Source organism: Pseudomonas sp. Ag1 (genome assembly GCF_000278565.1).
GTDB lineage: Bacteria > Pseudomonadota > Gammaproteobacteria > Pseudomonadales > Pseudomonadaceae > Aquipseudomonas.
In genome coordinates this window covers 1-111,851 of record NZ_AKVH01000097.1, presented here as the reverse complement: position 1 = coordinate 111,851, position 111,851 = coordinate 1, and the positions used below count along the sequence as shown (strand labels likewise).

General features: G+C 61.1%; 112 protein-coding genes and 1 tRNA gene (1 of these 113 running past the window's edge). 85 read left to right on the top strand and 28 right to left on the bottom strand.

Features of this window, described 5'->3' with window-relative positions:
- From murB to A462_RS17105, 3 genes are all read left to right on the top strand, one after another.
- Window positions 1-874, top strand: the 3' portion of a protein-coding gene (gene murB / locus A462_RS17095; protein WP_004371335.1) for a UDP-N-acetylmuramate dehydrogenase. Its footprint begins 146 nt before the window's first position; only the last 874 of its 1,020 coding nucleotides appear in the window; the start codon falls outside the window, past its left edge; its stop codon occupies window positions 872-874.
- Between the two features lie 150 nt (window positions 875-1,024).
- A complete protein-coding gene (locus tag A462_RS17100; RefSeq protein ID WP_008434978.1) occupies window positions 1,025-2,011 on the top strand; it encodes an XdhC family protein in 987 nt (328 codons plus the stop codon).
- Window positions 2,008-2,595, top strand: coding sequence for a nucleotidyltransferase family protein (locus A462_RS17105; protein ID WP_008434976.1), 588 nt, complete (start codon window positions 2,008-2,010; stop codon window positions 2,593-2,595). The genes A462_RS17100 and A462_RS17105 overlap by 4 nt, the downstream gene beginning before the upstream one ends.
- A gap of 67 nt (window positions 2,596-2,662) precedes the next feature.
- Here A462_RS17105 and rne read toward each other — a convergent pair whose 3' ends face one another.
- On the bottom strand, window positions 2,663-5,908 hold the full coding sequence (gene rne / locus A462_RS17110) for a ribonuclease E (protein ID WP_008434975.1): 3,246 nt from the start codon (window positions 5,906-5,908) through the stop codon (window positions 2,663-2,665).
- A 747-nt stretch (window positions 5,909-6,655) separates the two neighbouring features.
- On the opposite strand from rne, the gene rluC reads away from it, so the two are divergent.
- Genes rluC through A462_RS17125 form a run of 3 tightly spaced genes read left to right on the top strand, consistent with a single transcriptional unit; the run spans window position 6,656 to window position 9,278 of the window.
- Window positions 6,656-7,615: a 23S rRNA pseudouridine(955/2504/2580) synthase RluC gene (gene rluC / locus A462_RS17115; RefSeq protein WP_004371325.1), complete on the top strand. Its 960-nt coding sequence runs from the start codon at window positions 6,656-6,658 to the stop codon at window positions 7,613-7,615.
- Window positions 7,602-8,264: an HAD-IA family hydrolase gene (locus tag A462_RS17120; protein WP_004371323.1), complete on the top strand. Its 663-nt coding sequence runs from the start codon at window positions 7,602-7,604 to the stop codon at window positions 8,262-8,264. Before rluC ends, A462_RS17120 begins: the two co-directional genes overlap by 14 nt.
- A gap of 21 nt (window positions 8,265-8,285) precedes the next feature.
- On the top strand, window positions 8,286-9,278 hold the full coding sequence (locus A462_RS17125) for a S49 family peptidase (RefSeq protein ID WP_008434971.1): 993 nt from the start codon (window positions 8,286-8,288) through the stop codon (window positions 9,276-9,278).
- 129 nt (window positions 9,279-9,407) lie between these two features.
- Here the strand turns inward: A462_RS17125 and A462_RS17130 are convergent, their stop codons facing one another.
- Window positions 9,408-9,986 carry a Maf family protein gene (locus A462_RS17130; RefSeq protein WP_008434969.1) on the bottom strand — a complete coding sequence of 193 codons (579 nt, stop codon included), beginning with the start codon at window positions 9,984-9,986 and terminating at the stop codon, window positions 9,408-9,410.
- A gap of 105 nt (window positions 9,987-10,091) precedes the next feature.
- Between A462_RS17130 and A462_RS17135 the strand changes: the two genes are divergently transcribed.
- The 21 genes from A462_RS17135 (at window position 10,092) to A462_RS17235 (ending at window position 28,457) form a co-directional block, all read left to right on the top strand.
- Window positions 10,092-10,619 (top strand): YceD family protein, encoded by a 528-nt coding sequence (locus A462_RS17135; protein WP_004371317.1) that lies wholly within the window; start codon window positions 10,092-10,094, stop codon window positions 10,617-10,619.
- A 13-nt stretch (window positions 10,620-10,632) separates the two neighbouring features.
- Complete coding sequence (rpmF, locus tag A462_RS17140) at window positions 10,633-10,815, top strand: 50S ribosomal protein L32 (protein ID WP_004371305.1); 183 nt, start codon at window positions 10,633-10,635, stop codon at window positions 10,813-10,815.
- 4 nt (window positions 10,816-10,819) lie between these two features.
- Entirely contained in the window at window positions 10,820-11,830 is a 1,011-nt protein-coding gene (plsX, locus tag A462_RS17145; RefSeq protein ID WP_083853208.1) for a phosphate acyltransferase PlsX, read from the top strand.
- A 126-nt stretch (window positions 11,831-11,956) separates the two neighbouring features.
- Window positions 11,957-12,895 (top strand): ACP S-malonyltransferase, encoded by a 939-nt coding sequence (gene fabD / locus A462_RS17150; RefSeq protein ID WP_023659248.1) that lies wholly within the window; start codon window positions 11,957-11,959, stop codon window positions 12,893-12,895.
- A gap of 30 nt (window positions 12,896-12,925) precedes the next feature.
- A complete protein-coding gene (fabG, locus tag A462_RS17155) occupies window positions 12,926-13,669 on the top strand; it encodes a 3-oxoacyl-ACP reductase FabG (protein ID WP_004371297.1) in 744 nt (247 codons plus the stop codon).
- Between the two features lie 192 nt (window positions 13,670-13,861).
- Window positions 13,862-14,098, top strand: coding sequence for an acyl carrier protein (gene acpP, locus A462_RS17160; RefSeq protein ID WP_004371293.1), 237 nt, complete (start codon window positions 13,862-13,864; stop codon window positions 14,096-14,098).
- Between the two features lie 110 nt (window positions 14,099-14,208).
- Window positions 14,209-15,453: a beta-ketoacyl-ACP synthase II gene (gene fabF, locus A462_RS17165; RefSeq protein ID WP_004371291.1), complete on the top strand. Its 1,245-nt coding sequence runs from the start codon at window positions 14,209-14,211 to the stop codon at window positions 15,451-15,453.
- Window positions 15,453-16,268 carry an aminodeoxychorismate lyase gene (pabC, locus tag A462_RS17170; RefSeq protein ID WP_008434963.1) on the top strand — a complete coding sequence of 272 codons (816 nt, stop codon included), beginning with the start codon at window positions 15,453-15,455 and terminating at the stop codon, window positions 16,266-16,268. The genes fabF and pabC overlap by 1 nt, the downstream gene beginning before the upstream one ends.
- Window position 16,269: 1 nt before the next feature.
- Window positions 16,270-17,388 carry an endolytic transglycosylase MltG gene (gene mltG / locus A462_RS17175; protein ID WP_032899341.1) on the top strand — a complete coding sequence of 373 codons (1,119 nt, stop codon included), beginning with the start codon at window positions 16,270-16,272 and terminating at the stop codon, window positions 17,386-17,388.
- A 19-nt stretch (window positions 17,389-17,407) separates the two neighbouring features.
- The gene (gene tmk / locus A462_RS17180) at window positions 17,408-18,040 is read left to right on the top strand and encodes a dTMP kinase (protein ID WP_008434959.1); all 633 of its coding nucleotides are present in this window, start codon (window positions 17,408-17,410) and stop codon (window positions 18,038-18,040) included.
- Entirely contained in the window at window positions 18,033-19,022 is a 990-nt protein-coding gene (locus A462_RS17185; protein WP_008434957.1) for a DNA polymerase III subunit delta', read from the top strand. The genes tmk and A462_RS17185 overlap by 8 nt, the downstream gene beginning before the upstream one ends.
- A 63-nt stretch (window positions 19,023-19,085) precedes the next feature.
- A complete protein-coding gene (locus A462_RS17190) occupies window positions 19,086-19,871 on the top strand; it encodes a TatD family hydrolase (RefSeq protein ID WP_008434955.1) in 786 nt (261 codons plus the stop codon).
- Window positions 19,872-20,309: 438 nt separating this feature from the next.
- Window positions 20,310-20,963 carry a TetR/AcrR family transcriptional regulator gene (locus A462_RS17195; protein WP_004371278.1) on the top strand — a complete coding sequence of 218 codons (654 nt, stop codon included), beginning with the start codon at window positions 20,310-20,312 and terminating at the stop codon, window positions 20,961-20,963.
- 139 nt (window positions 20,964-21,102) lie between these two features.
- Window positions 21,103-22,071 (top strand): GTP 3',8-cyclase MoaA, encoded by a 969-nt coding sequence (locus tag A462_RS17200; protein WP_004371275.1) that lies wholly within the window; start codon window positions 21,103-21,105, stop codon window positions 22,069-22,071.
- A 75-nt stretch (window positions 22,072-22,146) separates the two neighbouring features.
- Window positions 22,147-22,752 (top strand): DUF4823 domain-containing protein, encoded by a 606-nt coding sequence (locus A462_RS17205; RefSeq protein ID WP_008434951.1) that lies wholly within the window; start codon window positions 22,147-22,149, stop codon window positions 22,750-22,752.
- Window positions 22,753-22,769: 17 nt separating this feature from the next.
- On the top strand, window positions 22,770-23,330 hold the full coding sequence (locus tag A462_RS17210; protein ID WP_008434949.1) for a DUF1285 domain-containing protein: 561 nt from the start codon (window positions 22,770-22,772) through the stop codon (window positions 23,328-23,330).
- Window positions 23,331-23,400: 70 nt separating this feature from the next.
- Window positions 23,401-24,114, top strand: a complete 714-nt coding sequence (locus tag A462_RS17215; RefSeq protein WP_083853207.1) for a GntR family transcriptional regulator — start codon at window positions 23,401-23,403, stop codon at window positions 24,112-24,114.
- Window positions 24,111-25,112, top strand: a complete 1,002-nt coding sequence (locus A462_RS17220) for an ADP-ribosylglycohydrolase family protein (RefSeq protein WP_008434945.1) — start codon at window positions 24,111-24,113, stop codon at window positions 25,110-25,112. Before A462_RS17215 ends, A462_RS17220 begins: the two co-directional genes overlap by 4 nt.
- A gap of 198 nt (window positions 25,113-25,310) precedes the next feature.
- Window positions 25,311-26,777, top strand: coding sequence for a purine-cytosine permease family protein (locus tag A462_RS17225; protein WP_008434943.1), 1,467 nt, complete (start codon window positions 25,311-25,313; stop codon window positions 26,775-26,777).
- Complete coding sequence (locus tag A462_RS17230) at window positions 26,770-27,690, top strand: PfkB family carbohydrate kinase (protein ID WP_023659250.1); 921 nt, start codon at window positions 26,770-26,772, stop codon at window positions 27,688-27,690. Before A462_RS17225 ends, A462_RS17230 begins: the two co-directional genes overlap by 8 nt.
- A gap of 38 nt (window positions 27,691-27,728) precedes the next feature.
- Window positions 27,729-28,457 carry a class I SAM-dependent methyltransferase gene (locus A462_RS17235; protein ID WP_008434940.1) on the top strand — a complete coding sequence of 243 codons (729 nt, stop codon included), beginning with the start codon at window positions 27,729-27,731 and terminating at the stop codon, window positions 28,455-28,457.
- A 129-nt stretch (window positions 28,458-28,586) separates the two neighbouring features.
- Here A462_RS17235 and A462_RS17240 read toward each other — a convergent pair whose 3' ends face one another.
- From A462_RS17240 to A462_RS17260, 5 genes are all read right to left on the bottom strand, one after another.
- Window positions 28,587-28,967 carry a Rho termination factor N-terminal domain-containing protein gene (locus A462_RS17240; RefSeq protein ID WP_008434938.1) on the bottom strand — a complete coding sequence of 127 codons (381 nt, stop codon included), beginning with the start codon at window positions 28,965-28,967 and terminating at the stop codon, window positions 28,587-28,589.
- Between the two features lie 55 nt (window positions 28,968-29,022).
- Window positions 29,023-29,289 (bottom strand): hypothetical protein, encoded by a 267-nt coding sequence (locus A462_RS17245; RefSeq protein WP_004371249.1) that lies wholly within the window; start codon window positions 29,287-29,289, stop codon window positions 29,023-29,025.
- Window positions 29,290-29,337: 48 nt separating this feature from the next.
- Entirely contained in the window at window positions 29,338-29,685 is a 348-nt protein-coding gene (locus tag A462_RS17250) for a hypothetical protein (RefSeq protein WP_008434934.1), read from the bottom strand.
- A gap of 85 nt (window positions 29,686-29,770) precedes the next feature.
- Window positions 29,771-30,964 carry an MFS transporter gene (locus A462_RS17255; RefSeq protein WP_008434932.1) on the bottom strand — a complete coding sequence of 398 codons (1,194 nt, stop codon included), beginning with the start codon at window positions 30,962-30,964 and terminating at the stop codon, window positions 29,771-29,773.
- Window positions 30,965-31,050: 86 nt separating this feature from the next.
- Window positions 31,051-31,710: an HD domain-containing protein gene (locus A462_RS17260; protein ID WP_008434930.1), complete on the bottom strand. Its 660-nt coding sequence runs from the start codon at window positions 31,708-31,710 to the stop codon at window positions 31,051-31,053.
- Between the two features lie 112 nt (window positions 31,711-31,822).
- Between A462_RS17260 and A462_RS17265 the strand changes: the two genes are divergently transcribed.
- The 6 genes from A462_RS17265 to A462_RS17290 all read left to right on the top strand — a co-directional run bounded on the left by A462_RS17265 (window position 31,823) and on the right by A462_RS17290 (window position 37,761).
- Complete coding sequence (locus tag A462_RS17265; RefSeq protein ID WP_004371239.1) at window positions 31,823-32,302, top strand: GNAT family N-acetyltransferase; 480 nt, start codon at window positions 31,823-31,825, stop codon at window positions 32,300-32,302.
- 149 nt (window positions 32,303-32,451) lie between these two features.
- Entirely contained in the window at window positions 32,452-33,273 is an 822-nt protein-coding gene (locus A462_RS17270; RefSeq protein WP_004371237.1) for an SDR family oxidoreductase, read from the top strand.
- A 31-nt stretch (window positions 33,274-33,304) separates the two neighbouring features.
- Window positions 33,305-34,285: a substrate-binding domain-containing protein gene (locus A462_RS17275; RefSeq protein WP_008434927.1), complete on the top strand. Its 981-nt coding sequence runs from the start codon at window positions 33,305-33,307 to the stop codon at window positions 34,283-34,285.
- Window positions 34,282-35,790, top strand: coding sequence for an L-arabinose ABC transporter ATP-binding protein AraG (gene araG, locus A462_RS17280; RefSeq protein ID WP_008434925.1), 1,509 nt, complete (start codon window positions 34,282-34,284; stop codon window positions 35,788-35,790). Before A462_RS17275 ends, araG begins: the two co-directional genes overlap by 4 nt.
- A 16-nt stretch (window positions 35,791-35,806) precedes the next feature.
- Entirely contained in the window at window positions 35,807-36,772 is a 966-nt protein-coding gene (gene araH / locus A462_RS17285; protein ID WP_004371231.1) for an L-arabinose ABC transporter permease AraH, read from the top strand.
- Window positions 36,773-36,957: 185 nt separating this feature from the next.
- Entirely contained in the window at window positions 36,958-37,761 is an 804-nt protein-coding gene (locus tag A462_RS17290; RefSeq protein ID WP_004371229.1) for an IclR family transcriptional regulator, read from the top strand.
- Window positions 37,762-37,900: 139 nt separating this feature from the next.
- On the opposite strand, the gene A462_RS17295 is transcribed toward A462_RS17290, so the two are convergent.
- Window positions 37,901-38,953, bottom strand: a complete 1,053-nt coding sequence (locus A462_RS17295; RefSeq protein WP_008434920.1) for an NAD(P)-dependent alcohol dehydrogenase — start codon at window positions 38,951-38,953, stop codon at window positions 37,901-37,903.
- 181 nt (window positions 38,954-39,134) lie between these two features.
- On the opposite strand from A462_RS17295, the gene A462_RS17300 reads away from it, so the two are divergent.
- On the top strand, window positions 39,135-40,025 hold the full coding sequence (locus A462_RS17300; RefSeq protein WP_004371227.1) for an AraC family transcriptional regulator: 891 nt from the start codon (window positions 39,135-39,137) through the stop codon (window positions 40,023-40,025).
- A gap of 193 nt (window positions 40,026-40,218) precedes the next feature.
- On the opposite strand, the gene A462_RS17305 is transcribed toward A462_RS17300, so the two are convergent.
- Entirely contained in the window at window positions 40,219-41,883 is a 1,665-nt protein-coding gene (locus A462_RS17305; RefSeq protein ID WP_008434918.1) for an electron transfer flavoprotein-ubiquinone oxidoreductase, read from the bottom strand.
- 553 nt (window positions 41,884-42,436) lie between these two features.
- Between A462_RS17305 and A462_RS17310 the strand changes: the two genes are divergently transcribed.
- From A462_RS17310 to A462_RS17375, 14 genes are all read left to right on the top strand, one after another.
- Window positions 42,437-43,186: an electron transfer flavoprotein subunit beta/FixA family protein gene (locus A462_RS17310; protein WP_004371224.1), complete on the top strand. Its 750-nt coding sequence runs from the start codon at window positions 42,437-42,439 to the stop codon at window positions 43,184-43,186.
- A gap of 2 nt (window positions 43,187-43,188) precedes the next feature.
- Entirely contained in the window at window positions 43,189-44,118 is a 930-nt protein-coding gene (locus A462_RS17315; RefSeq protein ID WP_004371223.1) for an electron transfer flavoprotein subunit alpha/FixB family protein, read from the top strand.
- Between the two features lie 83 nt (window positions 44,119-44,201).
- Window positions 44,202-45,017: a substrate-binding periplasmic protein gene (locus A462_RS17320; protein ID WP_008434914.1), complete on the top strand. Its 816-nt coding sequence runs from the start codon at window positions 44,202-44,204 to the stop codon at window positions 45,015-45,017.
- Window positions 45,018-45,026: 9 nt separating this feature from the next.
- Window positions 45,027-45,389 carry a DUF4398 domain-containing protein gene (locus A462_RS17325; RefSeq protein WP_008434912.1) on the top strand — a complete coding sequence of 121 codons (363 nt, stop codon included), beginning with the start codon at window positions 45,027-45,029 and terminating at the stop codon, window positions 45,387-45,389.
- The gene (locus tag A462_RS17330) at window positions 45,386-46,198 is read left to right on the top strand and encodes an OmpA family protein (protein ID WP_004371220.1); all 813 of its coding nucleotides are present in this window, start codon (window positions 45,386-45,388) and stop codon (window positions 46,196-46,198) included. The genes A462_RS17325 and A462_RS17330 overlap by 4 nt, the downstream gene beginning before the upstream one ends.
- 312 nt (window positions 46,199-46,510) lie before the next feature.
- Window positions 46,511-47,950, top strand: a complete 1,440-nt coding sequence (locus tag A462_RS17335; RefSeq protein WP_008434911.1) for an aminotransferase-like domain-containing protein — start codon at window positions 46,511-46,513, stop codon at window positions 47,948-47,950.
- 104 nt (window positions 47,951-48,054) lie between these two features.
- Window positions 48,055-48,555, top strand: a complete 501-nt coding sequence (locus tag A462_RS17340; RefSeq protein WP_004371218.1) for a hypothetical protein — start codon at window positions 48,055-48,057, stop codon at window positions 48,553-48,555.
- A gap of 163 nt (window positions 48,556-48,718) precedes the next feature.
- Window positions 48,719-48,973 (top strand): YkgJ family cysteine cluster protein, encoded by a 255-nt coding sequence (locus tag A462_RS17345; protein WP_008434909.1) that lies wholly within the window; start codon window positions 48,719-48,721, stop codon window positions 48,971-48,973.
- A gap of 44 nt (window positions 48,974-49,017) precedes the next feature.
- Window positions 49,018-49,623, top strand: a complete 606-nt coding sequence (locus tag A462_RS17350) for an START domain-containing protein (protein ID WP_004371215.1) — start codon at window positions 49,018-49,020, stop codon at window positions 49,621-49,623.
- Between the two features lie 79 nt (window positions 49,624-49,702).
- The gene (locus A462_RS17355) at window positions 49,703-49,963 is read left to right on the top strand and encodes a hypothetical protein (protein WP_008434908.1); all 261 of its coding nucleotides are present in this window, start codon (window positions 49,703-49,705) and stop codon (window positions 49,961-49,963) included.
- A 213-nt stretch (window positions 49,964-50,176) separates the two neighbouring features.
- On the top strand, window positions 50,177-50,518 hold the full coding sequence (locus A462_RS17360; RefSeq protein ID WP_003193463.1) for a ribonuclease E inhibitor RraB: 342 nt from the start codon (window positions 50,177-50,179) through the stop codon (window positions 50,516-50,518).
- Window positions 50,519-50,943: 425 nt separating this feature from the next.
- Window positions 50,944-52,353, top strand: a complete 1,410-nt coding sequence (locus tag A462_RS17365; protein WP_004371206.1) for a circularly permuted type 2 ATP-grasp protein — start codon at window positions 50,944-50,946, stop codon at window positions 52,351-52,353.
- A gap of 3 nt (window positions 52,354-52,356) precedes the next feature.
- Window positions 52,357-53,307, top strand: a complete 951-nt coding sequence (locus A462_RS17370) for an alpha-E domain-containing protein (RefSeq protein WP_004371204.1) — start codon at window positions 52,357-52,359, stop codon at window positions 53,305-53,307.
- On the top strand, window positions 53,304-54,107 hold the full coding sequence (locus tag A462_RS17375; protein WP_004371203.1) for a transglutaminase family protein: 804 nt from the start codon (window positions 53,304-53,306) through the stop codon (window positions 54,105-54,107). Before A462_RS17370 ends, A462_RS17375 begins: the two co-directional genes overlap by 4 nt.
- Before the next feature lie 206 nt (window positions 54,108-54,313).
- On the opposite strand, the gene A462_RS17380 is transcribed toward A462_RS17375, so the two are convergent.
- On the bottom strand, window positions 54,314-55,117 hold the full coding sequence (locus A462_RS17380) for a c-type cytochrome (protein WP_008434903.1): 804 nt from the start codon (window positions 55,115-55,117) through the stop codon (window positions 54,314-54,316).
- 681 nt (window positions 55,118-55,798) lie between these two features.
- On the opposite strand from A462_RS17380, the gene A462_RS17385 reads away from it, so the two are divergent.
- The 3 genes from A462_RS17385 (at window position 55,799) to A462_RS17395 (ending at window position 59,996) form a co-directional block, all read left to right on the top strand.
- Window positions 55,799-57,004 carry an acetyl-CoA C-acetyltransferase gene (locus A462_RS17385; protein ID WP_008434901.1) on the top strand — a complete coding sequence of 402 codons (1,206 nt, stop codon included), beginning with the start codon at window positions 55,799-55,801 and terminating at the stop codon, window positions 57,002-57,004.
- 16 nt (window positions 57,005-57,020) lie between these two features.
- Window positions 57,021-59,168 carry a 3-hydroxyacyl-CoA dehydrogenase NAD-binding domain-containing protein gene (locus A462_RS17390; protein ID WP_008434899.1) on the top strand — a complete coding sequence of 716 codons (2,148 nt, stop codon included), beginning with the start codon at window positions 57,021-57,023 and terminating at the stop codon, window positions 59,166-59,168.
- A 99-nt stretch (window positions 59,169-59,267) separates the two neighbouring features.
- On the top strand, window positions 59,268-59,996 hold the full coding sequence (locus tag A462_RS17395; protein ID WP_008434897.1) for an amidotransferase: 729 nt from the start codon (window positions 59,268-59,270) through the stop codon (window positions 59,994-59,996).
- 114 nt (window positions 59,997-60,110) lie between these two features.
- Here A462_RS17395 and A462_RS17400 read toward each other — a convergent pair whose 3' ends face one another.
- From A462_RS17400 to A462_RS17410, 3 genes are all read right to left on the bottom strand, one after another.
- Entirely contained in the window at window positions 60,111-61,082 is a 972-nt protein-coding gene (locus A462_RS17400; RefSeq protein ID WP_004371189.1) for a magnesium and cobalt transport protein CorA, read from the bottom strand.
- 71 nt (window positions 61,083-61,153) lie between these two features.
- A complete protein-coding gene (locus tag A462_RS17405; RefSeq protein ID WP_008434894.1) occupies window positions 61,154-61,909 on the bottom strand; it encodes a lysophospholipid acyltransferase family protein in 756 nt (251 codons plus the stop codon).
- 215 nt (window positions 61,910-62,124) lie between these two features.
- Window positions 62,125-62,814, bottom strand: coding sequence for a crotonase/enoyl-CoA hydratase family protein (locus tag A462_RS17410; RefSeq protein ID WP_004371187.1), 690 nt, complete (start codon window positions 62,812-62,814; stop codon window positions 62,125-62,127).
- Window positions 62,815-63,147: 333 nt separating this feature from the next.
- Between A462_RS17410 and A462_RS17415 the strand changes: the two genes are divergently transcribed.
- Window positions 63,148-63,237: transfer RNA gene (locus A462_RS17415), tRNA-Ser, on the top strand.
- A 103-nt stretch (window positions 63,238-63,340) separates the two neighbouring features.
- Here A462_RS17415 and A462_RS33375 read toward each other — a convergent pair.
- The 5 genes from A462_RS33375 to A462_RS17435 all read right to left on the bottom strand — a co-directional run bounded on the left by A462_RS33375 (window position 63,341) and on the right by A462_RS17435 (window position 66,560).
- Window positions 63,341-63,610, bottom strand: a complete 270-nt coding sequence (locus A462_RS33375; RefSeq protein ID WP_083853206.1) for a short-chain dehydrogenase — start codon at window positions 63,608-63,610, stop codon at window positions 63,341-63,343.
- A 329-nt stretch (window positions 63,611-63,939) separates the two neighbouring features.
- Entirely contained in the window at window positions 63,940-64,293 is a 354-nt protein-coding gene (locus A462_RS17420; RefSeq protein ID WP_008434891.1) for a gamma-glutamylcyclotransferase family protein, read from the bottom strand.
- Between the two features lie 18 nt (window positions 64,294-64,311).
- Entirely contained in the window at window positions 64,312-64,974 is a 663-nt protein-coding gene (locus A462_RS17425; protein WP_008434889.1) for a M24 family metallopeptidase, read from the bottom strand.
- Between the two features lie 68 nt (window positions 64,975-65,042).
- A complete protein-coding gene (locus A462_RS17430; protein ID WP_008434886.1) occupies window positions 65,043-65,621 on the bottom strand; it encodes a DUF4337 domain-containing protein in 579 nt (192 codons plus the stop codon).
- 54 nt (window positions 65,622-65,675) lie between these two features.
- Entirely contained in the window at window positions 65,676-66,560 is an 885-nt protein-coding gene (locus A462_RS17435) for a LysR family transcriptional regulator (protein WP_032899338.1), read from the bottom strand.
- Between the two features lie 96 nt (window positions 66,561-66,656).
- Between A462_RS17435 and A462_RS17440 the strand changes: the two genes are divergently transcribed.
- Window positions 66,657-67,625 (top strand): SDR family oxidoreductase, encoded by a 969-nt coding sequence (locus tag A462_RS17440; RefSeq protein ID WP_008434883.1) that lies wholly within the window; start codon window positions 66,657-66,659, stop codon window positions 67,623-67,625.
- Here A462_RS17440 and A462_RS17445 read toward each other — a convergent pair.
- Window positions 67,612-67,968 (bottom strand): DUF2784 domain-containing protein, encoded by a 357-nt coding sequence (locus A462_RS17445; RefSeq protein ID WP_008434882.1) that lies wholly within the window; start codon window positions 67,966-67,968, stop codon window positions 67,612-67,614. The two genes, A462_RS17440 and A462_RS17445, sit on opposite strands and share 14 nt — an antisense overlap.
- 24 nt (window positions 67,969-67,992) lie before the next feature.
- Window positions 67,993-68,889: a LysR family transcriptional regulator gene (locus tag A462_RS17450; protein ID WP_008434880.1), complete on the bottom strand. Its 897-nt coding sequence runs from the start codon at window positions 68,887-68,889 to the stop codon at window positions 67,993-67,995.
- Window positions 68,890-68,986: 97 nt separating this feature from the next.
- Between A462_RS17450 and A462_RS17455 the strand changes: the two genes are divergently transcribed.
- On the top strand, window positions 68,987-69,835 hold the full coding sequence (locus A462_RS17455; RefSeq protein WP_008434877.1) for an oxidoreductase: 849 nt from the start codon (window positions 68,987-68,989) through the stop codon (window positions 69,833-69,835).
- Window positions 69,836-69,939: 104 nt separating this feature from the next.
- Entirely contained in the window at window positions 69,940-70,626 is a 687-nt protein-coding gene (locus A462_RS17460; RefSeq protein WP_004371166.1) for an HAD-IA family hydrolase, read from the top strand.
- A 117-nt stretch (window positions 70,627-70,743) separates the two neighbouring features.
- Here the strand turns inward: A462_RS17460 and A462_RS17465 are convergent, their stop codons facing one another.
- Window positions 70,744-71,136, bottom strand: coding sequence for a YbaN family protein (locus tag A462_RS17465; RefSeq protein ID WP_004371165.1), 393 nt, complete (start codon window positions 71,134-71,136; stop codon window positions 70,744-70,746).
- 20 nt (window positions 71,137-71,156) lie between these two features.
- On the bottom strand, window positions 71,157-71,744 hold the full coding sequence (locus tag A462_RS17470) for a UPF0149 family protein (protein WP_004371163.1): 588 nt from the start codon (window positions 71,742-71,744) through the stop codon (window positions 71,157-71,159).
- A 276-nt stretch (window positions 71,745-72,020) separates the two neighbouring features.
- Here A462_RS17470 and recQ point away from each other — a divergent pair, with 276 nt between their 5' ends.
- Window positions 72,021-74,147 carry a DNA helicase RecQ gene (gene recQ / locus A462_RS17475; protein ID WP_004371161.1) on the top strand — a complete coding sequence of 709 codons (2,127 nt, stop codon included), beginning with the start codon at window positions 72,021-72,023 and terminating at the stop codon, window positions 74,145-74,147.
- 121 nt (window positions 74,148-74,268) lie between these two features.
- Window positions 74,269-74,703 (top strand): MarR family transcriptional regulator, encoded by a 435-nt coding sequence (locus A462_RS17480; protein WP_004371158.1) that lies wholly within the window; start codon window positions 74,269-74,271, stop codon window positions 74,701-74,703.
- A 132-nt stretch (window positions 74,704-74,835) separates the two neighbouring features.
- On the opposite strand, the gene A462_RS17485 is transcribed toward A462_RS17480, so the two are convergent.
- On the bottom strand, window positions 74,836-77,025 hold the full coding sequence (locus tag A462_RS17485) for a patatin-like phospholipase family protein (RefSeq protein ID WP_008434868.1): 2,190 nt from the start codon (window positions 77,023-77,025) through the stop codon (window positions 74,836-74,838).
- 83 nt (window positions 77,026-77,108) lie between these two features.
- On the opposite strand from A462_RS17485, the gene A462_RS17490 reads away from it, so the two are divergent.
- A complete protein-coding gene (locus A462_RS17490; protein ID WP_003214624.1) occupies window positions 77,109-77,396 on the top strand; it encodes a SelT/SelW/SelH family protein in 288 nt (95 codons plus the stop codon).
- On the opposite strand, the gene A462_RS17495 is transcribed toward A462_RS17490, so the two are convergent.
- Complete coding sequence (locus A462_RS17495) at window positions 77,390-78,280, bottom strand: DMT family transporter (RefSeq protein WP_003214622.1); 891 nt, start codon at window positions 78,278-78,280, stop codon at window positions 77,390-77,392. The genes A462_RS17490 and A462_RS17495 overlap by 7 nt on opposite strands.
- A 154-nt stretch (window positions 78,281-78,434) precedes the next feature.
- Entirely contained in the window at window positions 78,435-79,226 is a 792-nt protein-coding gene (locus A462_RS17500; protein ID WP_008434864.1) for an AraC family transcriptional regulator, read from the bottom strand.
- Window positions 79,227-79,359: 133 nt separating this feature from the next.
- Here A462_RS17500 and A462_RS17505 point away from each other — a divergent pair, with 133 nt between their 5' ends.
- Complete coding sequence (locus A462_RS17505; protein WP_003214618.1) at window positions 79,360-80,169, top strand: UDP-2,3-diacylglucosamine diphosphatase; 810 nt, start codon at window positions 79,360-79,362, stop codon at window positions 80,167-80,169.
- A gap of 141 nt (window positions 80,170-80,310) precedes the next feature.
- Here A462_RS17505 and A462_RS17510 read toward each other — a convergent pair whose 3' ends face one another.
- The 3 genes from A462_RS17510 to phhA form a co-directional block, all read right to left on the bottom strand.
- Entirely contained in the window at window positions 80,311-81,507 is a 1,197-nt protein-coding gene (locus A462_RS17510; RefSeq protein WP_008434861.1) for an amino acid aminotransferase, read from the bottom strand.
- Complete coding sequence (locus A462_RS17515) at window positions 81,507-81,863, bottom strand: 4a-hydroxytetrahydrobiopterin dehydratase (protein ID WP_003214616.1); 357 nt, start codon at window positions 81,861-81,863, stop codon at window positions 81,507-81,509. Before A462_RS17515 ends, A462_RS17510 begins: the two co-directional genes overlap by 1 nt.
- A 104-nt stretch (window positions 81,864-81,967) precedes the next feature.
- Window positions 81,968-82,759 (bottom strand): phenylalanine 4-monooxygenase, encoded by a 792-nt coding sequence (phhA, locus tag A462_RS17520; RefSeq protein WP_003214615.1) that lies wholly within the window; start codon window positions 82,757-82,759, stop codon window positions 81,968-81,970.
- A 266-nt stretch (window positions 82,760-83,025) separates the two neighbouring features.
- Between phhA and A462_RS17525 the strand changes: the two genes are divergently transcribed.
- The 26 genes from A462_RS17525 to A462_RS17650 all read left to right on the top strand — a co-directional run bounded on the left by A462_RS17525 (window position 83,026) and on the right by A462_RS17650 (window position 111,658).
- Window positions 83,026-84,591, top strand: coding sequence for a sigma-54-dependent phenylalanine hydroxylase transcriptional regulator PhhR (locus A462_RS17525; protein WP_003214613.1), 1,566 nt, complete (start codon window positions 83,026-83,028; stop codon window positions 84,589-84,591).
- A gap of 307 nt (window positions 84,592-84,898) precedes the next feature.
- Window positions 84,899-85,639, top strand: coding sequence for a flagellar basal body rod protein FlgF (locus A462_RS17530; protein WP_003214611.1), 741 nt, complete (start codon window positions 84,899-84,901; stop codon window positions 85,637-85,639).
- A 63-nt stretch (window positions 85,640-85,702) separates the two neighbouring features.
- Window positions 85,703-86,488, top strand: a complete 786-nt coding sequence (flgG, locus tag A462_RS17535; protein ID WP_003214609.1) for a flagellar basal-body rod protein FlgG — start codon at window positions 85,703-85,705, stop codon at window positions 86,486-86,488.
- A 53-nt stretch (window positions 86,489-86,541) separates the two neighbouring features.
- Complete coding sequence (gene flgH / locus A462_RS17540; protein WP_003214607.1) at window positions 86,542-87,237, top strand: flagellar basal body L-ring protein FlgH; 696 nt, start codon at window positions 86,542-86,544, stop codon at window positions 87,235-87,237.
- A gap of 27 nt (window positions 87,238-87,264) precedes the next feature.
- Window positions 87,265-88,353 (top strand): flagellar basal body P-ring protein FlgI, encoded by a 1,089-nt coding sequence (locus tag A462_RS17545; RefSeq protein ID WP_032899355.1) that lies wholly within the window; start codon window positions 87,265-87,267, stop codon window positions 88,351-88,353.
- 4 nt (window positions 88,354-88,357) lie between these two features.
- Window positions 88,358-89,620, top strand: a complete 1,263-nt coding sequence (gene flgJ / locus A462_RS17550; RefSeq protein WP_003214604.1) for a flagellar assembly peptidoglycan hydrolase FlgJ — start codon at window positions 88,358-88,360, stop codon at window positions 89,618-89,620.
- 10 nt (window positions 89,621-89,630) lie between these two features.
- Window positions 89,631-91,667 carry a flagellar hook-associated protein FlgK gene (gene flgK / locus A462_RS17555; protein ID WP_008434859.1) on the top strand — a complete coding sequence of 679 codons (2,037 nt, stop codon included), beginning with the start codon at window positions 89,631-89,633 and terminating at the stop codon, window positions 91,665-91,667.
- A 14-nt stretch (window positions 91,668-91,681) separates the two neighbouring features.
- Window positions 91,682-93,265 carry a flagellar hook-associated protein 3 gene (locus A462_RS17560; protein WP_008434857.1) on the top strand — a complete coding sequence of 528 codons (1,584 nt, stop codon included), beginning with the start codon at window positions 91,682-91,684 and terminating at the stop codon, window positions 93,263-93,265.
- Between the two features lie 303 nt (window positions 93,266-93,568).
- Window positions 93,569-94,498: a ketoacyl-ACP synthase III gene (locus tag A462_RS17565; protein WP_008434856.1), complete on the top strand. Its 930-nt coding sequence runs from the start codon at window positions 93,569-93,571 to the stop codon at window positions 94,496-94,498.
- Window positions 94,499-94,764: 266 nt separating this feature from the next.
- The gene (locus A462_RS17570) at window positions 94,765-96,222 is read left to right on the top strand and encodes a flagellin N-terminal helical domain-containing protein (RefSeq protein WP_008434854.1); all 1,458 of its coding nucleotides are present in this window, start codon (window positions 94,765-94,767) and stop codon (window positions 96,220-96,222) included.
- Between the two features lie 74 nt (window positions 96,223-96,296).
- Entirely contained in the window at window positions 96,297-96,656 is a 360-nt protein-coding gene (locus tag A462_RS17575; protein WP_008434852.1) for a flagellar protein FlaG, read from the top strand.
- 80 nt (window positions 96,657-96,736) lie between these two features.
- On the top strand, window positions 96,737-98,128 hold the full coding sequence (fliD, locus tag A462_RS17580) for a flagellar filament capping protein FliD (protein WP_032899335.1): 1,392 nt from the start codon (window positions 96,737-96,739) through the stop codon (window positions 98,126-98,128).
- A gap of 129 nt (window positions 98,129-98,257) precedes the next feature.
- Window positions 98,258-98,653, top strand: a complete 396-nt coding sequence (gene fliS / locus A462_RS17585) for a flagellar export chaperone FliS (protein ID WP_003214591.1) — start codon at window positions 98,258-98,260, stop codon at window positions 98,651-98,653.
- Between the two features lie 23 nt (window positions 98,654-98,676).
- Window positions 98,677-98,973 carry a hypothetical protein gene (locus A462_RS17590; protein ID WP_008434847.1) on the top strand — a complete coding sequence of 99 codons (297 nt, stop codon included), beginning with the start codon at window positions 98,677-98,679 and terminating at the stop codon, window positions 98,971-98,973.
- A gap of 171 nt (window positions 98,974-99,144) precedes the next feature.
- Window positions 99,145-100,620 carry a sigma-54 dependent transcriptional regulator gene (locus tag A462_RS17595; protein ID WP_003214588.1) on the top strand — a complete coding sequence of 492 codons (1,476 nt, stop codon included), beginning with the start codon at window positions 99,145-99,147 and terminating at the stop codon, window positions 100,618-100,620.
- 110 nt (window positions 100,621-100,730) lie between these two features.
- Window positions 100,731-101,942 (top strand): sensor histidine kinase, encoded by a 1,212-nt coding sequence (locus A462_RS17600; protein WP_032899354.1) that lies wholly within the window; start codon window positions 100,731-100,733, stop codon window positions 101,940-101,942.
- A 6-nt stretch (window positions 101,943-101,948) separates the two neighbouring features.
- Window positions 101,949-103,331 carry a sigma-54-dependent transcriptional regulator gene (locus A462_RS17605; protein ID WP_008434842.1) on the top strand — a complete coding sequence of 461 codons (1,383 nt, stop codon included), beginning with the start codon at window positions 101,949-101,951 and terminating at the stop codon, window positions 103,329-103,331.
- Between the two features lie 129 nt (window positions 103,332-103,460).
- On the top strand, window positions 103,461-103,793 hold the full coding sequence (gene fliE / locus A462_RS17610) for a flagellar hook-basal body complex protein FliE (protein WP_003214581.1): 333 nt from the start codon (window positions 103,461-103,463) through the stop codon (window positions 103,791-103,793).
- A 14-nt stretch (window positions 103,794-103,807) separates the two neighbouring features.
- On the top strand, window positions 103,808-105,583 hold the full coding sequence (fliF, locus tag A462_RS17615; RefSeq protein WP_008434839.1) for a flagellar basal-body MS-ring/collar protein FliF: 1,776 nt from the start codon (window positions 103,808-103,810) through the stop codon (window positions 105,581-105,583).
- Window positions 105,576-106,595 carry a flagellar motor switch protein FliG gene (fliG, locus tag A462_RS17620; RefSeq protein ID WP_003214577.1) on the top strand — a complete coding sequence of 340 codons (1,020 nt, stop codon included), beginning with the start codon at window positions 105,576-105,578 and terminating at the stop codon, window positions 106,593-106,595. Before fliF ends, fliG begins: the two co-directional genes overlap by 8 nt.
- A 10-nt stretch (window positions 106,596-106,605) precedes the next feature.
- A complete protein-coding gene (fliH, locus tag A462_RS17625) occupies window positions 106,606-107,370 on the top strand; it encodes a flagellar assembly protein FliH (protein ID WP_008434837.1) in 765 nt (254 codons plus the stop codon).
- Entirely contained in the window at window positions 107,360-108,718 is a 1,359-nt protein-coding gene (gene fliI, locus A462_RS17630) for a flagellar protein export ATPase FliI (RefSeq protein ID WP_008434835.1), read from the top strand. The genes fliH and fliI overlap by 11 nt, the downstream gene beginning before the upstream one ends.
- Before the next feature lie 3 nt (window positions 108,719-108,721).
- Entirely contained in the window at window positions 108,722-109,171 is a 450-nt protein-coding gene (fliJ, locus tag A462_RS17635; protein ID WP_008434833.1) for a flagellar export protein FliJ, read from the top strand.
- Window positions 109,172-109,259: 88 nt separating this feature from the next.
- Window positions 109,260-109,565 carry an STAS domain-containing protein gene (locus A462_RS17640; RefSeq protein ID WP_003214569.1) on the top strand — a complete coding sequence of 102 codons (306 nt, stop codon included), beginning with the start codon at window positions 109,260-109,262 and terminating at the stop codon, window positions 109,563-109,565.
- Window positions 109,562-111,280: a fused response regulator/phosphatase gene (locus tag A462_RS17645; protein ID WP_008434832.1), complete on the top strand. Its 1,719-nt coding sequence runs from the start codon at window positions 109,562-109,564 to the stop codon at window positions 111,278-111,280. The genes A462_RS17640 and A462_RS17645 overlap by 4 nt, the downstream gene beginning before the upstream one ends.
- A gap of 30 nt (window positions 111,281-111,310) precedes the next feature.
- The gene (locus A462_RS17650) at window positions 111,311-111,658 is read left to right on the top strand and encodes an Hpt domain-containing protein (protein WP_003214564.1); all 348 of its coding nucleotides are present in this window, start codon (window positions 111,311-111,313) and stop codon (window positions 111,656-111,658) included.
- Window positions 111,659-111,851 lie beyond the last annotated feature (193 nt).

The following is a 111,851-nucleotide window of genomic DNA, read 5'->3' as shown; positions in this document are numbered from 1 at the left end:
GCTGGTGATTGGCGGTGGCAGCAACTTGCTGTTGACCCAGGATATTGACGCACTGGTGCTGCGCATGGCCAGCCAGGGCATCCGGGTGTTGCACGACGATGGCGTGCAGGTCGTGGTTGAGGCCGAAGCGGGCGAAGCCTGGCATCCGTTTGTGCTGTGGACCCTGGCCCAGGGCTTCTCCGGCCTGGAAAACCTCAGCCTGATTCCCGGAACGGTCGGCGCCGCACCGATGCAGAACATCGGCGCCTACGGTGTAGAGATCAAGGATGTATTCAGCGGCCTGACCGCCCTTGATCGCCAGACCGGCGAACTGCGGGATTTCAGCCTGGCCGAGTGCAACTTTGCCTACCGCGACAGCCTGTTCAAGCACGAAGTGGGGCGCTGGCTGATCCTGCGGGTGCGTTTTGCCCTGAGCCGCGCCGTGCATCTGAAACTTGAATACGGGCCGGTGCGACAGCGCCTGACCGAGCAAGGCATCGCGCAGGCCACGCCCAGCGATGTCAGCCGCGCGATTTGCAGCATTCGTAGCGAGAAACTGCCCGACCCGGCGGTGCTCGGCAATGCGGGGAGTTTCTTCAAGAACCCGCTGGTGTCCCAGGCACTGGCTGCCGAGTTGCAGCGTCAATACCCGGACCTGGTGGCTTACCCCCAGGCCGACGGGCAGATGAAACTGGCCGCCGGCTGGCTGATCGACAAGGCCGGCTGGAAAGGCTTTCGCGATGGCGATGCCGGCGTGCATCGCTTGCAGGCACTGGTATTGGTGAACTACGGCGCGGCCAGCGGCCAGGACATTGCCGGGCTCGCGCTGCGTATCCAGCAGGACATCGAAAAGCGCTTCAAGGTGGTGCTGGAAATGGAGCCGAATCGCTATTGAACTAAGCTTGTTTTTTGACGCACCAAGCCCTGCATTGCAGGGCTTTTTTATTGCCGGTGAGTTAACTTAGCTGACTACCGATATTTTTGATCAACCCATAGATGCTGTTTATCAAAATCAGTTGCAAGGTTGGCGGGAGGCGAAAGCCTGATGGACAGTGTTGATCTGAATGTATTACGCAGCGTGCTGGAATGGCGCCTCGCCGGGCAGCGAGTGGTGCTGTACAGCGTGGTCCAGACCTGGGGCAGCGCCCCGCGTCCGCCGGGGGCGATGCTGGCCTTGCGCGGCGACGGGGTGGTGATTGGCTCGGTGTCCGGCGGCTGCATCGAGGACGACTTGATCGCCCGGTTGCAGGACGGTCGGCTGCCTGACGACGGGCCGCCGGTGCAGCTTGTCACCTACGGTGTCACCCGGGACGAAGCGGCGCGTTTTGGCCTGCCGTGTGGCGGCACCCTGCGTCTCACCGAAGAGCGGGTGAGTGATCCGGGTTGGGTAGCTGAACTGCTGGCGCGCTGTGAGGCCCACGAGATTGTCGCCCGTGAGTTGGACCTGGCCACCGGCGAGGTGGTGTTGAGCGGTGCGAGCAAGACCGATGTGGTCAGCTTCAACGGCGAGCGTTTGCGCGCGATCTACGGTCCGCGCTGGCGCCTGCTGCTGATCGGCGCGGGCCAGCTGTCACGTTATGTGGCGGAAATGGCTCGGTTGCTGGATTTCGAAGTGCTGATCTGCGACCCGCGCCAGGAGTTTGTTTATGGCTGGGAGGAGCAGCACGGGCGCTTTGTGCCGGGTATGCCGGATGAAGCGGTGTTGAATATCCAGACCGATGAACGCACCGCCATTGTCGCGCTCACCCATGACCCGCGCCTGGATGACATGGCGTTGCTGACGGCCCTCAATTCCCGGGCGTTCTACATAGGCGCGCTGGGTTCGCGGGTCAACAGCCAGAAGCGCCGGGAAAACCTCGCGGCACTGGGGCTCAGTGCGGACGCCATTGCGCGGCTGCATGGGCCGATTGGCCTGCATATCGGCAGCCATACGCCGGCGGAAATCGCCCTGTCGTTGATGGCGGAAATCGTCGCCATCAAGAACGGGATCGATCTGCTGCAGAAAAAGCCGTTGCAGGCAGCGGTCAGTTGACGGGCATCGCCGTAATCATCCTGGCGGCGGGGCAGGGCAGTCGTTTTCGGGCCGTGGCGGGGGCCGATCAGGACAAGTTGCTGGCGCCCTGCGTGGGCCGGGATGGCATCACGCGGCCGGTGATCGAGCAGGTATTGGTGAATTTGCCGCCTGTGGCTACGAGACGTTGGCTGGTGACGTCACCGGATCGCACCGAAGTGATTCGGTTGGCTAAGGTGCACGGTTGCGAAGTATTGCTTTTGCGCTCGCCGGGCATGGGTGACAGCATCGGCGCAGCGGTGGCGGCCAGTGGGCCGTCGGCTGGTTGGCTGGTGGTGTTGGGGGATATGCCGTTTATCCTGCCGGCAAGTATCGAGCAAGTGATGGCAGGCCTGGAGGAAGACGGTATCAGCGTCCCGGTGCATGCGGGTCAGTACGGGCACCCCGTGGGGTTTGGCCGTTCATTCGGCCCGGCCTTGATCGCGCTGATCGGAGACCGTGGGGCAAAACCGTTATTTGCCAAGGCTTCGGTGCAGGAAGTCGTAGTCGATGATCCCGGTGTGTTGTGGGACGTCGATGTGCCAGGGTTGTTGGACTACTGCTAGCGGATAGCGCAGGCATAAAAAAGCCCCGTCTGATCACTCAGGCGGGGCTTTTTAGTGGCCGATGGAATCAGACGAGGGGTTTAGGCTCGTGCTCTTCTTCCTGGGCCTTAGGGTGGTGCTCTACCACTTCTTCAACGGAACGTACGTTCTCGTCGATGGCAGGGGCAGTGTGCTCAACCACGGCTTCGGTGACCGGAGCAGGGGCTGCCTCGGCAACTTCAGCGACGGCTGGAGCGGCTTCGGCAGCGGCCTTGGCAGCAGCGGCAGCCGCTTCAGCTTCCTTGCGACGACGACGCACTTCGCGTGGGTCGTTCGGCGCACGGCCATTTTCGGTCAGGGCGCTGGCCGGAGCGGCTTCAACCACCGGGGCTGCCACTTCGGCAACCACTGGTGCTTCAACCACTGGAGCACGCTCGGCAACCACGGCCACAGGTTCAGGGGCGACGACCACTTCAGCGACTGGCGCTGGAGCTTCTTCGACCACTGGAGCAGGCGCTGGTGCTTCAACCGCTTCGACCACTGGGGCAGGTTCGGCAGTCCACTGGAAGGCGGTCTGTTCTTCGCGAACTTCACGCACTTCAGGGGTTGGCTCGGCAACCGGTGCTTCAACGGCGGCTTCAACCACGGGCTGTTGTTCAACAACAGCGGCAGGCTCGGCAACCACTTCAGCTTCAGGCTTAGGTTCGCGAACTTCACGAACTTGACGAGCTGGCGCTACTTCCACTTCCGGAACAACCGGGGCTTCGACTGGCGTCGTCGCTTCAACCACAGGTGCTTCGACGGCTGGCGTCTCTACAGCAGGGGTTTCCTGGATGGCAGCGGTGGCTGCTTCAGCTTGCTCGTTGGCCTGGGCTTCAGCAGGTGCGCTGATGACCGAGCTGGCGACAGCCGCGGTAACGGCCAGGCCGGCAGCCAGTTCGGCGCCAGTCGGTTCGCCGGTAGCGGCTGCGTTGGCTTCGCCGGTCTCTTCCGAACCTTCGATTTCGTTGCCGTTGGCATCACGTTGACGCTCACGACGGTTGCTGCGACGACGCTGGCCACGGGAGCGGCGGCGTGGACGATCGCCTTCGGCGTTGTCCTGGCCGTCTTCCTGTTGCTGGTCTTCGTTGGACAGCAGCTCTTCTTCTTCACCGGCGGGAGCCGCTTGCTCGGCACGTGGTTGACGCTCTTCACGAGGAGGGCGTGGCGCACGTTCTTCACGCGGCTGACGAGCTGGACGCTCTTCAGCAGTGGCAGCGGTGGCAGCAGCAGCGGCTACGGCTGGAGCGGCATCCAACGGCTCGCGCAATTCACGCACGCGTTCTTCACGCTCGCCACGTGGCTTGCGGTCTTCACGTGGAGCGCGTGGAGCACGCGGTGCACGTTCTTCGCGTGGTGCACGCTCTTCACGGGCTACGGTTGGTGTTTCTTCACGGGCTTCGCGCGGTTGGCGTTCTTCACGTGGAGCGCGTTCTTCGCGGGGTGCACGTTCTTCACGAGGCTTGCGCTCTTCGTCACGGCGACCGTTGCGATTGCGGCTCTGCTGGCGACCGTTGCGACGCTCTTCATTGCGTGCAGGGCGTTCAGTCACAGGCTTCTCGACCACAACTGGAGCCACTGGCTCTTCCTTGGTGGCGAACAGGCTGACCAGCGACTTCACCAGGCCTTTGAACAGGCTTGGCTCAGGCAGGGCAGCTGGTGCGGCAACCGGCGCGGCAGCCTCGACCGGAACCGGTGCGTTGGCACGGGCTGGCGCGGTCTTCACGGCGGCTTCCTGGCGAACCAGGGTGCGGGTCGCAGCGGCTGGCTGGACTTCTTCCACTTCGGCAGCGGCAGCAGCGATTTCGTAGCTGGACTGGTTGACGTGGGCTTCCGGGCTGTCATCACGCAGGCGCTGCACTTCGAAGTGCGGCGTCTCGAGGTGATCGTTCGGCAGGATGACGATACGGGCACGGGTGCGCAGTTCGATCTTGGTGATCGAGTTGCGTTTTTCGTTGAGCAGGAACGCAGCGACCGGGATCGGCACCTGGGCGCGCACTTCGGCAGTGCGGTCTTTCAGGGCTTCTTCTTCGATCAGGCGCAGGATCGCCAGCGACAGCGATTCAACGTCACGGATGATGCCGGTGCCGTTGCAACGCGGGCAGACGATGCCGCTGCTTTCACCCAAGGATGGACGCAGGCGCTGACGGGACATTTCCAGCAGGCCGAAGCGCGAGATGCGGCCGACCTGTACGCGGGCACGGTCAGCTTCCAGGCATTCGCGGACTTTCTCTTCCACGGCGCGCTGGTTCTTGGCCGGGGTCATGTCGATGAAGTCGATCACGATCAGGCCGCCGATGTCACGCAGGCGCAGCTGGCGGGCGATTTCTTCAGCCGCTTCCAGGTTGGTCTGCAGGGCGGTTTCTTCGATGTCGCTACCCTTGGTGGCACGCGCCGAGTTGATGTCGATGGACACCAGGGCTTCGGTCGGGTCGATCACGATGGAGCCGCCGGAAGGCAGTTCGACGACGCGCTGGAAAGCGGTTTCGATCTGGCTTTCGATCTGGAAACGGTTGAACAGCGGAACGCTGTCTTCGTACAGCTTGATCTTGCTGGCGTACTGCGGCATCACCTGGCGGATGAAGGTCAGGGCTTCGTCCTGGGCTTCGACGCTGTCGATCAGCACTTCGCCGATGTCCTGGCGCAGGTAATCGCGGATGGCGCGGATGATCACGTTGCTTTCCTGGTAGATCAGGAACGGCGCGGAACGATCCAGGGACGCTTCCTTGATAGCGGTCCACAGCTGCAGCAGGTAGTCGAGGTCCCACTGCATTTCTTCGCTGCTGCGGCCCAGGCCGGCAGTGCGCACGATCAGGCCCATGTCTGCTGGAGCGATCAAGCCGTTCAGCGCTTCACGCAGTTCGTTGCGCTCTTCGCCTTCGATGCGACGGGAGATACCGCCGGCACGCGGGTTGTTCGGCATCAGGACCAGATAGCGGCCAGCCAGGCTGATGAAGGTGGTCAGGGCGGCGCCCTTGTTGCCACGTTCTTCTTTTTCTACCTGAACGATGACTTCCTGGCCTTCGCTCAGGACGTCCTTGATGTTCACGCGGCCTTCAGGGGATTTCTTGAAGTATTCGCGGGAGATTTCTTTGAGGGGCAGGAAGCCATGGCGCTCGGAGCCGAAATCGACAAAGGCAGCCTCAAGGCTTGGTTCGATGCGAGTAATCCGGCCTTTATAGATGTTGGCCTTCTTTTGCTCGCGTGCACCGGACTCGATGTCCAGGTCGTAGAGGCGTTGGCCGTCTACCAGTGCAACACGCAACTCTTCGGGTTGAGTTGCGTTAATCAGCATTCTTTTCATGTTGTACCGTCGGTTTCCGGGCTGCCGGAAACGGCGTTCGGCACACACGACTTCTCACGGTCGGTGTCAGGTGCGTCAAGAGTGGTTGGCCACTCCAGTGTCCAGCAATACCCGCCAAAATGGGCGGTATCGCGACGTACGCTTCCTGCTTGCTGTGGTGACTTAAGCACTCAGTCAGGAGGAGGAATCAACCGGCGACTGTGGACGAGATGAAGCGTCTAAATATAAGCCTAGTGCTACACAGTCCGACGGTTGTGCATCTCCACCCTACACGTATCCCTGATAATTCGGGTGCTGCCGCGCGCAGAATCCGCAGCGGGTTGGCATTTACCGTGTTCTCCAATGGGGAGTCCACGCTCATGGCTAAACAAGACCGGGTGTGGGCGATTGTGCTCTCACTCAGCTCGTAACAGGCGTTGTTTCCGAAGCATTCGCCGTGGTCTGGCTCCAGACTGACTGCACTTTGTGAACTGGCCGTAAATATCGGCGCAAAAGGCGAGTAATCACTCTGCTTTTTGCACTCGCTTCAGGCCTCATGTCACCTGCGCTTGTTACAATCTCGAGCCTTCCAGGGTGGCGAAAGCCCCGTAGGACGGCCTCGCGTCCTGATGAATTGCGATGGTCAGGGCCGGCAGTTTGCCGCTAGTCCTCTGTCCAGGCCGCTTTTGGCGGCGTTCGCGACTATAGCAGCAATGATTAAGTGCTTCAATTCCATAAAAAATTGTTATCATCGCCGCCATGACGACTACCGCCCCCCAGACCCCCAGCGTCCAGCTGCTCGAGGTCTCGCCGGAATATGCCGGCCAACGCATCGACAACTTTCTTCTTGCCAGGCTCAAAGGCGTGCCCAAGACCTTGATTTACCGCATTTTGCGTAAAGGCGAAGTGCGCGTGAACAAGGGCCGGATCAAGCCCGAGTACAAGCTGCAGGCGGGCGACATCGTCCGCGTGCCGCCGGTGCGGGTGCCTGAGCGTGACGAACCGGTCCCACTGGCCCAGGGCCTGTTGCAGCGCCTTGAAGCGTCGATTGTCTTCGAAGACAAGGCACTGATCGTGATCAACAAACCGTGTGGCATCGCGGTTCACGGTGGCAGCGGCCTCAACTACGGGGTGATCGAAGCCTTTCGTCAGTTGCGCCCGGATGCCAAGGAGCTGGAGCTGGTCCACCGTCTGGACCGTGACACCTCCGGCCTGTTGATGATCGCCAAGAAACGCAGCATGTTGCGCCACCTGCATGCCGCCCTGCGCGGTGATGGCGTGGACAAGCGCTACATGGCGCTGGTGCGTGGCAACTGGGCCACCTCGATCAAGAGCGTGCGCGCGCCGTTGCAGAAGAGCAACCTGCGTTCCGGCGAGCGCATGGTCGAGGTGGACGAGGAGGGCAAGGAGGCGCTGACCCTGTTCAAGGTGCTGCGCCGCTTTGGTGACTTTGCCACCATGGTCGAGGCCAAGCCGGTCACTGGCCGTACCCACCAGATTCGTGTGCACACCCTGCATGCGGGGCACTGCATTGCCGGCGATACCAAATACGGCGATGAAGATTTCTCCAAGGAAATCCGCGACCTGGGTGGCAAACGCCTGTTCCTGCACGCCTACATGCTGACCGTGCCGCTGCCCGATGGTGGCGAATTGAAGCTGCAAGCGCCTGTCGATGAAATGTGGGCCAAGACCGTGGAGCGCCTGAGTGTCGCACCCTGACTACAAGCTGTTGATCTTTGACTGGGATGGCACGCTGTGTAATTCCATTGGTCGGATTGTCGAGTCGATGCACGCTGCGTCGACCCGTTCCGGTTATGCATTGTGCGACGACCTGGCGGTCAAGGGCATTATTGGCCTGGGCCTGCCGGAAGCGATCCGCACCCTGTACCCGGAGATTGGTGATGACGAGCTGATAGCGTTTCGTCAGCACTACGCCGATCACTACATGGCGCTCGACGCCCAGCCTTCGCCGCTGTTTGAAGGCGTGGCGCAGGCCATGGAAGCATTTCGCGCCGACGGTTATCACCTTGCGGTCGCGACCGGCAAGGCCCGTCGCGGCCTGGACCGGGTGCTCAAGGCCCATGGCTGGGAAGATTATTTCGACGCCACCCGTGCGGCGGATGAAACCGCCAGCAAGCCCCACCCTCTGATGCTCGAGCAGATCCTCGCTCAATGTGGCGTGTCGCCTCGGCAGGCGTTGATGGTGGGTGATGCGTCGTTCGACCTGATGATGGCGCGTAATGCTGGCATGGACTCCGTGGCGGTCAGCTACGGCGCCCAATCTGCCCAGGCGTTGCAGGCCTACGAGCCGCGCCTGACAATTGACCGTTTTTCTGAATTGCAGGCCTGGCTCAGCCGGGCCCATTAAGTCTTTGCTGGGGTAGATGGCATGACCGATGAGTGGAAAGCGCCTGAGAAGGCCAATGCCGATAACAATGGCGATGACAGAAGCTGGAAGTTGCTGGAGAAGACGCTGCTGGCCAGTGTCCAGGAGCAGCGTCGCTCCCGGCGTTGGGGGATCTTTTTCAAGCTTCTGACCTTTATTTATCTGTTGGGCATGCTGGTGCTGTTCAGTCCGCTGATGGACATGGAGAAGAGCGCCACCCGAAGCGGTAATTACACGGCGTTGATCGAAGTGCGCGGAGTGATTGCCGACAAGGAGTCTGCCAGTGCAGACAACATCGTCAGCAGCCTGCGGGCGGCCTTCGAGGACTCCAAGGTCAAGGCTGTGATCCTGCGCATCAACAGCCCGGGCGGCAGTCCGGTGCAGTCGGGTTATGTGTATGACGAGATTCGTCGCCTGCGCGCCTTGCACCCGGACATCAAGCTGTATGCAGTGATTTCCGACCTGGGTGCCTCGGGTGCCTACTACATCGCCAGTGCTGCCGACCAGATCTATGCCGACAAGGCCAGTCTGGTGGGTTCGATTGGTGTGACGGCGGCCGGTTATGGCTTTGTCGGCACCATGGAGAAGCTCGGGGTTGAGCGTCGTACCTACACGTCGGGTGAGCACAAGTCGTTCCTGGACCCGTTCCAGCCGCAAAAGGCGGATGAAACCCAGTTCTGGCAGGGTGTGCTGGATACCACTCATCGGCAGTTCATTGCCAGTGTGAAGCAGGGGCGCGGTGACCGGCTCAAGGATAAGGAGCATCCGGAGCTGTTCTCCGGTCTGGTCTGGTCTGGCGAGCAAGCGCTGCCATTGGGCTTGATCGATGGCCTGGGCAGTGCCAGTTCGGTGGCGCGGGACGTGATTGGCGAGAAAGAACTGGTGGACTTCACTGTTCAGGAATCGCCGTTTGACCGGTTCTCCAAGAAGCTGGGTGCCAGCGTGGCTGAGAAGCTGGCGCTATACATGGGCTTCCAGGGTCCGACCCTGCGCTGAGAGCTTGAGCGCGACATGGCTCAAAATGTGGGAGCTGGCTTGCCTGCGATAGCATCACCTCGGTGCAGCTGATGTACCGAGGTGTCTGCATCGCAGGCAAGCCAGCTCCCACATTTGTTTGTGATGTTCTCAGGGAATCTGTACGCCTTCGGCCAGTAGCATGTCCACCAGTCGGATCAGCGGCAGTCCGACCAGGCTGGTGGCGTCTGGCCCTTCGGTGCTTTGAAACAGGCTCACCCCCAGGCCTTCGGCCTTGAAGCTGCCAGCGCAGTCGTAGGGCTGCTCGATGCGCAGGTAGCGTTCGATGCGTGCGGCGTCCAGCGTGCGCATGTGTACGGTGAAGGGGATGCAGTCGACCTGGCAATGGCCGGTGGCGCTGTTCAGTACAGCCAGGCCGGTCAGGAAGCTGACGCGCTTGCCACTGGCTGCCAACAGTTGCTCACGGGCCTTCTCGAAAGTGTGGGGCTTGCCGATGATCTGGCCGTCGAGCGCGGCGACCTGGTCCGAGCCGATGATCAGGTGGCCCGGATGGCTGTCAGCCAGGGCGCGGGCCTTTTCCTCGGCCAGGCGCTTGACCAGCTCCACAGCGGACTCGTCCCGGCGGTGGCTTTCGTCGATATCCGGCGAGCTGCAGATGAACGGCAGGTGCAGGCGGTTCAACAATTCCCGGCGATAAACCGAGCTGGAAGCGAGTAATAAAGGCAGCATGGGCGTCTCCTCAAGGCAGTCGCGGATTCTAGCGGGGAGGCCCGGTGACGGACAGGGCTGAATTTCCTTTGACATGGCCGGGTGCATCCCTATAATGCTGCGCCTATGTTGAATGACCCGATTCCACCTCACGTTGACCCGCGCAAATTGGCTGATCGTGGCACCACCCTTCAAGGTGAGCTGCTCCTGGCCGATTTGGAGAGACTCTGCGACCCGCTTTCCGACACTGTCGGTACGGTGCAGGCTAAATTCGTTTTTGAACGAGATGAACGTAAGTCTGTGGTAATCCACAGCTTTATCGACACCGAAGTCAAAATGGTTTGCCAGCGTTGTCTTGAGCTGGTCACCCTGCCGATCCACAGCGAATGCAGTTATGCTGTGGTGAAAGAGGGTGCGAATACCCAGTCGTTGCCGAAAGGTTATGACGTGCTGGAACTGGGCGAAGATCCTTTGGATCTGCAGTCACTGATCGAGGAGGAGCTTTTGCTCGCCTTGCCCATTGTGCCTGCTCATCATCCGGAAGAATGCCAGCAGCCGGCGGGTCTCGATGAGCCCGAACCGAGCGAGGACGAGGTAACGCGGTCCAACCCGTTCAGTGTATTGGCGCAGTTAAAGCGTGACCCAAACGTTTAGGAGTTAATCAATTATGGCTGTTCAGCAGAACAAAAAATCCCGCTCTGCCCGTGACATGCGTCGTTCGCACGACGCCCTGACGGCAAGCACTCTGTCTGTAGAAAAAACCACCGGTGAAGTTCACCTGCGTCACCACGTATCGCCAGAAGGCGTATACCGTGGCCGTAAAGTGATCGACAAGGGCGCTGACGAGTAATCACTTGTCTGCTCAAGTCATCGCGATTGACGCAATGGGCGGGGACTTCGGTCCCCGCAGCATTGTTCAGGCCTGCATTGCTTGCCTGTCTGCCACGCCCTCGCTGCACCTGACCCTCGTCGGTCAACCCTCCTTACTTGAAGAACTGATTGCCAGCCATCCGGCGGTGGATCGCGCGCGCCTGACTATTACACCGGCCAGCGAAACCATCACCATGGATGAAAAGCCTGCGCAGGCCTTGCGCGGCAAGCCTGATTCTTCGATGCGGGTGGCGCTTGAGCTGGTACGCGACGGCAAGGCCCAGGCCTGTGTCAGTGCCGGCAATACCGGGGCGTTGATGGCGTTGTCCCGGCATGTGCTGAAAACCCTGCCGGGCATTGACCGGCCGGCGATGGTTGCGGCTATTCCGACCCGGCAGGGCTATTGCCAGTTGCTGGACCTGGGGGCGAACGTCGATTGCAGTGCCGAGCATCTGCTGCACTTTGCCCTGATGGGCTCGGTGGCGGCCGAAGCGCTGGGCGTGGCCCGGCCTCGGGTGGCGCTGCTGAATATCGGCACCGAAGACATCAAGGGCAACCAGCAGGTCAAGCTGGCGGCGACGCTGTTGCAAAGCGCGCGAGGCTTGAACTACATCGGCTTTGTCGAGGGTGACGGTCTGTACCGCGGCGAAGCCGACGTGGTGGTGTGCGACGGTTTTGTCGGCAATATCCTGCTCAAGTCCAGCGAGGGCCTGGCGACGATGATTGCTGCGCGCATCGAGGCCTTGTTCAAGCGCAACCTGGCGTCACGCCTGGTGGGCGCACTGGCGCTGCCCTTGATGCGGCGCTTGCAGGCTGACCTGGCTCCGGCGCGGCACAATGGTGCGAGTTTCCTCGGGTTGCAGGGCATCGTGGTGAAAAGTCATGGTTCGGCGGGGGTGCAGGGTTTTCAAAGTGCCATCCAGCGCGCCTTGATCGAGATCCAGGAAAACCTGCCGCAACGCTTGCACGGCCGCCTTGAGGATCTGTTGCCTTAGGCGAATCGGGCCGGAAATGCTTAAATGTGACCGGCCAGTTCAATTGACCATCCAATCTGTCAGTTTCTTGCGCTCCCACGTGTGGGGCGCCAATTTCCGACGACCAGATCATTAGGGGCTTGTTACATGTCTACATCCCTCGCATTCGTCTTTCCAGGGCAGGGTTCGCAGTCCCTCGGCATGTTGGCCGAGCTGGGCGCGGAACATCAGTTGGTCCTGGACACTTTCAAGGAAGCCTCCGATGCCTTGGGTTACGACCTGTGGGCACTGACCCAGCAAGGGCCGGAAGAGCTGCTCAATCAAACCGACAAGACCCAACCCGCCATCCTCACCGCCTCCATCGCCCTGTGGCGCCTGTGGTTGGCTGAAGGTGGTGCACGTCCGGCCTACGTTGCCGGTCATAGCCTGGGCGAATACAGCGCCCTGGTGGCTGCCGGCAGCCTGACCCTCGGTGAAGCGGTCAAGCTGGTGGAGCGTCGTGGCCAGTTGATGCAGGAAGCGGTTCCTGCCGGGCAGGGCGGCATGGCTGCCATTCTCGGCCTGGAAGATGCTGACGTGATTGCCGCCTGCGCCGAAGCGGCCCAGGGCGAAGTGGTCAGCGCCGTGAACTTCAACTCCCCTGGCCAGGTGGTGATCGCCGGCGCCAAGGCGGCGGTAGAGCGCGCCATCGAAGGCTGCAAGGCTCGTGGCGCCAAGCGTGCGTTGCCGTTGCCGGTCAGCGTGCCGTCCCACTGCGAACTGATGCGCCCGGCTGCCGAGCGTTTCGCCGAGTCGATCGCTGCGATCAACTGGCAGGCGCCGCAGATTCCGTTGGTGCAGAACGTCAGTGCCGCCGTGGCCTCTGACCTGGAAACCCTCAAGCGCGATCTGCTGGAACAGCTGTACAAGCCGGTTCGCTGGGTTGAGTCGGTGCAGACCCTGGCCGCCAACGGCGCCACCCAATTGGTAGAGTGCGGCCCGGGCAAAGTCCTCGCCGGCCTGAACAAGCGTTGCGCCGAGGGCGTGTCGACTTCCAACCTCAATACCCCGGATGCCTTCGCTGCCGCTCGCGCAGCCCTGGCCTGACGTTAATTTCCGAACCTAGGAGAAGCCTGCATGAGTCTGCAAGGTAAAGTTGCACTGGTCACCGGCGCAAGCCGTGGCATTGGCCAGGCGATCGCCCTGGAGCTGGGCCGTCTGGGCGCTGTGGTCATCGGTACCGCAACCTCCGCCGCCGGCGCTGAACGTATTGCCGCGACGCTGAAGGAAAACGGCGTCCAGGGCACCGGTCTTGAGCTTAACGTGACCAGCGATGAGTCCGTGGCGGCCGTATTGGCTGAAATCACGGCGCAATTCGGTGCACCGGCTATTCTGGTGAACAATGCCGGTATTACCCGCGATAACCTGATGATGCGTATGAAAGACGACGAGTGGCATGACGTCGTTGATACCAACCTGAACAGTCTGTTTCGCCTGTCCAAGGGTGTTTTGCGCGGCATGACCAAGGCTCGTTGGGGTCGAATTATCAATATTGGCTCTGTTGTGGGTGCCATGGGCAACGCAGGCCAAGTAAACTACGCAGCCGCCAAGGCCGGTCTGGAAGGTTTCAGCCGTGCATTGGCGCGTGAAGTAGGCTCGCGGTCGATTACGGTCAACTCGGTGGCCCCAGGGTTCATCGACACCGATATGACCCGCGAATTGCCTGAAGCGCAGCGTGAAGCGTTGCTGACGCAGATTCCGCTGGGCCGTCTGGGCCAGGCTCAAGAGATCGCGAATGTGGTCGCTTTCCTGGCATCCGACGGTGCGGCATACGTGACTGGGGCTACAATCCCGGTGAACGGCGGGATGTACATGAGTTAAATTGTGACGGATCGCTTCAAAAAAATGTCATACGAGCTGTCTAAAATCCGTTATAAAGCTGCAATCTATTTATAGGCAGATGGCCAATAGGGTACGAGGGTGAAGCTTTCAGTTGAAAAGCTGAAAAGTCTTTCTATACACTTACCCACTGGCCAGCTGCCTGAATTTGTCCATTAGGAGTGAAAACAAGGTATGAGCACCATCGAAGAGCGCGTCAAGAAAATCGTTGCCGAGCAACTGGGCGTTAAAGAAGAAGAAGTGACCAACAGCGCTTCCTTCGTTGAAGACCTGGGTGCCGACTCCCTTGACACCGTTGAGCTGGTGATGGCTCTGGAAGAGGAATTCGAGACCGAAATCCCGGACGAAGAAGCTGAAAAAATCACTACCGTTCAAGCTGCTATCGACTACGTTACTAGCCACCAGGCGTAATAGTTTGTAATCGTCGCTTGCTGTGATGGAAAAACCGCACTGCCCTATGGCGTGCGGTTTTTTCCTTTAAGCCTGATGCAAAGTGTCGTCATTAGAAAAAGGAGAGTGCTGTGTCGCGTAGACGCGTCGTAGTCACCGGTATGGGTATGTTGTCGCCACTGGGTACGGATGTGCCGAGCAGTTGGCAGGGCATTCTGGCTGGCCGCAGTGGTATTGGTCTGATCGAACACACGGACCTTTCTGCCTATTCCACCCGTTTTGGCGGCTCGGTAAAGGACTTCAATGTCGAGGAATATCTCTCGGTCAAAGAGTCCCGCAAACTCGACCTGTTCATTCAATACGGCCTGGCAGCCGGTTTTCAGGCGGTGCGTAATGCCGGCCTGGAAGTCACCGACGCCAACCGTGAGCGCATCGGCGTGGCCATGGGTTCGGGTATTGGCGGTCTGACCAATATCGAAGAAACCAGCCGCACACTGCATGAGTCCGGCCCTCGCAGAATTTCACCGTTCTTCGTGCCTGGCTCGATCATCAACATGATTTCCGGTTTCCTGTCCATCCACTTGGGTGCCCAGGGGCCCAACTACGCCATTTCCACGGCGTGCACCACGGGCACTCACTGCATCGGCATGGCGGCGCGCAATATCGCCTATGACGAGGCCGACGTGATGATCGCCGGCGGTGCCGAGATGGCCGCCTGCGGTTTGGGCATGGGCGGCTTCGGCGCGTCCCGTGCGTTGTCGACCCGCAATGACGAGCCGACCCGTGCCAGCCGTCCGTGGGACAAGGGCCGCGACGGTTTTGTTCTGGCCGACGGTGCCGGTGCGCTGGTACTCGAAGAGCTGGAGCACGCGAAGGCCCGTGGCGCCACCATCTACGCCGAGCTGATTGGTTTCGGCATGAGCGGTGATGCGTACCACATGACCTCGCCTCCGTCGGACGGCGCGGGTGCTGCACGCTGCATCACCAATGCGTTGCGTGATGCCAAGGTCAACGTTGACCAGGTGCAGTACATCAATGCCCATGGCACTTCGACCCCGACCGGCGACCTGGCGGAAGCCGAGGCCATCAAGTCGGTGTTCGGCGAGCATGCCTACAAGCTGGCGGTCAGTTCCACCAAGTCCATGACCGGGCACCTGTTGGGTGCGGCGGGAGCGGTCGAGGCAATCTTCAGCGTGCTGGCCATCAAGGATCAGGTCGCTCCGCCGACCATCAACCTCGATGAACCGGATGAGGGCTGCGACCTGAACTTCGTGCCTCACGAGCCGCAGAAGATGCCGATCGACGTGGTGCTGTCCAACTCGTTCGGTTTTGGTGGTACCAACGGTTCCCTGGTGTTCCGCCGGTTCGCCGAGTGATGGAGAGCTGGGTCGACGGTCAGCCGGCGGGCGCAGTGCCCCTGAAAGACCGTGGCCTGGCATACGGTGATGGGCTGTTCGAGACCATTGCCGTCAAGGCCGGGCAGCCCGTGCTGCTTGACCGCCACCTGCAGCGCCTTGAAGAAGGTTGCAGGCGGTTGGCGATTGTTGCGGATCAACCCCTGATCCGCAGCGAATTGCTGGCCTACGCCGCTGCCCTCGGTGACGGTGTACTCAAGTTGATCCTGACCCGTGGCGACAGCCAGCGCGGTTATGGCATCAGTGCTGGCGCTCCGGCGCGGCGCATTCTGCAAGGCAGTCCACCTGCCACTTATCCCCCGGAACATGCAGCGTCAGGCATCCGCCTGTTTGCGTGTACCACGCGTTTGTCCGAGCAACCGTTGCTCGCCGGCCTCAAGCACCTCAATCGACTGGAACAGGTGTTCGCCCGCGCCGAATGGCAGGATGCCGAACACGCCGAAGGTTTGATGCTGGATATGTCCGGTCGAGTCATCGAAGGCGTCTTCAGCAACCTGTTTCTGGTGCGTAACGGCGTGTTGCTGACCGCTGATCTGAAACGCTGCGGCGTCGCCGGCGTCATGCGGGCCGAGGTGTTGGCCCAGGCGCAGGCGTTGGGCATTCCGACGAGCGTGGCCGATATCAGCCTTGAGCAGCTGCAACAGGCCGATGAAGTCTTGGTGTGCAACAGCGTATATGGCATTTGGCCGGTGCGCGGATGTGCTGCGATGAGCTGGCCGGTTGGGCCGCTCACCCGTAAACTGCAGGGCATTGTTCGCGCACTATTGGATATTTGATTTGAGACGTAAATTTGTATTGTTGCTGGAGATCGGTCTGGTCCTGGCGGGTTTGCTGCTGGGCGCTTCGGCCTGGAAGCTGAACTCGGCCCTTGAGCAGCCCTTGAATCTGACCCAGGAGCAATTGCTGGACGTACCGGCTGGCGCGACGCCCACCGGCACCTTCAATCGCCTGGAAAATGACGGCGTGCTCAAGGATGCGTTCTGGTTGCGTCTCTACTGGCGCTTCAACCTCGACGGCCAGCCGCTGCACAGCGGCGAATACCGCATGACCCCGGGCCTCACCGCCGAGGGCCTGATCGGCCTGTGGCAGCGTAGCGAAGTGGTGCAGTACAGCATTACGCTGGTGGAAGGCTGGAACTTCCGCCAGGTGCGCGCGGCCCTGGGCAAGCATGAAAAGATCGAGCAGACCCTGTCCGGCCTGAGTGACAGCGAGGTGATGGAAAAACTCGGCCACCCGGGCGTATTTCCTGAAGGGCGCTTCTTCCCGGACACCTACCGCTTCGTGCGTGGCATGAGCGACGTCGAACTGCTGAAAAAATCCTACAACCGTCTGGACGATGTCCTCGCCCAAGAGTGGAGCAAGCGCGCGGCCGATGCGCCGTACACCGACCCCTATCAAGCGCTGATCATGGCCTCGCTGGTGGAGAAAGAAACCGGCGTGCCGGAAGAGCGCGGCCAGATCGCCGGGGTATTCGTGCGGCGCATGCAGATCGGCATGCTGCTGCAAACCGACCCGACGGTGATCTACGGCCTCGGTGAGCGCTACACCGGCAAGCTGACCCGCGCACACCTCAAGGAAGCCACGCCCTACAACACCTACGTGATCGCCGGCCTGCCGCCGACGCCGATCGCCATGGTCGGGCGGGAGGCGATTCATGCTGCGCTGAACCCGGTGGCGGGCAGCAGCCTGTATTTCGTTGCCCGAGGCGATGGCAGCCATATTTTCTCGGATAACCTGGATGCGCATAACGCAGCAGTGCGTGAGTTCCAGATGAAGCGTCGCGCCGATTACCGTTCCAGCCCGGCGCCGGCGGCAAAGCCTGCGGACGCGCCGCTGGATACGCCCGCCGAGCCGGCTCCGGCACCCGATGACGCCGCGCCGCAAAGCCCGCAATGACTCTGACTAAGGACTGCCTGTGACTGGCTTGTTTATTACCCTGGAAGGCCCGGAAGGCGCCGGCAAGAGCACCAATCGTGAATACCTGGCCGAGCGCCTGCGCGCCGAAGGTATCGAGGTGCTGCTGACCCGTGAGCCTGGCGGCACGCCACTGGCCGAGCGTATCCGTGAAGTGCTGCTGACCCCGGGCGACGAACAGATGAACCCCGACACCGAGCTGTTGCTGGTGTTCGCCGCCCGCGCCCAGCACCTGGCCGAAGTCATTCGCCCGGCACTGGCCCGGGGCGCCGTGGTGATTTGTGACCGGTTTACCGATTCCACCTATGCCTATCAGGGCGGCGGCCGTGGCTTGTCCCTGGAGCGCATTGCGGCCTTGGAGACCTTCGTCCAGGGCGATTTGCGGCCCGACCTGACCCTGGTGTTCGATCTCCCGGTGGAAGTCGGCATGGCCCGTGCCACCGCCCGGGGTCGCCTCGATCGTTTCGAACTGGAAACCCGAGTCTTTTTTGAAGCTGTGCGCGGCGCGTTTCTCAAGCGCGCCGAAGCCGACCCCGCTCGTTACTACCTGTTGGACGCCGCACAACCGTTGACTCAGGTTCAGCAGTGCATTGACGCCCTGTTGCCGAAGCTTGTGGAGCGTGTCCGTGGCTGAAGCCTATCCATGGCAGGACAGCCTCTGGCAGCAACTGGCGGGCCGTCCCCAGCACGCCCACGCCTACCTGCTCCACGGCCCGGTGGGCATCGGCAAGCGCGCCCTGGCCGAGCGGCTGATGGCCAGCTTGTTGTGCCAGCGGCCCAACGGCCTGGAAGCCTGCGGCGAATGTAAATCCTGCATGCTGCTCAAGGCCGGCAGCCACCCGGACAACTATCTGCTGGAACCGGAAGAGGCCGACAAGGCGATCAAGGTCGACCAGGTGCGTGATCTGGTCAGCTTCGTGGTGCAGACCGCGCAGATGGGCGGGCGCAAGGTGGTGCTGATCGAACCGGTGGAGTCGATGAACATCAACGCCGCCAATGCCTTGCTCAAGAGCCTGGAAGAACCGTCCGGCGATACCGTGCTGCTGCTGGTCAGCCACCAGTCCAGCCGCCTGCTGCCGACCATTCGCAGCCGCTGCGTGCAGCAGGCCTGCCCGTTGCCGAGCGAAGCCATGAGCCTGCAGTGGCTGGCCCAGGCGTTGCCGGACTGCGGCGAGGCGGAGCGCGTCGAGTTGCTGACCCTGGCGGCCGGTTCGCCCCTGGCGGCGGTCAAGCTCCAGGCCCAGGGCGTGCGTGAACAGCGTGCGCTGGTGGTGGACGGGGTGAAGAAACTGCTCAAGCAGGAAGTGTCGGCCACGCAACTGGCCGAAAGCGCCTGGAAAGACATTCCCTTGCTGCTGCTGTTCGACTGGTTTTGCGACTGGTCGAGCCTGATCCTGCGCTACCAGCTGACCCAGGACGAAAACGGCCTTGGGCTGCCGGACATGCGCAAAGTCGTGCAATACCTGGCGCAGAAGAGCGCCCAGGACAAGGTGCTGAACATCCAGGACTGGATCCTCGCCCAACGCCAGAAGGTCCTCGGCAAGGCCAACCTCAATCGCGTGCTGTTGCTTGAGGCCTTGCTGGTGCAGTGGGTCGGTTTGCTCGGCCGCCGTTAATTTCAGTGGCCGACGGGTGTATCGTTGGCCAGACACTTTCCGTGACTCAAGTTGTAGATCCCTATGCTCGTAGATTCCCATTGCCACCTTGATCGCCTCGACCTGGCCCAGCACGGCGGCTCCCTCGACGCCGCCCTCGAAGCTGCGCGCCAGCGCGGGGTAGGGCACTTCCTGTGCATCGGCGTCAGCGCGGAAAACGCCGCCGACGTCAAAGCCCTGGCCGATTGTTATGCCGACGTCGACTGCTCGGTGGGCATTCACCCGCTGGACCTCAAGCCCGGCGAAGCCCCGGCCCTCGACTGGCTGCTCGGTGAACTCAATCACCCGCGCGTGGTGGCCATCGGTGAGACCGGCCTGGATTACCACTACGAACCGGAAGCTGCCGAGTTGCAGCAGGCGTCGTTCCGTCTGCACCTGCAAGCCGCCCAGCAGACTGGCAAGCCGGTGATCGTCCACACCCGTGGCGCCCGTGCCGACACCCTGACCCTGCTGCGCGAAGCCGCGCTGCCCCAGGCTGGTGTGCTGCATTGCTTCACTGAAGACTGGGACATGGCCAAGGCCGCGCTGGACCTTGGTTTCTACATTTCCTTGTCGGGCATCGTGACCTTCCGCAACGCCGATGCCCTGCGCGATGTCGCGCGCCAGGTCCCGGCAGACCGCCTGCTGGTGGAAACCGATTCGCCGTACCTGGCGCCAATTCCCCATCGCGGCAAACCCAACCTGCCGGAATACGTACGGGATGTGGCGGATTACCTGGCGATGCTGCGGGGCGAGTCCTACGAGCGCTTTGCCGAACAGACCACCGAAAACTTCAAGCGCCTGTTCCCGCTGGCCCACGTCGGCCACTGAATCGCAGGCAAAAAAAACCCGGGTTCTGGGGGGTGAATCCGGGCTAAGACCATTAGGAGTAAAACAAGGGTACGCAGTCCGTCGGTACCCAGGTCGACGCGTCACTTGGGGGAGATGCCACGCCGACATTTCAAGTATTGATCAGTATCCGATTCAGTCCAGCCACATCTGATCGTTTTTTAAACAGATTTGGAATACGCCCGCTTCGGTTGAGTTCTCATTGGATGCGATGCACACGCGCCAATCACCTGTTTTATTTCTGACTCGAATCAGCACATTCGTTGGCGTGTTGTAAGTTAAGTGCAAAGGTTGTTCATATAGGCGTTGCCCAACGACCGTTCAGTCGGGATAATCCCGCGCACCGGGTAAAACGTTCCGACAAGCACGGCTTGGGGAGCGAACGCCCTTCCAATATCCATCTCTGCAGACCTTTTTCTTATGCACAAAGAACCCCGCAAGGTCCGTGAGTTTCGCCGCCGCGAGCAGGAAATTCTCGACACCGCACTCAAGCTGTTCCTCGACCAGGGTGAAGACAGCGTCACCGTCGAGATGATTGCGGATGCCGTGGGTATCGGCAAAGGCACCATCTACAAGCACTTCAAGTCCAAGGCCGAGATCTACCTGCGCCTGATGCTCGACTACGAGCGCGACCTGAACGAGCTGCTGCACTCGGCCGATGTCGACAAGGACAAGGAAGCGCTGTCCCGCGCCTACTTCGAGTTCCGCATGCGTGACCCGCAGCGCTACCGCTTGTTTGATCGCCTGGAAGAAAAAGTGGTGAAGGGCCATCAGGTGCCGGAAATGGTCGAGGAGCTGCACAAGATCCGTGCCTCGAACTTCGAACGCCTGACCCTGCTGATCAAGGGCCGTATCAGCGAAGGCAAGCTCGAAGACGTGCCACCGTATTTCCACTACTGCGCCGCCTGGGCGTTGGTGCACGGCGCCGTGGCGTTGTACCACTCGCCGTTCTGGAGCAATGTGCTGGAAGATCAGGAAGGTTTCTTCCAGTTCCTGATGGACATCGGCGTGCGCATGGGCAATAAGCGCAAGCACAGCACCGATTTGCCGAACGCCGAAACGCCGGCCACTTGAATCATTCGCCAGCGTGATGGCGATATGATTTCCTGCCCAGCGCAGTAACCCAGGAATATACTCAGGCAAGGACCTTGCTAAAACTTGATTTTTCAGTCAGGTTTTAGTGCGCCCGAATTATCCTCTGCCGGAGTGATCCATGATCGTTGATCGTCAAGGCAGGCGATTCCGCAATTTGCGGATCAGCCTGACCTCAGCCTGCAATTACGCCTGTACCTACTGCGTGCCCAACGGCAAGCGGCTGGTGGCTGCGCAGGACGAACTGTCGGCCGAGGCGATGGCGCGGGGTGTCGAGTACCTGATCGAGGCCGCCGGCATCGAGCGCCTGCGGATTACCGGCGGTGAACCGTTGGTCAGCCCCAAGCTGGAAGCCTTCATGGGCGCGGTGGGGCAGATGGGGCTCAGTGATATCAGCCTGACCACCAACGGCCAACTGCTGGCGCGCAAACTGCCGCTGCTGGTGGACGCCGGGATTCGCCGGATCAACGTGTCCCTCGACACCCTGGACGCCGACGCCTTCCGCAGCATCGCTCGCGGTGGCGACCTGGCCACCGTGCTCGATGGCATGGACCAGGCGAGCGCCGCCGGAATCAAGATCAAGGTCAACATGGTGCCGCTGCGCGGCCAGAACCTCGACCAGGTGATGCCGCTGCTCGACTACTGCCTGGAGCGTGGCTACGAGTTGCGCTTTATCGAATTGATGCGCATGGGCCACCTCGCCAACGATTCCAACGCGTTCCTGCAGCAATTCGTCAGCCTTCAGCAATTGCTCAGCCTGATCGGCGAACAGTACGAATACCTGCAAGCCAACGCCCCGGTGGACGCCACTGCCGTGCGCTACGAAGTGCCCGGCAAAGGTTTCTTCGGTGTCATTGCCAACGAAAGCGTGCCGTTCTGCCGGACCTGTTCGCGTTTGCGCCTGTCGTCCACTGGCTGGCTGCATGGCTGCCTGTCGTCGAGCAACCGCCACTACGTCGGCGACCTGCTGGACAAACCCCGCCACCAGGCCCTGCCGGCCTTGCAGCGCTTGTTGGTCAAGGCCTTGGGTGACAAGCAGGAAGTGGCCTTCTCCGGCGGCGCCACCATCATGAAGATCATCGGCGGCTAGTCTCGCAAGCTGGCGCAAAATCTGCATCTCGTGCCCATTCGCCGGTTTTCCGTCACCGGCCTTTGGAGAATTAGGATGCGTAGTCTGGTTTTGGTGCTGGCGTCACTCGCGCTGGGTGGCTGCATGACCGTCAGTAATATGGCCGAAGGCACGCGCTATCAGATGAGCGATGCCGGGCTGCTGGACCACAGCGATACCCGCCGCGTCAATTCGGTCCGCATACAGCCGGACTCCTTCGTCTTCATCGCCCAGGGCGCCTTCACCCCGCCGGGCAGTGCTTATCCGCGGCCTAACGTGGTGGCCGAGGAAGCCTTCAACGGCTTTGTCGAATATTTCCCGATGGTCCGCCGCGCCCGCAAGCCGGAAGGCCTCGAGCAGGCGATGTCGGAAGCCCGCGCGGCGGGTGCGCATTACCTGCTGTACTGCCGCTTCGCCCAGGCGGATGACCGTATCGGCAACGCCGATGAATGGTCTGACCAGGAGGCGGTGGATCGCCTGGGTATCGACACCGGAACCATCCAGGTCATGTTGATCGAGACCAGTACCCAGTATTTGATTGATACTGTGCGCATCCATAGCCGTGGCGGTTTACTGACGTTCCACGACAACAAGCCAGATGACCTGATCGGCAAGCCCCTGGCGCACTACGCGCGCAGCCTGTTGGGCATGAGCGATCAGTAAGACACAAGGAGAGCAGCATGACCGATTCGGCCAAGGCCAATGACCTGTTGGCGCAATTGCCCAAGGGCAAGGGGCCCGCACCGGTGCATCTGTGGAACCCGGATTTTTGCGGCGATATCGACATGCGCATTGCCCGCGATGGCACCTGGTTCTATATGGGCACGCCGATTGGCCGCAAGCCGATGGTCAAGCTGTTCTCCAATATCATTCGCCGCGATGGCGATGATTATTTCCTGATCACCCCGGTGGAAAAGGTCGGGATCAAGGTCGATGACGCGCCCTTTGTCGCCGTGACCCTGGAAGTCGAAGGGCAGGGCGAGAGCCAAGTCCTGCGCTTTACCACCAATGTCGATGAACAGGTCGAAGCCGGTATCGAACATCCGCTGCGGGTGATGATTGACCCGGAAACCCAGGAACCCTCGCCGTACCTGCGGGTGCGCACCAACCTCGAAGCCTTGGTCCATCGCAATGCGTTCTATCAGTTGGTGGAGTTGGCGGTGACCCGTCCGATCAACGGTAAGAACTGGCTTGGCGTCTGGAGCGGCGGGGTATTTTTCCCCATCGGCCTGGAGCCCTGAGGCTGATTTCTCGCTCTCCCTGAAATAAATCGCTTGCTGTAGCCGGGCGCTTTCGGTTATCAATTTGTACATGATTAGACATGTCCGATTTGATAAGAAAAAACGCGTCGTCGACGAGCTGATCCGCCGTATCGAGGGTGGAGTGATGGCTGACGGTGTCCTGCTGCCGGGCGAGCACCAACTGGCCGAAGAGTTTTCCGTCAGCCGCGGCACCCTGCGTGAAGCCCTGGCCGAACTCAAGCGCCGCAGCTACATCGCCACCCAAAGCGGTGTCGGCTCCATCGTCACCTTCGACGGCATGGTGCTCGACCAGCGCAGCGGCTGGGCCCAAGCCCTGGCCGACACCGGCGCGGTGGTGACCTCCGAAATCCTGCGCCTGGAAGCGGTCACCCGCCCGGACCTGCTCAGCCGTCACGGCAGCGACCAATTCATCGCCCTCGACCGCCGCCGTCGCGCTGCCGACGGCACGTTCGTGTCCCTGGAGCGCTCGCTGATGCCGGCCTCGGGTGGCGTCGAAAGCCTGCCGCAAGTCGGCCTGATCGATAATTCCCTGACCATCACCCTGGCGGCCTATGGCTATGTCGGCGCCACCGGCAATCAATGGATCGGTGCCGAGCCTCTGAACGAAGAAGACGCCCAGCTCCTGGGGCGCCCGGTGGGCACGGTGTTCCTCAAGGCCCTGCGCACCACCTACGACCGCCAGGACCGCTTCATGGAGTCCGTCGAAAGCTTGCTCGACCCTCTGCATTTCCGCTTGCACCTTCAATTTGGAACACCGACATGACCGCCACCACCCGCGCCCTCGGCGCCTTCTACGGCCTGGCCCTGGGCGATGCGTTGGGCATGCCCACCCAGTCCCTGAGCCGCGAGCAGGTCAAGGCGCGTTTCGGCGCGATCACCGGCCTGGAAGATGCCGACGCCGATCAGCCGATCGCGCCGAACATGCCCAAGGGCTCGATCACCGATGACACCGAACAGGCGATCCTCGTCGGCCAGTTGCTGGTGGACGGGCAGGGCAGGATTGAACCCACCGAACTCGCCCAACGTTTGATCGACTGGGAAGCGGTGATGCGCGCCAAGGGCTCCCAGGATTTGCTGGGCCCCTCGACCAAGCGTGCGATCGACATGATCCTGGCGGGCCATACCCCGGAAGAGTCCGGGCGCTACGGCACCACCAACGGCGCCGCCATGCGCATCACCCCGGTGGGCATCGCGGCGGACGTCAACGACCCGGCGCAGTTTATCCAGGCGGTGATCCAGGCGTGCCAGGTCACCCACAACACCAACCTGGGCATCTCCAGCGCGGCGGCGGTGGCGGCGGTGGTTTCCGCCGGGGTCAACGGCGTCGATCTGGGCGAAGCGCTGAACATCGGCACGCAGATCGCCCAGCAGGCGGAAAACCACGGCCACTGGATTGCCGGCGGGCGCATCGCCACCCGTATCAGTTGGGCGCGCACCTTGAGCGTCGACAGCGGCGACAAGGCGCTGTTTACCGACCTGCTTTACGAATTGATCGGCACCTCCGTGGCGTCCCAGGAATCGGTGGTGGTGTCGTTTGCCCTCGCGCAGCAAGTCGCGGTGGGTGAAATGAACGCCATCGAAGCCCTGTGCATGGCCGCCAGCCTCGGCGGCGACACCGACACCATCGCCGCGATTCTCGGCGCGATGCTCGGTGCGTGCCTGGGGATGCAGTGCTGGCCTGGGGCGATGATCGAACAGGTCAAGCAGGTTAACCAACTGGACCTGGAACCCTTGGTCCAAGGCCTGCTCGAGCTGCGCTGAGCACCGCAGATTAAAAAATGTGGGAGCGGGCTTGCTCGCGAAAGCGGTGCATCAGTGACACATGCGTTGCCTGACACACCGCTTTCACGAGCAAGCCCGCTCCCACATTGATCCAGTCGAGTCAGGAAGACCGGAACACAGATTCAACTTGCCAACCTGCCACAACCACAAAAAAACAGGCATCAGGAGCACCCCACCATGAGTACGTCCTCTTCCGGCCAAAGCGCCGGGCAATTGGAAACACGCGGCATCGAGCCGGTCCCGGAAGGCGAGTGCAACGGCCATCCGCTGCAACTGTTCTGGGTCTGGTTTGCGGCCAACATCAGCATCCTCGGCTTGCCCCTGGGCGCGACCCTCGTAGCGTTTCGCGGCCTGGCGATCTGGCAGGCAATCATCGTGGCGATCCTCGGCGCCGCCGGCTCGTTTGCGGTGGTGGGCATCATCTCCATCGCCGGCCGTCGTGGCCGTGCACCGAGCCTGACCCTGTCCCGGGCGATCTTTGGCGTACGCGGCAATATCGGCCCGACGCTGGTGTCGCTGATGTCGCGCCTCGGCTGGGAAACCGTCAACACCACTACGGCTGCGTTCGTGCTGTTGTCGTTGTGCTCGATCCTGTTCAACTCGCCGGTTGCCGCCAAAAGCGCGCCGGTACTGACCCTGCTGTTCATCGGCATCTTCGTGCTGCTGACCCTCGCCGTGTCGGGCCTGGGCCATGCCACCTTGCTGGTGATCCAGAAGTGGGCCACCTACGTGTTCGGCGCACTGAATATCCTGGTGGGCGGTTTCCTCTGCGCCACCATCGACTGGAGCGCGGTATTCAACGCCACGCCTGCGCCGTTGAGCGCGATGATCATCGGCGTCGGCACCATGGCCGCCGGTACGGGTATCGGCTGGGCCAACGCCGGTGCCGACATGTCGCGCTACCAGCACCGCAGCGTCAAGGCCGTGCGCCTGGTGGCCTCCGCGGCATTCGGTGCGGGGATTCCGCTGGTGCTGTTGATCACCCTCGGCGGCTTGCTGTCGGTGGGCAACAATGACCTGGCGTCGGCCACTGACCCGATCATCGCGATCCGCGACATGCTGCCGACCTGGATGGCGGTGCCGTACCTGATCACCGCGTTTGGCGGGCTGTTGCTGTCGAATAACCTGTCGGTGTACTCGGCGGGCCTCACCACCTTGACCCTCGGTTTGAAGGTCAAGCGCGTGCACGCGGTGATCGTCGACATCGTTGCGATCTTCGCCGGTTCGATCTACTTCATGCTGATCGCCGACAGCTTCTACGGCCCGTTCATCACCTTCATCTCGTTGCTGGCGGTACCGATCACCGCCTGGGTCGGGATCTTTGTGGTCGACCTGATTCATCGCCACTACTACAGCCCCAAAGACCTGCTGGACGTAACGCCAAGCAGCGCCTACTGGTACCGTGGCGGGGTTGAATGGCGTGCGTTCGGCGCCTGGGCGATTGCGATCGTGCTGGGCTTCAGTTTCACCACCATCGGCACCACGGCCGAGAACATCTGGTTCGCCGGTCCGCTGTCCGATTCGTGGCTGGGCCACAACGGCCTGGGCTGGATCGTCACCTTCCTGGTGGCCGGCGGGATTTATGCGGTACTGGGTGGCGCGGCTGATCGTCGTCCGGCTTTGGTAGAGAGCGCTAATGTCTAGATTGCTGCACAGCGGCCAGGTCATCGTCGACCTGGTCATGTCCCTCGACACATTGCCCGCCACCGGCGGCGATGTATTGGCCAACTCCGCCAGCTTCGAAGCCGGCGGTGGCTTCAACGTGATGGCCGCGGCCCGACGCAACGGCTTGCCGGTGGTCTACCTGGGCCGCCATGGCACCGGCCGCTTCGGCGACCTGGCGCGCGCGGCGATGCAGGCCGAGGGCATTGAAATGGCCCTGGCCGCCAGCGACGACAAGGACACCGGCCTGTGTGTGTCCCTGACCGAAGCCACCACCGAGCGTACCTTCATTTCCCATATCGGCGCTGAGGGTGACTTGCTGGCGCAAGACCTGGCCAATGCGGTACCACGCGACGACGACTACGTGTACGTCAGCGGCTACAGCCTGCTGCTGGAAGGCAAGGCCCAGGCGTTGCTCGATTGGCTACTGGCATTGCCGCGCCAGATCACGGTGGTGTTCGATCCGGGCCCGCTGGTGAAGGCACCGGACTCGGCCTTGATGGTCGCCCTGTTGCCGCGTATCGATATCTGGACCAGCAACGGTCCGGAAGCGCTGGCCTTTACCGGCGCGAGCGATCTGGCGGGGGCATTGCTCAAGCTCAACGAGCACTTGCCCGCCGACACCTTGCTGGTGGTGCGCGATGGACCGAATGGCTGCTGGATCAGCCGTAATGGCCAGGCCGAGCATGTGCCGGGATTCAAGGTCAAGGCGGTGGACAGCAACGGTGCCGGCGATGCTCACGCCGGGGTGTTTATCGCCGGCCTGGCCAATGGTTTGGCGCCAGCTGTCGCGGCACGTCGCGCGAACGCGGCGGCGGCCTTGGCGGTCACGCGCTGGGGGCCGGCCACCTCACCGGGCACGGCTGAAGTGGATGCGTTGTTGAGCGAGGGCTGATTCGGCAGAATAGTCGCCATTCAGCACGGAGCAGCGTCATGACCCAGAACATCTACGACACCGAGGTTTTCTTCGAGGGCTACAGCAAAATGGGCCGCTCGGTAGAAGGCCTCGCCGGCGCGCCGGAGTGGCCGGCGTTGCAATCCATGCTGCCGCCGATGCCAGGGTTGAAAGTGGTGGACCTGGGTTGCGGCTACGGCTGGTTCAGTCGCTGGGCGCAGGAGCGGGGCGCCGAACAGGTGCTGGGGCTGGATGTCTCGCAAAAGATGCTGGCGCGGGCAAAGGAGATGACGTCCTCTTCGGCCATCACCTATGGCATCGCCGACCTGGAAAAACTCGACCTTCCGGATGCCACTTTCGACCTGGCCTACAGCTCATTGGCGTTCCATTACATCGTCGATCTTAAGGGCCTGTTCGCGCGTATCCATCAAGCGTTGGTCCCGGGCGGGCGGTTGGTATTTTCCATCGAGCATCCGATCTTCATGGCGCCCCGGCAGCCGGGCTGGCTGATTGATGAGCAAGGGCGCAAGAGCTGGCCGGTGGACAGCTACCAGTTGCAAGGACCACGGGTGACAAACTGGCTGGCGGAGGGTGTGATCAAGCAACATCGCACCGTGGGCACGTTGCTGACGCTGTTGATCCAGGCGGGGTTTACCCTGACTCATGTCGACGAGTGGGGCCCGAGCGAAGCGGACCTGAAAGCCCGCCCCGCACTGGCAGAAGAGCTTGAACGCCCAATGATGCTACTGGTGGCCGCCCACCGCTGATTCCGTGGCTGTAAACCCGATCAAAAAATGTGGGAGCGGGCTTGCTCGCGAATGCGTTGGGTCAGCCAATGAATCTGGCCCTGACACACCGCCTTCGCGAGCAAGCTCGCTCCCACATTTTGTTCCGCGTTAACCGGCCTCTTTCAGCGCCTCAATCAACTCATCCTTGCGCATGGTCGAGCGCCCGGGAATGCCCCTGGCACGCGCTTCCTTCAGCAAGCTTTCCTTGGTCTGCGTACCCAGCGAAACCCGGCTGTTACGCGGATGCCCCTCACGGCTGGCAGCAGCCCGCTTGGCCGACTCATGCCGGTCCTGGGACTTCTTCGCCGGCGCCTTGCGTTGGCCTGAACCGCCGGCCTTTTCGCCGCCGCCAGACTGCTTGTTGACGGTGGCCCAGGCCCGCGCCTCGGCTTCTTCTTTCGACAAGCCCTGGTGCTCATAACTCGCTTCGATATGGGCGGCCTTGCGCTTCTGTTCGGTGGTGTATTTGGCTTTGCTTCCACGAGGCATTGCGATACTCCTCCTGGTCTGGCCCTTCGCGAAGGGCCAGGCCAGACAAAGTGCGTTACTGGCCCGCCTCGCTTTCCAGCTTGCGAGCCGCTTCCACGCCGGACGCGGTGAGTTTGATCGGCAGGTTCAGCGAATGTTCACCGGCATCGTTGCAGGTCACATGGCCTTCCTTGATCCACCCGCGGTCCTGCAAGGTGGCCAAGGCGCTGGCCACCACTTTTTCACCTCGGTAGTTGTCCAGCACTTCTTTGCCCAACCCACTGGGATGAGCGTGGAGCAGACGGGTGAGGACTTCTTTTTCAAGGTTGTGATCGACGTTCATGCATACCTCTTCACTGGGAAATGGTTGGGTGTTCGTCTTTCTTGCGCATTAAGGCGCGGGCTGTTTTGGCGCGCCGGGGATGTTGGAGTCATCGCCTTTATTGATCGAGGGCGAAGTGGCACCTGGGCCCATTTTGCCGTTGGGCACCGCACCGCTATTGCGATTGGTGTCGTCGCCCTGGGTGCGTGGGTCCCTGCTGTTGTCGATGATGGCGCCGCCGTTGGTGTCCATGCCGGTACCCATCGAGTCCTTCGACTCCTGGGCGGCCGGGTTGGGCGGGCTGCCGACAGGGTCGGTCGGGCCGGTGCTGGAACCTGTGGAGGCGGCAAAGCTGCTCAGCGAAACAGCAGACAGCAAACCGGTGAGGGCGAGGGCGGCAAATTTGGAAGTCGTCATGATGGTGTCTCCATATGATTAATGTCCTTACCTGATATTGGTCCGCCCCCGTTTGTGATTCGTGCCTCGATACCGACGAACGGTCTTAGGTCGCTTGTAAGATTTTGTGTGACGAGATTCGGCGCCAGATCAACCGCGCCACCGTGATCAGCCAATTGAGCAGCGCCACCGCCAGTACGCTCATCAACAGGGTCGGCATGCCGTATTCGACGATGACCTTGCCCGCCAGCAGCGGGAAACCGAACACCCCGATAAAGTACGCCAGGCTGAACAGCAGCAACGCCTGGGAGGTGGTGCCAGCGGGTGCCTCGTTCGCAGCCAAACCATTGATCACCGAGTACGTCAGGCCGTAACCGACGCCCAGGGTGACGGCTGCCAGCAGGTAGCTGTAGTTGCCGCTGACCCTGAACCCGAACAGGAAAATCGACACCAGCATCAACCCCGACAACACACACGCCGCCCAATACGGATCACGCTTGACCACGATGCCGGCGATCAGCAGGCGGCTGGTAATCGCCGCACTCATGAAGCCCAGGAAGAACAGCGAATAGTCCAGCCCGTGCAACGCCGCGTAGCTGGTCTGGAAACTCGACAGCCCGCCAAACACGCAACCGCCGAGGCCCACCATGATGATCGCGAACACCGCTTTCGATGACAGCACCTGGCGCGTGGCCGACCAGGAAATCTTCGCCACCGGCGCGGTGTGTTGACTCAGCGCGCGACCCAGTCGCCAGAAAATCAGCACACCCACCAGGCTCGCCAGCGCTGCTATATGAAAGGCCGCCGTCAGCGAAAAATCCAGGGCACTTGCCGCCCGCCCCAGCAGTGGCCCGGAGCCGATTCCGGTCATCATGCTGCCCGACAGCAGGGCAAAATACTTGGCCCGTTGCGCCGGTTCCACCAGCATCGCGACGATGATCGGCCCCAACGTGTAGAACACGCCCCAGCCCAATCCCAACGACAAGCCAAAGAACATCAAGCCCTCGCCGAACCCCGGCGCCAGCGCAAAGCCCAGGCACGCCACCACCAGCAATACGCCGAGCAGGGCGATCGACCTGGCAGCCCCCAGCAGGTCGGCCAGATGCCCGGAAACCAGCACCGCCACAAAGGTGCTGAGCATCGCCATGGAGATCACGCTGCCGGCGTCGTGTTCGTTGCCGCCGCGCGAATGGATCAGCAGCGACAGCAAGAATGTCGAGCCATAGGACAGGGAAAGCAGGTAGCTGGCGAGGCAGAAAAGGGCGAACAGTTTTCCGCCGACCGCAGGTGAGGCGTGCATGGGGGAGCCTTGCGTCTGTTGGATTTATGCCCAACTTTTTACCATGCACGGCACGTGGGATTGTTCTGTGGTTCGCGGCGCTTGCGTTAGCCCGCAGCGGAGTATGGCGTGCCTATTTCTTCGATGAACAGGTTCATGAAACCCTTCAACCGCTCATGGCGCGCCAGGGCCATGCGTTGCCCCGTCGGCGTCTGAAATCCGCCCGCCAGATGCAGCAGCTTGGTCTGGAAATGGTCGAGGCAAAAGCGCTTGTCGTCGTACTCGCGATGCTGCGCCGTTGGGTCAGCCGGGTCATACAGCCCGCTGCCCATGCGCCCGGCGATGTAAAATGTGCGGGCCACGCCGATCATGCCCAGGGAGTCCAAACGGTCGGCATCCTGCATAATCTTTGCTTCAAGCGTCACCGGCGTCAGGCCCGCCGAAAAGCTGTGGGTCTCGATGGCGTGGGTCACCGCTGCAATCGTCTCGGGCTGCCACGCCAACCCCTGCAAAATCTGCCCGGCCTTGTCCGCCGCCAATGTTGAGGCCTTGGAACGCAACGGCGAATTCTTCTCCACCGCGACGCAGTCATGGAGCAGCACCGCCGCCAGCAGCACCTCCAGATCGCCACCTTCCTCTGCCTGGATCGACCGCACGTTGTGCCACACCCGTTGCAAATGGGACAGATCGTGGGCGCCGTCTTCCGCAGGCTCAAGGGCGTAAGGCAATAACGTCGCGGCGAGGTCGGTCAGTGGCGTGAAGGGCATGGGGATTCTCAAAGATCGATGGCCTGCAGGTTAGCCGTGAATCAAATTGCACTGCAATCGGTCATTAAAGCGCCTTAGTATGTGTGCTCTCTTTCCCTGACAAGGCCTGCCCATGACCATCGAGATTCGCCCCGCCGTGCCCAGCGATGCTGCGCAGATCCTGACCTTCATCACCGAGCTTGCCGACTATGAAAAAGCCCGGCACGAAGTGATCGCCAGCGTGGTGGACATCGAGCGCAGCCTGTTCAGTGAAGGTGCCACCGCCCACGGCCTGATCTGCCTGCGCGACGGTTTGCCGATCGGCTTTGCGGTGTTCTTTTTCAGCTATTCCACGTGGCTGGGCAGCAACTGCCTGTACCTCGAAGACCTGTACATCAACCCCGAGCAACGCGGTGGCGGGGCGGGCAAGAAGTTGCTGCGCCACCTGGCGAAAATCGCCTGTGACAACGGCTGCGGGCGTTTCGAGTGGAGCGTGCTGGACTGGAACGAGCCGGCCATCGCGTTCTACAAATCCATCGGTGCCCAGCCCCAGGAAGAGTGGGTACGCTACCGCATGGAAGGCGACGCCCTCAGGGATTTCGCACAGGGTTAAGTGTGCATAAAGGACCGGCTTTTAAAGCCGGTTTTTTTATATATTTGCTCACTATATGGGATGATAATTTATATATTGAGATGTTCCGGTTTCTGGGTTTATAGTCTTGCGCATCAGCACTCACTACCAAAAACAAAACAGGTGAAGCGATGCAGGCACAACCGTTGTCGTTACCTCCGGTGCCCGAGCCGACTTACGGCGAGCGACTGAAGAACAAAGTCGTGGTCATCACCGGTGCCGCCCAAGGCATTGGCGAGGCTATCGTCGCCTGCTTCCAGGCTCAGCAGGCGCGCCTGGTGATCGGTGATATCCAGGGCGAGAAGGTCGAGCAGGTCGCCGCCCACTGGCGCGAACACGGCGCCGAGATCTACGCACAACCTGTCGACATCACTTCCAAGGATCAATGGCGCGCCCTGGTGGACGTAGCTATCGAACGCTTTGGCCGCGTCGATGTGCTGGTCAATTGCGCCGGCGTCAACGTGTTCCGCGACCCGCTGGAAATGACCGACGAAGACTGGCGCCGCTGCTTCGCCATCGACCTCGACGGCGCCTGGTACGGCTGCCGTACCGTGTTGCCGCACATGATCGAGCAAGGCATCGGCAACATCATCAACATCGCCTCCACCCATTCCAGCCACATCATTCCCGGTTGCTTTCCGTACCCGGTGGCCAAGCACGGCTTGCTCGGGCTGACCCGCGCCCTGGGCATCGAATACGCGCCCAAGGGCATCCGCGTAAATGCCATCGCGCCGGGCTATATCGAAACCCAGCTCAACGTCGATTACTGGAACGGCTTTGCCGACCCGCACGCCGAGCGCCAGCGTGCCTTCGACCTGCACCCGCCCAAGCGCATCGGCCAGCCGATTGAAGTGGCGATGACGGCACTGTTTCTTGCGACCGATGAGGCGCCCTTTATCAATGCCACCTGCCTGATGATCGATGGCGGGCGGTCGGTGATGTACCACGATTAACAGGTTTCCAAATAACAAGAAGAGGTGGTTCATGCTCAAGAAGACACTAGGCACCCTTGCACTCACAATGGCACTCAGCGGCCTGGCCTCTGCCGAAGAAGTAAAGATCGGCTTTCTGGTCAAGCAGGCGGAAGAGCCCTGGTTCCAGACCGAATGGGCCTTCGCTGAGAAAGCCGGCAAGGACCATGGTTTCACCGTGATCAAGATCGCCGTGCCCGATGGCGAGAAAACCCTATCCGCCATCGACACCCTGGCCGCCAACGGCGCCAAGGGTTTCGTGATCTGCCCGCCGGACGTGTCCCTGGGCCCTGCGATCATGGCCAAGGCCAAGCTGAATAACCTTAAAGTGCTGGCGGTAGACGACCGCTTCGTCGACGCCAAGGGCAAGCCCATGGAAGACGTGCCTTACGTCGGCCTGGACGCCTACAAGATCGGCCAGAAACAAGGCGAGGCCATGGCCACCGAAGCCAAGCATCGCAACTGGGACTGGAAGGACACCTACGCCGTCATCAATACCTTCGACGAGCTGGAAACCGGCAAGAAACGCACCGACGGTTCGGTAGAAGGCCTCAAGGCCGCCGGCCTGCCGGTTGACCATATCCTGTTCACCGCGCAGAAAACCCTCGACGTGCCGGGCGCCATGGACTCCACCAACTCGGCCCTGGTGAAACTGCCCAGCGGTGCGAAAAACCTGCTGATTGGCGGCATGAACGACAGCACCGTACTGGGCGGCGTACGCGCCACCGAAAGCGCCGGCTTCAAGGCCACGAACGTGATTGGCGTGGGCATCAACGGCACCGATGCCATCGAAGAGCTGAAGAAATCCGACACCGGTTTCTACGGCTCGATGCTGCTCAGCCCCGATGCGTCCGGCTATAAAACCGCGACCTCGATGTTCGAGTGGGTGACCAAAGGCACTGAGCCTGCCAAGTTCACCGCACTGGATAACGTGACCCTGATCACCCGCGCCAACTTCAAGGAAGAGTTGAGCAAGATCGGTCTGTGGAAATGAACAGCGCCGCAGCAGAAAGCCTGCGCTTCAACGGCATCGGCAAGGAGTTTCCCGGGGTGAAGGCCCTGGCGCAGATCAGCTTTGAAGCGCGGCCCCATTCGGTGCATGCGCTGATGGGCGAGAACGGCGCGGGCAAGTCGACCTTGCTGAAAATCCTCGGCGGTTTTTATCCGCCCAACAGTGGCAGCTTGCAGTTGGGCGAACGCAGCGTGAGTTTCAAGTCGGCGGCCGACAGCATCGCCAGCGGCATCGCAGTGATTCACCAGGAGCTGCAACTGGTGCCGGAAATGACCGTCGCCGAGAACCTGCTGCTGGGGCATATGCCGTCGCGCTTTGGCGTGGTCAATCGCGGGGCGATGGTGCGCAAGGCACGGGACCTGCTCAAGGGCCTGGCGGATGAAATCGATCCGAACATGCGCCTGGGCAGCCTGTCCCTCGGCCAGCGGCAACTGGTGGAAATCGCCAAGGCCATGTCGCGCAACGCCCATGTGATTGCGTTCGACGAACCCACCAGCAGCCTCTCGGCCCGTGAGATCGAGCGGCTGATGGTGATCATCGCCCGGCTGCGGGATGAAGGCCGGGTGATCCTCTACGTGTCGCACCGCATGGAAGAAGTGTTCCGCATTTGCGACGCGGTGACGGTGTTCAAGGACGGGCGCTTCGTGCGCACGTTCGAGGACATGACGCAGTTGAACGTCGACCAGTTGGTCAACTGCATGGTCGGGCGCGATATCCAGGATATCTACGACTACCGGCCGCGCGAGCACTGCGGTGAAGCGCTGCGAGTCGAAGGTTTGCTCGGGCCGGGGTTGCAGGAACCGGTGAGCCTGCAGGTGAACAAGGGCGAGATTCTCGGGCTGTTCGGCCTGGTGGGGGCCGGGCGCACAGAGTTGTTGCGCCTGCTCGCCGGGCTGTCCCGCAGCACCCAGGGGACCCTGGTGCTGCATGGCCAGGCGCAGACGTTCAAGACACCACGGGATGCGATTGCGGCGGGGGTGTTGCTCTGCCCCGAGGACCGCAAGAAGGAAGGCATCGTGCCCCGCGCAAGCGTTGCAGAGAACATCAATATCAGTGCGCGGCGCGACCATGCGCGCTTCGGCTGGCTGATCCAGGGCGGCTGGGAACGCACCAACGCCCAGCGGCAGATCAGCGCGCTGAACGTGCGCACGCCGTCGGCGGACCAGCCGATTCTGTTCCTGTCGGGCGGCAATCAGCAGAAGGCGATTCTCGGCCGCTGGTTGTCGATGCCGATGAAAGTGTTGCTGCTGGACGAGCCGACCCGCGGCATCGATATCGGTGCCAAGTCGGAGATCTACCAGATCATTCACAACCTGGCGGCCAGTGGCATCGCGGTGATCGTGGTGTCCAGCGACCTGATGGAAGTGATGGGCATCTCCGACCGCATCCTGGTGATGAGCGAAGGCGCCCTGACCGGCGAATTGACCCGCGATCAAGCGGACGAAGCACGGCTGCTGCAACTGGCTCTTCCGCGTACGCGGGACTGAAGAATACGAGGTGGGTATGTCACAGGTAAAAACTGCAAGAAGCTTCTGGCCGGGGTTCAACCAGCGCAAGTTTCTCGATGATTGGGTCATGCTGCTGGCGGCCTTGAGCATCTTTGTGCTCAGCGCCATCTTCATCGACAACTTCCTCTCACCGCTGAACATGCGTGGCCTGGGGCTGGCGATTTCCACTGTGGGGATTGCGGCCTGCACCATGCTGTTTTGCCTGGCGTCGGGGCACTTCGACTTGTCGGTGGGTTCGGTGATCGCCTGTTCGGGCGTGGTGGCGGGGATCGTGATTCGCGACACCGACAGCGTGTTCTTCGGCGTGTCGGCGGCGTTGGCCATGGGCCTGGTGGTGGGACTGATCAACGGCATCGTGATCGCCAAGCTGCGGATCAACGCGTTGATCACGACGCTGGCGACGATGCAGATCGTGCGTGGGCTGGCGTATATCTTTTCCAACGGCAAGGCGGTCGGCGTGATGGACGAAAACTTCTTCGTCTTTGGTAACGGCCAGCTGTTTGGCGTGCCGGTGCCAATCGTCATCACCGTGCTGTGCTTTGTGTTTTTTGGCTGGTTGCTGAACTACACCACCTACGGGCGCAACACCATGGCCATCGGCGGCAACCAGGAAGCGGCGCTGTTGGCCGGAGTGAATGTCGATCGCACCAAGATCATCATCTTTGCCGTGCACGGGGTAATCGGCGCGTTGGCCGGGGTGATCCTGGCGTCGCGGATGACCTCGGGGCAACCGATGATTGGCCAGGGGTTCGAGTTGACGGTGATCTCGGCGTGCGTGCTGGGCGGGGTGTCGCTGAGCGGCGGGATCGGGATGATCCGGCATGTGATTGCCGGGGTGTTGATTCTGGCGATCATCGAAAACGCGATGAACCTGAAGAACATTGACACCTTCTACCAATACGTGATTCGCGGCTCGATCCTGCTGTTGGCGGTGATTATCGACCGCATGAAACAGCGATAAAAAGGGCGCCACACGACCAATTTGGGAGCGGGCTTGCTCGCGAAAACGGTGTGTCAGTCAGCCTATGCATTAACTGGAAAACCGCATTCGCGAGCAAGCCCGCTCCCACATTTTGATCTCCTCTGCTTTGCTGGTCCGCATTTGCCATAATGCTCGCCGTTTTCGTACTTCCCAATAGGCCCGATATGCAGGAAAACGCCCAAACTCCCGTCAAAGAAGCCGCGCCCACCGGCACTCAAACCCTGCTTCGTGGCCTGGGCGTGGTGCAGGCAGTGGCGGCCGGTGCGCGGGATCTGAAGGAAATTGCCAAGCGCATCGGCACCACCCGCAGCACCACTCACCGCCTGGCCAGTTGCCTGGTGGAAGAACGCTACCTGCGCGTAGTGCCGCAAGTCGGTTATCTGCTGGGCCCCAAATTGATCGAGCTGGGTTTCCAGGCCCGTGAAGAACTGCCTTTGGTCAGCCTGGCAGTGCCGTATCTGGACGAGTTGTCGGCGTTGACCGGCGATACCATCCACCTGGCTATCCGCGAATACGACGACGTGCTGTACCTGCACAAGAACCCTGGCCGCAACGGCCCGGAAATGCGCTCGCGCGTCGGCCATCGCATGCCGCTGGCGCGCACCGGGATCGGCAAGGCGTTGTTGCTGGATGACAGCGTGGAAGAGTGGCAGCGCCTGTATCAGGTCAGCTTGCCGACGGGCGGGAAGAATCTGCAGTGGCCGCAGCACCCCGAGCAATCCTGGGCGCAGTTTGAACAGCGCATGCAGGAATACGTGGCGGGCGGTTATGCATTCGATCTGGAAGACAACGAACCGTCGATCCGTTGTGTTGCTGCACCGGTGCGCGATGCCAGCCGGCGAATCGTCGCCGGCATCAGCATCGCCAGTACCGTGCCCTACATGCCGCTGGAGAAAATGGCCGAGCTGATCCCTGTGATCAAACAGGTCGCAGCACGGCTGTCAGCGGAGTTGGGCGCGAAGGCCTGATCAGGCCGTGATCGTTCCCATGCTCCGCGTGGGAATGCCGCTTCGGACGCTCCGCGTCCAGCAGGACTTGAGCCCTGCGCAACGGTGACGCAGAGCGTCACAGCATGCGTTCCCACGCAGAGCGTGGGAACGATCATGATCAGGCCTTCAGGGTCGCCATGTCGATCACGAAGCGGTACTTCACATCACCGGCAATCATGCGAGTGTAGGCTTCGTTGATCTGGCGGATGTCGAGCATCTCGATGTCGCAGGTGATGCCGTGCTCGGCGCAGAAATCCAGGACTTCCTGGGTTTCGGCAATCCCACCGATCAACGAACCGGCCAGCACCTTGCGGCCCAGCACCAGCTTGGCAGCGTTGACGGGCGGGTCGACCGGCTCGATCAAACCTACCAGGATGTGCACGCCGTCAAAGCGCAGTACGTCGAGGTAGGGATTCAAGTCGTGCTGCACCGGGATGGTGTCCAGCAGGAAGTCGAAATGCCCGGCAGCGGCTTTCATCTGGGCTTCGTCGGTGGACACGATCACGTGGTCGGCGCCCTGGCGACGGCCTTCTTCAGCCTTGCTCGCGGAGCGGGTGAACAGCGTCACTTCCGCGCCCATGGCCTTGGCGAACTTGATGCCCATATGGCCCAAACCGCCCATGCCCAGAACGCCAACCTTGTCGCCAGCCTTCACGCCGTAATGCTTGAGCGGCGAGTAAGTGGTGATGCCGGCGCAGAGGATCGGCGCGGCGCTGGCCAGGTCGAGCTTGGCCGGGATCTTCACCACGAAGTGCTCGCTGACCACGATGCTGTCGGAGTAGCCGCCCATGGTGTTGCTGCCGTCGACCCGGTCCGGGGTGGCGTAGGTCATGGTCGGGCCTTCGAGGCAGTATTGCTCGAGGTCCGCGTGGCAGGCGTCGCAGTGACGGCAGGAGTCGACCATGCAGCCAACACCCACCAGGTCACCGACTTTGTGCGCGGTGACGCTGGCGCCGACGGCGGTGACTTTACCGACGATCTCGTGGCCCGGCATCAGCGGGTACACGGCGATGCCCCATTCGTTGCGTGCCTGGTGGATGTCGGAGTGGCAGACGCCGCAGTAGAGAATTTCGATCGCCACGTCATCGGCGCGCGGGCTACGGCGTTCGAAGGACATGGGGGCGAGGGGAGTGGTGGCCGATTGAGCGGCATAACCGATGGCGTTGTACATGGAGAAACCTCGCAGGTGCAGTAACAGGTGAGGTGGCGCATTCTCCGCGCCGTGCCTGGGTGCGGCCATGGCGATTGCTCCGAGTCTCATGCCTATTCGTCCGGGAGTGCACCTGGATTGGATCGTTGTGGCGCCAGACCTGCGATGATGGTCTCATCCCCTTTTTCGCGAAGTTTTTGCCATGTTGTTGACCCGCCATGTCGATGCCAATGCCGCGTTGGTTGCCTTGATCGAACCCCTGACACCCCGTGATGGGTTCTCGCCCACGAACCTGCCGGGCGTGCAGGTATTGCGTGCCAGTTGCGATGTGGCGCGGGGCCCGCAGATTTATGAACCGAGCCTGATGATCGTCGCCCAGGGCAGCAAGGTCGCGTACCTGGGCCCGCGTACCCTGGAGTACGGCGCGGGGCATTACCTGATCCAGGCGATGCCGGTGCCGTTCGAATGCGAGACTTTTGCCATGCCGAATGCACCGCTGTTGGGTGTGACGGTGGGCATTGATCGGGTGGTGCTGGGTGAGTTGGTGATGGCGATGGGGATCCAGAGCGGGCCACCGCCGGCGGCGCAGACGTTGGAGTCGATGAGTTCGGTGGTGCTGGACGACGCCATGCGCGGCTGCGTCGAACGCCTGTTGCAGTGCCTGCACGATCCGCTGGAGAGCCGGATCATGGGCCCGGCGCGGGTGCGGGAATTATTGTTCACCGCATTGCGCGGGCCACAGGCGGATGTGTTGCGCGCGCTGGTGGAGCAGCAGGGGCAGTTTTCGCGGGTGGCGACCTCGTTGAATCACCTGCATGCCCATTACGCCGAGCCGCTGAATATCGAGACGTTGGCAGGTTATGCGCACATGAGTGCGTCGACCTTTCACGAACACTTCAAGCGCTGCACGCTGTTGTCGCCGGTGCAGTACCTCAAGCGTTTGCGGTTGCTCAAGGCACAGCAGTTGCTGTTGGTGGAGGGCATGGGCGTGGCGCAGGCGGCCCATAGTGTGGGGTATCAGAGCACGTCGCAGTTCAGTCGGGAATACAAGCGCTACTTCGAGCGCAGCCCTGGGGATGAGCGGGCGGCATAACTCTCCCGGGCACAATTCGGTCAAAAATGTGGGAGCGGGCTTGCTCGCGAAAGCGGTGGTTCAGCCAAAACATCTGTGACTGATACACCGCTTTCGCGAGCAAGCCCGCTCCCACATTTGATCGAGTCGATGGGTCTTTTTCCGGGCTATAAAAAAGGCCCCCATTCGGGAGCCTTCTGTTCAAGCAGCGGATTTACATATTCGGGTAAGTCGGCCCACCCGCACCTTCCGGCGTCACCCACGTAATGTTCTGCGAAGGGTCCTTGATGTCACAGGTCTTGCAGTGCACGCAGTTCTGGGCGTTGATCTGGAAGCGCTTCTCGCCGTCTTCCTTGGTGATCACTTCATACACGCCGGCCGGGCAGTAGCGCTGCGCCGGTTCATCGTAGAGCGGCAGGTTGGTGCCGATCGGGATGCTCGGGTCTTTCAGCTTCAGGTGGCACGGTTGTTCTTCTTCGTGGTTGGTACCGGAGATGAACACAGAACTCAGCTTGTCGAAGCTCAGCTTGCCGTCGGGTTTCGGGTAGTCGATCTTTTTGCTGTCCTTGGCCAGCTTGAGGCAGGCGTAGTCCGGCTTGGTATCGTGCAGGGTAAACGGCATTTTGCCGCCGAGGATGTTCTGGTCGAACCAGTTGAAGCCGGCACCAATGATCGGGCCGAACTTGTGCATCGCCGGGCCGAAGTTACGGCTGGCGAACAGTTCTTCGTAGAGCCAGCTGTTCTTGAAGCTGTCGACGTAAGCGGTCAGTTCGTCACCGCCTTCGGATTCGGCGAACAGGCGATCGGCCACGGCGTCAGCGGCGAGCATGCCGGACTTCATCGCGGTGTGGCTGCCCTTGATCTTGGCGAAGTTCAGGGTGCCCAGGTCGCAGCCGATCAGCGCGCCGCCCTTGAACACCATTTTCGGCAGTGAGTTCAGGCCGCCTTTGCAGATGGCACGGGCGCCGTAGCTGATGCGTTTGCCGCCTTCCAGGTACTGGGCCAGCACGGGGTGATGCTTGAGGCGCTGGAACTCGTCGAATGGCGACAGGAAGGTGTTGCTGTAGGACAGGTCGACGATCAGGCCGACGACCACCTGGTTGTTTTCCAGGTGATAGAGGAACGAACCGCCGGTGTTCTCGGCGCTCATGATGTCCAGCGGCCAACCGGCGGTGTGCACTACCAGGCCTGGCTGGTGTTTGGCCGGGTCGATTTCCCAGATTTCCTTCAGGCCGATGCCGTAGTGCTGGGCGTCGGCGTCGCTGTCCAGGTTGAAGCGCTGGATCAGTTGCTTGCCGATGTGGCCACGGCAACCTTCGGCGAACAGCGTGTACTTGCCACGCAGTTCCATGCCCGGGGTGTAGACGCCTTCTTTCGGGTTGCCTTCACGGTCGACGCCCAGGTCACCGGTGATGATCCCGCGCACCACGCCGTTTTCGTCGAACAGCGCTTCCTGGGCGGCGAAGCCCGGGTAGACTTCCACACCCAGGTTTTCGGCCTGCTGGGCGAGCCAGCGGCACAGGTTGCCCAGGGAAATAATGTAGTTGCCTTCGTTGTGCATGGTCTTGGGCACAAAGAAGTCAGGCACCTTGGTGGAAGCTTCGCTGGAGCGCAGTACATAGATGTCATCACGCACAACAGGGGTGTTGAGCGGTGCACCGAGTTCTTTCCAGTCCGGGAACAGTTCGTTCAGGGCACGGGGTTCAAACACGGCACCGGACAGGATATGAGCGCCGACTTCGGAGCCTTTTTCGACCACGCAGACGCTGATTTCCTTACCGGCTTCGGCGGCCTTCTGCTTCAATCGGCAGGCGGCAGACAGGCCTGCCGGGCCAGCGCCGACGATGACCACGTCGAATTCCATGTATTCGCGTTCCACAGGCTATCTCCTACTCAAGGCTCAACGGCTTTTTTTTCTAATGGGTGGAGGTTCGGTAATCCGTCCCACAATGCCTGCATCAATCTCATGCAAGGGGCAGGGGACGACCCACCTTTCTCTCTAGGTGGCGCATTATATCTACACCACTCTCAGCGTCCAATACAAACGTTTGTTTGAATTGCCCGCAAGCTAGGTAAATCAAAGCAACGCGGCTTATAACTGACCATTTTGGCGTATTGACCGGAATAGGCGTTCCGGTCAATATACGGTCGGTTTTGCGCATCCCGTAGGCAGACTGTGGGTTTCAAGGCCACCTCGAAAGACAGGCTGAAGGCAAATAAGGGTGACGCGCGAGCCACGATGGCGCGCAGTTTACACGCCACGATAATGAATGACCTCTCAGTCACCGCTGACGAACGGTCATCACTCCCGTGAGCAAGGTCCCCCGCCGACGATTGCCGGTGTTTTTGGAGGTGCCCTTGTGTGCCGATGAGCATCAACCGCCAGGTTCGCCTAGGCGACTTTCTTTTCACCGGAGAGTAACGAGGAATCCATGAAGGTTCTTGTAGCTGTCAAACGCGTTGTCGATTACAACGTGAAAGTTCGCGTCAAGGCGGACAATTCCGGCGTCGACCTCGCTAACGTCAAGATGTCGATGAACCCTTTCTGCGAAATCGCCGTGGAAGAAGCCGTACGCCTGAAAGAGAAAGGCGTTGCGACTGAAATCGTCGTCGTTTCCATCGGTCCGACCACTGCTCAAGAGCAGCTGCGTACCGCCCTGGCGCTGGGTGCCGATCGCGCCATCCTCGTCGAATCCGCTGAAGAGCTGACTTCCCTGGCCGTTGCCAAGTTGTTGAAAGCCGTTGTCGACAAGGAACAGCCATCGCTGGTGATCCTCGGCAAACAAGCCATCGACAGCGACAACAACCAGACTGGCCAGATGCTGGCTGCACTGACCGGTTACGGCCAGGGCACCTTCGCCTCGAAAGTCGAAGTGAGCGGCGACAAGGTTGCCGTGACCCGCGAAATCGACGGCGGCGCGCAGACAGTTTCCCTGAAACTGCCGGCCATCGTCACCACCGACCTGCGTTTGAACGAGCCGCGCTACGCGTCCCTGCCAAACATCATGAAAGCCAAGAAGAAGCCTCTCGAAGTGCTGACTCCGGATGCTTTGGGCGTTTCCACCGCCTCCACCAACAAGACCGTAAAAGTCGAAGCGCCGGCTGCACGCAGCGCGGGCATCAAGGTCAAGTCGGTGGCTGAACTGGTCGAGAAACTGAAAAACGAAGCGAAGGTAATCTAACCATGACTATCTTGGTAATCGCAGAACACGACAACAAGGTCGTGGCTCCGGCCACCCTGAACACTGTTGCCGCCGCCGCCAAAATCGGTGGTGATATCCACGTGCTGGTCGCCGGCCAAAACGTTGGCGCCGTGGCTGAAGCCGCTGCCAAAATCGCTGGCGTGAGCAAAGTACTGGTTGCCGATAACGCAGCCTACGCTCACCAATTGCCGGAAAACGTTGCGCCGCTGGTTGCAGAGCTGGGCGCTGGCTACAGCCACATCCTGGCTGCCGCCACCTCCAATGGCAAAAACATCCTGCCGCGCGTTGCTGCGCAACTGGACGTTGACCAGATCTCCGAGATCGTTTCGGTAGAAAGCGCCGACACCTTCAAGCGTCCGATCTATGCCGGTAACGCCATCGCTACCGTGCAGTCCACTGCGTCGGTAAAAGTCATCACCGTGCGTGCCACCGGTTTCGACCCGGTTGCTGCTGAAGGTGGTTCGGCTGCGGTTGAAGCTGTGGCCGCTGCCCACGACGCTGGCACTTCCAGCTTCGTTGGCGAAGAGCTGGCCAAGTCCGATCGTCCGGAACTGACCGCTGCCAAGATCGTCGTTTCCGGCGGCCGCGGCATGCAGAACGGTGACAACTTCAAGCACCTGTACGCCCTGGCCGACAAGCTGGGCGCTGCGGTCGGCGCTTCCCGCGCTGCCGTCGACGCAGGTTTTGTACCGAACGACATGCAGGTCGGCCAGACCGGCAAGATCGTTGCGCCACAGCTGTACATCGCCGTCGGTATCTCCGGCGCAATCCAGCATTTGGCCGGTATGAAAGACTCCAAGGTGATCGTTGCGATCAACAAGGACGAAGAAGCACCGATCTTCCAGGTGGCTGATTACGGCCTGGTGGCGGACTTGTTCGAAGCCGTACCCGAGTTGGAGAAGCTGGTCTAATCCAGCCGCTTCACTTATAAAGAGCCCGGTCTTTTGACCGGGCTTTTTTTTGCCCGGTAATTTTTCAACTGGAGAACCCTGCCATGGAATTGCGTCCCTGGACTGTACTGCTGGCCCTGTCACTGCTGCCGACGGTGTCGGTGGCGGCGGGCAAATGTGATCGCCTGGTGATCACCGGCAGCCCGGACGCACCGCCTTATCTGTGGCGTGATCCTCAGGACCCCACGCACTTGATCGGCGCCACCGCCGACATGCTGCAGCAAGTGGCCAAGGACCTCGGGGTGAAAATCGACCTGCTGTACGGCGGCAAACGTTCCCTGGCGCTGGAAGAAGTGCGCAGCGGGCGCATGGACATCCTCGCCGACGCGCCGTTGACCCTCGACGCCCTGGACGCCCTCGATTACATCCACCCGGCATTGGTGCAGACCGATTACCTGGTCTGGACCCGCAAGGATTCGACCCTGGCCTACAGCCAGGCCAGCGACCTGCAGGGCCACAAGGGCGCGGTGTCGGAAAGGGCGCGCCTGAGCCGCGACTTTGAAACCTTCGCCGGTGAGCAACTGACCCTGCAGCGCCTGCCCAGCCTGACCCCGGCGTTCCAGAAACTGCTGTTGGGAGAAGTGGACTACGTGCTCGCCGGACGTTATTCCGGCATGGCCATGGCCCAGACGTTGGGCATGAGCAACGACCTGGTGGCGCGGGAAATCCCCATCGACCAGCCGGGCCTGTACCTGGCCATTTCCCACAACTCCGCCTGCAACGATCCGTGGTTGCGCGGACAGCTCGCCAAAAAGATGACAGAATTGCCCGCGTCCGGTCTGGCGGAAACCGCGCTGCAGAGCAATCTTGAGCGCTGGAAAGCGCAGTTGCAGCAACCCGTCGGCACCCCAACAAAGTAGGGATTTTCAGTGACTATTCGACCTCTTTTCGCGGCCCTCGCCGTTGTAGCTCTGGCGGGATGTGCAGCCGATCCTGCGCCGAATGAACAAATGCGCCTGACCCAGCAAGCCCTGGAACAAGCCAGCGCCGTGGGCGCCGTCGCCAGCGATTCGCCCGAGCTGAAGCTGGCGGAAGACAAGTTCACCCAGGCCCGTGCCGACATGGCCGATGAATCCTACAAGGACGCCCGCATGCAGGCTGAAGAAGCCGAGCTGGACGCCCGCCTGGCGGAAGCGCGGGTGCTGACCCGCAAAAGCCAGGAGCAACTGAACGTGCTCAACACCCGTATCACCCGCCTGCGCAAGCAGTTGCAGTTGGGAGACGCCCAATGAGCCCGTTGATGCGTGGGTTGAGCTGTGTGGTGTTGCTGGGCAGTGCGCTGGGTGGTTGTGCGACCCATCCCGACAGTAACCTCGCCTTGCAACAGGCCAGCACTGACTTCCAGAAGGTCAAGGAAGATTCGAATGTGCTGCGTATCGCACCCAAGGACGTGATTCGCGCCGGTGAGTCCCTGGCCCGTGCCGACCGTTTCTCCAGCTTCTGGGGCAGCGGCGCCGATGTGGCGCATTACGCCTACCTGAGCCAGCGCTACAGCGCGATTGCCCGGGAACACACCGAGCAGGCACTCAACCAGGAGCGTGGGGTCAAGCTGGAGCTGGAACGCCAGCGCCTGCAACTGGCCCTGCGTGAAGCCAAGCTCTCCAGCGTTCAGCAACAGGGCAAATGGATTGAGGCGCAGATATCCAGCCTGACCACCGTCCAGCCTGATCGCGGGCTGGTGATGACCCTGGGTGACGTGCTGTTCGATACGGGTGATGCAGAGCTGCAAAACTCGGCCAACCGCACCGTGCTCAAAGTGGTGCAGTTCCTGCAGCTGAACCCCAAGCGCGTGGTGCGCATCGAGGGTTACACCGACAATACCGGCGGCGAACAGGAAAATATCAAACTGTCCCGGGACCGCGCTCAAGCGGTTGCGGATGTACTGAGCGACCTGGGGATCGACGAAAAACGCATTCAGGTCGAAGGCTACGGCGATCAGTATCCGGTCGAGGCCAACGCGTCTGAGCGGGGCAGGGCGCAGAACCGTCGGGTAGAAATTGTGTTCTCCGACGAAAAAGGCCAGTTGGGCGCTGCTCGCTGAACCTGATTCTCAAGGTGAAAGCTGATTCCTGTGGGAGCTGTCGAGCCCCAGCGAGGCTGCGACAGGATCGCCTCGGTGCACCTGCGAGACCGCAGCGCCTGCATCGCAGCCTCGCTGAAGCTCGACAGCTCCCACATAAGCCCGATCAATGATCGGGTTTTTTATGCCCGCGATTCAGTTCGCAACCCTTACAGTTTTTTCTATCACTGCCGCCCCCGCTCGACTATTGTGGCAACTGTCCCCGTACACTTCTAAACTGTGCCGGTATGTTTCACACAAAAATAAAATACCCGTGAAATCGAGTGCTGCGTCATGACCAATCTGTTGCTCTACCAACGTATCGCCCAGCAGCTGGCTGAGGATATCCGCCGCGGTGTCTATCAACCGGGCGAGCGCGTGCCTTCGGTACGCAAAATGAGCTCCCAGCTCAACGTCAGCCACGCCACCGTGTTGCAGGCCTACGCGAACCTGGAAGACCAGGGTTTGATTCGCGCGCGGCCGCAGTCCGGGTATTACGTGCACCAGACGCCGGCGCTCACTGCGCCCACGCCGGACATCGCCCGGGTCGAGCGTCCAGGGTTGGTCACCCGCAGCAGCATCATTCAACAGGTGTTGGTGGAATCCCGTCGCGAAGGCGTGTTCCCGCTGGGCGCCGCCGTGCCGAGTGTCGACTACCTGCCTGTGCGCGCGCTGCATCAGCAACTGGCCAAGGTCACGCGTTTCCAGAGCCCGCGGGCGTTCAGCTACATGTTCAGCCCGGGTTTCGAGCCGCTGCGGCGCCAGGTGGCGATCCGTATGCGCGATGCCGGGGTGGTGGTCGACCCCTCCGAAGTGGTGATCACCCATGGGTGTGTCGATGCATTGCAGATGTCGCTGCGGGTGCTGACCCGTCCCGGCGACCTGATCGCCGCCGAATCACCGACCTATTACGGCTTGCTGCAACTGGCCGATCTGCTGGGCCTGAAGGTCATCGAAATCCCCAGCGACCCGGCCACCGGCATGAGCCTGGAAGCCCTGCAACTGGCAGCCAACCAATGGTCGATCAAGGCCCTGGTGCTGACCACGCGCCTGAGCAATCCCCTGGGCGGCACCATGCCCGAAGAGCGGCAGAAACAGTTGCTGCGCCTGGCCTCGGATTTCGATATCCAGGTGGTCGAGGACGATATCTATGGCGAACTGATGTTCGAACTGGGCCGCACCAAGGCCCTGAAAGCCTACGACCGTCTGGACCGGGTCATCTATTGCTCGAGTTTCTCGAAGACCCTGTCACCGGGCATTCGCATTGGCTGGATGATTGCCGGCAAGTACCAGCAGGAAATCCAGCGCCTGCAAATGTTCAGCACCCATTCGGCCTGCAGCGTGACCCAGATGGGCACGGCGGCGTACCTGGAGAATGGCGGTTACGACCGCCACCTGCGCTATATCCGCCAGGAGTACCGCAAGAACCTCAGCGCGTTCCAGCTGGCCGTGCAGCAGTATTTTCCCGAAGGCACCCAGATGACCCGCCCGACCGGCGGTTTTATCCTGTGGGTCAGTTTGCCTGGACGGGTCAATACCCAGGAACTGCACGTGCGCGCCTTGCAGCAGGGCATCAGCATTGCACCGGGGCTGATCTTCAGTAATACGGAACAGTTCAACCACTGTATTCGCCTGAACTGCGGTACCCCGTGGAACCGCGAGGCGGAGCGCGCCTTGATGACCCTCGGGATGCTGGCAAGCCAGTTATGCCAGGAGACTGCGGCGGGTTTTTGAGGCATGGAAAGGGGACACGACGGGTAGCTGGCTAATTACCATGCTTGTCATACCGTCCTCAACAAGCGAGCATATGGCCTTCTGCCGTTAATGCTGCTGGCGATATGACTTATACCTTTCCTGCTGCCCTGCTGATCTGCGTGTTAAGCCTGTGTAACGCTGGCGCTGTCCTGGCGGCTCCCGCCGGTGAAGCGGCACCTGCTGCCAGCTCCCAGCAAACGGTGCCGGCGAAAAAAGCCGCTGCGGCCAAGAAGGCACCGGTCGCGAAGAAAGCCCCCGCAAAGAAAGCAACGCCGGTTAAAAAACGTGCGCCTATCGCCAGCAAGTCAAAGTCGGCCCACGAAGTCGCCAAGACGCCGCTGCCGCCCGCAGAGCTGGATTTGAGCCTGCCGTCGAACATGGTTCGCCACCTGCAACCCCTCGGCACCATGCCGCAGCCGAAGAACGTGCCGCTGCTGCCGCCGATGTTTGCCGAAAAGCCCACTGACAACAGTGCCTTCCAGATCAACGGGCGCCTGCTCAGCAATGAAATGCAGCTGCAACTGCGCAACGAAGAACGCCGCGAAGTTGAAGGTGCGGCGCTGGATTTCCAGTTCAAGCAATAAACCCGACGAGTAAACGTGACGCGCACCCCTGACCTTCTGTCGCAGACTGGTCAGTCACTTTTGTTTTCGGTGAAAAACCCCTGTTAAGCCAATTTAAAACGTCTGTTTAAGGGCGTAGTCTTACGTGGCCATCAACACTTGAGTTGTCGAGGATCTGTTCGTCATGAAATGCCGTGAAGGCTGTGGCGCTTGCTGCATTGCCCCATCCATCAGTTCTCCGTTGCCGGGAATGCCTGCCGGCAAACCGGCGGGCGAACGCTGCCTGCATCTTTCGGTCGAACAACTGTGCCAGTTGTTTGGCCAGCCTGAGCGGCCGGCAGTGTGTAGTTCGTTCCAGGCGGATATCGAGATCTGTGGCAGTAGCCAGGCAGAAGCGATCAGGTTGATCGGCTGGTGGGAACAGATGACGGCGGCTTAGTGGGCTGTTCAAAGTACTGAACTTCAACAATAAGGAATAAGACCATGGGTTCACTGAAACGAATTGCTGTGTTGTGCGGTTTTACCGCGTTGTTCGCTGCCGCAGCGCATGCTGAAGACTGGCAGACGGCCAAGGATGAAGACGGCATCAAAGTGTCCTTGAGTGAAATTGCCGGTTCCAAGTACAAGGCTTATCGCGGTGTGACGACCATCAAGGCGCCGCTGGCCAAGATCCAGGCGCTGCAGGAAGACGTGGCGGGGGCCTGTTCCTGGATCCACGAATGCAAGTCGCAGAAACTGCTCAAGCAGGAAGGCGACAAGAGCTGGACCTACACCCAGTTCAAGGCACCGTTCCCGGTGACCGATCGTGACTCGATCCTGGAAATCACCACCACCAAGGCTGCCGACGGCACCGTCACCCGCAAGCTGTTGGAAGTGCCGACCTACCAGCCAGAAGTCAAAGGCTATGTGCGCGTAGCCCAGGTCGATGGTTACTGGAAGCTGGTGCCTAAAGGCGACAACCTGACCGAAGTGACCTACCAGGTGCACACCGAGCCAGGTGGCAGCGTGCCGTCTTGGTTGGCCAACAAGTTCGTGGTGGACGCACCGTTCAACACCTTGAAAGCCCTGAAAGAACACGCTGAAAAATAACTGCAGTTGATCAGGTGCCTCCTGCCTTGAGTGGAACGATTTCCAGGCCCTCAAGGTCCAGATAGATGTAAGCCCACCCATGGGTTTTATCGAGGAGGCTCTGATGCCAAAGTGGAACGTTTCCTTCACCAATGATCATGGTGAGTCGGTAGTCGAGCAATTCGAGTGCGAGCAGAAACCCACGCTTGAAGAAGCTGCGCGCCTGGTTCGCGCCCGCGTATCACCGGTGCTGGAGGAACTGGATCTCAACGATCTGGAGGGGCGTATCGCCGAACCCACGGTCAAGATTCTGAAAGATCAAAACAGCATCAAAGACCTCAACGTCGAACCCGCCGCCTGAATATTCCCTGTACGCCTTTAAACAGACTCTGGTGGAGGTGATAGCTTCGCGCTACTCTGCAATGGAGATCAGCGAATGAATCGCTAAGGTCTGGTCTTGTCAGCTACATGCTTGTCTCCCAGCGGCGACGTCACTGCCGTAACACCCGCGCCCTTGCAGCGCGGGCCTTGGGAAGCACGGAAAGTCTATCCATCGGTTTGAGGAGGACGTTTCATGAGCACAGCCTATCAAGAAGACATCAGCACCAACGTGTTGCGCCGCATGAAAGAGGGCGGCTTTGACTTCTCGCGTTTCCATCCCATCGAGTTCTACGCCATTTTCCCGGATGAGGAACGTGCGCGGCGGGCTGCGGGTCGGTTTCGTGGGGAATCCCTGAATGCCCAGGTCAGCGCGCGGGATGACGGCGCCTGGTACCTGGAATTGAGCAAAATCATGTTCGCCACCTACGACGGCATAGGAGACTTCGAGCAGGACTTTGAGGCGGTGGTCGAGCCCTTGGGCGGAATCATCGAGGGATGGGGCGTGAAACAGGAGGTGCGTGGGTTACCCATGTAGCGGCATGAGCAATAACACAGCGTATCGGCTGACCTTTGGGTCGGCCGTTTTTGTTTCTGGCGCGGGAAAAATCCTGCGCAAAAAAAAGCCACCCGAGCAGGGTGGCCAAAGGGAAGATCGCAAAGGAGGAGAGCGATTCGGTACAAGCGGTAATGCGCAATGGATGAAGCTGTAGGACGCGTCCTGTTCAGCTGATGGAGGTGATTATCCGCGGGGTTTGCCGGGCAGTGAAATCAACTCTGACTATGCTGGTGATAGTCATGGCCTGCATTGCAATGAGGCGCCGCCCATGACAGCGGGCATTTGCTGCACCGGGACGGTGCGATGAGACCTGCGTCTATATCCAACTGATTGATACTTAAGTGTTTATGCCGCTGGCACGGGCCTTGCGATGGTTCTGGCGTCCGGGTGACAAGGAGTACGGCATGATCCGCACTTATTATGATGAGATGTACGACGGGGCAGGGCAGGTGCGCCCCCATTACCGCGAATTTGCCCGCTGGTTGGCCGACACGCCGGCCGAACTGCTGGCCCAGCGCCGGCGCGAAGCCGATTTGCTGTTTCACCGGGCCGGTATCACCTTCACCTTGTATGGCGATGAGCAAGGTACCGAGCGCCTGATCCCCTTCGACACGATCCCCCGCAGCATCCCGGCCAGTGAATGGCGGATCGTCGAGCGCGGCTGCATCCAGCGGGTCAAGGCGCTGAACATGTTTCTCGCCGACCTCTACCACGAACAACGCATTATCAAGGCAGGGATCATCCCCGCCGAGCAAGTCCTGGCCAACGAGCAGTACCAGTTGGCGATGCAGGGCCTGGACTTGCACCGGGATATTTATTCCCACATCTCAGGTGTCGACCTCGTACGCGATGGCGACGGCACTTACTACGTCCTCGAAGACAATCTGCGTACCCCCAGCGGCGTGAGCTACATGCTCGAAGACCGCAAGATGATGATGCGCCTGTTCCCCGAACTGTTCGCGGCCCAGCGCATTGCGCCCATCGACCACTATCCCAACCTGTTGCTCGACACCCTGAAAAGCTCCAGCCCGCTGGATAATCCCAGTGTGGTGGTGCTGACGCCTGGGCGTTTCAACAGTGCGTTCTTCGAGCATGCATTCCTGGCCCGGGAAATGGGCGTGGAACTGGTGGAAGGCGCCGACCTGTTCGTGCGTGATGACCGCGTGTTCATGCGCACCACCGATGGTCCCAAGGCGGTGGATGTGATCTACCGTCGCCTCGACGACGCGTTCCTCGACCCGCTGGCCTTCAACCCGGACTCCATGCTCGGCGTGCCGGGCCTGCTGGCGGCGTACCGCTCGGGCAACGTGGTGTTGGCCAATGCCATCGGCACCGGGGTGGCGGATGACAAGTCGGTGTACCCCTTCGTCACCGAGATGATCCGTTTTTACCTGGATGAAGAACCGATCCTGAAGAATGTTCCGACGTTCCAGTGCCGTAATCCCAGTGAACTGTCCCACGTACTGGCCAACCTTCCGCAACTGGTGGTGAAGGAAACCCAGGGCTCCGGTGGCTATGGCATGTTGGTCGGCCCGGCCGCCTCGGCAGCGGAAATCGAAGCCTTCCGTGCACGCATCAAGGCCAAGCCCCACGCCTACATCGCGCAGCCAACGCTGTGCCTGTCGACGTGCCCGACCTTCGTCGAAAACGGCATCGCCCCACGGCATATCGACCTGCGCCCGTTTGTGCTGCAAGGCAAGGAAACCCGTGTGGTCCCCGGCGGCCTGACTCGTGTGGCGCTGCGGGAAGGCTCGTTGGTGGTCAACTCGTCCCAGGGCGGCGGCACCAAAGACACCTGGGTGGTCGAGGATTGAAATATGTTGAGTAGAACTGCCTCGGATTTGTATTGGATGTCGCGCTACCTGGAGCGCGCGGAAAACCTCGCGCGGATGCTCGATGTCAGTTATTCGCTGTCGCTGATGCCCCAGGACGGGCGCGGCGATGGCCTGCATGAACTGGCGATGCCGCTGCTGATCACCGGCACCCTCGACGATTACCGCGAGCGCCACGGTGAACTGCACGCCGAACGCCTGCTGCACTTCTTCGCCCTGGATGCGGCGAACCCGGCCAGCATCTACAGCTGCCTCGGCGCTGCACGCGCCAGTGCCCATGCCGTGCGTGGGCGAATCACCGCCGACATGTGGGAAAACATCAACGCCACCTGGCTGGAGATTCGCGACATCGCCCAGCAAGGCCTGAGCCGCTACGGCATGAGCCGGTTCTGCGAGTGGGTCAAGGAACGTTCCCACCTGTTCCGCGGTGCCACCTACGGCACCATCATGCGTAACGACGCCTTTCGTTTTATTCGCCTGGGCACCTTTATCGAGCGCGCCGACAACACCCTGCGCTTGCTCGACGCCCGCTATGAAATGGCCGGCGACCAGGCCGAAGCGGTCACCGATGGTACCGCCCATGCCTACTATCAATGGAGTGCGTTGTTGCGGGCGTTGTCGTCGTTCGAGGCCTACACCGAGATCTACCGTGATGCCCCCGGCGCCCGGCAAGTCGCCGAACTGTTGCTGCTGCGCGCCGACGTGCCGCGATCGCTGCGGGCCTGCAGTGAAGAGATCGACCAGATCCTTGGCAGCCTGCCCGGCATCAACGGTCGCCCGGCCCAACGCCTGGCAGCGGAAATGGACGCACGCCTGCGCTATACCGCCATCGACGAAATTCTCGAGGAAGGCCTGCACGCTTGGCTGACCGACTTCATCCCGCTCGTGCGCGAGTTGGGCGATGCTATTTACAGTTCCTACCTGGAGGCGGCATGAGACTTTCCATCAGCCACGAAACCACCTACCACTACGAAGACCAGGTGCGTGCCAGCATCCAGTACCTGCGGCTCACGCCCCACGACAGCGAGCGCCAGCATGTCCTCAGTTGGCAGTTGGACTTGCCCCGGCCGGTACGGGCGCAACTGGACCCGTTCGGCAACATCCTGCACGTGTTGACCCTGGACGAGCCCCATGAAGCCATCATCATTGGCGCCCGTGGCCAGGTGGATATCGACGAATTGCGCGAGGCCGAACATGAAAGCCAGTCGGCCTTCCCGTTCCTGCGCTGCACCCGGTTGACCGAGCCGGACGAGGCCCTGCGCAGCTTTGCCGAAAAGCATTGCCATCAACGCCGCGACCGCAGCGCATTGATCGACCTGATGCACGCGCTGAACCAGTACATGACCTATTCGCCGGGTTCTACCGAAGTCGACACCTGTGCGGCCAAGGCGTTTGCCGGGCGTGCCGGGGTGTGCCAGGACCACACCCACGCCTTCCTCGCCTGTGCCCGCAGCCTGGGGATTCCGGCGCGTTATGTGTCGGGGTATTTGTATAGCGAAGACTGCGAGCACCTCGCCAGCCATGCCTGGGCTGAAGCGTGGCTGGATGACGCCTGGTACAGTTTTGACGTGACCAATCAACTGGCGCGGCCGGAGCGGCATTTGAAGCTGGCGGTGGGTCTGGATTACCTGGACGCCTGCCCGGTACGAGGCATGCGTCGTGGGGGAGGGCATGAGCAAATGCATGCGAAGGTATTTGTAGCGCCGACACCGGTGATATCGGTGCAGCAGCAGTAGGATCCAGGGAGAGAGGGAGCTCTGTGTAGCAGGAAAGCTCTCCGTGCCAGGACAGCTTTTTGTGGCGAGGGAGCTTGCTCCCGCTGGGCTGCGAAGCGGCCCCAAGGCATGCCCCCGAGTTCTGTCTGGAGAAATGCGATTGTCTGATTGGGGCTGCTGCGCAGCCCAGCGGGAGCAAGCTCCCTCGCCACAGATTTACCCGAGCCTTAAGGCTGCTTTCTGCCCGCCATATGCTTCAAATACCCCACCAGCAGATCCAGGTCCGCATCCGGCAACACGCTGGTGGCAAACGCCGGCATCTTCGCCTGTGGCCAGTGCCGCATGCTTTGCGGATCGCGGATGTAGCGCTTGAGGAAATCCCCGGCAAAATATTCAGTGGGGTTGTAAGGAATATTCAGGTCCGGCCCCACCTGCGCATCGCCGGCCCCGTTCAGGCGATGACATGCCAGGCAGTTCTTCTGGAACAGTGCGAACCCCTGATTCACCGGGTCATTCGCCGCCAGTTTCGGATCCGGCAACAACGCCGGGAAGCGCTCCGCCACCGTCTTCAACTGCTTGATCCCGGAAATCTGAAACGGCCATTGCTCAGGGCTGATATGCCCGGCTTGTGGATCGGTCCACACCAGATAAAACGGCCCGGCACTGGGCTTGCCGTCTGCCAGTGGCGGCCACGGATGCGCCGGATCTTCCACCGCCAGCCAGGCCCGCGCGCCGCTTTTTGATAGCAGCGGTGCCGCCGTCAGTTCCGCGGCAAAGCCGTCGAGGGCCACTGCCTGCAGATGGTTATCCGGCGTGATGCCTGGCAACAGCGCTGCCAACGGCACTGCACGATAGGTCATATTGCGCTTGTAGGAAACGTCATCAACGATCTGCACCGTCTGCACATCCGGACGCTTGAGCAGTTCGGTGGTTTCCCAGGTTTTGCTGGCGTGATCCAGCTCGACGGTCAATTTCGCGGCGTGCGCCGGCAAGGCCAGCAGCAGGATCAGGAGGACGATGATCTGTTTCAAGGAAGGGCCACATATCGGAAAAGGCGGTGGAACTCACGATACCGCAAAATCACAAAATCTCGGCGCGCAAAACGGCAGCCCCTGACGGGATCGCTATACGCAATATCCCGAAAGGCGCTGCCAAAGGCTGCGATCCTGGCGCTGTGTCTGCGCAGAATGTGGGGTGTGAGAGGTCACCCAATGACCTTGGTGAGGTTGGGCAAGATCAGAATCAGGGTGGTGGCGAACAGAATAAGTCCCGCCTGACGTACTTTCGAATGCTTGAACATGGCTGACTGCCTTTTGTTGTTATTCCTGAGCGTCAAATGCGTGCCGGTCGATTCAACTATGACGGTGCTACATGACTCTTTTCTTACAGTTCCTACAGGTGCTCCAGCAAAACCCGGCAGCAACCTTTAACTTCTCTTACAGATTCAACCTTAGAGCCCTCGTTCTACATGGCTTAGATCCATTTCGTCTCATCACCTGAAGAAAAATTATTAAAAAGGCATGAGGCCAATTGCCAGCCAGACGCCAGCCCTACGGCTAGACAGCTAAAACGATTAATCAGCCGATTCCCGTAGCCTCCTACCGTTCGTCTGAGCGTGAGCGTCAAGGTCAATGAGCGGTTCGGTCATTGAATCCGGCGCCCCGGCGCCTAAGGTAAGGGCACGATTCGTTGCATAGTGATTCGAGGACGTCATGACCCAAGCTTTGATCTTTGATGCGATACGCACGCCCCGGGGCAAAGGCAAGGCGGATGGCGCCCTGCACAGCGTCAAGCCGGTGAACCTGGTGGCCGGTTTGCTGACGGCACTGCAACAGCGCACCGACCTCGACACCCGGCAAGTGGATGACATCGTCCTGGGCTGTGTCACACCGATTGGCGACCAGGGCGCCGACATCGCCAAGACCGCCGCGTTGGTGGCGGACTGGGATATCAGCGTCGCCGGTGTGCAGATCAACCGGTTTTGCGCCTCGGGCCTGGAAGCCGTGAACCTCGGCGCGATGAAAGTGCGCTCCGGCTTTGAAGACCTCGTGGTGGTGGGCGGCGTCGAGTCCATGTCCCGAGTGCCCATGGGCAGTGACGGCGGCGCCTGGGTGCTCGACCCGCAAACCAATATGCACAGCCACTTCACCCCGCAAGGCATCGGTGCCGACCTGATCGCCACCCTGGAAGGCTTCACCCGCCAGGACGTCGACGCCTTTGCCCTGCACTCACAGCAGAAAGCGGCGCGGGCCAGATCAGACGGTTCCTTCAACAAGTCGCTGATCGCCGTGCAGGACCAAAATGGCATTGTGCTGCTGGATCAGGACGAATTCATCCGTGCCGATTCCACCCTCGAAGGCCTGGGCAAACTCAAGCCCAGCTTCGAAATGATGGGCCAGATGGGCTTCGACGCCACGGCGTTGCGGGTCTACAGCCACGTCGAACGCATCAATCACGTGCACACACCGGGCAACAGTTCCGGGATCGTCGATGGCGCGGCGCTGATGCTGATCGGTTCTGAAGCCAAAGGTCGCGAACTTGGCCTGCAACCCCGGGCGCGGATCGTCGCCACCGCTGTCACCAGTACCGACCCCACCATCATGTTGACCGGCCCGGCACCGGCAACCCGCAAGGCACTGGCCAAGGCGGGTTTGCGGGTTGAAGACATCGACCTGTTCGAGGTCAACGAAGCGTTTGCGTCGGTGGTGCTCAAGTTCATCAAGGACATGGGCATCGACGCCGCCCGGGTCAACGTCAACGGTGGCTCCATCGCCATGGGCCACCCGCTGGGCGCCACGGGCTGCGCGATTCTCGGCACCTTGCTTGATGAGCTGGAGGTACGCCAGCAGCGTTATGGCCTGGCCACCCTGTGTGTCGGCGGCGGCATGGGTATCGCCACTATCATCGAACGCCTCTGAGCCTAAGGAATCAGTCATGACCGATGCCATTCGTTACGAAAAGGGCCAGGACCAGATTGTGGTGCTGACCATCGACATGCCCGGCCAGAGCGCCAACACCATGAACGGGGTGTACCGCGAGGCCATGGCGGCCACCGTCGCCCGCCTGGACGCCGAGAAGGATTCGATTGCGGGCGTGATCATCACCTCGGCGAAGAAGACCTTCTTTGCCGGCGGCGACCTTAATGAACTGATCAAGGTCGACAAGCCCCACGCCAAGGATTTCTACGACAGCGTGCTGGTGCTGAAGGCGCAACTGCGCACCCTGGAAACCCTCGGCAAACCGGTAGTGGCCGCGATCAACGGCGCAGCGCTGGGCGGTGGCTGGGAGATCTGCCTGGCGTGCCAGCACCGTGTGGCGCTGGACCACAAGTCGGTACAGATTGGCCTGCCGGAAGTCACCCTCGGGCTTTTGCCGGGTGGCGGCGGTGTGGTGCGCATGGTGCGGATGCTGGGCCTGGAAAAAGCCTTGCCCTACTTGCTGGAAGGCAAAAAGATTACGCCGCAGCAGGCGCTGCAAGCCGGGTTGATTGATGAGCTGGCGGCAGACCGTGACGAGCTGCTGGCCAAGTCCCGGGCGTGGATTCTGGCCAACCCCGAGGCGAAACAGCGTTGGGACATCAAGGGCTACCAGATCCCGGGTGGTACGCCGTCCAACCCGAAAGTCGCGCAAATGCTCGCCATTGCGCCATCGATCCTGCGCGCCAAAACCAACGGCTGCTTCCCGGCCCCGGAAAAAATCCTCTGCGCCGCCGTGGAAGGTGCCCAGGTGGATTTCGACACCGCCCACCTGATCGAGACCCGCTACTTCACCGAGCTGGTCACCGGGCAAGTGGCGAAAAACATGATTGGCACCTTCTGGTTCCAGCTCAATGAAATCAGTGCCGGCAGTTCGCGGCCCCAGGGCTTTGCGCCGTATGTGACACGCAAGGTCGGCGTGCTCGGCGCCGGGATGATGGGCGCGGGCATTGCCTACGTCAGCGCCTCGGCGGGCATTGAGGTGGTGCTCAAGGACGTCAGCCAGGCGGCGGCAGAGAAGGGCAAGGCCCACTCGGCCACGTTGCTGGACAAGAAGGTCGGGCGTGGGCAATTGACCGCCGAACAGCGGGAAACCATCCTCGCGCGGATTGTTCCTACCGAATCCGATGCTGATCTTGCCGGCTGCGACCTGATCATCGAAGCCGTCTTCGAGGATCGGGAACTCAAGGCCAAGGTCTCGGCGGCCGCGCAAAACGTGGTGGGTGCCGAAGCGGTGATCGCCTCCAACACCTCCACCTTGCCCATCAGCGGGTTAGCCACCGCCGTTCCAGACCAGGGCAAGTTTATCGGCCTGCACTTCTTCAGCCCGGTGGACAAAATGCCCCTGGTGGAAATCATCAAGGGCGCCCGCACCAGCGACGAAACCCTGGCGCGGGGGTTCGACTTCGTACTGCAAATCAAGAAAACCCCGATTGTGGTCAACGACAGTCGCGGCTTCTTCACCTCGCGGGTGTTCGGCACCTTCACCAACGAAGGCATCGCCATGCTCGGCGAAGGCGTGGCGGCGCCGATGATCGAGACCGAGGCACGCAAGGCCGGCATGCCGGTGGGGCCGCTGGCGGTCTCTGACGAAGTTTCCCTCAGCCTGATGAGCCATATCCGTCAACAGACGGCCAAGGACCTACAGGCCGAAGGCAAGCCGTTACCGCAGCACCCGGCGTTTGCCGTGATCGACCTGTTGCTCAATGAATACAAGCGCCCGGGCAAGGCGGCGGGTGGCGGTTTCTACGAGTACCCGGCGGGCGGGCAGAAACACCTGTGGTCGGAGCTGAAAAACCGCTTCGAAAAGCCTGGCCAACAGATCTCGCCGCAAGACGTGCGTGACCGTTTGCTGTTCATCCAGGCCATCGAAACCGTGCGCTGTGAGGAGGAGGGCGTGTTGATGTCGACGGCTGATGCCAACGTCGGCTCGATCTTCGGTATCGGTTTTGCCGCCTGGAGCGGCGGAGCGCTGCAATTCATCAACCAGTACGGCCTGAACGATTTCGTCGCCCGCGCCCGCTACCTGGCCGAGCAATATGGTGAGCGCTTCACGCCGCCGGCGCTGCTGTTGGAGAAAGCTGCACAGGGTGAAGCGTTTCGGTGATCCAAATGTGGGAGCGGCGATGGGGCTTGCCTTGGAAGGGTATTTCAAGGCAGGCTCTGGGGGTGTTCATTATTCCCATCGCCGTGTCAGGTATTTTTTATGTCGTTACGCGTGTGCATCCTGGAAACCGATATCCTGCGTCCTGGGCTGATCGATCAGTACCAAGGGTACGGGCAGATGTTCAAGCGCCTGTTCTCCAAACAGCCGATTGCCGCCGAGTTCGTCATCTATAACGTGGTGCAGGGTGAATACCCGGCGGATGAAGAAGTGTTCGACGCGTACCTGGTGACGGGCAGCAAGGCCGACTCCTTTGGCACCGATCCGTGGATCCAGACCCTCAAGACCTACCTGCTGGACCGCCATGCCCGCGGCGACAAGCTGATCGGCATCTGCTTCGGCCACCAGTTGCTGGCGCTGCTGTTGGGTGGCAAGACCGAGCGGGCGACCAAGGGCTGGGGCATGGGCATCCATGACTACAAACTGAACGCCAAGGCACCGTGGATGAGCCCGGTGGTGGAAGAACTGACGCTGTTGATCAGCCACCAGGATCAGGTCACCACCTTGCCGGAAAACGCCACCGTGATCGCCTCCAGCGAGTTCTGCCCGTTTGCGGCGTACCACATTGAAGACCAGGTGCTGTGTTTCCAGGGCCACCCGGAATTTATCCACGACTATTCCCGCGAGTTGCTGGAGATTCTTCAGACAACGCTGGGGGAGAAGGTCTACACCAACGGTGTGGCCAGCCTGGAGCGAGACCATCACGGCGTCACCGTGGCGGAATGGATGATGCGGTTTGTGGCGCACAAACCAAAAGCGGACGTGGCCTAACTATTCGGGTTGATTGACGAGCTTTTTGTGGCGAGGGAGCTTGCTCCCGTTCGGCTGCGCAGCAGTCGCAAGCCTTGGGGGCGCTTCGCACCCCAGCGCACAACAGCAGTTTTCCTATAGCCAGCCTGAACGCTTGAAGCTGGCCCACAAACTTGTACACCCCACCGCAATAAACCCCAGCACCGCAAAATAGCCGTAGTGCCACTGCAGCTCCGGCATGTTCTGGAAGTTCATCCCGTAAATCCCGGCCACCGCCGTCGGGAACGCCAGAATCGCTGCCCACGCGGCAAACTTGCGTTGCACCACGCTTTGGCGCGAGGCTTCCAGCAACACCCCAATCTCGATGGTCTGGCTGGCGATATCCCGCAAGGTGGTCAGGTCTTCCATCTGCCGGGTGACGTGAATCTGCACATCGCGAAAGTACGGACGCATGTTCTTGTCGATAAACGGGAAGCTCAGTTTCTGCAATTCCTGACTGATCTCCACCATCGGTGCTACATAGCGCTTCAGTCGCAGCACATCGCGGCGCAGGCCGTGGAGCTTCTGGATATCCGCTTCACTCAGGGAGTTGCACAACACGTTGCGCTCCAGTTCATCGACCTCGGCATGAATCGCCTCGCTCACCGGCTGGTAGTTCTCGGTAACAAAATCCAGCAGCGCATAGAGTACGAAATCTTCCCCATGCTCCAGCAACAGCGGTCGCGCCTCACAGCGCTGGCGCACATAGCCGTAGGATGCCGAGTGGCCGTTGCGGGCGGTGATGATGTAGCCGTTGCCGGCAAAGATATGGGTTTCGATAAACTCCAGCTTGCCGTTATCGCGCACCGGTGAGTAGGTCACGATAAACAGCGCGTCGCCGAAGGTTTCAAGCTTGGGCCGGCTGTGTTTTTCCAGGGCGTCTTCGATGGCCAGTTCGTGCAGGTTGAACTGGCGCTGCAGGTTGGCCAGTTCCAGCGCGCTGGGCTCCTCCAGGCCGATCCACACAAAGTGGTCAGGCTTGGCGGCCCACGCGGCGCCTTCGTCGAGGGTGATATCGGTGACTTTCTTACCGGCGCTATAGACGGCGGCCGCAACAACTCTACCCATAGTGCTGATCGCTTCTTCTTGAATGGCAGATGACAACTGTCAGGCAGCTTAGCTGCCCTGCCCAATCAGAGTCAGCAAATTCGGCGGGGTTCAGCCGTGATTGCAGGCGTGGTTTGCAGCTCGCGGTCCATCGCCTCGATGCAGTCGCGCATTTGCTCGCGACAGGTCTGCATTAACAGCGGCATGTCATCCATCGTCAGCCCCTTCGTAGGAATCGGCGGCAACGAGCGAATCAGAATATCGCCACTGTTCCAGCTATTGAGCTTCATCTGCTTCACATAGGTGCTGACACACACCTGCACAATCGGCACGCCTGCGGCGATCGCCATCTGGAACGCGCCTTTCTTGAACGGCAGCAGGGTTTCACCGAAGTTGCGCGTGCCTTCCGGGAACACCCAGATCGAGGTGTCGGCATGCGCCAAGGTGTGGGTGGTGGTCAGCATCGAACGCCGCGCCTTGTGCGCATTGCCCCGGTCGATCAACACATTGCCCGCCAGCCAGAACAACTGTCCGAACAACGGCACCCACTTCAGGCTCTTCTTGCCGATACACACCGTGCGGTACGGCACCACGGTGCCGAACACAAACAGGTCGTAGTTGGATTGATGGTTGGCGATGATCACGCAACTGCTGGGCTTGTGGCGCAGCGAGTCGACATCGGCCTTCACTCGCAGGCGCAATAGCCACATCGCCGGCACCGCATACAGGCGCGCGCAGTAACGGCTGTTGTCCGGATTGAACGGCCGACAGATCCCCAGCAGCACGCCCAGCACGCCGGCGATCATAAAATGCAGGCCCATCAACAACATGCGTAACAAAAAAAGCATCGACACAGCCCATCGGGACAAAAGGTGGCGCAGTGTACGGATGTGCACTGTATTCGGCAATTGCCCCTATAGAGTCGGAAGATAGGCGATGTTTAAGCGCATGTTTCAACATGCTGTGACAGACACTGTCTAGAGCGGTTGTAGGCAAACCGGAATTCTTTGTAAGAAAAAGCCCGACTCAAGGTCGGGCTTCGATTCAGCAGGCGTAGGTTTGATTAACCCAAGTGGCCTTGGTCCTGAATGATCGCATCATCCAGGGCTTCCAGCAGCGCCTTACGCACCTTCAGCTTGGTGTGTTTGTGGGCGTTCATATTGATCTTCTTCAGTTGGCGAGCGGCTTCCAGCGCTGCGGCCTGCAACTCTTCCGGCGCGACCACCTTATCCAGGAACCCGGCGCTCAACGCGTCCTGCGGGTTAAACATCTCGGCATTGATCACCGAGCGGTGGAAGGCCGACTTACGCAGACGATCCCGCGCCAGCTCGATCCCGGCGTGGTGCATGGTCATGCCGATCATCACTTCATTCAGGCCAATGCTGAAAGGCCCGTCCACACCGATCCGGTAATCCGCCGACAGCAACAGGAACGCGCCTTTGGCCACCGCGTGCCCAGGGCACGCCACGATCACCGGGAACGGGTGTGACAACAGGCGGCGGGCGAGGGTGGAGCCCGACGTCACCAGGCTCACGGCTTCTTTAGGGCCGGCGGTCATCACCTTCAAATCATAGCCACCGGACAAAATCCCCGGCGTGCCCGTGATGATCACCACCGCCCGATCCTTCTCGGCCTGATCCAGCGCTTGATTAAACGCACTGACCACTGCCGGCGAAATGGCATTCACCTTGCCGTTGCTCAGGGTCAGGGTCGCGATACCGTCTTCGAGGTGGTAGGCAATCAACTCACTCATGACGCGATTCCTTGTAATGCTTGTAATAGAAGGACAGACGGCAGACGTTACCCACCGCGCCCGCCCTGGTAAAGCGCCATGACTGACTACCCAGTCAGACTTTTCCCCCATGCCCACCCGCAGGCGGCCTTCGGCAAGGCGCAGCAGCTACTATAGACAAGCGCCGCGAGTGCCCGAGAATGGCAGAATCGCCGTGGTGTGCGTGGCGCCGCAGAGGGCTGGAACGGCATAACCGCCTAAGCGCATGAAAATTCTGAAAAAAACCTTTGCCATCGGAAAAGCTTTCGACTACATTAGCGCGCCTCGACAGACTGAATCAGTTTGACGAGATACGGTGAAGTGTCCGAGTGGCTTAAGGAGCACGCCTGGAAAGTGTGTATACAAGAAATTGTATCGAGAGTTCGAATCTCTCCTTCACCGCCAAATTCGATGTAAACAAAACCCCTGGTTTCGAAAGAAGTCAGGGGTTTTGTGGTTTCTGGGGTTTGAATATTTGGTTGTGCTAGGAAAAATCAAACCAATGGATTCAGGAACACCGCATAGCCATGCGCCGACCTATCACATCCAGCAAATCACAACCATCGCGCAATGGAATTGAACACAGCAGCGAAAAATCGCTAAGCACAACCGTATCGCTGCTGATTTCCGCACGCAGTGCCAGATTTTCAAGAACTTGAGTAACAGCACGAATTCGATACCCAGCAGCGTCCAGCAAAACGTCCAGCGGCGCAGTGGTATCTACAAAAAGGGCAGGTGTCTCGCAATCGTTGCTGGTGAGGGCCATGTATTGGTTCATGCGTGAATCTCCGCTTGCTTAAGGAGAGCTGCCACACATTCGTTACCAAACAAAAGGGTGGCAGCTGTACGCAGGTTGGCGAACCGGACAAATTGGAAAACCGGCAGACCCGAAGGTCTCCCACGCACAGCTACCATCGAGCAGCTTATTGCGCGTAGGGGCATCCCGCAAACTTAGCCGGGAGGCCTCTGCCAATTTGTAGTCGAGTCGCCAAACCCGAGTCGCTATGAGAGCGACCGGCGAACTATATGCCCCACCTCACAAACCCGGCAGGGCACTCCTTCCGATTGATCTGTAGGAAATCACTCCGACTGACCAACTGCACGCCCTCAAGCCTGCACATACACCCAAGCCGTCAACCCCGAAGCCAACCCCACCGAAACCCGCTTATAGTCCGACACTTCATACGCATCCGCCGCCGCCAGTTCCTGCTCGGTAATCTGAAACACCATCCCTTCAACACTGTCCTCATTCCGCCCGCTCGGCGAAACAATCGGATGATGGGTCTTGCCACTGGCCGCCAACACCTCAGGATCGGTAATCTCCACCCAGCTTGTCGAATACCCCAGCATCGCATCCTGCTGACCCACCAACTCCCGCCCAAAGTTGGCCAGCTGCACTGCCTTGTCCTGCAACGTGCCGTAGGAAAACAACAGCACGGGAAATTCGGTCGAGCGTTCCATCTTTATTCCTTGAAAAAGTTAAGCCAGCAAATCTTCGTAAAACGCACCATAAGCCCCGCTCGGATGCGCGATCTGTATCTCCAGAATCCACAGCCCTTCATTGGGATACTGGTCAAAGTCCCCAAGATCACCGCCACGATAAATCGCATGGGGGAAATCGCTGACGCGGTGCCCTTTGATGTCCAGGTTCAGCATCCAACCCATTTCCTTCGCTTGCTCTTCGGCAAAACGATACAGCTCCAGGCCGACGACTTTGTCGTTCCTCCAGCGCCGCTCAACCCGATCAAACAGCTCTTTTGCCGCGCTCGCACATGCCTTCATCTCGGGGTCGTTACCGGTGCTGAATGTCGCCCCCGCATCACCTTCATGGCCTTGCCACACGGCGCCCATGTCGATGAAGTAGATGTCGTTTTCCCCCAGCACCGGGTCGCCGTCGGAGCGCTCCTTGAAGGTCTTGAGGGTGTTGGCGCCGAAGCGCACCAGCAGCGGGTGCCAGATGCGCTGCATGTCGAGGTCGGCGAGGACTTTTTTGCCGAGCTCGCGGGCTTCGGATTCGAGCATGCCGGGGCGGATGAGTTTGGACAGTGCTTCGATCGCGCGCCAAGTCATGGCCTGGGCGTAGCGCATTGAGTCGATGCTGTAGGCGACGCCCACAGCTTCCTTGGATGATTGTGCGGTCACCGGCTTTTCCTCGGCTTTATAGTGTCAGGCGTTATGCGTTTTACTATATAGCGATGGCAGGATGGAACCTAAATATGCAACCACGCCATCCCACCCAACACCACACTCACACCACCGGCGGTATACGCCATGCGCTTCAACCATTCCTTCCTTGTCAGCAACGTGATCGCCGCCAATGAAATCGCGATCTGAATCGCGGTCATCGCCTGCGCCCAGCGGTGATGCTGATGCAGCGCCTGTTCTGACTTTTCATCCCATTCCTTCGACGTGGCCTCGAGCTTTTCGGCTTGTTTGCGCACGTCTTCCTTCTGGGTTTTATAACGCTCGATCTCGTCGGTGTAGTGCTTGGCATCAACCCCCGGAATATGCGTCGCCAGCTCCGCAAGGTTCTGCCGGCTGGATTTGGCCTGGTAGTAGTTCCACTGGTTGGCGGCTTCGGTCTTGAAGATGGCGGCGTTGTTTTTGTCCATCGCCGCTTCGCTTTCGGTGGAGCCGGCCTGGTAGCTGAGCATGGCGCCGACGGTGGCCATGATGGCGGTCATCACGGCGATGCGGCTGGCGAAATTGTCCCCGCTGCGGTGGGCATGTTCGGTGGCGTGTTCGACGTGTTTTTCGTGGGGGCTGGGGACTTCGAAGGCTTCGGACATGGGGGCGTCTATGAAGGGTTTGAGGGACTCTGATTCTTCACCAGCGAAGCTGTCTCAATCCTGTACGTAATGCTGCAAACCGGCCACCAGGGCGTCAAAGGTGACGCGGCAGCGCGGGCTGTTGCGCAGGTCTTCGTGCATGGTGACCCAGGTGTCCAGTTGCAGGGCGAATGCGTCGGGCAGGACCCGGCTCAGGCGGGCGTCTTGCCGGGCCAGTTTGACCTGGCAGCCACCGATGCCGGCGCCAGCGCGGATCAGGGCCAGTTGTGCGAGGTCGCTGTCGCTGCTGAGGGAAAAGGCGCTGCGGTCGAAGCCTTTGACGGCCAGGCTGCGGATGAAGGCGCTTTCCTGGTCGTAGCCGATGACTGAATGAGCTGAGAGATCATTCAGGCTCTGGGGTGTGCCATGTTGTTGCAGGTAGTCGTTGCGCGCATGCAGGCCGACTTCGATAACGCCGATCCTTTTCGCCAGAAGTTGTTCCTGGCTGGGTCGGACCATTCGCACAGCGATGTCGGCCTCCAGTTGCAGCAGGTCCAGCAGGCGATTGCTCAGCACCAGTTCGACCCTGAGGTGCGGGTGCTGTTGGCGCAGGCGGGTGATGATCGGCGGCAGGACTTCCACGCCGATCACTTCGCTGGCAGACACTCGTACCACGCCGCGCACTTCGGGGCCTTGGGGCGACGCGGCGCGCTCGAGTGCGGCGGCGGTGGTTTCCATGGTTTCGGCATGGGTGCGCAGGGTGAGGGCGACCGCCGTGGGCAACAGGCCGCTGGCGGAGCGGGTGAACAGCACCACGTTGAGGGATTTTTCCAGCGCAGCGATGTGCCGCCCGACCGTGGGCTGCGTGATGCCGAGCTGCCGTGCGGCCCCCGACAACGATCCTTCCTTGAGTACCCCGAGGAATGACCGGTAAAGCTCCCAACCAATATTTGATGCCATGCATAAATGTATAGCGTCTGGATGATCTTCGGCAATTCCTCTATAGCTCGCCGACCAACAGAATCGCCCCATCACACAACCCTCAGGGGAAAAAGTATGAACAAGGTTCTGGTAATGGGCGCGACAGGCGGGATTGGTGGTGAGGTGGCACGGCAGTTGTTCGCTGCGGGCTGGCAGGTGTGCGCCCTGACGAGGGATGTGGATAAGGCTCACAAGCAGAATGCCGATTTCACCTGGATAAAAGGTGATGCGCTGAACCGTGGGGAAGTCGTCGCAGCGGCCCGGGGTTGTTCGGTGATCGTGCATGCGGTGAATCCGCCCGGTTACCAGCGCTGGGCGGAGCTGGTGCTGCCGATGATCGACAACAGCATCGCGGCGGCAGTCGCGGAAGGGGCGACGATTGTCTTGCCGGGCACGGTGTACAACTTCGGGCCTGATGCCTTCGCGCGGTTGGAGGAAGATTCGCCGCAGCATCCACTTACCCGCAAGGGCGCGATCCGGGTAGAGCTGGAGCAGCGTTTGCTTGAGGCGACCCAGCAGGGCGCACGAGCGCTGATCGTGCGGGCAGGCGATTTTTTCGGCGCCAAGGCCGGCAGCAGCTGGTTTTCCCAAGGCCTGGTCAAGCCCGCAAAACCGGTGGCCAACGTGAGCTATCCAGGGGCGCCGGGCGTGGGGCATCAGTGGGCTTACCTGCCTGATGTGGCGAGGACCATGGTCGAGTTGATTGCCCGCCGCGACAGCCTTGATGCCTTCGCCCGTTTTCATATGGCGGGGCACATAGATGCCGATGGTCGGCAGATGAGCCAGGCGATTCAGCGGGTGGTGTCACGCAGGACCGGCCAACAGCCTTCTGTACGTGCTTTCCCGTGGTGGCTGCTGAAACTGGCCGCGCCCTTTGTCACCACCTTCCGCGAGATGCAGGAAATGCGTTACCTGTGGCAAACCGAGGTGCGGATGGACAACCGCCGCCTCGTACAGATATTGGGCAGTGAACCGCACACGCCTTTGGACGAGGCGGTTGAGGCGACATTGGTGGGTATCGGCTGCTTGCCTAAGCGCGCCTGATCAGCCGCACATACACCGCGATATTGATCAACAGCACCAGCGCGCCCAGCCCCAGCTGGATCTGCGGCGTCAGCCCGGCCGGGTAGATCAGGGCCAGGATGTAATGCTCGATAAAGCCGCCGCCATATCCGTCCTGCCCGGCCAAATGACGAAACAGATTTTCCCAGCGGGTCAGCGGGCAGGGCAGATGGAACACTTCCACCGCAACGCCCCAGGCAGCAGCGGGCAAGTGCAGCCACATCACGGGCCGCCATTTGAGGGCGAGCAAACCGCCAAACAGCACGAACAGAATGAACGACAAATGAAACAGCACCAGGCCGTCGGCGGCGAAGCGGTAGAGCATGATTGGGTTCGCTTTTTGAATGGATCAGGTCCCGAATTCTTCCTTCAGGAACTCGATAAACACCCGCAATTTCTTCGGCGTGTTCGTACGGTTGAAGTAATACAAATACAGCGCGCTGTGGGCAATCCAGTCGTCCAAAACCTCCACCAACTCACCGCGTTGCAGGTACTGCTCGACGCTGGAACGCGCCACGTAGGCAAAGCCAAACCCGTCCAGCGCACCGCGCACCATCAATTCAACATCGTTGGTCGCCAGCCGGCCTTTTACCGTAACCCGCATCTGCTTGCCGGCTTTTTCAAAGTCCCAGCGGTGCAGCGAGCCGGTCTGCGCACTGCGGTAGTTGACGCACTCATGCTCGAGCAAGTCGTGGGGATGAGTGGGCAGTTTGCGCCCCTGCAAATACTGCGGCGTGGCGACGATGACGAATCGCAACTGCGTCGCCACCGGCACCACCACCATGTCTTCGGCCAGCACATGGTCGTAGCGGATGCCCGCGTCAAAACCCTGGGCGACGATGTCCACCAGGCTGTTGTCCACCGCCACTTCCAGGTTGATGCCCGGGTATTTGCGCAGGAAGCGCTGGAGCAACGGTTGCAGGACCATTCGGCTGGCGGTGGAGGGAATGTTCAGGCGCAAGGTGCCGGCGGCGTCGACCGTCGCCGCTACTACGCTGTGCAGGCTGGTTTGCAGTTCTTCCAGCAGCGGCGTGATCTTCTGGATCAACTGCTCGCCGGCCTCGGTCACGCTGACGCTGCGGGTGGTGCGGTTGAGCAGTTGCACACCCAACTGTTTCTCGAGGGCGCGCACGCGATGGCTGACGGTCGACACCGACAGGCTGCTGGCGTCGGCCGCCTGGGTGAAGCTTTTCGAGCGGGCGACCTGCAGGAACAGTCGCAACTGCTGAAAATCGGGCGTGTCCATTGTGTGGTATTTCCGAAAGGGCCTTGCAGATTATGCATCTTTTTAGCAATAACAGCGGCGCGCATACTTTTCCTACACACACGAGGATTGGCCCTTTATGACGACTTACACCGCAAAACCCGTCTGGTTCATCACTGGCTGTTCCACCGGTTTCGGCCGTCAGCTGGCGTTGCACACCCTGAGCCTCGGCTACCCGACCGTGGTCACCGCGCGTAATCCGCAGCAGGTGCAGGACATCGTTGCCGGTCACGAAGAAAACGCCCTGGTCCTGACGCTGGACGTTACCGACCAGGCCCAGGTCGAGGCGGCTGTCAAAGCGGCTGAAGAACGTTTCGGCCATATCGACGTACTGGTCAACAACGCCGGTGTCGGCTACTTCGGCTCCTTCGAAGAAAGCGACCTGGATGACGTGCGCAACATGTTCGAAATCAACGTGTGGGGCTTGAGCGCCATGACCCGCGCGGCCTTGCCCGGCATGCGCGCCCGGCGCTCGGGCAGCATCGTGAACATTTCCTCGGTGGGCGGTGTGGCGGCGTTCCCGTCGCTGAGTTTCTACAATGCGACCAAGTTTGCGGTGGAGGGCCTTTCCGAGGCGCTGTCCCAGCAAGTCGCGCCGTTGGGGATCAAGGTGTTGCTGGTCGAGCCGGGCCCGTTCCGCACCGACTGGGCCGGGCGTTCGGCCAACGAGGCGGCTCACGGGATTGCCGAATACAAGGAAACGGCGGTGGCACGGGCCAATATGGTTCGCAACTACAGCGGCAAGCAGCCGGGTGATCCGGTGCGCGCGGCGATTGCCATCGTCAAGGCGGTGGAGGCTGAGCAACCGCCATTGCGCCTGTTGCTGGGCAAGGCTGCGTTGACCTTTGCGCGGACCAAGGTGAAGGCGCTGAGTGCGGATTTTGATGCGTGGGCTGAGGTAACTGAGGGGGCGGATTTTCCCGAGTGAAGCACTGACTGGATTCGGCACAAGGCCGTAACGGTTGCTTGCAGGTAACGCTGGCCGTTATTGTGCTGAATCCTTTTAGTCCTTTTGCCCACGGATCTGTAGTGATGAATGCACCGCGTACCGCTGTCCCGATCAAGGCTGTCATTTTCGATATGGACGGGTTGTTGCTGGACACAGAAGGCATCTACACCGAAGTCACACAGATCATCGCCGAACGCTATGGCCGTACCTATGACTGGGGGATCAAGCAGCACATCATTGGTCGCGGCGCCCAGGACCTGGCGGATTACGTGGTCAAGGCGCTGGACCTGCCGATTACCCCCGCAGAATTCCTGGTGATCCGCGAGCCGCTGATGAGCGAGCGTTTCCCCAAGGCCTTGGGCATGCCGGGTGCTGAGGCGCTGGTGCGGCACTTGAAGGCGCATAACATTCCGATTGCCGTGGGCACCAGTTCGTCGCGCAACTCGTTTGGTCACAAGACCACGCTGCACCGTGAGTGGTTTGGGTTGTTCGACACTATCGTCACGGCGGATGACCCGGAGGTCGGGGCGGCCAAGCCGGCGCCGGATATCTTCCTGACGGCGGCGCGCCGCTTGGGTGTGGCACCGGAGGATTGCCTGGTGTTTGAGGATTCGCCGTTTGGCGTGACAGCGGCGAAGGCTGCGCACATGACCGCGATTGCGGTGCCGGATGAGGCGATGGCGGACAGCAAGTATCACCATGCCGACCAGATTATTCGCAAGTTGGCTGACTTTGATTTGGCGGCGTATGGCTTGCCGCCGATGCGTTGATCCCTCTGAAGCGACTGGATTAAAAATGTGGGAGCGGGCTTGCTCGCGAATACGGTGTGTCAGCCGATACATGTGCTGACTGATCCACCGTATTCGCGAGCAAGCCCGCTCCCACATTTAGTCCTGCGGTGCCTTGGGCAAGGTCTTCTGCCGCAAAATATAAACCGTCACCAACACCGCACTGGTCAGCATGAACCCTCGCGCCCAGATCAGCGGCACCAGGTAGCAGGAAAAACCGATACTCACCCACATCAACCCAATGGCATACACCTTGCCCTTGAGCGGAATCCCGTTGCCATCCAGATAGTCACGAATCCACGGCCCCAGGCGCGGGTGTTCCACCAGCCAGTGGTAGAAGCGCGGGGAGCTACGGGCAAAGCAGGCGGCAGCCAGCAGAAGGAAGGGGGTAGTGGGCAGCACCGGCAGGAAGATGCCGATTACCCCGAGCGCCACGCTCAACCAGCCGATGGCCAGCAGAACGTAACGCAGGATCACGGAACGGTTGCCCATGGGCGCCACGGGCAAAGGTCTTAGTGGTGGCGAGGCTTGAGGATCGCCGGCTTTTCGTCAGGTGCGTTGCACAGCAGGTACAGGGCGGTCAGCGCTTCCGGGATCTGAACGATCATGTCGTCCATCAGGTTGGCGTCGGCGGCGATGTCGGAGAACTCAGGTTGCTCGTCGAACAGGCCGGAACCGACCATGATCGGCAGCAGCATTTCGCTGACTTCTTCTTCAGCCGTTTCGAACCAGGCCTCTTCACGCAGGAACACGCCTTCCATGAAACCGATGCACCAGCCGCGCAGTTCGGAGTCGTCCGGGTCTTCGCCCAGGTCCAGGTCGCAAGGCAGTTCGAACTCTTCATCGGAAGCCAGTTGGCGGCCAATGTGAGCCTTGAGGGCCAGCAGGGTCGATTCGATTTCTTCGCGCTGGGCGGCATCACTGTAGTGAGGCTCTTCGGAGAACAGCGCGTCGATCCATTCACGGTCGGGAACGACATCGGAGCATATCGACAGCGCGGTCAGATAGCCGTGGGCGGCCACGTAGTCCAGCGCCTCGTCGTGCAGCTCATCGGCATCGAGGAAGGCTTGCAGGCGGGTTAGTTGCTCAGCGAAGGACATTGACGGACTACCTTGGGAATAAACGATGGGCAATTCTAGGCTTTCTTGAGCTGCCAGGCCAGCCGCAGCACAGATTTGAGAGGTATTTGAGCCCGGCGGCAATTCACCAACGGCACCCTTTGCCGGGTAACGCTCGGGTATACTGCCGCGTTTTGTGATGCCCCTGCAGGCCAAGCGCCAGTCGCGGGAAAAGTTCGCTTACGGATTATTTCCCGCTCAAGCGTGCTTTTTCGACCAGCCTGTACAGAGGGATTTCGGCGATATTTGGAGTTTTTCATGCTCGAGCAGGCTCAACGCGTCCTCAAGGACATCTTCGGCTACGACAGTTTTCGTGGCCGCCAGGGTGCGATCATTGAGCGCGTGGCCAACGGCGGCGATGCCCTTGTCCTGATGCCTACCGGCGGCGGCAAGTCGCTGTGCTTCCAGGTACCGGCACTCCTGCGGGAAGGGCTTGCGGTGGTGGTGTCACCGTTGATCGCCCTGATGGACGACCAGGTGGCCACCCTTGAAGAGCTCGGCGTGGCGGCCGCTTCGCTGAACTCCACCCTCAGCGCCGAACAGCAGCGCGACCTCGCTGCCCGCATCAAGCGCGGCGAAGTGAAGATGCTTTACCTCGCCCCCGAGCGCCTGGTGCAGCCACGGATGCTGGCGTTCCTGCAGAGCCTGGAAATCGCCCTGTTCGCTATCGACGAAGCCCACTGTGTGTCCCAATGGGGTCACGATTTCCGTCGCGAATACCTGCAACTGGGCCAACTGGCGGAGCTGTTCCCCAACGTCCCGCGCATCGCCCTGACCGCCACCGCCGACAAACGTACCCGCGAAGAAATCGTCGAGCGCCTGCACCTGCAGAACGCCGAGCGCTTCCTCTCGAGCTTCGACCGGCCGAATATCTTTTACCGCATTGTGCCCAAGGAACAGCCGCGCAAGCAGTTGCTGGCGTTCCTCTCCGATCGGCGCAGCGACGCCGGCATCGTCTATTGCCTGTCGCGCAAGAAGGTCGATGAGGTCGCCGCATTCCTCAGTGAACAAGGCTATCCGGCACTGCCGTATCACGCGGGTTTGCCCAACGAACTGCGGGCCTACCACCAGAAGCGCTTCCTCAACGAGGAAGGCCTGATCATGGTCGCCACCATCGCGTTCGGCATGGGCATCGACAAATCCAACGTGCGCTTCGTGGCCCACATGGATTTGCCCAAATCCCTCGAGGCGTACTACCAGGAAACCGGGCGTGCCGGCCGTGACGGCCTGCCGGCGGATGCGTGGATGGTCTACGGCCTGCAAGACGTGGTGATGCTCAAGCAGATGCTGCAGAACTCCGAAGGCGACGAGCGCCACAAGCGCCTGGAACAGCACAAGCTCGACGCGATGCTGTCGCTGTGTGAAGAAACCCGCTGCCGTCGCCAGACCTTGCTCGCCTACTTCGACGAAGACATGCCCAAGCCCTGCGGCCACTGCGACAACTGCGTGGACGGCGTGCAGACCTGGGACGCCACCGAGCCGGCGCGCCAGGCGTTGTCGGCGATCTACCGCACCGGCCAGCGCTATGGCGTCGGCCACCTGGTGGACGTGTTGCTGGGCAAGGACAATGAAAAGATTCGCAGCTTCGGCCACGAAAAACTCTCGGTCTACGGTGTGGGCAAGGCCCGCGCCGAAGGCGAGTGGCGCTCGCTGTTCCGGCAGATGGTCGCCCGTGGCCTGGTGGACATCGACCTGGAAGGCTACGGCGGCCTGCGCCTGAACGACAGTTGCCGGCCGCTGCTCAAAGGCGAAGTCAGCCTGGAGCTGCGCCGCGACCTCAAGCCGCAAACCACCGCCAAGAGCAGCACCAGCCAGGCCAGCCAACTGGTGCGTTTCGAAGAGCGCGAACAGTGGGAAGCCCTGCGCGCGCTGCGTAAGAAGTTGGCGCAGGAACACAGCGTGCCGCCTTACGTCATCTTCCCGGACTCCACCTTGCTGGAAATGCTCCGCGACCATCCCACTACCCTCGGCGAGATGGCCAGGGTCAGCGGCGTCGGTGCGCGCAAGCTGGAGCGTTATGGCCAGGCCTTCCTCGAAGTGCTCGGCGGCCAGGTCGAGGCGCCGAAAGAGGTCGCCGACATCCGCCACGAGTTGATCAGCCTCGCCCGTGCCGGCATGACCCCGATCCAGATTGCCGGGCAGCTGCAGTGCTCGGAGAAGAACGTCTACACCTTGCTCGCCGAGTCCATTGGCAAGCAGCAGTTGTCGTTGGAGCAGGCCCTTGATCTGCCGGAAGATTTGCTCGGTGAAATCCAGGATGCATTCCTGGATGGAGAAGGCGAATTGCCACCCGTTTCCGAGATTGCGCCGCTGTTTACCGGCCGCGTTCCCGAGGGCGTTTTGTACTGCGTAAGGGCCGCTTTGCAGTCGGAATTCGAGATTTGATGTGCCAATTACGACAATGTAACGAATCAGTACATACCGGGTCTTGCCTACTGGCATGGGTCATGCTTAGCTGACTAATAATTAGCCACACTTTATTTTCAGTCTAATCCATGAGTTTTTTATGCCGTTAACCGATCAACACCGTTTTGGCATGCAGTTGGCGCATATGTCCCGAGGATGGCGTGCCGAGCTGGATCGCCGCTTGGCAGGTTTGGGACTGTCCCAGGCACGCTGGCTGGTGCTGCTGCACCTGGCCCGTTTTACCGAACCGCCTACCCAGCGTGAGCTGGCGCAGAGCGTCGGGGTAGAGGGGCCCACCTTGGCCCGTTTGCTCGACAGCCTGGAAAGCCAGGGCCTGGTGCAACGCCAGGCCGTGGTGGAAGACCGCCGCGCCAAGCGCATTGTGCTGTGCGACACCGCGAAGCCGCTGATCGAGCAGATCGAGACCATCGCCACGGCCTTGCGCCATGAACTGTTTGTGGGGGTTGATGAAGAGGATCTGCGGGTGTGCATGCGGGTGCATGAACACATCCTCGGAAATCTCGAGAAGTCCTGATCCCAAGTACACAGAAGATCAAAAATGTGGGAGCGGGCTTGCTCGCGAAGGCGGAGTGTCAGTGAATACATGTGCTGACTGACACACCGCCTTCGCGAGCAAGCCCGCTCCCACATGGGTTTTGCGGCGTAGTTAGAAGGTTTGCCCCAGGTTCAGGTACACCGCCTGCTGACTGTCATCGTTAAACCCATAACTGAAATTCAACGGCCCCAGCGGCGTATCAAACCCCAGGAAAATACTGGCGGCGTTGATGTACCCGCTGTCGTATTCATTGTCGTTGTTCCACGCTCGCCCTCGCTCCAGTGACGCGCCCAGGTACAACGGGAAATCCAGCGGCAAATAAGACCGCGGCGTCAGCCGGCGATAGTAGACCGCGCGCATCAGGCTGATGTTCTGCCCGGCAATCGCATCCTCCCGGAAGCCCGACAGCTGCCGCGCGCCCCCCAGCAGGAAGCTGGAAATCACCACGTCCGACTTATCCAGGGTGCGCCCATAGCGCCCGCCGAGGATCAGCGTGTCCGGCCCGCTGCTCATGGCTTTGTCCAGCTTGAACTCCCACTGGCGATAGCGCTGGTCCGAACCCAGCCCCGGTTCGAACTCCCGGAAGGCCAGGCCAATGTCTTCGCCGGTATGGGGGAAGTACACGTTGTCGAACGAGTCGAAGGAGTACTTCAGCTCATAGAAACCCTCGCTGAAGTTGATGCTCGGTGAATTCCGGTCGCCAATGCGCACATCCGCCTTGCCCCAGGCCTCGCCGACGCCGAAACGAATCTCGCCGCTGTTGCCGATCTGCCGGCCCACGTTCAGGCCGAAACCGTAGCGTTCCAGGCGGTATTCGGAGATCGGGTTATTGTCTTCAATCAGTTCGACGTTCTGCGCCTGGGCACTGATATAGGGCGCGACGAAGTAGCGTGAACCGGTGTCCATCGGCTGATAGAACTCGCTGTACAGCTCCTGCTTGTCACCGATCTGCACCCGCGTCAGCCATTCGGCGCCGAGGCGGTTGATGCCGTTCATGCGGTAGCTGGCGCCGAGGTTGAAGGCGCTGTCGCCGCGCATGTCATCCGACAGGTTCAGGCCCAGGCGCAGGTAGTCGGTGCCGCTGCGTTTGCCCCGGGCACTGATGACCAGGGTGTTGTCCTTGCCCTTTTTCACCACGCGGTATTGCACCTGTTCGAAGTAATCCAGGCCGTACAGAGTGCCCATGTCGGTTTGCAGGCGGGCCAGGTCCAGGGGCTCGCCGAGGTTCTGGCGGATGTAGTAGCGGATCACCTCGTCGCCCACCTTGGAGTCGTTCTCTACCTTGATTGCGGTGATCACCGGGTTGCGCTCGCCGGGCGTTCGCGCGGCCACCAGCGACGGGTCCACCGGTTCGGCCGGGCGCAGGTGCGCCAGGCGCACGTCGAGTGCGCGGGTGGCGCGGTAGCCCGCGTCGATCATGTCCTTGGCGCGCCCGAAATCCGTCACCCCGTAGGCGGCCAGGGGCGGCTGGATCAGCACGTCGCGGGGCGCCAGGGCCTTGAGTTGTTCTTCGGAATTGCGCCGGGTCATCAGGGTGATGGACTGGTTGAGCACGTCCACCACGGTGTTGAGTTGCTTGCGTGAGCGCAGCGGGGTGCCGATGTCGACGACGATGGCGATGTCGACCCCCATTTCCCGCGACACATCCAGCGGGATGTTATCGGTCATGCCGCCGTCCACCAGCAGCCGGCCATCCAGCTCCACCGGGGCAAACACCGCCGGGATCGACATGCTGGCGCGGATCACCTGGGGCAGGTGGCCTTTGCGGAACACCACTTTTTCACCACTGGTGATGTCGGTGGCCACGGCGCGGAAGGGGATCGGCAGCTTGTCGAAATCCCGCACGTTACTGGTGTGGGCGAACATGCTTTCCAGCAGCAAGGCCAGGTTCTGACCCTGGATCACCCCCAGTGGCAGGCCGAGGCTGCCGTCGTCGCGGAAGCTGAGTTTCTGTTTGACCAGGAAATCCCGGTCATCCTGCTTGCGCCGGAATGGCACGTCTTCCCGCGGTGGCGCGTCAGACAGGGCGAGCTTCCAGTCGATGTTCAGCGCGAGTTTTTCCAGCTCGTCGATCTTGTAGCCCGAGGCGTACAGCCCGCCGATCACCGCACCCATGCTGGTGCCGGCAATCGCATCGATGTGGATGCCCTGTTCTTCCAGGGCCTTGAGCACGCCAATGTGCGCCAGGCCACGGGCGGCACCGCCGGAGAGCACCAGGCCGATCTTCGGGCGCGGGTTTTCGACGGCTTGGACGAGGACAGGGAACAGGCACAGCAACAGGCAGGACAACAGGCGGCGCATCATCAATCTCAAGGCAGGACGATAAAGGCCGGTATTATAGCCACTCGATCCTTTCAACCCGCCAAGCAGGAGCCAGTCAATTCATGTCAGCGGCCAAGCCCGAGATTGTCATCACCTATTGCACCCAGTGTCAGTGGCTGCTGCGCGCCGCCTGGCTGGCCCAGGAACTGCTGAGCACGTTCGCCGATGACCTCGGCAAAGTGGCCCTGGAGCCGGCTACCGGCGGTGCGTTTCGGATTACCTGCGACGGTGTGCAGATCTGGGAACGCAAGGCCGACGGTGGCTTCCCGGAAGCCAAGGTGCTCAAGCAAAGAGTGCGCGACCAGATCGACCCGCAACGGGACCTGGGGCATAACGACCGTACTCAGTGAACCTCGGCCGTGGTGGCCGGCTGCTTGGCCGGTTTGGCGCCGCCCATCAGCCCGGACACCACGATGGCCACGATGATCAGCGCGCCGCCCATCAGCATGCGCAGGGTTGGTGTTTCAGCAAACAGTAGCCAGGCCGCGGTGATGCCGTACACCGGCTCCATGGCGAACACCACCGCCGCCGTGCGCGCCTTGAGCACCGCGAGGCTGGCGACAAACAGGCTATGGGCCAAGCCGGTGCAGAACACCCCGAGCAGACCGATCCACAGCCAGTCCAGTGGTCGCACTTCGGCCAGCCCGGGCGCGGCGACGGGCAACAGGCACAGCGCTACCACCACGTTCTGGCACAAGGCGGCCTGCACCGGCGGGATGCGCCCACTGGCGCGGTTGTTCAACGACAGCAGCGAGAACAACAACCCGGAGCCGACCGCCCACAGCAAGCCGCTGGTGGCCTGGCTGGCGAGATTGAAATCCGGCGTGACCAGCACCAGGCCGATGCTCACCAGCACCACCAGCAGGATCTCGTTGGCGCGAATCCGCTCGCGGAAAATCAAGCCTTCGAGAATCACCGTGAACGCCGGGAAGGTGGCGAAGCCCAGGGTGGCGATGGCCACACCGGCGACCTTTACCGCAATAAAGAAACTCACCCAATGCCCGGCCAGCAGCAGGCCGCTGACCAGCAGGCGGCGCCAGTCGCGGGCTTGCAGCTTCTGCCAGGGCGTGTTGCTGGCAAAGCGCGCAAAGATTGCCAGGGCAATGACCGCGAACGCGGCGCGGCCGAACACGATAATCGCCGGCGAAGCGGCCGCCAGTTTGCCGAACACACCAGTGAGGCCAAACATCAATGCGCCGATATGCAGGGCGCCGAGGGCTGTGCGGGGAGTCATTGCGATCCTTAAACGACGGGTTTACAGGATCGCAGTCTAGAGGGTTGCAGGCATTCGCGTCTGTCGTTGGGCTCGCGGCTTTTGTCGCAGGACTCTTGCTTGGTGAAGATCCCTGTGGGAGCTGGCTTGCCTGCGATGCAGACAACTCGGTCGTTCAGATAGCGCGCGGTGATGCTATCGCAGGCAAGCCAGCTCCTGCACCGGGCGGTGCTCGTCTGAAGGCTCGGGGCGAGAGGCCAAACTCGCGCAGCATCGCCGCAGCAAATGCACTTTGCGAACCATAGCCCACCCGCGCGGCAATCTCGCCGATCGGCAGCTGGCTGTCGCGCAACAGGCCGCGGGCCATCTGCAAGCGCCGGGTGCGTATGTAGTCCATCGGCGTCTGCCCGCTTTCCGCGATAAATCGTGCATGCAGGCGGGCGACGGACAGGTCGGCGAGCTTCGCCAGGTCCGCCACTTGCAGTGGGTGCGCGGCGTGCCGCTGGATATGCGCATCGAACGCGGCATAGGGCAGGCGCTTGCCCACCGGCGGCTGCGCAAGGTTGAGGCTGGCCAGCAGCAATACGGCGCCTTGCTGGGCGATCAGCGGGTCGTCCACCGGGCTGCTCGCCAGCCATTGCACCAGTTGGCTTTGGCGATTGTCGAGGGTCAGGTGTGCGCACCGGTCGAGCAAGCGGCGGCTGGCGTCGGCGTGCTCCCCCAGGGACTGCGCCAGCCAGTGCTGATCGGGCACGTCCAGCACCAGGCAGCGGCTGCCATCGCGACTGCGGCATGCGTGATGGGCGGAGTAGGGCAGCACCATCACACTGCTGTGCTGCACCTGGCCGCCCCGGCCATCCACCTCGAAGTCCAGGTGCCCGGACAGGCCAAACACCAGCTGTGCATGGTCGTGGCTATGGGCGATAGGCGCATCGGGGTAGTGGCGTAGCGTGAGGTTGGGTCTCATCGCAGTCTCCTGGGCAGGCCCGCAGTTTACATCGCTTCGCCGCCTGTGGGCGCTGTCATCAGACTGACGCAACACTGTCATGGGCTATTAATCCCATGGGCGCAAGCTCGCGAAAACACCGTGAGGCATGCCCATGACCAGCGCCGAACTCGCCAAACCCAGCCGCAAGCAACGCGTGCGTACCCTGTGGATTTCCGACGTGCATTTGGGCACTCGAGATTGCCAGGCCGAACACCTCTCGCATTTCCTCAAGGGCTACCACGCCGACAAGGTCTACCTGGTGGGCGACATCATCGACGGCTGGAAGCTGCGCAGCGGCATGTATTGGCCCCAGGCCCACACCAACGTGATCCGCCGCCTGCTGACCATGAGCAAGCGCGGCACCGAGGTGATCTACGTCACCGGCAACCACGATGAATTCCTGCGGCGTTATTCAAAGCTGATCCTCGGCAATATCCAGTTGGTGGACGAGGCGGTGCACGTGACTGCCGATGGCCGGCATTTGCTGGTGATCCATGGCGACCAGTTCGACGTGATCACCCGATACCACCGCTGGCTGGCGTTCCTCGGCGATTCGGCCTACGAATTCACCCTCACGCTCAACCGCTGGTTGAACCACTGGCGGGCGCGCTATGGCTACGGCTATTGGTCGTTGTCGGCGTACCTCAAGCACAAGGTCAAGACGGCGGTCAGCTTTATCAGTGATTTTGAAGAAGCGATCGCCCACGAAGTGACCAAGCGCGAGCTGCATGGCGTGGTGTGCGGGCACATTCACCATGCGGAGATTCGCAAGGTGGGCGAGGTGGACTACCTCAATTGCGGGGATTGGGTGGAGTCGTGCACGGCGCTGATCGAGCACTGGGACGGGCATATCGAGCTGTATCGGTTGGCGGATGCCCAGGCGAAAGAGGCACAGCTCAAGGCCGAGATGGTCGCGGGCTAAGCCTCAAACCCACAGACTCACTCGGTCTAAATGTGGGAGCGGGCTTGCTCGCGAATGCGGTGGGTCAGTCACCAGATAATTCGACTGACCCACCGCATTCGCGAGCAAGCCCGCTCCCACATTTGGATCCGGTTTGTTCAGTCAGGTGTGGGAAACATCTGCGATCGCTTCTGCCAACAACGTCAATCGCGTCGCATCAATCCCCGCCACGTTCGCACGCCCGGAATTGACCATATACACGCTGTGCTTGTCCCGCAGTTGCTTCACCTGTTCCGCACTCAACCCGGTATAGGAAAACATCCCGCGTTGCGCCGCGATGTGCGCAAACCGCTCCGACAACCCATGGGGCGCCAACGCCTCCACCAGCCCGGAACGCAGCTGCGCAATCCGCGCCCGCATCGCTTCCACTTCCTCGGCCCACTGCTTTTTCAGCCCGGCGTCACCGAGAATCGTCGCCACCACAGCAGCACCATGGTCCGGCGGCGTCGACCACAAGTTACGCGCAATAAACGCCAGCTGGCTGCGCACATCCGTCAGTTTCTCGGCGTCCGCCGCGCACACAATCAACGCGCCGACACGGTCGCTGTACAAGCCGAAGTTCTTCGAGCAGGAACTGGTGATCAGTACTTCAGGCAGCTCAGCCGCGAACATCCGCACGGCCCATGCATCCTGTTCCAGACCATCGCCAAAACCCTGATACGCAAAGTCGATCAGCGGCAGCAACTGACGTTCCTGGACGATCTTCAGCACCTGGCGCCAGTCATCGTGGGACAGGTCGAAACCGGTCGGGTTGTGGCAGCAGGCGTGCAGCAGCACCACATCGCCTTTTGGCACGGTGGACAGGGTGGTCAGCATCGCCGCTACGTCCAGGCGATTGTCGCTGCCCACGTACGGGTAATGGCTGACCTTGAGCCCGGCCTTGGCGAAGATGGTTTCGTGGATCGGCCAGGTCGGGTTGCTCAGCCATACACCACGGCCGGGCAGGCTGTGTGCGATAAAGTCGGCGCTCAGGCGCAGCGCGCCGGTGCCGCCAGGCGTCTGGGTGGCGCCGGCGCGACGTTCACTCAGCAGCGGCGAACCGGCGCCCAGCACCAGCTCGCTGATCAGCGAGCCGAACGCGGCGTTGCCATGGCCGCCGATGTAGGTCTTGGTGGTTTGTTGCTCCACCAGGCGCTGCTCGGCCAGTTTCACCGAATGCGGGATCGGCGTCAGGCCCTGGTCGTCCTTGTACACGCCCACGCCGAGGTCGAACTTGAGCGGGTTCGGGTCCTGGGCATACAGCTCCATCAGCCCGAGGATCGGGTCTCCGGGCACCCGGCCAATTGCGTCGAAATGCATTACTTGCGGCCCTCGGCATCCTTGGCCACTTCGTCGGTGCGCGCGGCCATGATGAAGTCGTTGCGGTGCAGGCCCTTGATGGAGTGGCTCCACCAGGTCACGGTGACTTTGCCCCACTCGGTGAGCAGGCCCGGGTGATGGCCTTCAGCTTCGGAGATCACGCCCACGGCGTTGGTGAAGGCCAGGGCGAATTTGAAATTCTTGAACAGGAAGACCTTTTCCAGCTGCATCACGCCATCGCGTACTTCGATGTTCCAGTCGGGGATCTGCTTGATCAGCACCGGCAACTCTTCGTCGCTGACTTGCGGGGCGTCGGCGCGGCAGGCTTCGCAGTGGGCTTGGTTCAACGTGGTCATGTGGGTATTCCTGAAATCGAGTATTTGGAAACGGTCGTCAGTAGCGTCACCCTAAAGCAACGCGGGGCCAGGGAACAGACTCACCTGGCCCTAAAAGCCGCAGTTCAAGCAGCTTTTGGCTTGGGCGGGAACTTCGGTGCGTGCAGCCCCAGCTGCATCCCGCGTTCGACCATACCCATGATGTCTTCCTGCGCCACTTCGAACAGGCGCTTGAGGTTGGGCAGGGCGAAGTACACGGGTTGCAGAATGTCGATGCGATACGGCGTGCGCATCGCTTCGAGCGGGTCGAAGGCTTGATGCTCGGGCACGTCCGAGAGGCAGTACACGGTCTCCTTGGGCGAAGACAGGATGCCGCCACCGTAGATGCGCCGGCCTTCGGGCGTGTCCACCAGGCCGAACTCGATGGTCATCCAGTACAGGCGCGCCAGGTACACGCGCTGTTCCTTGGTGGCGGCCAGGCCGAGCTTGCCGTAGGTGTGGGTGAATTCCGCGAACCAGGGGTTGGTCAGCAGTGGGCAATGGCCGAAGATCTCGTGAAAAATGTCCGGTTCCTGCAGGTAATCCAGCTCTTCACGGGTACGAATAAACGTCGCCACCGGAAACTGCTTGTTGGCGAGCAATTCGAAAAAAGTCTGGAAGGGGATCAGCGCCGGCACCCGGGCGACTTGCCAGCCCGTGGTCTCGGCCAGCACTTTGTTGACTTCCGCCAGCTGTGGAATGCGGTCGTGGGGCAGGCCGAGCTTGTCGATGCCGTCCAGGTATTCCTGGCAGGCGCGGCCCTCGATCACTTTCAGTTGGCGCGTGATCAGGGTGTTCCACACCGCGTGTTCTTCGGGCGGGTAGTCGATAAAACCGTTCGCGTCGGGCTCGCGGGCCACGTACTGCGTCTGCTTCATACTGCTCTCCTGCTAGGCATTCGTTCTTGTTATGTCCTGGGATGAGCCTATTGATACGCCGCCTGGGCCAGGAAGCCATCCTCCTGCGCCACGCTTTTGTAGGAAAAGTTACCGGTATTCGTAAAGTTTTCGTTACGGCTGAGGCGATTCGTTCTCCCTGTGGCGTATTTTGGGTGTGAATCGCCTCGCAGCTGTCACATAATCTTGACGATTATCTGCGGCCGGCGGCAAAAAGACGCAGCGACTCCACCTCTTCGGGCCTTCTCATGCGTATCAAAGTGCATTGCCAGAACCGCATCGGCATCCTGCGGGACATCCTCAACCTGCTGGTGGAGTACGGCGTGAACGTTGCCAAGGGCGAGGTCGGTGGCGAGCACGGCAACGCCATCTACCTCTATTGCCCGAACCTGGTGAACCTGCAGTTCCAGGCATTGCGCCCGCAGTTCGAGGCGATTGCCGGGGTATTTGGCGTCAAGCGGGTAGGGCTGATGCCCAGCGAGCGTCGGCATATGGAGCTCAACGCGCTGCTGGGGGCGCTGGAGTTTCCGGTGCTGTCCATCGACATGGGCGGCTCCATCGTCGCGGCCAACCGCGCGGCGGCGCAGTTGCTCGGAGTACGGGTGGATGAGGTGCCGGGCATTCCGTTGTCGCGCTACGCCGAAGATTTCGATTTGCCGGAACTGGTACGGGCCAGCAAATCGCGAATCAACGGCCTGCGGGTCAAGGTCAAGGGCGATGTATTCCTGGCCGATATTGCGCCGCTGCAATCCTCCGAGCATGACGACAGCGAAGCCATGGCCGGCGCCGTACTGACCCTGCACCGCGCCGATCGGGTGGGTGAGCGTATCTACAATGTGCGCAAGCAGGAGCTGCGCGGCTTCGACAGCATTTTCCAAAGCTCCAGGGTCATGGCCGCCGTGGTGCGTGAGGCTCGGCGCATGGCGCCGTTGGATGCGCCTCTATTAATAGAAGGCGAAACCGGCACCGGCAAAGAGTTGCTGGCCCGCGCTTGTCACCTGGCCAGCCCGCGCGGCCAGTCGCCGTTGATGGCGCTCAACTGCGCCGGTTTGCCCGAGTCCATGGCCGAGACCGAGTTGTTCGGGTATGGTCCCGGCGCCTTTGAAGGGGCGAGGGCGGAGGGCAAGTTGGGACTGCTGGAGCTGACGGCGGGCGGTACGTTGTTTCTCGACGGCGTCGGCGAAATGAGCGCGCGGTTGCAGGTGAAGTTGCTGCGCTTTCTGCAGGACGGCTGCTTTCGCCGTGTAGGCAGTGATGAAGAGGTGTACCTGGATGTGCGGGTGATCTGCGCGACCCAGGTGGACCTTTCCGAACTGTGCGCCCGGGGCGAATTCCGCCAGGACCTTTACCATCGTCTCAATGTGCTCTCGCTGCATATCCCGCCGCTACGCGAGTGCCTCGACGGTTTGCCGCCGCTGGTGGAGCACTTCCTGGATCAGGCCAGCCGGCAGATCGGCTGCCCGCTGCCCAAGCTCGCACCGGCGGCGATGGAACGCCTCAGCCATTACCACTGGCCGGGGAATGTGCGGCAGTTGGAGAACGTGCTGTTCCAGGCGGTTTCGCTGTGTGAGGGCGGCACCGTCAAGGCCGAGCACATTCGCCTGCCGGACTATGGCGTGCGCCAGCCGCTGGGGGATTTTTCCCTGGAAGGCGGGTTGGAGGAGATCGTCGGGCGCTTTGAAAAGGCCGTGCTGGCGCAGTTGTATGCCGAACATCCCAGCAGCCGTCTGTTGGGCAAGCGGCTGGGCGTGTCCCACACCACTATTGCCAACAAGTTGCGTGACTACGAAGTCGTCAAAGCCGAACGCGGTTAAACCTGTGGGAGCGGGCTTGCTCGCGAATGCGGTGGGTCAGTCGAATTATCCGGTGACTGACACTCCGCATTCGCGAGCAAGCCCGCTCCCACATGGGTTCTTTGTCGGTCTTGATACCTGTACTTGCCGTTAGCGGCATAAGTCCGCCGTTTTTTCGACTCTCTTCCTGCTGCCCTCAGCTGCTACCTGCCGGCAAACCCCCGCCCCGCCTGGACTTTCCCTCATTTCAAAAAGTTGGTTCGCAAATTGCTTAAGCCTCATCAGTACAGCGGTGGGCGGCAAGCGTCCGTCAGAAAGAGGAAAGAGCGTGGATAAGTACCTTTACGTGGCAATGACCGGCGCCAGCCAGAATGCACTGGCGCAGAAGGCCCACGCCAACAACTTGGCGAACGTTTCCACCAATGGTTTCCAGCGTGACCTGGAGCAGGCGCGCTCGATGCCGGTGTTCGGTGACAGCTTTCCGGCGCGGGCCTTTGCCTTGACCGAGCGCCCAGGCACGGACTTTTCCCCTGGCGCGATGATTGAAACCGGCCGTGACCTCGATGTGGCCGTCAGCGGTGACGGCTGGATGGCCGTGCAAAACCCGGATGGCGGCGAATCCTACGTGCGCAGCGCCAGCATGAACGTCGATGCGCTGGGCGTGCTGCGGGCCGGCAACGGTATGCCGATCATGGGCAACGGCGGCCCGATTGCCGTGCCGCCCCAGCAGCAGATCGAAGTCGGCCAGGACGGCACCATCAGCATCCGCGCCATGGGCGAAGGCCCGCGGGTGATGGCTGAAGTGGACCGGATCAAGCTGGTGCAGCCCGACCTCAAGAACATGACCAAGGGCCTCGACGGCACCATCCACACCAAGGATGGCCAGCCGGCCCAGGCCGATGCCAACGTCAAGCTGACGTCGGGCTTCCTGCAGGCGAGCAACGTGAACGCCGTCGAAGAAATGACGGCAGTCCTGGCCCTGTCCAAGCAGTTCGAATTGCACATCAAGATGATGAACAGCGCCAAAGAAGACGACCAGGCCATGACCCGCGTCCTGGCGATGAGCTGATAGCAGCCACACACTAATTTTTGTAGCGCGGCGCCATAAAACAGGCGCACGAAGGAGAAGAACATGCTTCCGGCTCTATACGTTGCCAAGACAGGCCTGTCCGCCCAGGACACCAACCTGACCACCATTTCCAACAACCTGGCCAACGTGTCGACCACGGGTTTCAAACGTGACCGCGCCGAGTTCCAGGACTTGCTCTATCAGATCAAGAAGCAGCCTGGCGCCCAGTCGACCCAGGACAGCGAATTGCCGTCGGGCCTGCAACTGGGTACCGGTGTGGCAATCGTTGGCACCCAGAAGAACTTCAGCGCCGGTAACCTGCAGCAGACCGGCCAGCCACTCGACCTGGCAGTCAATGGCAAGGGTTTCTTCCAGATCCTGCAGCCGGACGGCACCACCACCTACACCCGTGACGGTACGTTCCACCTGGACTCCAACGGCCAGGTCGTGACCGCCAATGGCTTCGCGCTGGAGCCGGCGATTGTCGTGCCGAACAACGCCCAGACCTTCACCGTCGGCAACGACGGCACCGTGTCGATCACCGTGGCCGGCAACCCGGCGTCCCAGGTGATCGGCAACCTGCAAACCGCCGACTTCATCAACCCGGCCGGCCTGCAGGCGATCGGTAACAACCTGTTCCTGGAAACCGCGTCCAGCGGCGCGCCGCAAATCGGCACCCCGGGCCTCAACGGTTTTGGTACCACCCTGCAAAGCACCCTGGAAACGTCCAACGTCAGCACCGTTGAAGAGATGGTCAACATGATCACCACTCAGCGCGCCTACGAGATGAACTCCAAGGTGATTTCCACCGCCGACCAGATGCTTTCGTTCGTAACGCAGAATCTGTAATCAAGTCTATGGGGCGCCCTTGAAGGCGCCTGCAACACCGTGAGGTATGGGTCATGAATCGCTATGTTTCTGTTCTGGCATTGAGTGGGATTGCTGTGCTCGCGGGCTGTGTCGCCCCGACGCCTAAGCCCAATGACCCGTACTATGCGCCGGTGTTGCCGCGCACGCCGTTGCCGGCGGCCGCCAACAATGGCTCGATCTACCAGGCCGGGTTCGAACAGAACCTGTACAGCGACCGCAAGGCCTTCCGGGTCGGTGACATCATCACCATCACGCTGAACGAGAAGACCCAGGCGAGCAAGAACGCCAACTCGCAGATCGGCAAGACCAGCAAGACCAGCATCGGCCTGACTTCATTGTTTGGCGGTGTACCGAACACCAACAACCCGCTGGGCAGCGGTGACCTGAGCCTGGACGCCGGCTACAGCGGCGACCGCGCCACCAACGGCAAGAGTGCGGCAGGGCAGGGCAACAGCCTGACCGGTTCGATCACCGTGACCGTGGCCGACGTGCTGCCCAACGGCATCATCGCCGTACGCGGCGAGAAGTGGATGACCCTCAACACCGGTGACGAACTGGTGCGCATTGCGGGCATGGTTCGCGCCGACGATATCTCCACCGACAACACCGTGCCGTCGACACGGATTGCCGATGCACGCATCACCTACTCGGGTACGGGTTCGTTTGCTGACGCCAGTCAGCCGGGCTGGTTTGACCGTTTCTTCCTTAGCCCGCTGTTCCCTTTCTAGGTGATCACTTTGAACTTCAAACAGCTGATGGCTGCGATGTTGCTGCTGGCCCTGAGCGCAGGCGCCCAGGCTGAGCGCTTGAAAGACATCGCGAGCATTTCCGGCGTGCGGTCCAACCAGCTGATCGGCTACGGCCTGGTGGTGGGGCTTAACGGCACGGGTGACCAGACCACCCAGACCCCGTTCACCCTGCAGACCTTCAACAACATGCTCTCGCAGTTCGGCATCAAGGTACCGCCGGGCTCGGGCAACGTGCAGTTGAAGAACGTCGCGGCGGTGTCCATCAGCGCTGACTTGCCGCCGTTCGCCAAGCCGGGGCAGGTGGTCGATATCACCGTCTCGTCCATGGGTAACTCGAAAAGCCTGCGCGGCGGCACCTTGCTGATGACGCCGCTAAAAGGTATCGACGGCAACGTCTACGCCATTGCCCAGGGCAACCTGGTGGTGGGTGGCTTTGATGCCGAAGGCCGCGACGGTTCGAAGATCACCGTCAACGTGCCGTCGGCCGGGCGGATTCCCGGTGGTGCCTCGGTGGAGCGCACCGTGCCCAGCGGCTTTAACCAGGGCAACAGCCTGACCCTGAACCTCAACCGCTCTGACTTCACCACCGCCAAGCGCGTGGTCGACAAGATCAATGAGCTGCTCGGCCCGGGCGTGGCCCAGGCCATCGATGGCGGCTCGGTTCGTGTGACGGCACCGCTGGACCCAAGCCAGCGTGTGGACTACCTGTCTCTGCTGGAAAACCTTGAGGTTGACCCGGGCCAGGCGGTGGCGAAAGTCATCATCAACTCGCGGACCGGCACCATCGTGATCGGCCAGAACGTCAAGGTTTCGCCAGCGGCCGTGACCCACGGCAGCCTGACCGTGACCATCACCGAAGACCCGATCGTCAGCCAGCCTGGCCCGTTGTCCAACGGCCAGACTGCCGTGGTCCCCCGTTCGCGGGTGAATGCCCAGCAAGAAGCCAAGCCGATGTTCAAGTTCGGCCCCGGCACCACCCTGGACGAGATTGTCCGTGCGGTGAACCAGGTGGGCGCAGCGCCCGGCGACTTGATGGCGATCCTCGAAGCATTGAAACAGGCCGGCGCCTTGCAAGCCGACCTGATCGTGATCTGACGCCATGGCCATGGACATGCGCAAGAGCGGCCTGACCAGCACGGCGGATTCGGGTTCCTATTCCGACCTCAACCGGCTTAACCAGTTGAAGGTCGGCGACAAGAACAGCGACGGCAACATGCGCAAGGTCGCGCAGGAATTTGAGTCGCTGTTTCTCGGCGAGATGCTCAAGTCCATGCGTTCGGCCACCGAAGCCCTGGGCAAGGACAACCCGCTGAATACCCCGGCGGCCAAGCAGTACCAGGAAATGTACGACCAGCAGTTGGCGGTTTCCCTGTCTCGCGAGGGCGGTGGTATCGGCCTGGCGGACGTGCTGCTGCGCCAGATGCAGAAGAACAAACCGGTGGACGCCCAGGCGGCCACCCTGCAAGGCCCGGCTGCGCCCGCGAAGAAGGTGGATGTGCCGACTGAAATTGCCGCCGGTACCAAGGCCGATGGCCCGCTGGGCCGCAGCAATGGTCAGCGGCCATTGTGGGCATACCGCGTGGCGGTGCCTGAAGGCACCAACTCCCACGCCAACGACATGGCGCTGATGAACCAGCGACGCATCTCGTTGCCGAGCAAGCTGACGGATCGCCTGCTGGCCGGCATCGTGCCGGGTGCCGAGGCTTCCACTGCCGCCAAGGCCGCGCCGCTGCGCAACAGCGCTGCCGATGATGGCGTGGTCAACAGCACCGCCCGCAGCCTTGCCGCCATACCGCCTCGCGGGCAGATGCAGGTTTACGGCCGCGCCGTCGCCCAGCCACCGCTGGCACCGGCGAAGAAAGCCTTCAGCTCGCAGGATGAATTTGTCGCCACCATGTTGCCGATGGCCAAGCAGGCCGCTGCGAGGATTGGCGTCGACCCACGCTACCTGGTGGCCCAGGCCGCCCTGGAAACCGGTTGGGGTAAATCGGTGATGCGTGCCGAGGATGGCACCAGCAGCCACAACCTGTTCGGCATCAAGGCCGGCCAGAGTTGGCAGGGCGAACAGGCCCGGGCGATCACCAGCGAGTTTCGCGATGGCGCGATGGTCAAGGAGACGGCGCAGTTCCGTTCCTACAATTCCTACCAGGACAGCTTCCATGACCTGGTGACGTTGCTGCAAAGCAATGATCGCTATAAAGAAGTTGTGAAATCAGCCGACAACCCGGAACAGTTTGTGCGCGAGTTGCAAAAAGCCGGATATGCAACCGACCCGGATTACGCCAGCAAGATTTCGCAGATCGCAAAAACGATGAACAGCTACCAGAACTACGCTGCCGCGGGCGCTTCCACTCATTTATAAGGTCTGAATCATGAGTTTGCTCAATATCGGGATGTCGGGGCTCAATGCCGCCCAGGGATCGTTGTCGGTCTTAAGTAACAACATCGCCAACGTCAACACCCCGGGATACTCGCGTCAACAGAGCGCTCAGACCGCGAATGCGTCGAACGCCTACGGCGGCGTATTTATCGGCACCGGTACGACCCTGGCGGACGTGCGTCGGGTGTACAACCAGTTCCTCACCACGGCTTACCAGAACAGCACGGCACTCGACAGCGACGCCAACGCCTACCTGGACCAGGCCAGTGCCATCGACAAGACCTTGTCGGATTCCAACACCGGCATGTCTTCGGTGCTCAGTGCCTTTTTCGCGGCGGCGCAGACGGCTTCTGCCACCCCGGGCGACGTGTCCGCGCGCCAATTGCTGCTGACCAGCGCCCAGACCCTGAGCAACCGCTTCAACTCCATTTCCGGCCAGTTGAACCAGCAGAAACAAACGATCAACAGTCAGTTGAGCACCATGACGGACCAGGTCAACAAGCTGACGTCCTCGATCGCCTCGCTCAACAAGCAGATTGCCCAGGCCCAGGGGACTTCCAGCAGTGCGCCGGCCAACCTGCTGGACTCGCGTGACGAAGCGGTGCGCTCGCTCAACGAGCTGATCGGCGTTACGGCCACGGAAAAAAACGGACAGTTCAGTATTACGACCGGTACGGGGCAGTCGCTGGTGGAAGGCGGGATATCCAATAATATCTCTGCGGTACCGAGTAGCACCGACAATAGCCAGTACACCATCCAGCTCTCGATGGGCGACTCGTCCATTGACCTTGGCAATGTGGTCACCGGCGGCAGTATCGGTGGCTTGCTGCGCTATCGCAGTGACGTGCTGATGCCGGCCATCAATGATCTGGGGCGCATCGCGATTGCCACGGCAGACACGATCAACAACCAGTTGGGCCAGGGCCTGGACCTCAACGGCGAATTCGGTTCGTCGCTGTTCACCGATATCAACAGCGCGGCGGCGATTTCCCAGCGCAGCCAAGGGGCCGCCGGCAACAGCGCGGGGTCTGGCAACCTGAATGTCACGATCAAGGACAGCAGCCAGCTGACGACCTACGACTACAAAGTCACGTTTACCAGTGGTAACCAGTACAACGTCGTCCGCTCCGACGGCAAGGCCATGGGTTCGTTCGACACCACCACCACGCCGCCGCCGGTGATTGATGGCTTTACCCTGGCGCTGGACGGCAAAGGGCCCATGGCTGCCGGTGACAGCTTCAAGGTCAGCCCCACGGCCAACGGGGCCACGGGCATCGGTGTCGACCTGAAGGACGTCAACAAGCTCGCCTTCGCGGGCCCCTTGGCGGGGAACGCGAGCAAGACCAACACCGGCACCGGTACGTTCACACCGCCTCAGCTGACTGTGCCGCTGGATATTCATGGCGGCGCTGATACCGCCCAGTTGCGCGCCGGCATCGAAAACTCCATGCCGGTAAAAATGCTCTTTGGCAAGCCGGCCGCCGACGGCACCCAGTCGTATACGGTGAGCGACGCGCAAGGCAATCCGATCGGCAGTGGCACCATCATCCCGGGCCAGGGCAACAAGATCAGCATCAACGTACCGATGCGCGATGCCTCCGGTGCGTTGATCCCGGGCAAAAGCTTCAGCTTCGACACCACGGTCGGCGGCTCGCCTGCCAATGGTGACAGCACGACTTTCTCGTTCAACGCTTCGGGCACCTCCGACAACCGCAACGCCCAGCAATTGCTGGACTTGCAGACCAAGGCCACCGTGGGCGCCAGCGACGGCAGCCCGGGTGTGAGCCTGGTCAGCGCCAACGCCCGACTCGTGTCGCAGGTGGGCTCCAAAGCCAGCCAGGCCGCTACCGACTCCACTGCGACGGGTGCGCTGTTGGCAGCGAACAAGGCGGCCAGCAACTCGGTGTCTCAGGTCAACCTGGATGAAGAGGCGGGTGACATGATCAAGTTCCAGCAGTACTACACCGCGTCGTCGCAGATCATCAAGGCTGCGCAAGAAACTTTCAGCACACTGATTAATGCCCTTTAAAGGAGTCTGGGACGATGCGTATTTCTACACAGCAGTATTTCGACACCAGCGCCAGCAAGTACCAGACGAACTATTCCGGTGTGGTGAAAGCCCAGGACCAGGCGAGCAGCGGTATCCGGGTGCAGACCGCCTCCGATGACCCGGTCGCCGCCGCGCGCTTGCTGCAATTGCAGCAACAGAAAGACATGCTTGGCCAGTTCAACGGCAACATCAACACCCTGCAGAACTCGCTGACCAACGAAGAATCGGTGTTAAAGAGCATCAACACCGCCTTGCAGCGCGGCAGTGAATTGGCGCTGCGTGCGGCCAACCAGTCCCTGAGCGATGACGATCGTAAATCCATCGCCAGCGAAGTGGGCGCGCTTGAGGACCAGGTGCTGGGCTTGCTCAACTCCAAGGATGCCAACGGCAACTACATGTTTTCCGGGTCGAAAACCGACACGCCGCCTTACATCCGCAATAACGACGGCACCTACACGTATCAGGGTGACGAGACGCCGCTGAGCTTGCAGATCTCGGACAATCTGTCGATGGCGGGGGGCGACACCGGAAAGTCGATGATGGAAAGTTCGACCAACACCGGTCGCACCCAGGCTACGTTGTTGCCGCCTGCGGTCAATGACGGCAAGGTCGCGGTATCGGCGGGCACGGTGACCTCCGGTGTCACCTACACCAAGAGTTTTACCGACGGCCAGCCCTACAAGCTGACCTTCAGCAGCAGCACGCAGTATTCCGTGACCGACAAGGACGGTAACGACGTTACCTCGGAGATTCCCGGCAACGGCACTTTCGACGCGACCAAAGAGGGCGCATCCAGCGTCAACCTGCGCGGCGTCAAGTTCGATATCAGCCTGACGCTCGGCGCGGACGTTGCGCCCGGCGCTGACTCCGACGCACTGGTGGCGGGCAAGGCGTTCACCCTGCAATCCAAGCCGGACACCTTCAGTGCTTCGCGTTCGCCAGGCAACGCGTCGACTGCACAAGTCACCGGTGGCCAGGTGACGGATCAGGCGGCCTACGCCAGCACCTTCCCTGATACCGGTGCGGTGATCAAATTCACCAGCGGCACCACGTATGAGGTGTATGCGCAGCCCTACAGTCCGAACAGCAAGACCATCGCGACCGGCACCATGGCTGCCGGTGCCACCTCGATCAACGCGGCCGGCGTGACGTTCGACATCAGTGGTGCGCCAGGGGCGGGCGACCAGTTTGCGGTCAGCGCCGTCAGCAACAAGAACGAAAACGCCCTGGACACGTTGAGCCAATTGCGCAAAGCCCTGGAAACGCCGGCTGACGGCAACCTGGTCGCGCAGAACAACCTCAAGGATGTGGTGGCCAAAACCATCGGCAACCTGAACAACGCCAGTTCACAGATTGACCAGGTGCGCGGCTCCATCGGTGCTCGCCAGAATGCCCTGGATCTTCAAACGGATGAGAACACCAGCCTGGGGACTGCCAATACCAACACCATGAGTTCCTTGGGCAACGTCGACATGGGTCAGGCGGCGATCAACCTGCAGCTTCAGCAAACCATGCTGCAGGCCTCTCAGTTGGCCTTTGTGAAAATCTCTCAGTTGAGCCTGTTCAACAAAATGTGATGTCCGCGGCTGCAAACCGGCGGCTCACCCTGGAAACGGGGTGGGCCGTTGTGGTTTTTGGCGTTTGTATGTCCCCGTGTTTCGCACAAAGCGCAGAAAATTGAGTGACCTGTGAGTCATAAAGCGCATCTTCACTGTATCGTGTGAAAAGGATAGGTCGTCGCCAGGTCTCTGCGAGGGCCTGCCGCCAGGGTACAAAGGCGGTTTTCGGCGAGTTTTTTGCGGGGTCATCCCCATTATTGTCAGCACCCGGCGACGTGTCTCGCGGGGTGTTCTCCAGCTATTTAGTATTGGGAAGCCACAATGATTGGCATAAAAAGCATCGCCAGTTACGTGCCGGCAGACGGGATTGATAACTACGCCCAGGGTGCCAAATTCGCCAAGGATGAAGAATTCATCATTGGCAAGATCGGTTCGGCGTTCCTGCCGCGCAAGGATGCCGCGCAGGAAACCTCCGATCTGTGCGTCGAGGCGGTCAACGCCTTGTTTGCCAACAACCCCGGTTTGAAGCGCGAGTCCATCGATGCGCTGATCGTCGTTACCCAGAACGGCGACGAAGAGGGCTTGCCTCACACCGCCGCCATCGTCCAGGACAAGCTGGGCCTGCCGACGCACGTGGCGGCCTTCGATATTTCCCTGGGCTGCTCGGGCTACGTCTACGGCATCTATGCGATGAAGGGCTTCATGGAAGCCACCGGTCTGAAGAACGGCCTGCTGGTGACCGCCGATCCGTACTCGAAGATCGTCGACCCGGAAGACCGCAACACCACCATGCTGTTCGGCGATGCCGCTACCGCCACCTGGATGGGTGAAGACGCGCCGTGGCAGTTGGGCAAGTCCAAGTTCGGCACTGACGGCTCCGGTGCGCCGCACTTGAAGGTCAGCGATGGCGTGTTCTTCATGAACGGCCGCCAGGTGTTCAACTTCGCTTTGCTCAAGGTGCCGGCGCATTTGCACGAGCTGCTCAACGAATCGGACCTCAAGGCTGACGAGATCGATGCGTTCTGCATCCACCAGGGCAGTGCGGCGATTGTCGATGCCGTGGCCCGACGTTTCGAAGACGCGCCGGTGGACAAGTTCATCAAGGACATGGTCGAGACCGGCAATACCGTGTCCTCGAGCATTCCGCTGCTGCTGGAAAAGCACATGCTCGACTCCACCTGGAAGCGCGTCGCCATCAGTGGTTTTGGTGTGGGGCTGTCCTGGGGCTCGGCGATTTTGCACCGCCCTTGACGACTTAAAGGCGCTGCACAAAAAAACGCCCATGATCGAAAGATCATGGGCGTTTTTTATTTGGCGCCAGAAAGCCAACAATTGCTGGGGTTTGGGCTATCGTAAATGCTTGAATTAAAAGGGATGGCACGGCGCCAGTAAAAAAAATCAAAAAAGTCCTCAAGCAACCTGCTTTCACGACGATAACTATTACGAAGGTTCTCTAGGCCACACCCGGCGGTTGCCAGGGCCGGAAGCCGCAGTACACCACCCACGAGGATTTCGTCATGGCATTAACAGTAAACACCAACCTTGCTTCGTTGACCGTTCAGAACAACCTGAACAAGGCTTCCAGCGCCCTGCAAACTTCCATGCAGCGCCTGTCCTCCGGCCTGCGTATCAACAGCGCCAAAGACGATGCGGCCGGCCTGCAAATCGCTGGTCGTCTGACCAGCCAGATCAACGGCCTGGGCGTTGCCATCAAGAACGCCGGTGACGGTAACTCCATCGCGCAAACTGCTGAAGGCGCGATGCAGCAATCCACCAACATCCTGCAGACCATGCGTTCCCTGGCTCTGTCGTCCGCTAACGGCTCCCTCAGCGCTGACGACCGTAAGTCGAACCAGGCTCAGTACGCGGCTCTGAGTTCGGAATTGACCCGTATCGCATCGACCACTACCTTCGGTGGCCGTAACCTGCTGGACGGTTCTTTCGGTACTACCGCTTTCCAAGTAGGCGCGAACGCCAACCAGACCATCAACATGAGTCTGGGTAACGTAGCGGCCAGTAACATCGGTTCGCAGCAACTGCTGTCCAACGCTCAGACGCCAAGCCTTAACGGTGTTGCGGGCGGCACTATCACTGTGACCGGTGGTGGTCAGGTGTCGAACGCTCTGACCATCGCTCAAGGCGCGTCGGCCAAGCAAATTGCTGCCCAGCTTAATGGCGCAGTAGGCGGTCTGGCGGCCACTGCTAGCACTGAGCTTCAGTTCACGCTTCCTGCTGGTGGCTTTCCTGCGGCCACTCCTAGCGGTAAGTTCGACCTTACAGTCGGCAGCGGTCCTACTGCCTCTACTGTTTCGTTCGTGGGTATCACCAGCGCTGCCGACCTGGCGGGTCAACTGAACTCCAACGCTGCCAAACTGGGTATCAGCGTTAACTTCAACCAGTCGACCGGCGCCCTGTCGATCAAATCCGACTCGGGTGAGAACTTCACCTTCGCCAATGCTGACACCGGTGCCCAAACTATCGGCATTGCCACTAAAGGCGGCGACGGTAAGTTCAATGCTACCGTGACCAACCTGGCCGCAACCAACCTGACCGCTACCGGCCAAGTTTCGTTGAACTCCAGCTCCAGCTACTCGCTGGCTGGCAACGGCGTTACCGGTGTGTTCGGTGCTGCAGCTGCTACCGCTGTCAACTCGGCGCAAGTCGTCGTCAGCAATACCGACGTGACCACTGCTGACAACGCACAGAAGGCTGTAGACGTGCTGACCCAAGCACTGTCCACCATCGACTCTCAGCGTGCTGACCTCGGTGCGGTACAAAACCGTTTCGACAACACCATCGCCAACCTGCAGAGCATCTCGGATAACTCCACCGCTGCCCGTGGCGTGATCCAGGACGTTGACTTCGCCGCTGAAACTGCTCAGCTGACCAAGCAACAAACTCTGCAACAGGCTTCGACTGCGATCCTGTCCCAGGCGAACCAACTGCCATCCGCTGTACTGAAGCTGCTTCAGTAATAACGGCACTTGGTAACTGACGGAAGGGCGCGTTTACGTGCCCTTTTGTCTTTTGTCTAATGAGGTGATTGGTCATGGACATGAGCGTCAAACTGAACCTGTCTTACCCTGCGGCAGCGCCACAGAGTGCACCCGCTCCTGTCAGTGCCGATCCGCAGAAGCCCAAGGTGGACGCCGTTGCTGGCGCGAAAGATGCCCAGCAGCCATCGAGCCACACCGACTTGAAAAAAGCGGTCAACGACATAAACGAATTCATCCAGGCTGCCCAGCGCAAACTGGATTTTTCTATTGATGACTCCACCCACCAGGTTGTGGTCAAGGTCATTGCGACCGAAAGCGGTGAGGTCATTCGCCAGATTCCTTCGGAATTGGCCCTGAAACTCGCCCAGAGCCTTCATGACGCCAGCAGCTTGCTGTTTGACGCCAAGGTCTAAACTGGCATGAACTTTGTTGCGAAAACTGCCTAGAGCGTGATTCGTCAATAAAGCATCAGCCCCGGATTAGGAGAAAGACGATGACAGTCGTAGCAGGTCTAACGGTCAACGGCCCGGGTACGGGCATCGACGTTCAAGGTCTTGTTAAGTCGTTGGTGGGGGCGCAAACCGCACCCAAGCAAGCGCAGATCGACAGCCAGACCAAAACATCCACTGCGCAACTGACCTCAATCGGCAAGATCCAGGCGGCTCTGGACGCATTCCGGGGCGCGCTGGACACCATGACCAAGACCGTTAACTTCAGCGGCTTGAGTTCGACGCTGTCGAACGACAAGCTCGCGACGGTCACGTTGGGCCCAGGTGCCGCCGCCGGCAATTTTACGCTGGGTGTCACCCAATTGGCCACGGCGTCAAAGGTCTCCACGGCAGTAATTCCTGGCGGGCCGACGGCCGTTGTCAATTCCGGGGTCTCGGCGACGGTGTTTACGGTCTCCCAGTCCGGCAAGAATTACAGCGTCAGTGTGCCACCGGGCGGAACCCTGCAGCAGGTGCGCGATTCGCTCAACTCGCAGTACGGCAACGCGGGCTTGAGTGCGAACATCCTGACTGACTCCAACGGTTCGCGGTTGGTGGTCACATCATCGACGACCGGTGTCGGTAGCGACATCACCTTCAAGGGTTCCTCGGGCCTGGATACGGGTGCGACGGTTGTGGGCTCGGCGCCGCAGAACGCCATATATAACCTTGATGGCAGCCCTCAAGAGTCCACGAGTAATACCCTGCCCAATGCAATCAGTGGTGTGAGCATTACCTTGACGGGGGTTTCGGCAGCTACTGACGGCCCTAACGGCGCTTCGACGATCAAAGTCTCTGCGAACAGCGCAACCCTGAAGTCGGCAGTCAAGGGCTTCACAGATACCTACAGTGCGTTGGTCAAGGCTGTGAACGCCGAGACTCAGGTCACCACCAATGCCGACGGTTCCGTCACGCCAGGCCCGTTGACCGGGGACAGTTCGGTGCGCAGCATGATGGCATCGATCCGCAACGTGATGAACTCGGTGACCGGTAGCGGCTCGTTTTCATCCCTGGCGCAGTTTGGCGTGACCACGGACCAGACAGCGGGCACCCTGAGCGTCAGTGATGTGGCGTTTGACAAGGCGGCCCTCACAAACGGCTCCGACATCAACAGCATCTTCACCGGCCCCAACGGGCTGTTGGCAAGCCTGACCAATGCGACCGCCAACTTTGCGCTGAGCAAGACCGGGGTGTTCGCCGAAAAGTCCTCGACCCTGCAGGATAACCTCAAGGACCTGACCAACCAACAGACCGCCCTGAACACGCGTTCTGATGCCCTGACGGCCTCCCTGACCCTGAAATACAACGCCATGGACTCCCTGGTTGCGCAGCTCAAGGCCCAAGGCGACAGCGTCATGACCACCCTCAACTCGCTGAACAATCCGAAGTCCACCTGATTGGCGGATGGATAAAGCCCGCCGAAGGCGCTGTGTCAAAGCGCCAGGCGGGCTAAAGTTTTGTGTAACGCCGTCGACATAATAATCAGCGTCCACCCTTTTAGTTGTCGCCTGTCACGAGGTAGAAACATGAATCCCATGAGAGCCCTTCGCCAATACCAGAAGGTCAACACCCACGCCCAGATCTCCGAAGCCAGCCCGCACCGCCTGGTGCAGTTGCTGATGGAAGGCGCACTGGATCGTATGGCGCAGGCCAAGGGTGCGATGGCTCGCGGTGATATCGCGCAGAAGGGGTTGATGCTGGGCAAGGCGGTGGACATCCTCGTCGGGTTACGTGACGGCCTGAACCCCGAGAAGACCCCGGACCCGATTGCACTGCAGCAGTTGGATAACCTGTATGCCTTCATGACCATGCGCCTGCTGGAAGCCAACCGTCAGAATGACGCTGCGATGATCGATGAGGTCGCAGGTCTGATGATTACGCTCAAGGAAGGCTGGGACGGTATTGCCACAGAGGTACAGTAGGCCGTAAGGCCGAGGACGATGTCATGAGCCAAGCATTGCAAAAAATCGACGAGACCCGTGAGGCGCTGTCCGAGGCGTTGGCTGAACGCAACTGGGGTGCGATCGGCGAACTGGATTTGGGCTGCCGCGCGTTGATCGATGCTGCGCTCAACGAGGATTCGGCGGATGAGGCAGCCATTCGGGCAAAACTGGAAGACTTGCTTTCGGTCTACCAGCAGTTGCTTGAGGCGACGACAGGGGAGCGACAGGCTATTTTCGAAGAGATGTCGCAGTTCAACCGAGCTAAACATGCGTCAAAGGTTTACCATATGTTCGGCTGAAGGCTCAGTTAATCCGAACACCGCGCGTCATAAATTTGACTGTGCACGATTTTTTGACTTAACTAGTGCTATTTTCAGACGTCAGAAAGCCGTAGCGCAGAAAATGCCTACAGCAATCTAGATTGCCCCAACTCGAGGGCATTAGAGTTTTACTAGGGAAGTTGCTATTGCATGTGGCGTGAAACCAAAATTCTGCTGATCGATGACGATAGCGTTCGGCGCCGCGATCTGGCGGTGATCCTGAATTTTCTTGGCGAAGAAAATCTACCCTGTGGCAGCCACGACTGGCAGCAGGCGGTCAGCTCTTTGTCGTCGAGCCGCGAAGTCATTTGTGTGCTGATCGGGACAGTAAACGCTCCTGGTGCAGTTCTGGGCTTGTTAAAGACACTGTCGACCTGGGATGAGTTCCTTCCGGTGTTGCTGATGGGCGATATTTCTTCCGTGGACCTTCCGGAAGACCAGCGCCGCCGCGTGCTTTCCACCCTCGAAATGCCCCCCAGCTACAGCAAATTGCTCGACTCCCTGCACCGTGCCCAGGTCTACCGCGAGATGTACGACCAGGCCCGCGAGCGCGGTCGTCACCGCGAACCCAACCTGTTCCGCAGCCTCGTCGGCACCAGTCGTGCGATCCAGCACGTGCGCCAGATGATGCAGCAAGTAGCCGACACCGACGCCAGTGTGCTGATCCTTGGCGAGTCGGGCACCGGCAAGGAAGTGGTCGCACGCAACCTGCACTACCATTCCAAGCGTCGTGACGGGCCGTTCGTGCCGGTCAACTGCGGGGCGATCCCGGCAGAACTGCTGGAAAGCGAACTGTTCGGCCACGAGAAGGGCGCCTTTACCGGGGCGATCACCAGCCGTGCCGGGCGTTTTGAACTGGCCAACGGCGGCACCCTGTTCCTCGACGAAATCGGCGACATGCCGCTGCCGATGCAGGTCAAGCTGCTGCGGGTATTGCAGGAGCGCACCTTCGAGCGCGTGGGCAGCAACAAGACCCAGAGCGTCGACGTACGCATCATCGCGGCCACCCACAAGAACCTCGAAAGCATGATCGAGGTCGGCAGCTTCCGCGAAGACCTGTACTACCGCCTCAACGTATTCCCGATCGAAATGGCGCCCCTGCGCGAGCGCGTCGAAGACATCCCGTTGCTGATGAACGAGCTGATCTCGCGCATGGAACACGAAAAGCGTGGTTCGATTCGCTTCAACTCGGCGGCGATCATGTCCCTGTGTCGCCACGGCTGGCCGGGCAACGTCCGCGAGCTGGCCAACCTGGTGGAGCGCATGGCGATCATGCACCCGTACGGGGTGATCGGCGTGGTCGAGCTGCCGAAGAAATTCCGCTACGTCGACGACGAAGACGAGCAATTGGTGGACAGCCTGCGCAGCGACCTGGAAGAGCGCGTGGCCATCAACGGCCACACGCCGGACTTCGGCTCCACCGCCATGCTGCCGCCGGAAGGCCTGGACTTGAAGGACTACCTCGGCAGCCTCGAACAAGGCCTGATCCAGCAGGCACTCGACGACGCCAACGGTATCGTCGCCCGTGCCGCCGAGCGCCTGCGCATCCGACGTACCACCCTGGTGGAGAAGATGCGCAAGTACGGCATGAGCCGCAAGGAAGGTGATGAACAGGCGGATGATTGACGCCTGTTTTTCAACTGACTGAAAACTAAGCCTATTTTTTTAGGCACGGGTATTGCTACAGCACTCGCAACGTTCCGTTTAACTGACGGTCAGCCAAGCGAGAGAGCATGATGCCCCACGCCGCCCAACTATCTTCGGTCCCTGACACTCAGGGGCCGGCCCCCTCCGTAGAGCAGATCAGCCGCCTCGGGCTTGAACAGGCTTTTTCCCTGTTCAACCAGATGTCGAGCCAGTTGACTGACTCCTACAGCCTGCTGGAAGCCCGGGTTTCCGAGCTTAAAGGCGAGTTGGCCGTGGTCAGTGCCCAGCGCATGGAAGAGCTGGCCGAGAAAGAGCGACTGGCCAACCGTCTGCAAAACCTCCTCGACCTGTTGCCCGGTGGCGTGATCGTCATCGACGAGCAGGGCCGTGTGCGCGAAGCCAACCCGGCGGCCTGCAACATGCTTGGCCTGCCGCTGGAAGGCGAGCTGTGGCGTGAGGTCATCACCCGCTGCTTTGCCCCGCGGGAAGACGACGGCCACGAAATCTCCCTCAAGGATGGGCGCCGCCTGTCCATCGCCACGCGTTCCCTGGATGCCGAGCCCGGCCAGTTGGTGTTGCTCAACGACCTGACTGAAACCCGGCACCTGCAAGACCAGTTGGCCCGCCATGAGCGCCTGTCGTCTTTGGGGCGAATGGTCGCTTCCCTGGCCCACCAGATTCGTACGCCATTGTCGGCCGCGCTGATTTACGCCAGTCATTTGACTGATGAGCAATTGCCCGCCGCCACCCACCAGCGTTTTGCCGGCCGCCTCAAGGAGCGTCTGCACGAACTGGAGCATCAGGTGCGCGACATGCTGGTGTTTGCCCGCGGCGAATTGCCGCTGACCGATCGCGTCACCCCGGCCGCCTTGATGCAGTCCCTGCAAGCGGCGGCCGCCACTCATATCCAGGAAGCGTCAGTCCGTTGGCAGTGCGACAGCCATTACGGCGAGTTGCTGTGCAACCGCGACACCCTGGTGGGCGCGCTGCTCAACCTGATCGAAAACGCGACCCAGGCCAGCGGCCCCGGGGCGCGGCTCAAGGTGCACCTGTACAACCGTGGCGAGACCCTGCGCCTGAGCATCAGCGACAGCGGCAGCGGGATTGACCCGGTGGTGCTGCAGCGCCTCGGCGAGCCTTTTTTTACCACCAAGACCAACGGGACCGGCCTGGGCCTGACCGTGGTCAAGGCAGTCGCCCGTGCACATCAGGGAGAATTGCAGCTGCATTCCCGGTTGGGTCGTGGCACGTGCGCGTTGATCACGCTGCCGCTGTTTTCATGCGCCGTCAGCGCGGAGTAAAAGGTCATGGCTATCAAGGTTTTATTGGTTGAAGACGATCGCGCCCTGCGTGAAGCATTGGCTGACACGCTGTTGCTGGCGGGCCATGACTATCGGGCGGTCGGTTCTGCCGAAGAAGCCCTGGACGCGGTGGAGCAGGAGTCCTTTAGCCTGGTGGTCAGCGACGTCAACATGCCGGGTATGGACGGACACCAGTTGCTCGGCCTGTTGCGTGCGCGCCAGCCGCAACTGCCGGTGCTGCTGATGACCGCCCACGGCGCCGTGGAGCGTGCCGTCGACGCCATGCGTCAGGGCGCTGCGGATTACCTGGTGAAACCCTTCGAACCCAAAGCCTTGATCGAACTGGTCGCCCGGCATGCCTTTGGCACCCTGGGCGCTGCCGAGGGTGAAGGTCCGATTGCCTTCGAACCGGCCAGCGCGCAATTGCTGGAACTGGCGGCCCGTGTTGCCCGCAGCGATTCCACCGTGCTGATCTCCGGCGAGTCCGGTACCGGCAAGGAAGTACTGGCGCGCTACATCCACCAGCAATCCCATCGTGCCAGCCAGCCGTTCATTGCGATCAACTGCGCGGCCATTCCCGACAACATGCTCGAAGCCACCTTGTTCGGCCATGAGAAGGGCTCGTTCACCGGCGCCATCGCGGCGCAGGCCGGCAAGTTCGAACAGGCCGACGGCGGCACCATCCTGCTCGACGAAATCTCCGAAATGCCCCTGGGCCTGCAAGCCAAGTTGCTGCGGGTATTGCAGGAGCGCGAAGTGGAGCGGGTGGGCGCACGCAAGCCGATCCAGCTGGATATCCGTGTGGTCGCCACCACCAACCGCGACCTGGCGGGCGAAGTGGCGGCGGGGCGCTTCCGTGAGGACCTGTTCTACCGGCTCTCGGTGTTCCCGTTGGCCTGGCGCCCGTTGCGCGAGCGCCCGGCCGACATCATCCCGCTGGCCGAGCGCCTGCTGGGCAAGCACGTCAATAAAATGAAGCATGCCCAGGCGCGCTTGTCGGCCGAGGCCCAGGCCTGTCTGATCAGTTACCCGTGGCCCGGCAACGTGCGGGAACTGGACAATGCGATCCAGCGTGCGTTGATTTTGCAGCAGGGCGGCCTGATCCAGCCCCAGGATTTCTGCCTGGCCATGGGCGCGGGCGCAGCCCCGCAGCCGAGCCTGGCTGCCGCGCCACAGGTCGAAGCCGTGCCTGCCGAATCCGCCGGCGCCCTGGGCGACGACCTGCGTCGCCGGGAATTCCAGATGATCATCGACACCCTGCGCTCCGAGCGCGGGCGCCGCAAAGAAGCCGCCGAGCGCCTGGGCATCAGCCCGCGCACCCTGCGCTACAAGCTGGCGCAGATGCGTGACGCCGGGATGGACGTGGAAGCCTACCTCTACGCCACCTGAAAATTCTCAAAGCCGACAGGGCCAGTCGCCTTTTCTTACAGAATGCCACGGAGCTGGCACCCTTGTTGCTACCACCCCTGTAATCGCTGTGTAGTGTCAAAAAATTGCGGGTCGTCGGAGAGAAAGTTCATGAGCCAAGGTGTTGAGTTCAATCGGTTGATGTTGGATATGCGGTCCATGCAAATGGATGCCATGGCTCAACCGAAATCCGCCGCGCAAGCCGTACCGGAATTGGGCCAGAGCAGCTTTGCCGACATGCTCGGCCAGGCCATCAACAAAGTCAGCGACACCCAGCAGGCATCCAATCAGTTGGCGACCGCCTTCGAGATCGGCAAGAGCGGCGTGGACCTCACCGACGTGATGGTCGCCTCGCAAAAAGCCAGCGTTTCATTCCAGGCCTTGACCCAGGTGCGCAACAAACTGGTTCAAGCCTATCAAGACATCATGCAGATGCCGGTTTAAGGACGATTTGAGTCATGGCAGAAGCACTCGTGGATAACGCACCCGCCAAGGCAGACGGCAAGCCGCCGCTGTTTGGCCTGTCGTTCCTGGAAAACCTCTCCGAGATGACCATGTTGCGTCAGGTAGGCCTGATGGTCGGCCTGGCTGCCAGCGTGGCGATTGGTTTTGCCGTGGTGCTGTGGTCCCAGCAACCGGATTACCGTCCGTTGTACGGCAGCCTGGCCGGCATGGATTCCAAGCAGATCATGGAAACCCTGGCGGCGGCAGACATCAGCTACACCGTCGAACCGAATTCCGGCGCCCTGTTGGTCAAGGCCGACGATGTGGCCCGTGCGCGGATGAAACTGGCGGCTGCCGGCGTAACCCCGTCCGACGCGAATATCGGCTTTGAAATCCTCGACAAGGACCAGGGCCTGGGGACCAGCCAGTTCATGGAAGCCACCCGCTACCGTCGCGGCCTGGAAGGCGAACTGGCGCGCACCATCTCTGCCCTGAACAACGTCAAGGGCGCCCGCGTGCACCTGGCGATTCCGAAAAGCTCGGTATTTGTGCGCGATGAACGCAAGCCCAGCGCCTCGGTGCTGGTCGAACTCTTTGCCGGCCGCTCCCTCGAGCCTGGCCAGGTATTGGCGATCATCAACCTGGTGGCCACCAGCGTTCCTGAATTGAGCAAGTCGCAGATCACCGTAGTCGACCAGAAGGGCAACCTGCTGTCGGACCTCGCGGAAAACTCCTCGCTGACCATGGCCGGCAAGCAGTTCGACTACAGCCGTCGCATGGAAAGCATGCTGACCCAGCGGGTGCACAACATCCTGCAACCGGTGTTGGGCAATGATCGCTACAAGGCTGAAGTGTCGGCCGACGTCGACTTCAGCGCCGTCGAATCGACCTCCGAGCAGTTCAACCCGGACCAGCCGGCCCTGCGCAGCGAGCAATCGACCACCGAACAACGTACCGCCAGCAATGGCCCGCAAGGCGTGCCGGGTGCCCTGAGCAACCAGCCACCAACCCCGGCCACTGCCCCGCAAACCACCGGTGGCGCTGCCGCTACCGCAGGCGCGGTGCAGCCTGGCCAGCCGCTGTTGGACGCCAACGGCCAGCAGATCATGGACCCGGCCACCGGCCAGCCCATGCTCGCGCCGTACCCGGCCGACAAGCGCAACCAGTCCACCAAGAACTTCGAGCTTGATCGTTCCATCAGCCACACCAAGCAGCAACAGGGTCGGATCAATCGCCTGTCGGTGTCGGTGGTGGTGGATGACCAGGTCAAGGTCAATGCTGCAGACGGCGCCATCACCCGCGCCCCATGGAGCGCCGATGAATTGGCGCGCTTCACTCGCCTGGTGCAGGACGCGGTGGGCTTCGATGCCAGCCGTGGCGACAGCGTCAGCGTGATCAACATGCCGTTCTCCGCCGAGCGTGGCGAAGTCATCGCCGAGGCAGCGTTCTATACTCAGCCGTGGTTCTGGGACATCGTCAAGCAAGTGCTGGGGGTGTTGTTCATTCTGTTGCTGGTGTTCGGCGTGCTGCGCCCGGTGCTCAACAACATCACCGGCCACGGCAAGAAGCAACTGGCCCTGGCCGGCGGCGACGTCGAACTGGGTGGCATGGGCGGCCTCGATGGCGAACTGGCCAACGACCGCGTGAGCCTCGGTGGCCCGCAAAGCATTCTGTTGCCGAGCCCGAGCGAGGGTTATGACGCTCAGTTGAACGCAATCAAGAGCCTGGTGGCCGAAGACCCGGGTCGTGTGGCCCAGGTCGTGAAAGAGTGGATTAACGCAGATGAGTGATAGCCGAGCTGCAGTAGCCAAACTCTCCCGGGTCGACAAAGCCGCCGTGCTGTTGCTGTCCCTCGGAGAAACCGACGCCGCCCAAGTGCTGCGCCACATGGGGCCCAAAGAGGTTCAGCGTGTCGGCGTGGCCATGGCGCAAATGCGCAATGTGCACCGCGAGCAAGTCGAGCAGGTGATGAGCGAGTTCGTCGAGATCGTCGGCGACCAGACCAGCCTGGGCGTCGGCTCCGACAGCTACATTCGCAAGATGCTCACCTCGGCCCTGGGCGAAGACAAGGCCAACGGCCTGATCGACCGCATCCTGCTGGGTGGCAACACCAGCGGCCTCGACAGCCTGAAGTGGATGGAACCGCGGGCCGTGGCCGATGTGATCCGCTACGAACACCCGCAAATCCAGGCGATCGTGGTGGCGTATCTCGACCCCGACCAGGCCGGTGAAGTGCTCGGCCACTTCGACCATAAGGTGCGCCTGGATATCATCCTGCGCGTCTCGTCGTTGAACACCGTGCAGCCAGCGGCCCTGAAAGAACTGAACACGATTCTCGAGAAGCAGTTCTCGGGCAATTCCAACGCTTCGCGCACCACCCTGGGCGGCATCAAGCGTGCGGCCGACATCATGAACTTCCTCGACAGCTCGGTGGAAGGCCAGCTGATGGACTCGATCCGCGAGATCGACGACAGCCTGTCGGTGCAGATCGAAGACCTCATGTTCGTGTTCAACAACCTCTCCGACGTCGACGACCGTGGCATCCAGGCGTTGCTGCGGGAAGTGTCCTCCGACGTACTGGTGCTGGCCCTCAAGGGCTCCGACGAAGGCGTCAAGGAAAAGATCTTCAAGAACATGTCCAAGCGGGCTTCCGAACTGTTGCGCGACGACCTCGAGGCCAAGGGCCCGGTGCGCGTCAGCGACGTGGAAACTGCACAGAAGGAAATCCTCACCATTGCCCGCCGTATGGCCGAAGCCGGAGAAATCGTTCTCGGTGGGAAGGGCGGCGAAGAAATGATTTAAGGCGCCGCGCATGTCGAACAAAGATGAGACGCCCAGCGATCTGATTCGCGCACGGGACGTCGGAGGGTTCGACGTCTGGTCGCTGCCCAGTTTCGACCCGCATCGCCCGGAGCCTGAGCCGGAGCCGGTAGAAGAACCCCCGGCCGAGATGGAAGAAGTGCCGCTGGAGGAAGTCCAGCCACTGACCCTGGAAGAGCTCGAAAGCATTCGCCAGGAAGCCTACAACGAAGGTTTCTCCACCGGCGAGAAGGACGGTTTTCGCAGCACCACCCTCAAGGTCCGCCAGGAAGCCGAGGCCGCGCTGAGCGTCAAGCTGGCCAGCCTGGAAACCCTGATGGGCAGCCTGTTCGAGCCCATCGCCGAGCAGGACTCGCAGATTGAAAAAGCCATGGTCGGGCTGGTGGAGCACATCACCCGCCAGGTGATTCAGCGCGAATTGGCCCTGGACTCCACGCAAATCGAAAGCGTGATGCGCGAAGCCCTCAAGCTGCTGCCCCTGGGCGTCGGCAACGTGCGGCTGTACATCAACCCGCAGGATTTCGAACAGGTCAAAGCCCTGCGCGAGCGCCATGAAGAAACCTGGCGCATCGTCGAAGACGCTGCGCTGCTGCCCGGTGGTTGCCGGGTCGAGACCGAGCACAGCCGCATCGATGCCACGGTGGAGACGCGCATCACGCAGATCATGGCCAAGCTGTTCGATCAGTTGCACGAGCAGGCGCTGCACCCGGCAGAGCCGGACTTGAGCGTCGAGCTGGACACCCCCGATGCGCCTTGATCGCACCAGCTTCGCCAAGCGCCTGGGTGGCTATGCCGAAGTCACCGAGTTGCCCGGCCAGCCGATCCTGGAGGGCCGCCTGCTGCGCATGGTCGGCCTGACCCTGGAAGCCGAAGGCCTGCGCGCCGCCATGGGCAGCCGCTGCATGGTGATCAACGACGACAGCTACCACCCGGTGCAGGTCGAAGCCGAAGTGATGGGGTTCTCCGGCAGCAAAGTATTCCTGATGCCCGTCGGCAGCGTTGCCGGCATTGCCCCCGGCGCTCGCGTGGTGCCGCTGGCCGACACCGGCCGCCTGCCGATGGGCATGAGCATGCTCGGCCGCGTGCTGGATGGCGCCGGGCGCGCCCTCGACGGCAAGGGCGGGATGAAGGCCGAAGACTGGGTGCCGATGGACGGCCCGACCATCAACCCGCTCAAGCGCAACCCCATCAGCGTGCCGCTGGACGTGGGCATTCGCAGCATCAACGGTTTATTGACGGTGGGCCGCGGCCAGCGCCTGGGCCTGTTTGCCGGTACCGGCGTCGGTAAGTCGGTGTTGCTGGGGATGATGACGCGCTTTACCGAGGCCGACATCATCGTGGTCGGACTGATCGGCGAGCGGGGCCGCGAGGTGAAGGAATTCATCGAGCACAGCCTCGGCGAAGAAGGCCTCAAGCGTTCGGTCGTGGTGGCCTCACCGGCGGATGACGCGCCGCTGATGCGCCTGCGCGCCGCGATGTACTGCACGCGCATCGCCGAATATTTTCGCGACAACGGCAAGAACGTCCTGCTGCTGATGGACTCCCTGACCCGTTTCGCCCAGGCCCAGCGGGAAATCGCCCTGGCCATCGGCGAGCCGCCGGCCACCAAGGGCTATCCGCCGTCAGTGTTCGCCAAGCTGCCCAAGCTGGTGGAGCGTGCCGGTAACGCCGAAGCCGGTGGTGGTTCGATCACTGCGTTCTACACCGTACTCTCCGAGGGCGATGACCAGCAGGACCCGATTGCCGACTCGGCGCGGGGCGTGCTCGACGGGCACATCGTGCTGTCCCGGCGCCTGGCCGAAGAAGGGCACTACCCGGCCATCGACATCGAAGCCTCCATCAGCCGGGTGATGCCGTCGGTGGTCACCCCGGAGCACATGATGCGCGCGCAGCAGTTCAAGCAACTGTGGTCGCGTTATCAACAGAGCCGCGACCTGATCAGCGTCGGCGCCTATGTGGCCGGCGGCGATCGCGAGACCGACCTGGCGATTGCCCTGCAACCGCAACTGGTGACGTACCTGCGCCAGGGCCTCAACGACAAGATCAGCATGGGTGAAAGCGAGGCACACCTGGGCACCATCTTTGCGCCGGCGCCGGGCGGATAAACCATGGCCAACACTCGCGCCGCGCGCCTTGCCCCGGTAGTGGACATGGCCGAAAAAGCTGAAAAGACCGCCGTCCAGCGCCTGGGGTACTTCCAGGGCCAGGTTCGCCTGGCGGAAAGCAAGCTGGGGGACCTGGAGCGCTTTCGCGGCGAGTATCAGCAGCAGTGGATCGAGCGTGGCAGCAAGGGCGTCTCCGGGCAGTGGCTGATGGGCTACCAGGGCTTTCTCAACCAGTTGGAAACCGCCGTCGGCCAGCAGCGCCAGAGCCTGGCCTGGCACCAGGCCAACGTCGACAAGGCCCGCGACAGCTGGCAACAGGCCTATGCCCGGGTCGAAGGCCTGCGCAAACTGGTGCAGCGCTACATCGACGAAGCCCGTGCACTGGAAGACAAGCGCGAGCAGAAATTGCTGGATGAATTGTCCCAGCGACTTCCCCGCCAAAACCCCTATTAACCACGCCCTCGCTCCTACACGGATTTGCCCACTTCCCTATCACCTGCTACACCTTGTTGCACATTGCCAATGACAAGGAAGCAGTCGTATGTCAGTCGAATCAGAAGTGTCCCTGGACGGGACGAAGTTGACGATCACCGTCAGGGGGCGATTCGATTTCGGTAGCCACCAGGCCTTTCGTGATGCCTACGAGCGGTTCTACAAGGTGCCCGAGATCTACGTGGTGGACTTGAAGGAAACCACCTACATGGACAGCTCGGCCCTGGGCATGCTCCTGCTGTTGCGTGACCATGCCGGAGGCGACAATGCCGAAGTGCAGGTGGTCAACGCCAACTCCGATGTGCGCAAGATCCTGGCCATTTCCAACTTCGACAAACTGTTCGACCTCACTTGAGCGTCCTGGCCCCGGTCCTCGAGGCGCTGACGGTGTTGATCGCCGAAGACAGCGCCGCCGACCTGTTGTTGCTGTCGACCATCGTGCGCCGCCAGGGCCACCAGGTGCTGACCGCCAGCAACGGCCAGGAAGCGGTCGATGTGTTTACCCGTGAACGGCCGCAGTTGGTGTTGATGGACGCCCTGATGCCGGTGATGGACGGCTTCGAGGCGGCCCGGCAGATCAAGCAGCGGGCGGGGGAGGCGCTGGTGCCGATCATCTTCCTCACCTCCCTGCGCGAGAGCGAAGCCCTGGCCCAGTGCCTGGATGCCGGGGGTGACGACTTCCTGGCCAAACCCTATAACCAGGTGATCCTGGCGGCAAAGATCAATGCCATGGATCGCCTGCGTCGCTTGCAGGCCACGGTGTTGCAGCAACGCGACCTGATCGCCCGGCACCACGACTACCTGCTGCAGGAGCAGCGAGTGGCCAAGGCGGTGTTCGACAAGGTGGCCCACTCGGGCTGCATCAACGCCGCGCCGAATATTCGTTATGTGCAGTCGCCCTACGCGCTGTTCAACGGCGATTTGCTGCTGGCCGCGTACACGCCGTCGGGCGATATGCATGTGCTGCTGGGGGACTTTACCGGCCACGGTTTACCGGCGGCGGTCGGCGCCATGCCCCTGGCGGAAGTGTTCTACGGCATGACTGCCAAGGGCTACGGATTGGCGCAAACCCTGCGGGAGATGAACGCCAAGCTCAAGCGTATCCTGCCGGTGGACATGTTCTGTTGTGCCACCTTGCTGTGCCTCAGCGCCCAGCGACGGGTGGTGGAGGTGTGGAACGGCGGCATGCCCGACGGCTACGTGCATGACGTCACCACCGGCAAGCGCACGCCGCTGGTGTCGCGGCATTTGCCTTTGGGCGTGCTGGCGGCCGAGGCGTTTGATGACCGCACTGAAGTCTGGCCGATGGCGCTGGGTGACCGTGTGTTTTTGCTGTCGGATGGTGTGCTGGATACTGCCGATGCCCATGAACAGTTGTTTGGCGCCGAGCGGTTGCAGCAGGTGTTTGCGGCCAATCGCGAGCCGGACCGGTTGTTCGAGGAGATCGAACAGGCCCTGGCGGGTTTTCGCGGTGAGGTGCGCGATGACATCAGCATGGTGGAGATCAGCCTGCAGGCGGATGAGCCGTTGCGTTCGTCGTCGGTGGTGTATTCCGACAGTGGGCAGTCGTCGCCGCTGGATTGGTCGGTAAGTTTTGAGTTTCGTGCCGAGACGCTCAAGTCCTACAACCCTTTGCCGTATTTGTTGCAGTTGCTGTTGGAGATTCATGGGCTGCGGGAGCAGAGCGGGGCGTTGTACAGCGTGATGGCAGAGTTGTATTCCAATGCGCTTGAACATGGTGTGCTGGGGCTGGATTCGCGGCTCAAGCGGGATGCACAGGGGTTTGCTGCGTATTACCGCGAGCGTAATGAGCGGCTGGCGCGGTTGGATAGCGGGTATGTGCGGGTGCACTTGGATGTGGTGCCGACCGGGGAGGGGGGGGGTCTGACGCTGCGGATCGAGGACAGTGGGGCCGGGTTTGATGTGGATAAGGTGCTGGCCAGGCCGCTGGATGTTGACCGTCTGTCTGGTAGGGGATTGAGCCTGGTGCGCCAGTTGAGCAGCGATGTAGGCTGGTCTGACGGCGGGCGGTGTGTGTGCGTGGAGTTTTCATGGAAGGCTCTGGCATAATCCGCCGATTCTTGATCAAGGAGCGAACAAGTGGCAGAGATTCATCTGGACCCCGATGTGCTGACTGGCTTGCAGGAGGTCATGGAGGGCGAGTATCCGAAGCTGCTCGACACTTTTCTCGATGACTCGCAAAAGCGGGTAGAGGCGTTGCGCCGGGCTCGGGATGATGCCAAGGCGCTTGGGCGGATTGCGCATAGCTTCAAGGGGAGTAGCGGTAATCTTGGGGCGGTGCGGTTGGCTGAGCTTTGTCAGTTGCTCGAGGATAAGTCCGCCAAGCCTGTGGTTGCGGATTTGGCGCAGTTGGTGGATGAGATTGACCATGAATTCGCGCTGGTGCGGCCGTTGTATGAGCATGAGCGGGGGCGGTTTCAGCTCTGACGCTTTTGGTGTGTATATCGGTTTCTTCGGTAACGGCGGCTTATGGTTTCGCTCTTGCAGCGAGTCACTTTGCAAAAGCGGCACAGTAACCAAAGCGCTCTGCCCCATCAAAAACCAGAGCGAAAGCAGAGCTGCTTTTCTGTGGGAGCGGGCTTGCTCGCGAAAAACCTGAGAGCGCCGCGTTCATCCAGAA

What these genes read in the sequence shown, in the direction of transcription:
- A462_RS17100 (WP_008434978.1), top strand. Translation starts at nt 1,025, where the DNA reads ATGGACAGTGTTGATCTGAATGTATTACGCAGCGTGCTGGAATGGCGC.
- rne (WP_008434975.1), bottom strand. Translation starts at nt 5,908, where the DNA reads ATGCTGATTAACGCAACTCAACCCGAAGAGTTGCGTGTTGCACTGGTA.
- rluC (WP_004371325.1), top strand. Translation starts at nt 6,656, where the DNA reads ATGACGACTACCGCCCCCCAGACCCCCAGCGTCCAGCTGCTCGAGGTC.
- A462_RS17125 (WP_008434971.1), top strand. Translation starts at nt 8,286, where the DNA reads ATGACCGATGAGTGGAAAGCGCCTGAGAAGGCCAATGCCGATAACAAT.
- A462_RS17130 (WP_008434969.1), bottom strand. Translation starts at nt 9,986, where the DNA reads ATGCTGCCTTTATTACTCGCTTCCAGCTCGGTTTATCGCCGGGAATTG.
- A462_RS17135 (WP_004371317.1), top strand. Translation starts at nt 10,092, where the DNA reads ATGTTGAATGACCCGATTCCACCTCACGTTGACCCGCGCAAATTGGCT.
- rpmF (WP_004371305.1), top strand. Translation starts at nt 10,633, where the DNA reads ATGGCTGTTCAGCAGAACAAAAAATCCCGCTCTGCCCGTGACATGCGT.
- fabD (WP_023659248.1), top strand. Translation starts at nt 11,957, where the DNA reads ATGTCTACATCCCTCGCATTCGTCTTTCCAGGGCAGGGTTCGCAGTCC.
- fabG (WP_004371297.1), top strand. Translation starts at nt 12,926, where the DNA reads ATGAGTCTGCAAGGTAAAGTTGCACTGGTCACCGGCGCAAGCCGTGGC.
- acpP (WP_004371293.1), top strand. Translation starts at nt 13,862, where the DNA reads ATGAGCACCATCGAAGAGCGCGTCAAGAAAATCGTTGCCGAGCAACTG.
- pabC (WP_008434963.1), top strand. Translation starts at nt 15,453, where the DNA reads ATGGAGAGCTGGGTCGACGGTCAGCCGGCGGGCGCAGTGCCCCTGAAA.
- A462_RS17190 (WP_008434955.1), top strand. Translation starts at nt 19,086, where the DNA reads ATGCTCGTAGATTCCCATTGCCACCTTGATCGCCTCGACCTGGCCCAG.
- A462_RS17195 (WP_004371278.1), top strand. Translation starts at nt 20,310, where the DNA reads ATGCACAAAGAACCCCGCAAGGTCCGTGAGTTTCGCCGCCGCGAGCAG.
- A462_RS17200 (WP_004371275.1), top strand. Translation starts at nt 21,103, where the DNA reads ATGATCGTTGATCGTCAAGGCAGGCGATTCCGCAATTTGCGGATCAGC.
- A462_RS17205 (WP_008434951.1), top strand. Translation starts at nt 22,147, where the DNA reads ATGCGTAGTCTGGTTTTGGTGCTGGCGTCACTCGCGCTGGGTGGCTGC.
- A462_RS17210 (WP_008434949.1), top strand. Translation starts at nt 22,770, where the DNA reads ATGACCGATTCGGCCAAGGCCAATGACCTGTTGGCGCAATTGCCCAAG.
- A462_RS17215 (WP_083853207.1), top strand. Translation starts at nt 23,401, where the DNA reads ATGATTAGACATGTCCGATTTGATAAGAAAAAACGCGTCGTCGACGAG.
- A462_RS17220 (WP_008434945.1), top strand. Translation starts at nt 24,111, where the DNA reads ATGACCGCCACCACCCGCGCCCTCGGCGCCTTCTACGGCCTGGCCCTG.
- A462_RS17225 (WP_008434943.1), top strand. Translation starts at nt 25,311, where the DNA reads ATGAGTACGTCCTCTTCCGGCCAAAGCGCCGGGCAATTGGAAACACGC.
- A462_RS17230 (WP_023659250.1), top strand. Translation starts at nt 26,770, where the DNA reads ATGTCTAGATTGCTGCACAGCGGCCAGGTCATCGTCGACCTGGTCATG.
- A462_RS17235 (WP_008434940.1), top strand. Translation starts at nt 27,729, where the DNA reads ATGACCCAGAACATCTACGACACCGAGGTTTTCTTCGAGGGCTACAGC.
- A462_RS17240 (WP_008434938.1), bottom strand. Translation starts at nt 28,967, where the DNA reads ATGCCTCGTGGAAGCAAAGCCAAATACACCACCGAACAGAAGCGCAAG.
- A462_RS17245 (WP_004371249.1), bottom strand. Translation starts at nt 29,289, where the DNA reads ATGAACGTCGATCACAACCTTGAAAAAGAAGTCCTCACCCGTCTGCTC.
- A462_RS17250 (WP_008434934.1), bottom strand. Translation starts at nt 29,685, where the DNA reads ATGACGACTTCCAAATTTGCCGCCCTCGCCCTCACCGGTTTGCTGTCT.
- A462_RS17255 (WP_008434932.1), bottom strand. Translation starts at nt 30,964, where the DNA reads ATGCACGCCTCACCTGCGGTCGGCGGAAAACTGTTCGCCCTTTTCTGC.
- A462_RS17260 (WP_008434930.1), bottom strand. Translation starts at nt 31,710, where the DNA reads ATGCCCTTCACGCCACTGACCGACCTCGCCGCGACGTTATTGCCTTAC.
- A462_RS17265 (WP_004371239.1), top strand. Translation starts at nt 31,823, where the DNA reads ATGACCATCGAGATTCGCCCCGCCGTGCCCAGCGATGCTGCGCAGATC.
- A462_RS17270 (WP_004371237.1), top strand. Translation starts at nt 32,452, where the DNA reads ATGCAGGCACAACCGTTGTCGTTACCTCCGGTGCCCGAGCCGACTTAC.
- A462_RS17275 (WP_008434927.1), top strand. Translation starts at nt 33,305, where the DNA reads ATGCTCAAGAAGACACTAGGCACCCTTGCACTCACAATGGCACTCAGC.
- araG (WP_008434925.1), top strand. Translation starts at nt 34,282, where the DNA reads ATGAACAGCGCCGCAGCAGAAAGCCTGCGCTTCAACGGCATCGGCAAG.
- araH (WP_004371231.1), top strand. Translation starts at nt 35,807, where the DNA reads ATGTCACAGGTAAAAACTGCAAGAAGCTTCTGGCCGGGGTTCAACCAG.
- A462_RS17290 (WP_004371229.1), top strand. Translation starts at nt 36,958, where the DNA reads ATGCAGGAAAACGCCCAAACTCCCGTCAAAGAAGCCGCGCCCACCGGC.
- A462_RS17295 (WP_008434920.1), bottom strand. Translation starts at nt 38,953, where the DNA reads ATGTACAACGCCATCGGTTATGCCGCTCAATCGGCCACCACTCCCCTC.
- A462_RS17300 (WP_004371227.1), top strand. Translation starts at nt 39,135, where the DNA reads ATGTTGTTGACCCGCCATGTCGATGCCAATGCCGCGTTGGTTGCCTTG.
- A462_RS17310 (WP_004371224.1), top strand. Translation starts at nt 42,437, where the DNA reads ATGAAGGTTCTTGTAGCTGTCAAACGCGTTGTCGATTACAACGTGAAA.
- A462_RS17315 (WP_004371223.1), top strand. Translation starts at nt 43,189, where the DNA reads ATGACTATCTTGGTAATCGCAGAACACGACAACAAGGTCGTGGCTCCG.
- A462_RS17320 (WP_008434914.1), top strand. Translation starts at nt 44,202, where the DNA reads ATGGAATTGCGTCCCTGGACTGTACTGCTGGCCCTGTCACTGCTGCCG.
- A462_RS17330 (WP_004371220.1), top strand. Translation starts at nt 45,386, where the DNA reads ATGAGCCCGTTGATGCGTGGGTTGAGCTGTGTGGTGTTGCTGGGCAGT.
- A462_RS17335 (WP_008434911.1), top strand. Translation starts at nt 46,511, where the DNA reads ATGACCAATCTGTTGCTCTACCAACGTATCGCCCAGCAGCTGGCTGAG.
- A462_RS17340 (WP_004371218.1), top strand. Translation starts at nt 48,055, where the DNA reads ATGACTTATACCTTTCCTGCTGCCCTGCTGATCTGCGTGTTAAGCCTG.
- A462_RS17345 (WP_008434909.1), top strand. Translation starts at nt 48,719, where the DNA reads ATGAAATGCCGTGAAGGCTGTGGCGCTTGCTGCATTGCCCCATCCATC.
- A462_RS17350 (WP_004371215.1), top strand. Translation starts at nt 49,018, where the DNA reads ATGGGTTCACTGAAACGAATTGCTGTGTTGTGCGGTTTTACCGCGTTG.
- A462_RS17355 (WP_008434908.1), top strand. Translation starts at nt 49,703, where the DNA reads ATGGGTTTTATCGAGGAGGCTCTGATGCCAAAGTGGAACGTTTCCTTC.
- A462_RS17360 (WP_003193463.1), top strand. Translation starts at nt 50,177, where the DNA reads ATGAGCACAGCCTATCAAGAAGACATCAGCACCAACGTGTTGCGCCGC.
- A462_RS17365 (WP_004371206.1), top strand. Translation starts at nt 50,944, where the DNA reads ATGATCCGCACTTATTATGATGAGATGTACGACGGGGCAGGGCAGGTG.
- A462_RS17370 (WP_004371204.1), top strand. Translation starts at nt 52,357, where the DNA reads ATGTTGAGTAGAACTGCCTCGGATTTGTATTGGATGTCGCGCTACCTG.
- A462_RS17375 (WP_004371203.1), top strand. Translation starts at nt 53,304, where the DNA reads ATGAGACTTTCCATCAGCCACGAAACCACCTACCACTACGAAGACCAG.
- A462_RS17385 (WP_008434901.1), top strand. Translation starts at nt 55,799, where the DNA reads ATGACCCAAGCTTTGATCTTTGATGCGATACGCACGCCCCGGGGCAAA.
- A462_RS17390 (WP_008434899.1), top strand. Translation starts at nt 57,021, where the DNA reads ATGACCGATGCCATTCGTTACGAAAAGGGCCAGGACCAGATTGTGGTG.
- A462_RS17395 (WP_008434897.1), top strand. Translation starts at nt 59,268, where the DNA reads ATGTCGTTACGCGTGTGCATCCTGGAAACCGATATCCTGCGTCCTGGG.
- A462_RS17400 (WP_004371189.1), bottom strand. Translation starts at nt 61,082, where the DNA reads ATGGGTAGAGTTGTTGCGGCCGCCGTCTATAGCGCCGGTAAGAAAGTC.
- A462_RS17405 (WP_008434894.1), bottom strand. Translation starts at nt 61,909, where the DNA reads ATGCTTTTTTTGTTACGCATGTTGTTGATGGGCCTGCATTTTATGATC.
- A462_RS17410 (WP_004371187.1), bottom strand. Translation starts at nt 62,814, where the DNA reads ATGAGTGAGTTGATTGCCTACCACCTCGAAGACGGTATCGCGACCCTG.
- A462_RS33375 (WP_083853206.1), bottom strand. Translation starts at nt 63,610, where the DNA reads ATGAACCAATACATGGCCCTCACCAGCAACGATTGCGAGACACCTGCC.
- A462_RS17420 (WP_008434891.1), bottom strand. Translation starts at nt 64,293, where the DNA reads ATGGAACGCTCGACCGAATTTCCCGTGCTGTTGTTTTCCTACGGCACG.
- A462_RS17430 (WP_008434886.1), bottom strand. Translation starts at nt 65,621, where the DNA reads ATGTCCGAAGCCTTCGAAGTCCCCAGCCCCCACGAAAAACACGTCGAA.
- A462_RS17435 (WP_032899338.1), bottom strand. Translation starts at nt 66,560, where the DNA reads ATGGCATCAAATATTGGTTGGGAGCTTTACCGGTCATTCCTCGGGGTA.
- A462_RS17440 (WP_008434883.1), top strand. Translation starts at nt 66,657, where the DNA reads ATGAACAAGGTTCTGGTAATGGGCGCGACAGGCGGGATTGGTGGTGAG.
- A462_RS17445 (WP_008434882.1), bottom strand. Translation starts at nt 67,968, where the DNA reads ATGCTCTACCGCTTCGCCGCCGACGGCCTGGTGCTGTTTCATTTGTCG.
- A462_RS17450 (WP_008434880.1), bottom strand. Translation starts at nt 68,889, where the DNA reads ATGGACACGCCCGATTTTCAGCAGTTGCGACTGTTCCTGCAGGTCGCC.
- A462_RS17455 (WP_008434877.1), top strand. Translation starts at nt 68,987, where the DNA reads ATGACGACTTACACCGCAAAACCCGTCTGGTTCATCACTGGCTGTTCC.
- A462_RS17460 (WP_004371166.1), top strand. Translation starts at nt 69,940, where the DNA reads ATGAATGCACCGCGTACCGCTGTCCCGATCAAGGCTGTCATTTTCGAT.
- A462_RS17465 (WP_004371165.1), bottom strand. Translation starts at nt 71,136, where the DNA reads ATGGGCAACCGTTCCGTGATCCTGCGTTACGTTCTGCTGGCCATCGGC.
- A462_RS17470 (WP_004371163.1), bottom strand. Translation starts at nt 71,744, where the DNA reads ATGTCCTTCGCTGAGCAACTAACCCGCCTGCAAGCCTTCCTCGATGCC.
- recQ (WP_004371161.1), top strand. Translation starts at nt 72,021, where the DNA reads ATGCTCGAGCAGGCTCAACGCGTCCTCAAGGACATCTTCGGCTACGAC.
- A462_RS17480 (WP_004371158.1), top strand. Translation starts at nt 74,269, where the DNA reads ATGCCGTTAACCGATCAACACCGTTTTGGCATGCAGTTGGCGCATATG.
- A462_RS17485 (WP_008434868.1), bottom strand. Translation starts at nt 77,025, where the DNA reads ATGCGCCGCCTGTTGTCCTGCCTGTTGCTGTGCCTGTTCCCTGTCCTC.
- A462_RS17490 (WP_003214624.1), top strand. Translation starts at nt 77,109, where the DNA reads ATGTCAGCGGCCAAGCCCGAGATTGTCATCACCTATTGCACCCAGTGT.
- A462_RS17495 (WP_003214622.1), bottom strand. Translation starts at nt 78,280, where the DNA reads ATGACTCCCCGCACAGCCCTCGGCGCCCTGCATATCGGCGCATTGATG.
- A462_RS17500 (WP_008434864.1), bottom strand. Translation starts at nt 79,226, where the DNA reads ATGAGACCCAACCTCACGCTACGCCACTACCCCGATGCGCCTATCGCC.
- A462_RS17505 (WP_003214618.1), top strand. Translation starts at nt 79,360, where the DNA reads ATGACCAGCGCCGAACTCGCCAAACCCAGCCGCAAGCAACGCGTGCGT.
- A462_RS17510 (WP_008434861.1), bottom strand. Translation starts at nt 81,507, where the DNA reads ATGCATTTCGACGCAATTGGCCGGGTGCCCGGAGACCCGATCCTCGGG.
- A462_RS17515 (WP_003214616.1), bottom strand. Translation starts at nt 81,863, where the DNA reads ATGACCACGTTGAACCAAGCCCACTGCGAAGCCTGCCGCGCCGACGCC.
- phhA (WP_003214615.1), bottom strand. Translation starts at nt 82,759, where the DNA reads ATGAAGCAGACGCAGTACGTGGCCCGCGAGCCCGACGCGAACGGTTTT.
- A462_RS17525 (WP_003214613.1), top strand. Translation starts at nt 83,026, where the DNA reads ATGCGTATCAAAGTGCATTGCCAGAACCGCATCGGCATCCTGCGGGAC.
- flgG (WP_003214609.1), top strand. Translation starts at nt 85,703, where the DNA reads ATGCTTCCGGCTCTATACGTTGCCAAGACAGGCCTGTCCGCCCAGGAC.
- flgH (WP_003214607.1), top strand. Translation starts at nt 86,542, where the DNA reads ATGAATCGCTATGTTTCTGTTCTGGCATTGAGTGGGATTGCTGTGCTC.
- A462_RS17545 (WP_032899355.1), top strand. Translation starts at nt 87,265, where the DNA reads ATGGCTGCGATGTTGCTGCTGGCCCTGAGCGCAGGCGCCCAGGCTGAG.
- flgJ (WP_003214604.1), top strand. Translation starts at nt 88,358, where the DNA reads ATGGCCATGGACATGCGCAAGAGCGGCCTGACCAGCACGGCGGATTCG.
- flgK (WP_008434859.1), top strand. Translation starts at nt 89,631, where the DNA reads ATGAGTTTGCTCAATATCGGGATGTCGGGGCTCAATGCCGCCCAGGGA.
- A462_RS17560 (WP_008434857.1), top strand. Translation starts at nt 91,682, where the DNA reads ATGCGTATTTCTACACAGCAGTATTTCGACACCAGCGCCAGCAAGTAC.
- A462_RS17565 (WP_008434856.1), top strand. Translation starts at nt 93,569, where the DNA reads ATGATTGGCATAAAAAGCATCGCCAGTTACGTGCCGGCAGACGGGATT.
- A462_RS17570 (WP_008434854.1), top strand. Translation starts at nt 94,765, where the DNA reads ATGGCATTAACAGTAAACACCAACCTTGCTTCGTTGACCGTTCAGAAC.
- A462_RS17575 (WP_008434852.1), top strand. Translation starts at nt 96,297, where the DNA reads ATGGACATGAGCGTCAAACTGAACCTGTCTTACCCTGCGGCAGCGCCA.
- fliD (WP_032899335.1), top strand. Translation starts at nt 96,737, where the DNA reads ATGACAGTCGTAGCAGGTCTAACGGTCAACGGCCCGGGTACGGGCATC.
- fliS (WP_003214591.1), top strand. Translation starts at nt 98,258, where the DNA reads ATGAATCCCATGAGAGCCCTTCGCCAATACCAGAAGGTCAACACCCAC.
- A462_RS17590 (WP_008434847.1), top strand. Translation starts at nt 98,677, where the DNA reads ATGAGCCAAGCATTGCAAAAAATCGACGAGACCCGTGAGGCGCTGTCC.
- A462_RS17595 (WP_003214588.1), top strand. Translation starts at nt 99,145, where the DNA reads ATGTGGCGTGAAACCAAAATTCTGCTGATCGATGACGATAGCGTTCGG.
- A462_RS17600 (WP_032899354.1), top strand. Translation starts at nt 100,731, where the DNA reads ATGCCCCACGCCGCCCAACTATCTTCGGTCCCTGACACTCAGGGGCCG.
- A462_RS17605 (WP_008434842.1), top strand. Translation starts at nt 101,949, where the DNA reads ATGGCTATCAAGGTTTTATTGGTTGAAGACGATCGCGCCCTGCGTGAA.
- fliE (WP_003214581.1), top strand. Translation starts at nt 103,461, where the DNA reads ATGAGCCAAGGTGTTGAGTTCAATCGGTTGATGTTGGATATGCGGTCC.
- fliF (WP_008434839.1), top strand. Translation starts at nt 103,808, where the DNA reads ATGGCAGAAGCACTCGTGGATAACGCACCCGCCAAGGCAGACGGCAAG.
- fliG (WP_003214577.1), top strand. Translation starts at nt 105,576, where the DNA reads ATGAGTGATAGCCGAGCTGCAGTAGCCAAACTCTCCCGGGTCGACAAA.
- fliH (WP_008434837.1), top strand. Translation starts at nt 106,606, where the DNA reads ATGTCGAACAAAGATGAGACGCCCAGCGATCTGATTCGCGCACGGGAC.
- fliI (WP_008434835.1), top strand. Translation starts at nt 107,360, where the DNA reads ATGCGCCTTGATCGCACCAGCTTCGCCAAGCGCCTGGGTGGCTATGCC.
- fliJ (WP_008434833.1), top strand. Translation starts at nt 108,722, where the DNA reads ATGGCCAACACTCGCGCCGCGCGCCTTGCCCCGGTAGTGGACATGGCC.
- A462_RS17640 (WP_003214569.1), top strand. Translation starts at nt 109,260, where the DNA reads ATGTCAGTCGAATCAGAAGTGTCCCTGGACGGGACGAAGTTGACGATC.